Origin of the sequence: Pseudomonas syringae, from assembly GCF_021606685.1 — a bacterium.
Classification (GTDB): domain Bacteria; phylum Pseudomonadota; class Gammaproteobacteria; order Pseudomonadales; family Pseudomonadaceae; genus Aquipseudomonas; species Aquipseudomonas syringae_R.
Map to the genome: position 1 here is coordinate 1 of NZ_WKCB01000016.1, position 88565 is coordinate 88565.

General features: G+C 61.3%; 79 protein-coding genes and 1 riboswitch. Of the genes, 51 read left to right on the forward strand and 28 right to left on the reverse strand.

Going from position 1 to position 88565, the window contains the following annotated elements; translation table 11 throughout:
* Positions 1-91 precede the first annotated feature (91 nt).
* The gene (locus GIW02_RS08975) at positions 92-1408 is read right to left on the reverse strand and encodes a PQQ-dependent sugar dehydrogenase (protein ID WP_236421831.1); all 1317 of its coding nucleotides are present in this window, start codon (positions 1406-1408) and stop codon (positions 92-94) included.
* A 99-nt stretch (positions 1409-1507) separates the two neighbouring features.
* Positions 1508-1770, forward strand: a riboswitch (cobalamin riboswitch).
* Positions 1771-1848: 78 nt separating this feature from the next.
* On the opposite strand from GIW02_RS08975, the gene cobO reads away from it, so the two are divergent.
* From cobO to GIW02_RS09040, 13 genes are all read left to right on the forward strand, one after another.
* Entirely contained in the window at positions 1849-2460 is a 612-nt protein-coding gene (gene cobO / locus GIW02_RS08980; protein ID WP_158876912.1) for a cob(I)yrinic acid a,c-diamide adenosyltransferase, read from the forward strand.
* A complete protein-coding gene (locus GIW02_RS08985) occupies positions 2457-3863 on the forward strand; it encodes a cobyrinate a,c-diamide synthase (RefSeq protein ID WP_236412258.1) in 1407 nt (468 codons plus the stop codon). Before cobO ends, GIW02_RS08985 begins: the two co-directional genes overlap by 4 nt.
* Positions 3860-4510, forward strand: coding sequence for a 5,6-dimethylbenzimidazole synthase (bluB, locus tag GIW02_RS08990; protein WP_236412256.1), 651 nt, complete (start codon positions 3860-3862; stop codon positions 4508-4510). The genes GIW02_RS08985 and bluB overlap by 4 nt, the downstream gene beginning before the upstream one ends.
* Positions 4507-5415: an adenosylcobinamide-phosphate synthase CbiB gene (gene cbiB, locus GIW02_RS08995; protein WP_236412254.1), complete on the forward strand. Its 909-nt coding sequence runs from the start codon at positions 4507-4509 to the stop codon at positions 5413-5415. The genes bluB and cbiB overlap by 4 nt, the downstream gene beginning before the upstream one ends.
* Positions 5408-6397, forward strand: a complete 990-nt coding sequence (gene cobD / locus GIW02_RS09000; RefSeq protein WP_236412252.1) for a threonine-phosphate decarboxylase CobD — start codon at positions 5408-5410, stop codon at positions 6395-6397. The genes cbiB and cobD overlap by 8 nt, the downstream gene beginning before the upstream one ends.
* A complete protein-coding gene (locus tag GIW02_RS09005; protein WP_236412243.1) occupies positions 6394-7845 on the forward strand; it encodes a cobyric acid synthase in 1452 nt (483 codons plus the stop codon). Before cobD ends, GIW02_RS09005 begins: the two co-directional genes overlap by 4 nt.
* Before the next feature lie 1021 nt (positions 7846-8866).
* Positions 8867-9388, forward strand: a complete 522-nt coding sequence (gene cobU / locus GIW02_RS09010; RefSeq protein ID WP_236421832.1) for a bifunctional adenosylcobinamide kinase/adenosylcobinamide-phosphate guanylyltransferase — start codon at positions 8867-8869, stop codon at positions 9386-9388.
* The gene (gene cobT / locus GIW02_RS09015; RefSeq protein WP_236421833.1) at positions 9385-10440 is read left to right on the forward strand and encodes a nicotinate-nucleotide--dimethylbenzimidazole phosphoribosyltransferase; all 1056 of its coding nucleotides are present in this window, start codon (positions 9385-9387) and stop codon (positions 10438-10440) included. The genes cobU and cobT overlap by 4 nt, the downstream gene beginning before the upstream one ends.
* On the forward strand, positions 10437-11012 hold the full coding sequence (cobC, locus tag GIW02_RS09020) for an alpha-ribazole phosphatase family protein (RefSeq protein WP_236412132.1): 576 nt from the start codon (positions 10437-10439) through the stop codon (positions 11010-11012). The genes cobT and cobC overlap by 4 nt, the downstream gene beginning before the upstream one ends.
* A gap of 2 nt (positions 11013-11014) precedes the next feature.
* Complete coding sequence (locus tag GIW02_RS09025; RefSeq protein ID WP_236412134.1) at positions 11015-11743, forward strand: adenosylcobinamide-GDP ribazoletransferase; 729 nt, start codon at positions 11015-11017, stop codon at positions 11741-11743.
* 42 nt (positions 11744-11785) lie between these two features.
* Positions 11786-12190 carry a MarR family winged helix-turn-helix transcriptional regulator gene (locus tag GIW02_RS09030; RefSeq protein WP_236412137.1) on the forward strand — a complete coding sequence of 135 codons (405 nt, stop codon included), beginning with the start codon at positions 11786-11788 and terminating at the stop codon, positions 12188-12190.
* 63 nt (positions 12191-12253) lie between these two features.
* The gene (locus GIW02_RS09035) at positions 12254-13453 is read left to right on the forward strand and encodes an MFS transporter (RefSeq protein WP_236412177.1); all 1200 of its coding nucleotides are present in this window, start codon (positions 12254-12256) and stop codon (positions 13451-13453) included.
* A gap of 151 nt (positions 13454-13604) precedes the next feature.
* The gene (locus GIW02_RS09040; RefSeq protein WP_236412139.1) at positions 13605-14159 is read left to right on the forward strand and encodes a redoxin domain-containing protein; all 555 of its coding nucleotides are present in this window, start codon (positions 13605-13607) and stop codon (positions 14157-14159) included.
* A 65-nt stretch (positions 14160-14224) separates the two neighbouring features.
* Here the strand turns inward: GIW02_RS09040 and GIW02_RS09045 are convergent, their stop codons facing one another.
* From GIW02_RS09045 to GIW02_RS09060, 4 genes are all read right to left on the reverse strand, one after another.
* The gene (locus tag GIW02_RS09045) at positions 14225-15529 is read right to left on the reverse strand and encodes an outer membrane protein transport protein (protein ID WP_236412141.1); all 1305 of its coding nucleotides are present in this window, start codon (positions 15527-15529) and stop codon (positions 14225-14227) included.
* A 146-nt stretch (positions 15530-15675) separates the two neighbouring features.
* Positions 15676-16158 carry a hypothetical protein gene (locus tag GIW02_RS09050; protein WP_236412142.1) on the reverse strand — a complete coding sequence of 161 codons (483 nt, stop codon included), beginning with the start codon at positions 16156-16158 and terminating at the stop codon, positions 15676-15678.
* 279 nt (positions 16159-16437) lie between these two features.
* A complete protein-coding gene (locus GIW02_RS09055) occupies positions 16438-16659 on the reverse strand; it encodes a hypothetical protein (RefSeq protein WP_024076751.1) in 222 nt (73 codons plus the stop codon).
* A gap of 443 nt (positions 16660-17102) precedes the next feature.
* Positions 17103-17408, reverse strand: coding sequence for a hypothetical protein (locus tag GIW02_RS09060; protein WP_236412143.1), 306 nt, complete (start codon positions 17406-17408; stop codon positions 17103-17105).
* Positions 17409-17864: 456 nt separating this feature from the next.
* Here GIW02_RS09060 and GIW02_RS09065 point away from each other — a divergent pair, with 456 nt between their 5' ends.
* Complete coding sequence (locus GIW02_RS09065) at positions 17865-18188, forward strand: SEL1-like repeat protein (RefSeq protein ID WP_236412144.1); 324 nt, start codon at positions 17865-17867, stop codon at positions 18186-18188.
* 175 nt (positions 18189-18363) lie between these two features.
* Positions 18364-19728: a DNA recombination protein RmuC gene (gene rmuC / locus GIW02_RS09070; protein WP_236412178.1), complete on the forward strand. Its 1365-nt coding sequence runs from the start codon at positions 18364-18366 to the stop codon at positions 19726-19728.
* Between the two features lie 136 nt (positions 19729-19864).
* Here rmuC and GIW02_RS09075 read toward each other — a convergent pair whose 3' ends face one another.
* From GIW02_RS09075 to GIW02_RS09085, 3 genes are all read right to left on the reverse strand, one after another.
* Positions 19865-23335 (reverse strand): PAS domain-containing hybrid sensor histidine kinase/response regulator, encoded by a 3471-nt coding sequence (locus GIW02_RS09075; RefSeq protein ID WP_236412145.1) that lies wholly within the window; start codon positions 23333-23335, stop codon positions 19865-19867.
* 119 nt (positions 23336-23454) lie between these two features.
* A complete protein-coding gene (locus GIW02_RS09080) occupies positions 23455-23838 on the reverse strand; it encodes a YbaN family protein (protein ID WP_236412150.1) in 384 nt (127 codons plus the stop codon).
* 20 nt (positions 23839-23858) lie between these two features.
* The gene (locus GIW02_RS09085) at positions 23859-24446 is read right to left on the reverse strand and encodes a YecA family protein (RefSeq protein WP_236412152.1); all 588 of its coding nucleotides are present in this window, start codon (positions 24444-24446) and stop codon (positions 23859-23861) included.
* A gap of 275 nt (positions 24447-24721) precedes the next feature.
* Here GIW02_RS09085 and recQ point away from each other — a divergent pair, with 275 nt between their 5' ends.
* Positions 24722-26851, forward strand: a complete 2130-nt coding sequence (gene recQ, locus GIW02_RS09090) for a DNA helicase RecQ (RefSeq protein WP_236412155.1) — start codon at positions 24722-24724, stop codon at positions 26849-26851.
* Positions 26852-26972: 121 nt separating this feature from the next.
* Positions 26973-27407, forward strand: a complete 435-nt coding sequence (locus GIW02_RS09095; RefSeq protein ID WP_236412156.1) for a MarR family transcriptional regulator — start codon at positions 26973-26975, stop codon at positions 27405-27407.
* Positions 27408-27521: 114 nt separating this feature from the next.
* On the opposite strand, the gene GIW02_RS09100 is transcribed toward GIW02_RS09095, so the two are convergent.
* The gene (locus GIW02_RS09100) at positions 27522-29705 is read right to left on the reverse strand and encodes a patatin-like phospholipase family protein (RefSeq protein WP_236412158.1); all 2184 of its coding nucleotides are present in this window, start codon (positions 29703-29705) and stop codon (positions 27522-27524) included.
* An 84-nt stretch (positions 29706-29789) separates the two neighbouring features.
* Here GIW02_RS09100 and GIW02_RS09105 point away from each other — a divergent pair, with 84 nt between their 5' ends.
* The gene (locus tag GIW02_RS09105; protein ID WP_236412160.1) at positions 29790-30077 is read left to right on the forward strand and encodes a SelT/SelW/SelH family protein; all 288 of its coding nucleotides are present in this window, start codon (positions 29790-29792) and stop codon (positions 30075-30077) included.
* 41 nt (positions 30078-30118) lie between these two features.
* Here GIW02_RS09105 and GIW02_RS09110 read toward each other — a convergent pair whose 3' ends face one another.
* The 3 genes from GIW02_RS09110 to GIW02_RS09120 all read right to left on the reverse strand — a co-directional run bounded on the left by GIW02_RS09110 (position 30119) and on the right by GIW02_RS09120 (position 32262).
* Entirely contained in the window at positions 30119-30400 is a 282-nt protein-coding gene (locus GIW02_RS09110) for a hypothetical protein (protein ID WP_236412162.1), read from the reverse strand.
* A 127-nt stretch (positions 30401-30527) separates the two neighbouring features.
* On the reverse strand, positions 30528-31412 hold the full coding sequence (locus tag GIW02_RS09115; protein WP_236412164.1) for a DMT family transporter: 885 nt from the start codon (positions 31410-31412) through the stop codon (positions 30528-30530).
* A 100-nt stretch (positions 31413-31512) separates the two neighbouring features.
* The gene (locus GIW02_RS09120; protein WP_236412166.1) at positions 31513-32262 is read right to left on the reverse strand and encodes an AraC family transcriptional regulator; all 750 of its coding nucleotides are present in this window, start codon (positions 32260-32262) and stop codon (positions 31513-31515) included.
* 150 nt (positions 32263-32412) lie between these two features.
* Between GIW02_RS09120 and GIW02_RS09125 the strand changes: the two genes are divergently transcribed.
* Entirely contained in the window at positions 32413-33222 is an 810-nt protein-coding gene (locus GIW02_RS09125) for a UDP-2,3-diacylglucosamine diphosphatase (protein ID WP_236412167.1), read from the forward strand.
* Between the two features lie 123 nt (positions 33223-33345).
* On the opposite strand, the gene GIW02_RS09130 is transcribed toward GIW02_RS09125, so the two are convergent.
* From GIW02_RS09130 to phhA, 3 genes are all read right to left on the reverse strand, one after another.
* Positions 33346-34539 carry an amino acid aminotransferase gene (locus GIW02_RS09130; protein ID WP_236412168.1) on the reverse strand — a complete coding sequence of 398 codons (1194 nt, stop codon included), beginning with the start codon at positions 34537-34539 and terminating at the stop codon, positions 33346-33348.
* Complete coding sequence (locus GIW02_RS09135; RefSeq protein ID WP_010208721.1) at positions 34539-34895, reverse strand: 4a-hydroxytetrahydrobiopterin dehydratase; 357 nt, start codon at positions 34893-34895, stop codon at positions 34539-34541. The genes GIW02_RS09130 and GIW02_RS09135 overlap by 1 nt, the downstream gene beginning before the upstream one ends.
* Positions 34896-34994: 99 nt before the next feature.
* A complete protein-coding gene (phhA, locus tag GIW02_RS09140) occupies positions 34995-35786 on the reverse strand; it encodes a phenylalanine 4-monooxygenase (RefSeq protein WP_236412169.1) in 792 nt (263 codons plus the stop codon).
* Positions 35787-36043: 257 nt separating this feature from the next.
* Between phhA and GIW02_RS09145 the strand changes: the two genes are divergently transcribed.
* The gene (locus tag GIW02_RS09145; RefSeq protein ID WP_236412170.1) at positions 36044-37600 is read left to right on the forward strand and encodes a sigma-54-dependent transcriptional regulator; all 1557 of its coding nucleotides are present in this window, start codon (positions 36044-36046) and stop codon (positions 37598-37600) included.
* Positions 37601-37691: 91 nt separating this feature from the next.
* Here GIW02_RS09145 and GIW02_RS09150 read toward each other — a convergent pair whose 3' ends face one another.
* Complete coding sequence (locus tag GIW02_RS09150; protein ID WP_236412172.1) at positions 37692-39743, reverse strand: dermonecrotic toxin domain-containing protein; 2052 nt, start codon at positions 39741-39743, stop codon at positions 37692-37694.
* A gap of 509 nt (positions 39744-40252) precedes the next feature.
* Between GIW02_RS09150 and GIW02_RS09155 the strand changes: the two genes are divergently transcribed.
* The 25 genes from GIW02_RS09155 to GIW02_RS09275 all read left to right on the forward strand — a co-directional run bounded on the left by GIW02_RS09155 (position 40253) and on the right by GIW02_RS09275 (position 67229).
* Positions 40253-40993, forward strand: a complete 741-nt coding sequence (locus tag GIW02_RS09155; RefSeq protein WP_236412173.1) for a flagellar basal body rod protein FlgF — start codon at positions 40253-40255, stop codon at positions 40991-40993.
* Between the two features lie 63 nt (positions 40994-41056).
* Positions 41057-41842, forward strand: coding sequence for a flagellar basal-body rod protein FlgG (flgG, locus tag GIW02_RS09160; RefSeq protein WP_094951600.1), 786 nt, complete (start codon positions 41057-41059; stop codon positions 41840-41842).
* A gap of 53 nt (positions 41843-41895) precedes the next feature.
* The gene (gene flgH / locus GIW02_RS09165) at positions 41896-42591 is read left to right on the forward strand and encodes a flagellar basal body L-ring protein FlgH (protein ID WP_236412174.1); all 696 of its coding nucleotides are present in this window, start codon (positions 41896-41898) and stop codon (positions 42589-42591) included.
* A gap of 27 nt (positions 42592-42618) precedes the next feature.
* Positions 42619-43707 carry a flagellar basal body P-ring protein FlgI gene (locus GIW02_RS09170; RefSeq protein WP_163011924.1) on the forward strand — a complete coding sequence of 363 codons (1089 nt, stop codon included), beginning with the start codon at positions 42619-42621 and terminating at the stop codon, positions 43705-43707.
* 4 nt (positions 43708-43711) lie between these two features.
* Positions 43712-44983 carry a flagellar assembly peptidoglycan hydrolase FlgJ gene (flgJ, locus tag GIW02_RS09175; RefSeq protein ID WP_236412175.1) on the forward strand — a complete coding sequence of 424 codons (1272 nt, stop codon included), beginning with the start codon at positions 43712-43714 and terminating at the stop codon, positions 44981-44983.
* Positions 44984-44993: 10 nt separating this feature from the next.
* Positions 44994-47048 carry a flagellar hook-associated protein FlgK gene (gene flgK / locus GIW02_RS09180; protein WP_236421834.1) on the forward strand — a complete coding sequence of 685 codons (2055 nt, stop codon included), beginning with the start codon at positions 44994-44996 and terminating at the stop codon, positions 47046-47048.
* A 14-nt stretch (positions 47049-47062) separates the two neighbouring features.
* Complete coding sequence (locus tag GIW02_RS09185; RefSeq protein WP_236421835.1) at positions 47063-48700, forward strand: flagellar hook-associated protein 3; 1638 nt, start codon at positions 47063-47065, stop codon at positions 48698-48700.
* Positions 48701-48977: 277 nt separating this feature from the next.
* The gene (locus GIW02_RS09190) at positions 48978-49907 is read left to right on the forward strand and encodes a ketoacyl-ACP synthase III (RefSeq protein ID WP_236419851.1); all 930 of its coding nucleotides are present in this window, start codon (positions 48978-48980) and stop codon (positions 49905-49907) included.
* Between the two features lie 265 nt (positions 49908-50172).
* Positions 50173-51675, forward strand: a complete 1503-nt coding sequence (locus GIW02_RS09195; protein ID WP_236421836.1) for a flagellin N-terminal helical domain-containing protein — start codon at positions 50173-50175, stop codon at positions 51673-51675.
* 74 nt (positions 51676-51749) lie between these two features.
* Positions 51750-52100 carry a flagellar protein FlaG gene (locus tag GIW02_RS09200; protein ID WP_236419489.1) on the forward strand — a complete coding sequence of 117 codons (351 nt, stop codon included), beginning with the start codon at positions 51750-51752 and terminating at the stop codon, positions 52098-52100.
* 80 nt (positions 52101-52180) lie between these two features.
* Positions 52181-53584 carry a flagellar filament capping protein FliD gene (fliD, locus tag GIW02_RS09205; RefSeq protein ID WP_236419487.1) on the forward strand — a complete coding sequence of 468 codons (1404 nt, stop codon included), beginning with the start codon at positions 52181-52183 and terminating at the stop codon, positions 53582-53584.
* A 140-nt stretch (positions 53585-53724) separates the two neighbouring features.
* Positions 53725-54129, forward strand: coding sequence for a flagellar export chaperone FliS (gene fliS / locus GIW02_RS09210; protein ID WP_236419485.1), 405 nt, complete (start codon positions 53725-53727; stop codon positions 54127-54129).
* Positions 54130-54170: 41 nt separating this feature from the next.
* Positions 54171-54467 (forward strand): flagellar protein FliT, encoded by a 297-nt coding sequence (gene fliT / locus GIW02_RS09215; RefSeq protein WP_236419483.1) that lies wholly within the window; start codon positions 54171-54173, stop codon positions 54465-54467.
* Between the two features lie 170 nt (positions 54468-54637).
* A complete protein-coding gene (locus GIW02_RS09220) occupies positions 54638-56113 on the forward strand; it encodes a sigma-54-dependent transcriptional regulator (RefSeq protein WP_236421837.1) in 1476 nt (491 codons plus the stop codon).
* Positions 56114-56223: 110 nt separating this feature from the next.
* Positions 56224-57435 (forward strand): sensor histidine kinase, encoded by a 1212-nt coding sequence (locus tag GIW02_RS09225; RefSeq protein ID WP_456361600.1) that lies wholly within the window; start codon positions 56224-56226, stop codon positions 57433-57435.
* A 7-nt stretch (positions 57436-57442) separates the two neighbouring features.
* Positions 57443-58819 carry a sigma-54-dependent transcriptional regulator gene (locus GIW02_RS09230; RefSeq protein WP_236418238.1) on the forward strand — a complete coding sequence of 459 codons (1377 nt, stop codon included), beginning with the start codon at positions 57443-57445 and terminating at the stop codon, positions 58817-58819.
* Positions 58820-58950: 131 nt separating this feature from the next.
* Complete coding sequence (gene fliE, locus GIW02_RS09235; RefSeq protein ID WP_015885194.1) at positions 58951-59280, forward strand: flagellar hook-basal body complex protein FliE; 330 nt, start codon at positions 58951-58953, stop codon at positions 59278-59280.
* Positions 59281-59296: 16 nt separating this feature from the next.
* On the forward strand, positions 59297-61075 hold the full coding sequence (gene fliF, locus GIW02_RS09240) for a flagellar basal-body MS-ring/collar protein FliF (protein ID WP_236418239.1): 1779 nt from the start codon (positions 59297-59299) through the stop codon (positions 61073-61075).
* On the forward strand, positions 61068-62087 hold the full coding sequence (gene fliG / locus GIW02_RS09245) for a flagellar motor switch protein FliG (protein WP_010563975.1): 1020 nt from the start codon (positions 61068-61070) through the stop codon (positions 62085-62087). Before fliF ends, fliG begins: the two co-directional genes overlap by 8 nt.
* A 10-nt stretch (positions 62088-62097) precedes the next feature.
* Positions 62098-62862, forward strand: coding sequence for a flagellar assembly protein FliH (gene fliH / locus GIW02_RS09250; RefSeq protein ID WP_236418240.1), 765 nt, complete (start codon positions 62098-62100; stop codon positions 62860-62862).
* A complete protein-coding gene (gene fliI, locus GIW02_RS09255; RefSeq protein WP_236418241.1) occupies positions 62852-64210 on the forward strand; it encodes a flagellar protein export ATPase FliI in 1359 nt (452 codons plus the stop codon). Before fliH ends, fliI begins: the two co-directional genes overlap by 11 nt.
* Before the next feature lie 3 nt (positions 64211-64213).
* The gene (gene fliJ / locus GIW02_RS09260) at positions 64214-64663 is read left to right on the forward strand and encodes a flagellar export protein FliJ (RefSeq protein WP_236418242.1); all 450 of its coding nucleotides are present in this window, start codon (positions 64214-64216) and stop codon (positions 64661-64663) included.
* Between the two features lie 167 nt (positions 64664-64830).
* On the forward strand, positions 64831-65136 hold the full coding sequence (locus GIW02_RS09265; protein WP_236418243.1) for an STAS domain-containing protein: 306 nt from the start codon (positions 64831-64833) through the stop codon (positions 65134-65136).
* On the forward strand, positions 65133-66851 hold the full coding sequence (locus GIW02_RS09270) for a fused response regulator/phosphatase (RefSeq protein ID WP_236418244.1): 1719 nt from the start codon (positions 65133-65135) through the stop codon (positions 66849-66851). Before GIW02_RS09265 ends, GIW02_RS09270 begins: the two co-directional genes overlap by 4 nt.
* 30 nt (positions 66852-66881) lie before the next feature.
* Complete coding sequence (locus tag GIW02_RS09275) at positions 66882-67229, forward strand: Hpt domain-containing protein (protein WP_236418245.1); 348 nt, start codon at positions 66882-66884, stop codon at positions 67227-67229.
* 1013 nt (positions 67230-68242) lie between these two features.
* On the opposite strand, the gene htpX is transcribed toward GIW02_RS09275, so the two are convergent.
* Together htpX and GIW02_RS09285 are read right to left on the reverse strand one after the other, a co-directional pair.
* Positions 68243-69130, reverse strand: a complete 888-nt coding sequence (gene htpX, locus GIW02_RS09280) for a protease HtpX (protein WP_034102803.1) — start codon at positions 69128-69130, stop codon at positions 68243-68245.
* A 307-nt stretch (positions 69131-69437) separates the two neighbouring features.
* On the reverse strand, positions 69438-70649 hold the full coding sequence (locus GIW02_RS09285) for a pyridoxal phosphate-dependent aminotransferase (RefSeq protein ID WP_236412471.1): 1212 nt from the start codon (positions 70647-70649) through the stop codon (positions 69438-69440).
* A 202-nt stretch (positions 70650-70851) separates the two neighbouring features.
* Here GIW02_RS09285 and msrB point away from each other — a divergent pair, with 202 nt between their 5' ends.
* From msrB to GIW02_RS09300, 3 genes are all read left to right on the forward strand, one after another.
* The gene (gene msrB, locus GIW02_RS09290) at positions 70852-71244 is read left to right on the forward strand and encodes a peptide-methionine (R)-S-oxide reductase MsrB (RefSeq protein WP_236412473.1); all 393 of its coding nucleotides are present in this window, start codon (positions 70852-70854) and stop codon (positions 71242-71244) included.
* Between the two features lie 211 nt (positions 71245-71455).
* Complete coding sequence (locus GIW02_RS09295) at positions 71456-71941, forward strand: glutathione peroxidase (protein WP_236412475.1); 486 nt, start codon at positions 71456-71458, stop codon at positions 71939-71941.
* Entirely contained in the window at positions 71938-72390 is a 453-nt protein-coding gene (locus tag GIW02_RS09300; protein ID WP_236412477.1) for a MarR family transcriptional regulator, read from the forward strand. The genes GIW02_RS09295 and GIW02_RS09300 overlap by 4 nt, the downstream gene beginning before the upstream one ends.
* Here the strand turns inward: GIW02_RS09300 and GIW02_RS09305 are convergent.
* Positions 72371-74680: a response regulator gene (locus tag GIW02_RS09305; protein WP_236412479.1), complete on the reverse strand. Its 2310-nt coding sequence runs from the start codon at positions 74678-74680 to the stop codon at positions 72371-72373. The two genes, GIW02_RS09300 and GIW02_RS09305, sit on opposite strands and share 20 nt — an antisense overlap.
* A gap of 163 nt (positions 74681-74843) precedes the next feature.
* Here GIW02_RS09305 and GIW02_RS09310 point away from each other — a divergent pair, with 163 nt between their 5' ends.
* Both GIW02_RS09310 and GIW02_RS09315 read left to right on the forward strand, forming a co-directional pair.
* Entirely contained in the window at positions 74844-75734 is an 891-nt protein-coding gene (locus GIW02_RS09310) for an ATP-binding protein (protein WP_236412481.1), read from the forward strand.
* Positions 75731-76213, forward strand: coding sequence for a GAF domain-containing protein (locus tag GIW02_RS09315; RefSeq protein ID WP_236412483.1), 483 nt, complete (start codon positions 75731-75733; stop codon positions 76211-76213). The genes GIW02_RS09310 and GIW02_RS09315 overlap by 4 nt, the downstream gene beginning before the upstream one ends.
* A gap of 24 nt (positions 76214-76237) precedes the next feature.
* On the opposite strand, the gene GIW02_RS09320 is transcribed toward GIW02_RS09315, so the two are convergent.
* The 8 genes from GIW02_RS09320 to GIW02_RS09355 all read right to left on the reverse strand — a co-directional run bounded on the left by GIW02_RS09320 (position 76238) and on the right by GIW02_RS09355 (position 85031).
* Positions 76238-79873, reverse strand: coding sequence for a transporter substrate-binding domain-containing protein (locus GIW02_RS09320; protein ID WP_236412485.1), 3636 nt, complete (start codon positions 79871-79873; stop codon positions 76238-76240).
* 8 nt (positions 79874-79881) lie between these two features.
* Entirely contained in the window at positions 79882-80508 is a 627-nt protein-coding gene (locus tag GIW02_RS09325) for a response regulator transcription factor (RefSeq protein ID WP_236412487.1), read from the reverse strand.
* Between the two features lie 256 nt (positions 80509-80764).
* Positions 80765-81160: a response regulator gene (locus GIW02_RS09330; RefSeq protein WP_236412489.1), complete on the reverse strand. Its 396-nt coding sequence runs from the start codon at positions 81158-81160 to the stop codon at positions 80765-80767.
* A 173-nt stretch (positions 81161-81333) separates the two neighbouring features.
* Positions 81334-82665 carry a deoxyguanosinetriphosphate triphosphohydrolase gene (locus GIW02_RS09335; RefSeq protein WP_236412491.1) on the reverse strand — a complete coding sequence of 444 codons (1332 nt, stop codon included), beginning with the start codon at positions 82663-82665 and terminating at the stop codon, positions 81334-81336.
* Positions 82666-82736: 71 nt separating this feature from the next.
* The gene (locus GIW02_RS09340) at positions 82737-83900 is read right to left on the reverse strand and encodes an EAL domain-containing protein (protein WP_236412493.1); all 1164 of its coding nucleotides are present in this window, start codon (positions 83898-83900) and stop codon (positions 82737-82739) included.
* A gap of 94 nt (positions 83901-83994) precedes the next feature.
* Positions 83995-84333 (reverse strand): hypothetical protein, encoded by a 339-nt coding sequence (locus tag GIW02_RS09345; protein ID WP_236412495.1) that lies wholly within the window; start codon positions 84331-84333, stop codon positions 83995-83997.
* Complete coding sequence (locus GIW02_RS09350; protein WP_065939958.1) at positions 84330-84713, reverse strand: phage holin family protein; 384 nt, start codon at positions 84711-84713, stop codon at positions 84330-84332. Before GIW02_RS09350 ends, GIW02_RS09345 begins: the two co-directional genes overlap by 4 nt.
* Before the next feature lie 3 nt (positions 84714-84716).
* The gene (locus GIW02_RS09355; protein WP_236412497.1) at positions 84717-85031 is read right to left on the reverse strand and encodes a DUF883 family protein; all 315 of its coding nucleotides are present in this window, start codon (positions 85029-85031) and stop codon (positions 84717-84719) included.
* A 355-nt stretch (positions 85032-85386) separates the two neighbouring features.
* Here GIW02_RS09355 and GIW02_RS09360 point away from each other — a divergent pair, with 355 nt between their 5' ends.
* The gene (locus GIW02_RS09360; RefSeq protein WP_236412499.1) at positions 85387-86595 is read left to right on the forward strand and encodes an ammonium transporter; all 1209 of its coding nucleotides are present in this window, start codon (positions 85387-85389) and stop codon (positions 86593-86595) included.
* On the opposite strand, the gene GIW02_RS09365 is transcribed toward GIW02_RS09360, so the two are convergent.
* Entirely contained in the window at positions 86582-88318 is a 1737-nt protein-coding gene (locus GIW02_RS09365; protein WP_236412501.1) for a monovalent cation:proton antiporter-2 (CPA2) family protein, read from the reverse strand. The two genes, GIW02_RS09360 and GIW02_RS09365, sit on opposite strands and share 14 nt — an antisense overlap.
* Between the last annotated feature and the right edge of the window lie 247 nt (positions 88319-88565).

Below are 88565 nucleotides of genomic sequence, written 5' to 3' on the forward strand. Positions count from 1 at the left end.
TGAGATGTGACACCACAGCTCCGTTTTTTCGCCACTCGCGCCCTCGGCCACCCGCCCCCACCATTTTTTTCTTTTGTTTTTATTAGGACATTTATCTTCCCCCCCCCCCCCCCCGCCACACCTTATTTCCTACGTCGTCCGCCACCAGCAAATCGCCCTGCTGATCAATCACCACGCCCACCGGCCGGCCCATGGCTTTCTCGTCCTTGTCGAGGAAGCCGGTCAGCACATCCACCGGCTGCCCCTTGGGTTGCCCACCCTCGAACGGCACGAAGATCACCTTGTAGCCACTGTGCGGCTTGCGGTTCCACGAACCGTGCTGGCCGATGAACGCGCCGTTGCTGAATTGCGCCGGAAGCTTGCTGCCCTCTGCGAATGTCAGGCCCAGCGACGCCGTATGCGGGCCTACCGCGTAATCCGGCGCAATTGCCTTGGCCACCAGGTCGAGATTCTGTGGGTTCACGCGCACGTCGACGTGCTGCCCGTAATAGCTGAACGGCCAGCCGTAGAACGCGCCATCCTTGACCGAGGTGATGTAGTCCGGCACCAGGTCGCTGCCGATTTCGTCACGCTCATTGACCGCCGTCCACAGCTTGCCGCTTTGCGGTTCCCAGGCCATGCCGTTGGGGTTGCGCAAGCCGGACGCGAAGATGCGGTGCTCGCCGCTGGCGCGATCGACTTCCCAAATCGCTGCGCGACCTTCTTCCGCCTCGAGGCCGTTTTCGCCAACGTTGCTGTTGGAGCCGACGCTCACGTAAAGCTTGCTGCCGTCTTTGCTTGCCACCACGTTCTTGGTCCAGTGGTGGTTGATGCTGCCGCCCGGCAGGTCGACCACGGTGGTGCCGGCTTGTTTAATGGTGGTTTCACCGGGTTGATAGGGGAAGCGCAGCAGCTTGTCCGAATCGGCCACATACAGGTCGTTACCGACCAGTGTCATGCCGAACGGCGAGTTGAGGTTTTCTAGGAACACTGTGCGTGTTTCGGCAACGCCGTCATGGTCGGCGTCGCGTAGCAGCGTGATGCGGTTCGGGCTTGGCACAGCGGCGCCAGCGCGGCCCATGACCTTCTCCATGACCCAGCCACGAATGCCCTTGGCGTCATCCGGCTTGGGCGGTGCGTTGGTTTCGGCCACCAGTACATCGCCATTGGGCAATACGTATAACCAGCGCGGGTGGTCCAGGTCTTGCGCGAATGCCGCCACTTGGGTGCCGGCGGCCGCGATTGGTTTTGCGCCGTCGGGCCAGCCGATGGCCGGGGCGATATTCACGGTGGGGATCAGCGTCTTGTTCGGCTCCGGCAATTGCGGCGAAGGCCCAGTGCCATCGGCGACTTGCAGGGTAGAGCTTTCACCGCAGGCAGTGAGCGTGCCGGCGAGCATGATGAGTAGGGCGAGTCTGGTTTTGTGCATGGTGTTCTCCTTGATACCTGTAGGGGTAGAGGAGGGCGGCGGTGCGATGGTTCAAGTCCGGGGCCAGCTTTAATTGACGCTCCACCGCCAACCCACTAACCTTCGCGGCTTGTTTCAGGTGCTCTGTGACCCATGGGTCGACAGGGTGAAACAGGGAAGCCGGTGAGTGAGCGCACTTGTACACAGTGCTGCCGCGATTCCGGCGCTGCCCCCGCAACGGTAAATGAGTCAAGACGCTGCCTTTTGCCACTGTATCGCCTCGCGATATGGGAAGGCGCAACGTCGGCCAGTGCTCTCTGTGTCTACCCAGAGCAGGCGCGCCACTCATGAGCCCGGAGACCGGCCTGGAGCATCCAACAGCATCACGGTGGGCGATGCTTGGCTGTCTGTTTTTTCTTTTCCTGCCCGCCGTTTTTGTCCAGCCCCAACGGAGAGCTGCCATGACCGATACCCCCGACCGCGACGAACGCCACCTGGCGCGCATGCTGCGCAAAAAAGCCGTGATCGACGAGCGCATCGCCAACTCCCCCAACGAATGCGGCTTGCTGCTGGTGCTGACCGGCAACGGCAAAGGCAAGAGCAGCTCGGCGTTCGGCATGCTCGCCCGGGCCATGGGCCACGGTATGCAGTGCGGCGTGGTGCAGTTCATCAAGGGCCGCAACAGCACCGGTGAGGAGCTGTTTTTCCGCCGGTTCCCCGAGCAGGTGCGTTTTCACGTGATGGGCGAAGGTTTTACCTGGGAAACCCAGGACCGCCAACGCGACATCGCTGCCGCCGAGGCCGCCTGGGCGGTTTCCCGCGAGCTGCTGCAAGACCCGAGCATCGGCCTGGTGGTGCTGGATGAGCTGAACATCGCCCTCAAGCATGGCTACCTCGACCTTGACCAAGTGCTTAGCGACCTGCAAGCCCGCCCGCCGATGCAACACGTGGTGGTCACCGGCCGGGGAGCCAAGCCTGAATTGATCGAAATGGGCGACACCGTCACCGAAATGGGCATGCTCAAGCACGCGTTCCAGGCCGGTATCAAGGCACAGAAGGGCGTCGAACTTTGAACCAGCCCCGTCATTGCCCGGCTGTCTTGATCGCCGCGCCGGCGTCCGGCCAGGGCAAAACCACCGTCACCGCCGCGCTGGCTCGCTTGCACCGCAACCTGGGGCGCAAGGTGCGCGTGTTCAAGTGCGGTCCGGATTTTCTCGACCCGATGATCCACGAGCGCGCCAGCGGTGCGCCCGTTTATCAGTTGGACATGTGGATGGTGGGCGAGCAGGAGAGTCGCCGCCTGCTGTGGGAAGCGGCGGGTGAAGCCGACCTGATCCTGATCGAAGGCGTGATGGGCCTGTTCGATGGCACGCCGTCCAGCGCCGACCTGGCGCGGCACTTCGGCGTGCCGGTGCTGGCGGTGATCGACGGCACCGCCATGGCGCAAACCTTTGGCGCCCTGGCACTGGGCCTCGCGCGTTATCAGCCGGACCTGCCGTTCGCCGGCGTACTGGCCAACCGCGTCGGCACCCTGCGCCACGCGCAATTGCTGGAAGGCAGCCTCACCGAGGGCCTGCGTTGGTACGGGGCGCTGTCGCGTGAAACCGGGATCGAACTGCCCAGCCGTCACCTCGGCCTGGTGCAAGCCAGCGAGCTGAATGACCTCGATGTACGCCTGGACGCCGCCGCCCAAGCCCTGGGCAGCAGCTGTGAAGTCGCGCTGCCGCCGCCGGTGACCTTCGCCGCCCCTCACGTGATCGAGGCCGAGCCGTTGCTGGCCGGTGTGCGCATTGCGGTTGCCCGCGACGAAGCCTTTGCCTTTACCTACGGCGCGAGCCTCGACCTGCTGCGGGCGATGGGGGCCGAACTGAGCTTCTTCTCGCCGATCCATGATCGCGAACTGCCTGACGCCGACAGCCTCTATCTGCCCGGTGGCTACCCGGAGTTGCACCACCTGGCGCTGGCACACAACACCTCGATGCTCAACGCTATCCGTGCCCATCACGCCGCCGGCAAGCCCTTGCTCGCCGAGTGCGGCGGCATGTTGTACCTGCTCGATTCGCTGACCGACGTCGACGGCACCCGTGCCGAGTTGGTCGGTTTGCTGCAGGGCGATGCCGTGATGCAAAAGAAGCTGGCGGCGCTGGCCCTGCAAAATGTCGAACTGCCGGAAGGCCTGTTGCGCGGGCACACCTATCACCATTCCCTGACCAGCACCAAATGGCAGCCGATCGCCCGTGGCCTGAGCCCCAATGGTGGGCGCGGCGCCGAGGCGGTGTATCGGCAGGGACGCATGACCGCTTCCTACGTGCATTTTTACTTTCCGTCGAATCCGGCAGCGGTGGCCGCGCTCTTCGCGCCGGGCCCTGAGGCCGCTATCGCAGGCACGCCAGCGCCCACATTGGAGGGTGTTTCAACGCGGTCAACGGTGGGAGGGGCGGAGCGACGATTCGACGTGCCCGCGAACAGGCCATGACCGACAACGCCTTCCCCGAGGCCGACCGCCAGGCCGTCTACCGCGCCATCGCCGAACGCCGCGATATGCGCCACTTCAGCGGCGGCACTGTCGCCCCCGAATTGCTCCACCGCCTGCTCCAGGCCGCGCACCAGGCGCCGAGTGTCGGTTTGATGCAGCCTTGGCGTTTTATCCGCATCAGCGACCGTGCGTTGCGTGGGCAGATTCAACAGTTGGTGGAAGAGGAGCGCGTGCGCACCGCCGAAGCCTTGGGCGAGCGCTCTGATGCGTTCATGAAACTCAAGGTTGAAGGCATCCATGACTGCGCTGAAGTGCTGGTGGCGGCGCTGATGGATGATCGCGAGCGGCATATTTTCGGGCGGCGCACCTTGCCGGAAATGGACATGGCCTCGCTGTCCTGTGCGATCCAGAATTTGTGGCTGGCGGCCCGCGTCGAAGGCTTGGGCATGGGCTGGGTTTCGCTGTTCGACCCCCAGGCCCTGGCCGGCCTGCTCGGCCTGCCGCCCGGTGCCAAACCCTTGGCCGTGTTGTGCCTGGGGCCCGTTGCCGAGTTCTATCCGGCACCGATGTTGCAACTCGAAGGCTGGACCGAACCACGGCCGCTGAGTGACATGCTGTATGAGAATGTGTGGGGAGTAAGTCAATGAGTGTGGCCTTGCTGTGTGTCGCTGCGGTGGCGCTGGATGCGCTGCTGGGCGAGCCCAGGCGCTGGCATCCGCTGGTAGCGTTCGGCACATTCGCCGGGCGCATCGAGCAGCGTTTCAACAGCGGTGGCCGGGGCTGGCGCAGCCATGGCGTGACCGCGTGGGTTATCGCAGTGGTGCCGTTGACCCTGCTGGCCACCGCCTTGTCTTGGGCGCCGTATATCGGCTGGGTGCTGGAGATCGTCGCGCTGTACTTGGCGCTGGGCATGCGCAGCCTCGGTGAACATGTGATCCCGGTGGCCCAGGCATTGCGCAGTGATGACCTGGATGAAGCGCGTAAGCGCGTGAGCTACCTGGTCAGCCGCCAGACCAGCGAGCTGGACAGCACTGAAGTTGCCCGGGCCGCCACCGAATCCGTGCTGGAAAACGGCAGCGACGCGGTGTTTGCCGCGCTGTTCTGGTTTGTGGTCGCCGGCGTGCCGGGCGTGGTGCTCTACCGCCTGAGCAACACGCTCGACGCCATGTGGGGCTATCGCAACGAACGCTTTGAACGCTTCGGCTGGGCTGCGGCAAAAATCGATGATGTGCTGAACTACATTCCTGCCCGCCTGGTGGCCTTGACCTACGCAGTTCTGGGCAAGACCCGGCTGGCGCTCTCGTGCTGGCGCACCCAGGGCCCGACCTGGGACAGCCCCAACGCTGGCCCGGTGATGGCTGCCGGTGCAGGCGCCCTGGGCGTAGAGTTGGGCGGAGCCGCGATCTACCACGGTGAAGTGCATCAGCGCCCGCCACTGGGCGAAGGCCCGCCAGCGGACGCCGACGCCATCGACCGGGGCTGGCAACTGGTGCAGCGCGGCGTATGGTTGTGGCTGCTGATCCTATGTGCGGGGGCGCAATTCTATGCTTGAACACGGTGGTCGACTGCGCAAGGCGGCGCTCCAGTACGGGATCGCCGAGGCCGATTGGCTCGACCTGTCCAGCGGCCTTGCGCCATGGCCATGGCCGATCCCCGAGATTCCGTTGCGGGCCTGGGCGCGTCTGCCCGAAACCGATGACGGCCTGGAGCAAGCCGCCAGCGACTACTACGGCGCCGCGCATCTGCTGCCGGTGCCCGGTTCACAGGCGGCGATCCAACTGCTGCCGCGCCTGCGCCGGGCCGGCAAGGTCGGCGTGTTGTCGCCGTGCTACGCCGAGCACGCCGAAGCCTGGCGCCGCGCGGGTTATGTGGTGCGGGAAGTGCAGGAGCAGGAAGTCGACTTCTTCCTCGACAGCCTCGATGTGCTGGTGGTGGTCAATCCCAACAACCCCACAGGCCTCAGCCTGACCCCGCAACGCCTGCTCGACTGGCACGCACGCCTGGCCCAGCGTGGGGGGTGGCTGGTGGTGGATGAGGCGTTCATGGACGTCACCCCGCACTTGAGCCTGGCGGGCCAGGCCCATCAGGTTGGGCTGATCGTGCTGCGCTCGTTTGGCAAGTTTTTCGGGTTGGCCGGCGTGCGGCTGGGCTTTGTGCTGGCCGAACGCAGGCTGCTCAAGTTGCTCGCCGAGCAAGTCGGGCCGTGGGCGGTCAGCGGGCCGACGCGGGTGTTGGGCCAGGTGTGCCTGCGCGACACCGCCGGGCATGCGAGGCAACGTACGCGTTGCCTCGAGGCCGGCCAGCGCCTGTACAGCGTGCTTGAGCGCCATGGCTTGCAGCCCCAGGGCGGCTGCGCCTTGTTCCAATGGCTGATCACCCCGCACGCCGAACGCCTGCACGCCTTCATGGCCCAGCGCGGCATCCTGCTGCGCCTGTTTGCCCACGACAGCAGCCTGCGCTTTGGCCTGCCCGACACCGAGACGGACTGGCTGCGCCTCGACGCGGCCCTGGCCGCCTACAAGGAAGCCGTATGACGACGCTGATGGTGCAAGGCACCACCTCCGATGCCGGTAAAAGTACGCTGGTGACGGCGTTGTGTCGCTGGCTGGTACGCCAGGGCGTGGCGGTGGCACCGTTCAAACCACAGAACATGGCGCTCAACAGCGCCGTGACCGCCGAGGGTGGCGAGATCGGCCGCGCCCAGGCCGTGCAGGCCCAGGCGGCCAACCTGGCACCCCATACCGATATGAACCCGGTGCTGCTCAAACCCAACAGCGACACCGGCTCCCAAGTGATCATCCATGGTCGCGCCGTGACCAGCATGAACGCGGTGGCCTATCACGACTACAAAGCCATTGCGATGCAGGCGGTGCTCGCCTCCCACGCGCGGTTGAGCGACGCCTATCCGGTGGTGATGGTGGAGGGCGCGGGGTCGCCTGCAGAGATCAATCTGCGCGCCAACGACATCGCCAACATGGGCTTCGCCGAAGCGGTGGACTGCCCGGTGCTGCTGATCGCCGATATCAATCGCGGCGGCGTGTTCGCCCATCTGGTCGGCACTCTGGAATTGCTGTCGCCGAGCGAGCAGGCCCGGGTCAAGGGTTTCATCATCAACCGCTTTCGCGGCGATATCGCACTGCTGCAACCAGGCCTGGACTGGCTGCAAGCGCGCACCGGCAAACCGGTGGTGGGCGTACTGCCCTACGTGATGGACCTGCACCTGGAAGCCGAGGACGGCATCGACCAACGCCAGATCGACAAGGCGGCGCAGGTACTCAAGGTGGTGGTGCCGGTGTTGCCGCGCATCAGCAACCATACGGATTTCGACCCTTTGCGCCTGCACCCCCAGGTGGATTTGCAGTTTGTCGGGCCAGGCCAGCCGATCCCGGCGGTCGACCTGATTATCCTGCCCGGCTCCAAAAGCGTGCGCAGTGACCTGGCGTATCTGCGTGCCAATGGCTGGGACACCGCTGTGGCGCGGCATTTGCGCTACGGCGGCAAGGTGCTGGGGATTTGTGGCGGGCTGCAGATGCTCGGCGAGCAGGTGCATGACCCGCTGGGCCTGGAAGGTCCTGCCGGTTCCAGTGCGGGCCTGGGGCTGCTGACGTTCAGCACGACCCTGGAAGAAGAGAAGCAGCTGCGCAATGTGCGTGGGCGTTTGTTGCTCGAGAATGCCGAGGTCAGCGGCTATGAGATTCATGCCGGTGTGACCTCTGGCGATGGTTTGTCTCGGGCTGCGGTGCAGTTGGATGATGGTCGCAGTGATGGGGCTTTGAGTGCCGATGGGCAGATTCTTGGGACCTACCTGCATGGGTTGTTTGAGACGCCGGCGGCGTGCAGTGCTTTGCTGCGTTGGGCTGGGCTGCAGGATGTGCAGGAGGTGGATTACCACGCCTTGCGCGAGCGCGATATCGAGCGGTTGGCGGATCTGGTCGAGAACCATCTGGATACCGGCTTGTTGCGCACGCTATGTGGGATTTGACTGTGCGCCAGCGGTCTCGTTGTGGGAGCGGGCTTGCCTGCGCCGACCACTATTTAACTGACGCACCACGCCCCAAAGGTGGGAGCGAGCTTGCTCGCGAATGCGGTGTGTCGGTGGGCATATCCGTTGCTGCGGTAACGGCTGCTGAGGGTTCCGCTCTTACAGCGGGTCACTTTTGGAAAGACCCAAAAGTAACCAAAAGGTCTTCGCCCCACCCCTCGGCACCTCGCCTAGGCTCGGTGTGCCCTCACTCCGGCTTGAATCCGTGGGCCGCCGCGATGGGCCATCCTTGGCCCAGCGCGGCTAACCCGGCGTCCTGCCGGGTTGCCCACGGATTCAAGCCTGCGTTCGGCCAGCGGGGTTTGACGGGGCGCCTGAGATCAAAATCCAAAGCCGATCTGCTTATTTGTGGGAGCGGGCTTGCCTGCGATGGCGGCCCGAGAGCCGACCACTATTCAGCTGACGCACCACGCCCCAAAGGTGGGAGCGGGCTTGCTCGCGAAGGCGGTGTGTCGGTGTGTATATCCGTTGCTGCGGTAACGGCTGCTGAGGGTTCCGCTCTTACAGCGGGTCACTTTTGGAAAGACCCAAAAGTAACCAAAAGGTCTTCGCCCCACCCCTCGGCACCTCGCTCAGGCTCGGTGTGCCCTCACTCCGGCTTGAATCCGTGGGCCGCCGCGATGGGCCATCCTTGGCCCAGCGCGGCTAACCCGGCGTCCTGCCGGGTTGCCCACGGATTCAAGCCGGCGTTCGGCCAGCGGGGTTTGACGGGGCGCCTGAGGTCAAAATCCAAAGCCGATCTGCTTATTTGTGGGAGCGGGCTTGCCTGCGCTGGCGGCCCGAGAGCCGACCATTATTCACCTGACGCACCACACCCCAAATGTGGGAGCGGGCTTGCTCGCGAAGGCGGTGTGTCGGTCGCTGATGTGTTACCTGGCCCATCGTATTCGCGAGCAAGCCCGCTCCCACATTCGAGGCCGTCGGTCTCAAACGATCAGCAGGCCGAAAAGGGTGGCTTTCCATGTATCAACTGATCCTCGGCGGTGCCCGTTCAGGCAAAAGCCGTCTGGCCGAGAAGCTTGCCAGCGAGAGTGGCTTGCCCGTCATCTATATCGCCACCAGCCAGCCGCTGGATGGCGAGATGAGCGAGCGTGTTGCGCTGCATCGCCAGCGTCGCCCTGAGCACTGGGGTTTGATCGAAGAGCCTCTTGAGCTGGCGCGTGTGCTGCGTGAAAACGCTGCTGCCGACCGCTGTCTGCTGGTGGATTGCCTGACCCTCTGGCTCACCAATTTGCTGATGGTCGAAGACGCCGATCGCCTCGCTTTGGAGCGCGATCAATTGCTTGAAACCCTGGCCGAGTTGCCGGGTGAAATTATTTTTGTCAGCAACGAGACCGGTCTGGGTGTCGTGCCGCTGGGCGAATTGACTCGCCGCTATGTGGATGAAGCCGGTTGGCTGCATCAAGCTTTGGCCGAGCGGTGTCAGCGTGTTGTCCTGACAGTTGCCGGCCTGCCCCTGACTTTGAAAGGTACTGCGTTATGACTGACTCCTGGTGGCTCAACCCTTGTAAGTCAAAGGACGCCTCGGCGTACGAAGAAGCTCTGGCGCGCCAGCAGCAATTGACCAAGCCAGCCGGGTCGCTCGGCCAGCTGGAAACGCTGGCGGTGCACTTGGCCGGCTTGCAGGGGCGGGTCAAACCGTCGGTGGAGCAGCTGTGGATCGCGATTTTTGCCGGGGACCACGGGGTGGTGGCGGAGGGTGTGTCGGCGTATCCCCAGGAAGTGACCGGGCAGATGCTGCACAACTTTGTGACCGGCGGTGCGGCCATCAGTGTTTTGGCACGGCAGTTGGATGCGCAGTTGGAAGTGATCGACCTCGGCACCGTGACCCCGTCCCTGGATTTGCCGGGCGTGCGCCACCTGAATATCGGCGCGGGCACTGCCAACTTTGCACAGGGCCCGGCCATGACGGGCGCCCAGGGGCGACTGGCGCTGCAGGCGGGTCGCGACAGCGTGCTGCGCGCCCGTGAAAGCGGCGCGCAATTGTTTATCGGCGGCGAAATGGGCATCGGCAATACCACCGCCGCCAGCGCCCTGGCGTGTGCGTTGCTCGAGTGTCAGGTCAGCGACCTCACGGGGCCGGGCACGGGCTTGAATGCGCAAGGCGTCAGCCACAAAGTTGCGGTGATCGAGCGCGCGTTGGCGCTGCATGCCGAGCAGCGGGGCGATGCCTTGCACACCCTGTTCAATCTCGGTGGTTTTGAAATCGCTGCATTGGTCGGGGCCTACCTGGCGTGTGCCCAGGAAGGCATCGTGGTGCTGGTGGATGGGTTTATCTGCAGCGTTGCCGCGCTGGTCGCTACGCGCTTGAACCCGGCCTGTCGCGAGTGGCTGGTGTTTGGGCACCGTGGTGCCGAACCTGGCCACCGCCATGTGCTGCAAAGCCTTGATGCACAGCCGCTGCTGGACCTCGGCCTGCGCCTGGGCGAGGGCAGCGGCGCGGCGTTGGCGGTGCCGTTGCTGCGCCTGGCGTGTGCGTTGCACGGGCAGATGGCGACCTTCGCCGAAGCCGCCGTGGCAGACCGCCAGGCATGACCTTGCATCTTGACCTGCTGCGCCACGGCGAAACCGAGCTGGGCGGCGGCCTGCGCGGCAGCCTGGACGACGCACTCACCGCCACGGGCTGGGAGCAGATGCGCGCCGCCGTGGTGGCGCGCGGGCCGTGGGATCGCTTGATCAGTTCGCCGCTGCAACGTTGCGCGTTGTTCGCCCGCGAGTTGGGCGCACAACTCAATGTACCGGTCAGCCTCGACAAGGATCTGCAAGAGCTGCATTTCGGCGCCTGGGAAGGGCACAGCGCGGCGGCATTGATGGAGACTGATGCCCAAGGGCTGGGCCTGTTCTGGGCTGATCCGTATAGTTTTACGCCGCCTGAGGGTGAGCCGGTCAGCGAATTTTCCGAGCGCGTTCTGGGCGCTGTCGCACGTGCGCATCAGGCCTATGCTGGTGAGCGCGTGTTGCTGGTCAGCCACGGTGGCGTGATGCGCCTGCTGCTGGCGCGCGCGCGCGGGTTGCCACGTGAGCAGCTGCTGAATGTTGAAGTCGGCCACGGTGCGCTGTTCAGCTTGCAGGTCGCGGCCAATGGCATCTTGAAGGAAGTGGGGTAAGCATGCTGCCGTTCTGGATCGCCGTGCAGTTCCTCAGCAGCTTGCCGATTCGGCTGCCGGGGATGCCACAGCCGCAAGAGCTGGGGCGCTCGCTGCTGTTTTATCCGCTGGTCGGCCTGCTGTTCGGGTTGCTGTTGTGGGCGTTGAACACGGCATTGATGGGCGCACCCTTGCTGTTGCATGCCGCGTTGCTGCTGACGGCCTGGGTGTTGCTCAGTGGCGGCCTGCATCTGGACGGCCTGGCGGACAGCGCCGATGCGTGGCTGGGCGGCTTTGGCGACCGTGAGCGCACCCTCAGCATCATGAAAGACCCGCGCAGCGGGCCGATTGCGGTGGTGACCCTGGGCCTGGTGTTGCTGCTCAAGTTCACTGCGTTGGTGGCCTTGATCGAGCAGCACAACAGTGCGGCGCTGATCCTCGCGCCGTTGATCGGGCGCGCGTCGATGCTCGCGTTGTTTCTGAGCACACGCTATGTGCGTGCGGGCGGATTGGGCCAGGCACTGTCGGATCATTTACCGAGAGTCGTCGGCCAGCAGGTGCTGATCCTCAGCGGCCTGGCCTGTATCCTCATCGGCGGTTTCAGTGGTGGGGTCGCCGTGTTGCTGGCTGCGCTGTGCTTTATGGGGCTGCGCCAATTGATGATCAACCGCCTCGGCGGCACCACCGGTGACACCGCCGGCGCCTTGCTGGAGTTGTTGGAAGTCGCGGTATTGGTCGGCCTGGCGCTGTAACACTTTCTTGCATTTCCATAATCGCGGGTATATACACGCTCCATGCTTGCCTCTCAATGTTTATGCACCAACCTGCGACGTGCCGCCCGTGGCGTCAGCAGGCATTACGACGGCGCCCTCGACGGCTTCGGGATCAACGTTGCCCAGTATTCTTTACTGTGCAACTTGCAGCGCCTCGACCAGCCGAGTATTTCCAGCCTGGCCGACGCCATGGGCCTGGATCGCAGCACCCTGGGGCGCAACCTGCGGGTGCTTGAGTGCGAAGGGCTGGTGGAACTGGTCGAGGGCAGTGACCTGCGCAATCGCTTGGTGTTGCTCACCGAGGCGGGAGCGGAACGACTGGCCGCTGCATTGCCGGCGTGGGAAGCGGCACAACAGAAATTGATCGATCAACTCGGCGCGCAAAAACGCGAAACCTTGTTGGCCTTGCTGGATGAACTCGCCTGAGCGCGGGTTTGTTCAAATACAAGCGGGTATATACCCGCAAGCGGAGAATAAGAAATGACCTCGATGTGGCGCACCAGTGGTTGGATCCTTGTGGGGAGTGCGCTGATCCTGGCGTTGTCGTTGGGTGTGCGGCATGGTTTCGGCCTGTTTCTGGCGCCGATGAGCAACGAGTTCGGCTGGGGCCGTGAAACATTTGCCTTCGCCATCGCCTTGCAGAACCTGATCTGGGGCCTGGCGCAGCCGTTTACCGGGGCCTTGGCCGACCGTTTCGGCGCCACCAAGGCGGTGTTTGTCGGGGGCGTGCTGTACGCCGTCGGCCTGGCGTTGATGGGCCTGTCGGATACCGCGTGGTCGTTGTCGCTCAGTGCAGGCTTGTTGATTGGTATCGGCCTGTCCGGCACCTCGTTCTCGGTGATCCTCGGTGTGGTCGGGCGTGCCGTGGCGCCGGAAAAACGCAGCATGGCGATGGGCATTGCCAGCGCCGCCGGTTCGTTCGGCCAATTCGCCATGGTGCCGGGCACCTTGGGCCTGATCAGTTGGCTGGGCTGGTCGGCCGCCTTGCTTGCATTGGGCCTGATGGTCGCGCTGATCTTGCCGCTGGTCGCCATGCTCAAGGACAAGCCGCTGCCGGTGCTGGCCGGCCAGCAAACCCTGGGTGAAGCCTTGAAGGAAGCCTGCTCCCACTCCGGGTTCTGGTTGCTGGCCTTTGGCTTTTTCGTCTGCGGTTTCCAAGTGGTGTTTATCGGTGTGCATCTGCCGGCCTACCTGGTGGACCAGCATCTGCCCGCTACCGTTGGCACCACGGTGTTGGCGCTGATCGGGCTGTTCAATATATTCGGGACCTACACCGCCGGCTGGCTGGGCGGGCGTATGTCCAAGCCACGCCTGCTGACCGGGCTGTACCTGGCGCGGGCGGTGGTGATCGTGCTGTTCCTGTGGGCGCCGGTGACTGAGGTCACGGCCTACCTGTTCGGTATGGCCATGGGTTTCCTGTGGCTGTCCACCGTACCGTTGACCAACGGCACGGTCGCTACGCTGTTTGGTGTGCGAAATCTGTCGATGCTTGGTGGCATCGTATTTTTGTTCCACCAACTGGGTTCGTTCCTCGGCGGCTGGTTGGGCGGGGTGGTCTATGATCGAACCGGTAACTACGATTTGATCTGGCAAGTGGCGATTCTCTTGAGCCTGCTCGCCGCCGCGCTGAATTGGCCGGTGCGTGAGCGACCGGTGGCGCGTTTGCAGGCGCAAATGGAGGCAGCATGAGCATAGCGGTACGCGGGTTATTCGCAGCTGCGGCGTTGGTTTTGGTGCTGCTGGCCTGGTGGGGCTGGCAGCACGGTGGCCTGGCGTTGATGCAACTGGGCATGTCGATCTGTTAAGTTCGCTCTCTGAACTCTTTAAAGGACGTTTCGACATGCAGATGCGCTGGCTTGCAGTTCCTGTGCTGATGGCCGCTTTTGGCGGTGTGGCAATGGCAGCCGATTGCCCACCTTTGCTCGAGGGCCAACTGCCCAAGCTGCGCGCCAAGGAGTCCATCGACCTGTGTCAGCGCTTTGCCGGCAAACCACTGGTCATCGTCAATACCGCGAGCTTTTGCGGGTTCGCGCCGCAGTTCAAAGGTCTCGAAGCCTTGTACCAGCGCTACAAGGGCGAAGGGCTGGAGGTGATCGGCGTACCATCCGATGACTTCAAGCAGGAAGCCAAGACTGGTGAGGAAACCGCCAAGGTCTGCTACGTGAATTACGGCGTGACCTTCACCATGACCGACCCGCAGAAGGTCAAGGGGCCGGATGCGGTGCACCTGTTCAAGGTGCTGGCGGAGCAGACCGATACGCCGCCCAAGTGGAATTTCTACAAGTACGTGGTGGATCGGCAGGGCAAGGTGATTGCCAACTTCTCCAGCCTGACCAAGCCGGACAGCCCGGAGCTGATTGAAGCGGTGGAGCAGGCGATCGCGTCCAAGCCCTGATCGCCAGCCACTAAAAAGCCCCGCCTCCTGTGCAGGAGAGCGGGGCTTTTTTATGCGGCGTTAGATCAGAACTTGTACGTCAGGCCCAGGCCGAAACCGTTGGCGCTGTTTTTGTACTTGGAGCTGTAGGATGAGCCCAGTTCGTTGCTCTTGTTGATCTTGACCGGCTCTTCCTTGAGGTAGGAGTAAGCCACGTCGATGGTCATGTTATCCATTACGGCGTAACCCAGGCCCAAGCTGAAAATGGTCCTGTCGCCGGTAGGAATACGTGGCGAACGATCCTTGTTGTTGGTTGGGGATTGGTCGAAGGTCAGGCCGGTACGCAGTACGACTTGTTTGGTCAACTGGTACGAGGTGCCCACAGCGTAGGCCCAAGTGTCGTGCCAGTTCTGCGGTTCTGAAATCTGGCTGACGATTCGAGGTGCGAGTGCACCGCCATTAGCCACTGTTACGCCTTCGTTGTTGACCGTAATGTCTTTCAAACGGCTCCAGCGGGTCCAGGTCGCGCCGCCATACAACTTCCAGTCATCACTCAAATCTTGAGTGACCGAGGCATCCCAGGATTCAGGGGTATCGACTTTCAGCGAGGCGTCGTAGCGGGCACCTGCCAGGTAGCCTGCCGGTACGCCTTCACCTGGAGTCACTTCTGTGTGGCCTTTGAGCTTGTACTTCACCTTCGAATGGTAAGTCAGGCCCACGCGTGTAGTGTCGGTGGCTTGTACGAGAATACCGGCGTTGAAACCAAGGGCCGTGTCATCGCCCTTTACTTTGATCTTGCTGTCACCGGTGCCGGCGAGGCCCGGAAGTGGAACGGATGCCAGGCTTGGCTGCGATTCCAGAGTGCCGGCGATACGGTTGATGGTCGGACCAAAACCGATCGAAACTTTGTCATTGAAGGCGTAGCTGACGGTCGGTTGGAAGGTGATAACCGACACTTCGCTCTTGCTGCCAAAGGCACGGCCCTGGAAGCCACTTTCATAGTCGGTCTTCAGGCCAAACGGAGCATACACACCGAAGCCGATCGCCCACTGTTCGTTGAGTTTGTTGGTATAGAAACCGAATGGAACGCCGGTGAACGGAACCATGTCACCCTTGTTACTGCCGGAAGAGCGGCCGCCTGCATCTTTGATGTCTGTGGAGGCGTCGATGACTGCAACACCACCCGTAATCTGCTGGCCTTCAAGGCGAGCCATACCGGCAGGGTTACCATAAACAGTGCTTGCGTTATCGGCAGAAGAAGAGCGTCCTGCGAAACCGGTACCCATTCCGGCGACATCTTGTTCGTTAAGGGCAAAGCCGCTTGCGAAGATGCTGGAAGAGGCCATGGCAACGGCGAGGCTAAGTGTGGTCTTGAGCATTACTTTTTTCATTATTAGAACTCCGTGGTGATCACCGCTGCGGAAAGTATCAACAAATTTAAGATCGCGCTATAGGCTGTAACGCAGGAGATAGAGCGGTTTTGTAGGACAATCCGACCAAAATTCGAGTTTTTTGGCGAATCTTGCAAATTGCCCGGTCAGCAAACCACGTGATTCATGGGTGAAACACAGGTTTGCCAGGCTTGAGTGAAATCGCGCAGCCGTCCTTGAGGGTGAAAAATTTCTTTCCAGATACGCGCCATGGCCAAAACATCACCTGGCGGGGGGAGGGCAGGGCTGTGTTGTTCCACCAGCAGCCAGGCGATGGCGGTGGCGTAACGCAGATTTACGGTCAGTTCAAGCTGGGGGGCGCTGAGAAACGCATGCTGGCTGGCCAGCCCGCGCACCAGGCTCGCGCGCTCGGGGTCGCGCGCCAGGTAGTTATCCCATAAAGCGCGGTGACGCGGTTCGGTGATGCTGTACAGGCCATGCCCGCGTCGGTCGTGCAAGGCCGAGCCCAATTCTGACTGGCTGGCGGCAATCCCCAGCAGCAGGGACTCGGCTGTCGGGTTGTGTCGGCCCAGGTACATCAATGTCGGCCGGATCACATAACGACACAATTCGCTGGCGGCGATACCCATACATGCCTCAATCCGTGAAAGTGGACGGCGAGCACTGAGAAGGGGGGCTTGGCAGCAGTGGATCGGATCTCAGGCTCGCCGGAAGCGGATCATGCCGCTTGAGTTGAAGTGTAGTGTCATATTTGTGATGTAAAGGACTGTTTTTAAAACATCTTCGCCATTGAGTTATAACGGTTATATCCATTTGAACTTAGTGCAAACGCTCAAATGATAAATTCCGGGCAATAAAAAACCCTGTGTTTTAAACAGGGTTTGTTGTGTTTCAGCGACGCGGGTCGATCAGGCAACCAGTGCCTGACGGGTACGCTCGATCACGGCCTGCAGCGGTTCTGCGCTGGAGTATTGATCGGGGTACAGGCGTTCGCTGTGACGAGCGATGCCGTGTTCGTTGACCAGGGTGAAGCTGAAGCAGCCTTTGCGAGCGGCCATGATCAGGCAGTTCATTGGAGCAAAAGCGTTGGTGAGGGTGCGAATGGCATCCTGAGTATGGATAGTCGACATATTATTGGTGTTCCTACAAATGACACGGTTAAGAACCGTGCAACGTTAAAACGTTCCAGTGACGTTGATCACCATTGATCGAACGAAGAACCCGACTGGAACAAAGCAGCCAGTTTGAAGCGCTAATAAGTTAGGCGCGCTTGGGCTGGCAGGTAGGTACTTAGGAGGGCAGGCAACACAACAGGGGCAAAGGTTCTGGGCCCGGGGTGAAGATCCTGATCAATTTGCAGGCTGGTTCGGTCAGAGTATTGAGACTTCGCGACACCCTTTGCTTGTTCAAAGGCCGTGTCGTCGCAAGTGATACCTGGAAACCATCGAGGTGGTCGATCCCGTGTTGTTCAGGGGAGTTGTTCGACCAGAATTGACTTTCAGCTTGGTACTAACGCCGCGGATAGTAACGGATTGAAACGGTGAAAGGAAGTGTGCTAGTCAAAAAACTTCAATCACCCGCCCAGCAGGCCGCGATAGACCAGCACCGTGGTGGCCGCTGCCAGCGAACAACCCAGCGCATATGCCGCGAGGGTCAGGCGCAGGGACTGCCCGGTTTCGACCGCTTTCATCACGTCGGCCATGTCATTGATACGACCTTCGCCCAGTTCGATGCACAAACTCACGGCGGTGAACGCTGCCGACAGCAGGATGGCGATGGCAAACAAGGCCCCGTCCGGCGACGGCAGTACCGCGCTGATCCCCAGGGAAATGGCGCAGACAGCCAGTAACAACACGGCGAATAACAGAATTCCTTTCATCGACCCCACTCACCGTCGCGATGTAGGTCGGGAGTGTGGCGAGCCTGCAAAGATTTGAAAAGTCCCTGGCCAGCCCTGGCGGTAACATTTTTGCGGCGTGACGCATCAGAAAAAGCCATGAATAAATCCGCCGAAGGTTACTTGTGCACATTAGTTGCGATAGATGTAACCCGATTGTCAGCGGCATGGCCGCGCCGCCATTTGCCTGCAATGGAAATTTAAGTCAATGAAAAATCTGGCTTTTTTTTATTGGTGAAAAAATCGTCAGTTTGACTGCGGCCCCCATTCCATGGGCCTTTGCGAGCGTTAAAGGGGGGTTGTCCACTGAGTTATCCACAGCTTCTGTGGATTGTCCCGAGCGCTTGCTCTAGAACGGGCGTGCAAGGTTTTTTCAGCTTTACGTGTAGGAAAAAAAGAGTAGAGTGGCGCGCCTTCCGTTCTGTCCCGCAGTGCTTTATGAAGTTTCGCTCAGTATCACCTTCTGTTACCGACATCCCTCAGACTGTTACCGTACCCAAGCGCTTCTCTTTGAAAGTCGCTCTGTGGTTGCTCGACAGCCCGCGCCTTGGCCACAACACCAACGTCAAACACTTCGCCGGGCGGTTGCTCAAGCAGCCTGCACGTGAAGGCGTAGTCGCCGCACAAAGCCGTCTGGGCCAGCTGATGTGCCGTGAGTGCGGCAATGCCCGTGACCGCCGTATCGGCCACGACCTGCTGCGCCTGGCGGCCCGTGCCGGTGACCGTCGCGCCCAACGCGAACTGGGCCAGGTCGAAGACTGAGCTGTCTTCCCGCCCTGTGCTTGGTTAACCTTGCTCTTTTTCGGTAATGGCAGAAATGGCTATGGTTTTTGACTGGACCAGTATTGCCTTGGGGCTTGCGGGCGCTGCAGTGCCTTTATTGGCGCTGTGCTGGCAACTCCAGCGGCGGCTGACGGCGCGCACGACCGGCTGGGAACTGCTCGAAGAGCGCCTGGCCACCGCGCAATTAGCCCAAGAGGGCCTCGCCGCCCAACTGGATGCCAGTCGCGATGAAATCAGCGACCTGAGCCAGGCCAATGCCGCCAAGCAAGCCGACCTGGCCGCGGTGCGCCGCGAAGTCGAGTTGCTGCAGATCGACCGCGACAACGCCCGCGACGCCGCCCACGCGTGGAACCTCGACCGCAGCGCCAAGGAAACCGAACTGCGCCGTCTGGACGCGCTGTCGGCCGCTTTGCGCGCCGAGCTGCGTGAGCAACAGGACAGCCATCAACAGCGCCTCACCGACCTGCAAGGCTCACGGGATGAGCTGCGTGCACAGTTTGCCGAGTTGGCCGGCAAGATCTTTGACGAGCGCGAGCAGCGGTTCGCCGAAACCAGCCAGGAGCGTCTGGGCCAGTTGCTCGACCCGTTGAAGGAGCGTATCCAATCCTTCGAAAAGCGCGTGGAAGAAAGCTATCAGAATGAGGCGCGCGAGCGTTTTTCGCTGGCCAAGGAGCTTGAGCGCCTGCAGCAACTGAACCTGCGTCTGTCAGACGAAGCCACCAACCTGACCCGTGCCCTCAAGGGGCAGAAAACCCAGGGCAACTGGGGTGAGTTGATCCTTGAGCGTGTGCTTGAACACGCAGGCCTGGAGAAGGGTCGCGAGTATCAGACCCAGGTCAGCCTCAAAGGCCCGGACGGCGAGCGCTTCCAGCCGGATGTGTTGATCATGTTGCCCGGCGACAAACAAGTGGTGGTGGACTCCAAAGTCAGCCTGACCGCGTATCAACAATACGTCGCAGCAGATGACGAAGTGATCGGCCAGGCGGCCCTGAAGCAGCATGTGCTGTCGCTGCGCAACCACGTCAAAGGCTTGGCGGGTAAGGATTACAAACGTCTCGAGGGCCTGCACAGCCTGGATTTCGTGTTGCTCTTCGTGCCGATCGAGGCCGCGTTTTCCGCCGCATTGCAGGCCGAGCCCAACCTGTTCCAGGAAGCCTTTGACCGCCATATCGTCATCGTCAGCCCCACCACGTTGTTGGCCACCTTGCGCGTGATCGACAGCCTGTGGAAGCAAGAGCGCCAAAGCCAGAACGCCCGTGAAATCGCCGAGCGCGCCGGTTGGCTGTACGACAAATTCGTGTTGTTCATCCAGGACCTGGATGAAGTGGGCAACCGTTTGCAGCAGTTGGATAAGGCTTACAGCGCGGCGCGAAATAAACTGACAGATGGACGCGGAAATCTGGTCAGCCGTACCGAGCAATTAAAGTTGCTCGGCGCCCGGGCGAGTAAAAGCCTGCCGGCGGATCTGCTGGAGCGGGCAATGACGGATTCAGATGGTGTAGCGCACGTCCCTGAGTAAACGCAAAACCAATGTGGGAGGGGCGGTGCGACGATTCGACTTGCCCCGATAGCAGTGGTTCAGTCCCCTAATCTGTAACTGACCCACCGCCATCGGGAGCAAGCCCCCTCCCACATTTATACGGTGTACATCCTTGTCATAGCGGCAGATGCCGACTCAACAACGCCCGCAACGCCGCCGGCTTCACCGGCTTGGCCAGGTAATCGAGCCCCGCCGCATGCACCTCGGCCACCATCTCCGGGCGGCCGTCGGCGCTGATGACCACGCCGGGAATCGGCTCGGCCAATTGCGCGCGTAACCAGCCCATCAATTCAGTACCGGTTTCGCCGTGGTCCAGGTGGTAGTCCACCAGCACCAGTTGCGGGCGCACACCCTCGGCCAGCAGCGCCGCGCATTGCGCCTGGTCGGTGGCAGTCCACACCTCGCAGCCCCAGCGCGTCAGCAAGCTGCGCATGCCAATCAGGATGCTCTCTTCGTTATCCACGCACAGCACCTGGGCGCCACTCAAAGCCAGGCCGCTTTCCTGGGCCACTTTGAGCTGCGGGCTCGCCTGGTTGCGTGCCAACGGCACACGCACGCTGAACACGCTGCCTTTGCCCGGCCAGGAGCGCACGCTCAAGCGGTGGCCCAGCACGCGGCACAGGCCATCGGCAATCGCCAGGCCGAGCCCGAGGCCTTTTTCGGCACGGGTTTGGTGGCTGTCCAGGCGCTTGAACTCTTCGAAGATCACCTTCTGTTTATCCTGCGGGATGCCGGGGCCTCGGTCCCACACCTCCAGGCACAGCTCGCCCTTGCGCCTGCGCACACCAAGCAGCACCGGGCCGTCGGCATAACGGAAGGCATTAGTCAGAAAATTCTGCAAAATCCGCCGCAGCAACTTGATGTCACTGTCTACCCGCAAGCGACTGCCACGCAGGCGAAAGCGCAACCCTTGTTCCTGCGCCAGCGCCTTGAACTCGGCACCCAGGGTGTCGAACAGCTCGTTGAGCACAAACGGTTGGCGCTGCGGGTTGATCTTGCCGTTTTCCAGGCGCGAGATATCCAGCAAGTCGCTGATCAGGTCTTCGGCCGAACGCAGCGAGCTGTCCAAGTGCTGCACCAGTTGGCGCGCCTCGCTGGACAGGCCGTCATGTTGGTGCGAGAGGGCGGCGGAGAAGAGGCGTGCGGCGTTCAAGGGCTGCATCAAGTCGTGGCTGACCGCGGCCAGGAAACGGGTTTTCGACTGGCTGGCGGACTCGGCCACGCCCTTGGCGTCGGTGAGCGCCACGTTGAGTTGCGACAGTTCATGGGTACGCTCGGTCACCCGTTGTTCCAGGCCTTCGTTGGCCTCGGTGAGGGCCTGCTCGGCCTCGCGGAACGCGGTAATGTCGGTGAAACTCATGACGAAGCCGCCGCCGGGCATCGGGTTGCCGATCAGCTCGATCACCCGCCCGTTCGGAAACAAACGTTCGGACGTGTGCGCGCGGCCCTGGCGCATCCAATGCAGGCGGCGCGCCACATGCACCTCGGCTTCGCCCGGGCCGCACAGGCCGCGTTCGGCGTTGTAGCGAATAATGTCGGCAATCGGCCGGCCCACGCTGATCAGCCCATCGGGGTAGTTGAACAGCTCCAGGTAGCGTCGGTTCCAGGCCACCAGCTTGAGGGATTGGTCGACCACGCTGATGCCCTGGGTGATGTTCTCGATGGCGCCTTGCAGCAATGCGCGGTTGAACTGCAGCACCTCCGACGCTTCGTCGGCAATCCGTACGACGTCCTCCAGCTGCATTTCCCGCCCTTCGATGGCGGCTTTCACCACGGCCCGGGTGGAAGACGCGCCGAGCACACCGGCCAGCAGTCGTTCGGTATGAGCGATCCAGTCGTTATCGGCGTTCTGGTTGGGGTTGAAGCCCTTGCCCTGGCGATAGGCGAAGCGGATAAAACTTTGCTGGGCACGTTCATCGCCCACAAACCGCGCGGCCAGGCTCAGCAAGTCGCTGATCTGCACCGACAGCATCGAGCGGGCGCTGGCGCGCTGGCTGATTTCCTGGCCAATAAAACGCCCGGCTTGCCAGTGTTCCGACACGCGCGTGCGCGAGAGCATCGACACCCACACAAACAGCGTGAAGTTACCCGCCAGGGAGACCACGGTGCCCAGGGTCAATGAAGTGACGGACAAACCCAGCGGGTGCGAATGCATCCACGTCAGCCCGGGGAAAAGGCTGAGGGACCACCCCAGGCTTTTCGCCGTCACCGGTAGGACCAAGGTGTAGAACCACAGGAAAGTACCGGCTGCCAAACCGGCAAACACACCGCGCCGGTTCGCCTGTTTCCAATACAGCGCGCCGAGCATGGCCGGCGCCAGTTGGGTCACGGCGGCGAAGGCGATCTGGCCGATGGTCGCCAGGCTCGCGCTGGAGCCGAGCAAGCGGTAACTGACGTACGCCAGCAACAGAATGATCACGATGCTGACCCGGCGCACCGACAGCATCCAGTGGCGGAACACTTCGAACGGCCGCTCGGCACTGGAGCGACGCAGCAGCCAGGGCAGCAACATGTCGTTGGAAACCATGGTCGACAAGGCGATGCTCGCCACGATCACCATGCCGGTGGCCGCCGACGCACCGCCGATAAACGCCAGCACGGCCAGGGCCGGGTGGGCTTCGGCCAGGGGCAGGCTGATTACGTAGGAGTCTGGCAGCACCGAGCCGGGCAAGAGCATTTTGCCGCCCAAGGCGATCGGTACTACAAACAGGGCGGCGAGTACCAGGTAGGCCGGGAACACCCATTTGGCCAGGCGCAGGTCCTGCGGGTCGATATTTTCCACCACGGTGACGTGAAATTGTCGGGGCAGGCAGATGATCGCCATCATCGCCACACCGGTCTGCACCACCATCGACGGCCAGTTCACGGTTTCTTTCCAGAATTCCTCCAGGCGGGGCGCGAGCATCGCCTGGCTGAACAGGTCGCCGAAACCGTCATACAGGCCGAAGGTCACGAATGCGCCCACCGCCAGAAAGGCGAACAGCTTGACCAACGACTCAAAGGCAATCGCCAGCACCATGCCGCGATGGTGCTCTGTGGCGTCGAGGTTGCGCGTACCGAACACAATGGTGAACAACGCCAGCACCAGCGACACGATCAGCGCAGTGTCCTGCGCGCGGGTGCCCGTGGTGTCGGCGCCGGCACCGATCAACAGGTTCACGCCCAGCACGATGCCTTTGAGTTGCAGGGCGATATAGGGCAGCACGCCGACCAGGCAGATCAGTGCGACCACGACGGCCAGGGACTGGGATTTACCGTAGCGTGCGGCGATGAAGTCAGCGATGGAGGTGATGTTTTCCTGCTTGCTGATCAGAATCATCTTTTGCAGGACCCACGGCGCCAGCACCAGCAGCAGCACGGGGCCTAGGTAGATCGGTAAAAACGCCCACAACTGTTCGGCGGCCTGGCCTACGGCGCCGAAGAATGTCCAACTGGTGCAGTACACGGCCAGCGACAGGCTATACACCCACGCGCGCACCCGCGGCGGTAATGGCGCACGACGACGATCACCGTAGAAGGCGATGGCAAACATAATGGCCATATAGGCCAGGGCAACGGCGGCGATCAGCCCGCTGGACAACGTCATGGTAACTCCGAGCATAAGAACACCCGGGCATTCCAGGCCCGGCGGGACAGTCTCGCATGATGCCTGGGGTTAGTCAGTGTCGACCAAGGTAGTGTGGGATCTAATGTCGCAGGGCGCATTCAGCGCGGGGGCAGGGTTTTTTGACGCAGGATGTAAATTGTCACCAGCACGGCGCTGGTCAGCATGAACCCGCGTGCCCATGGCAACGGCACCAGGTAGCAGGAAAAGCCGATGCTCAGCCACATCAGGCCAACTGCGTAGACCTTGCCCTTGAGTGGGATGCCATTGCCGTCCAGGTAGTCGCGGACCCAGGGGCCCAGGCGCGGGTGTTCCACCAACCAGTGGTAGAAGCGTGGCGAGCTTCGCGCGAAGCAGGCGGCGGCGAGCAATAGAAAGGGGGTGGTCGGCAACACCGGCAGGAAGATGCCGATGACCCCCAACGCTACGCTGAGCCAGCCGATGGCCAGCAGCGCGTAGCGCAGGAGCAGCGAACGATTGCCCATGGGTGTCACGGGCAAAGGACTCAGTGGTGACGTGGCTTGAGGATCGCCGGTTTTTCGTCAGGGGCGTTGCACAACAGGTACAGGGCGGTCAGGGCTTCCGGGATCTGTACGATCATGTCGTCCATCAGGTTGGCGTCGGCGGCGATGTCGGCGAATTCCGGCTGGTCGTCGAACAGGCCCGAGCCGACCATGATCGGCAGCAGCATTTCGCTGACTTCTTCCTCGGCGGTTTCGAACCAGGCGGCTTCACGCAGGAACACGCCTTCCATGAAGCCGATGCACCAGCCGCGCAGGTCGGAGTCATCCGGCTCTTCGCCGAGGTCCAGGTCGCACGGCAGCTCGAACTCTTCGTCGGAAGCCAGCTGGCGACCGATGTGAGCCTTGAGGGCCAACAGGGTGGATTCGATTTCTTCGCGTTGGGCGGCGTCGGCGTAGTGAGGCTCTTCGGCAAACAGCGCGTCGATCCATTCACGGTCGGGTACGACCTCGGCGCAGATCGACAGGGCGGTCAGGTAGCCGTGGGCGGCCACATAGTCCAGCGCCTCGTCATGCAGCTCATCGGCGTCGAGGAAGGCTTGCAGGCGGGTTAGTTGCTCAGCGAAGGACATTGAAGGACTACCTTGGGAATAAACGATGCTGAATTCTAGGCTTTCTTGAGCGCCCAGGCCAGCCACACTGCATATTTGCCAGGTTTTAGATAGCGGTCGCTGTTCGTCAGTGGCGCCCTTTGCCGGGGATCGCTCGGGTATACTGCCGCGTTTTGTGATGCCCTTGCAGGCCAAGCGACAGCCCGCGAAAACTTCGCTTACGGATTATTTCCCGTGAGATCGGCGTTTTTCGGCCAGCCTGTACAGAGGATTTCGGCACTATTTTGGAGTTTTACATGCTCGAGCAGGCTCAACGCGTCCTCAAGGACATCTTCGGCTACGACAGTTTTCGTGGCCGCCAGGGTGCGATCATTGAGCGCGTGGCCAGTGGCGGTGACGCCCTGGTATTGATGCCTACCGGTGGTGGCAAGTCATTGTGCTTCCAGGTGCCTGCCCTGCTGCGCAATGGCCTGGCCGTGGTGGTGTCGCCGCTGATTGCCTTGATGGATGACCAGGTCGCCACCCTTGAAGAACTCGGCGTGGCTGCCGCGTCCTTGAACTCCACCCTCAGCGCCGAGCAACAGCGCGACCTCGCCGCACGGATCAAGCGTGGCGAAGTGAAAATGCTCTACCTGGCCCCGGAGCGCCTGGTGCAGCCGCGCATGCTGGCCTTCCTGCAGAGCCTGGAAATTGCCCTGTTCGCCATTGACGAGGCGCACTGCGTTTCGCAATGGGGTCACGATTTCCGTCGCGAATACCTGCAATTGGGGCAACTGGCCGAACTGTTCCCTGACGTGCCGCGTATCGCCCTGACCGCCACCGCCGACAAACGCACCCGCGAAGAAATCGTCGAGCGCCTGCACTTGCAGAACGCCGAGCGCTTCCTGTCGAGCTTCGACCGGCCGAATATTTTCTACCGCATCGTGCCCAAGGAGCAGCCGCGCAAGCAGTTGTTGGCGTTCCTGTCCGAACGGCGCAGCGATGCGGGCATCGTGTATTGCCTGTCGCGTAAAAAGGTTGATGAAGTCGCCGCGTTCCTCTGTGAGCAGGGCTACCCGGCGCTGCCTTACCACGCTGGCCTGCCCAACGAAACGCGCTCTGCCCACCAGAAGCGCTTCCTCAACGAGGAAGGCCTGATCATGGTGGCGACCATTGCGTTCGGCATGGGCATCGACAAGTCCAACGTGCGTTTCGTGGCCCACATGGATTTGCCCAAGTCCCTCGAAGCGTATTACCAGGAAACCGGCCGTGCCGGTCGTGACGGCCTGCCGGCGGATGCCTGGATGGTCTACGGCCTGCAAGACGTGGTGATGCTCAAGCAGATGCTGCAAAATTCCGAGGGTGATGAGCGCCACAAGCGTCTGGAGCAGCACAAACTCGACGCGATGCTTTCGCTGTGCGAAGAAACCCGCTGCCGCCGTCAGACGCTGCTGGCGTATTTCGACGAAGACATGCCCGAACCGTGCGGCCACTGCGACAACTGTACCGATGGCGTGCAGACCTGGGACGCCACCGAGCCGGCGCGCCAGGCGTTGTCGACCATTTACCGAACCGGCCAGCGCTACGGCGTGGGGCACTTGGTGGACGTGCTGCTGGGCAAGGACAACGAAAAGGTGCGCAGCTTTGGCCACGAAAAACTCTCGGTCTACGGCGTCGGCAAGGCCCGCGCCGAGGGCGAGTGGCGTTCGCTGTTCCGGCAGATGGTCGCGCGCAACCTCGTCGACATCGACATTGAAGGCTACGGCGGCCTGCGCCTGAACGACAGTTGCCGGCCATTGCTCAAGGGCGAGGTGAGCCTGGAACTGCGCCGCGACCTCAAGCCGCAGACCACCGCCAAAAGCAGCAGTACCAGCCCGGCCAGCCAACTGGTGCGTGGCGAAGAGCGCGAGCAGTGGGAAGCCTTGCGCACCCTGCGGCGCAAACTGGCGCAGGAGCACAGCGTGCCGCCCTACGTCATCTTCCCCGACTCTACCCTGTTGGAGATGCTGCGCGAGCAGCCCACCAGCATGGCAGAGATGGCGCGGGTCAGCGGTGTGGGCGCGCGCAAGCTGGAGCGTTATGGCCAGGCGTTCCTCGAAGTGCTCGGCGGTCAGGCCGAAGCGCCCAAGGAGGTCGCCGATATTCGCCACGAACTGATCAGCCTGGCACGTGCCGGTATGACCCCGGTCCAGATCGCTGGCCAGCTGCAATGCTCGGAAAAGAACGTGTACACGCTGTTGGCCGAATCCATCGGCAAGCAGCAGCTGTCGTTGGAGCAGGCGCTTGATTTGCCGGAAGACCTGCTGGGTGAAATCCAGGACGCATTCCTCGACGGAGAAGGCGAATTGCCACCGGTTTCGGAGATTGCACCGCTGTTTACCGGGCGGGTTCCTGAGGGCGTTTTGTACTGCGTGCGGGCCGCTTTGCAGTCTGAATTCGAAATTTAGTGTGCCAATTACGACAATGTAACGAATCAGTACATAGCAACTCTTGCCTACTGGCAGGGCGCATGCTTAGCTGACTAATAATTAGCCACACTTTATTTTCAGTCTAAACCATGAGTTTTTTATGCCGTTAACCGATCAACACCGTTTTGGCATGCAGCTGGCGCAAATGTCCCGAGGTTGGCGCGCCGAGCTGGACCGCCGTTTGGCGGGGCTGGGCCTGTCCCAAGCGCGCTGGCTGGTGCTGCTGCACCTGGCGCGTTTTGAAGAGCCGCCGACCCAACGGGAGCTGGCGCAGAGCGTCGGAGTCGAAGGCCCGACGCTCGCGCGGTTGCTCGACAGCCTGGAAGGCCAGGGTTTGGTGCAACGCCAGGCCGTGGTCGAAGATCGTCGCGCCAAACGTATCCTGCTGTGTGACACCGCTCGCCCGTTGATCGAGCAGATTGAAACCATCGCCACCGCGCTTCGCCATGAGCTGTTTGTGGGCGTGGATGAAGCAGACCTGCGCGTGTGCATGCGCGTGCACGGGCACATCCTGGCGAACCTGGAAAAGTCCTGACCTCAGGTGCACCGACAATCAAAAGTGTGGGAGGGGGCTTGCCCCCGATGGCGGTATGTCAGTTGAAATTTTCTTCACTGATACACCGTCATCGGGAGCAAGGCCCCTCCCACATTAGAAGGTCTGGCCGAGGTTCAGATACACCGCCTTCTGATTATCATCGTTGAACCCATAGCTGAAGTTCAGTGGCCCCAACGGTGTATCGAAGCCCAGGAAAATACTCGCCGCGTTGATATAGCCGCTGTCGAATTCATTGTCGTTGTTCCACGCTCGACCGCGTTCCAGCGAGGCGCCCAGGTACAACGGGAAGTCCAGTGGCAGGTACGAGCGAGGCGTCAGCCGGCGGTAGTACACCGCGCGCATCAAGCTGATGTTCTGCCCCGAGATTGCATCCTGGCGAAAGCCCGACAGCTGCCGCGCGCCGCCCAGCAGGAAGCTGGAAATCACCACGTCCGAATCATCCAGGGTGCGTCCATAGCGACCGCCCAGCACCAGGGTGTCCGGACCGTGGCTCATGGCTTTGTCCAGCTTGAACTCCCATTGACGGTAGCGCTGGTCCGAGCCCAGCCCCGGTTCGAATTCGCGATAGGCCAGGCCGATGTCCTCACCGGAGTGGGGGAAGTACACGTTGTCCAGCGAGTCGAAGGAGTACTTGAGTTCATAGAAGCCTTCGCTGAAGCTCACGCTGGGCAAGCTTCGGTCGCCGATGCGCACGTCTGCCTTGCCCCAGGCTTCGCCGACGCCGAAACGGATCTCGCCGCTGTTGCCGATCTGGCGCCCCACGTTCAGGCCGAAACCGTAGCGTTCCAGGCGGTATTCGGAGATCGGGTCGTTGTCGAGAATCAGCTCCACATTCTGTGCCTGTGCACTCAGGTACGGCGCGACGAAGTAGCGCGAGCCGGTGTCCATCGGCTGGTAGAACTCGCTGTACAGCTCCTGGCGATCACCGATCTGCACGCGCGTCAGCCATTCGGCACCGAGGCGGTTGATGCCGTTCATGCGGTAGCTGGCGCCCAGGTTGAAGGCGCTGTCGCCGCGCATGTCGTCCGACAGGCTCAGCCCCAGGCGCAGGTAGTCAGTGCCGCTGCGCTTGCCGCGCGCGCTGATCACCAGGGTGTTGTCCTGGCCTTTCTTGATCACGCGGTACTGCACTTGCTCGAAGTAATCCAGGCCGTACAGGGTGCCCATGTCCGTTTGCAGGCGACCCAGGTTGAGCGGTTCGCCCAAGGGCTGGCGAATGTAGTAGCGGATCACGTCGTCGCTGACTTTGGAGTCGTTTTCCACGTCGATGCCGGTGATCACCGGGGTGCGTTCACCCGGTGTGCGCGCGGCCACCAGCTGCGGGTCGATCGGCTGGGCAGGGCGCAGGTGGGCCAGGCGGGTATCCAGGGCGCGGGTGGCGCGGTAGCCGGCGTCGATCATCTCCTCGGCGCGGCCGAAGTCGGTCACGCCATAGGCGGCCAGGGACGGCTGGATCAGCACATCCTTGGGCCGCAGGGCCTTGAGTTGTTCCTCGGAGTTGCGGCGGGTCATCAGTGTGATGGACTGGTTGAGTACGTCGACCACCGTGGCCAGTTGCTTGCGCGAACGCAACGGGGTGCCGATGTCGACCACGATCGCGATATCCACGCCCATCTCCCGCGCAACGTCCAATGGGATGTTGTCGGTCATGCCGCCGTCCACCAATAACCGACCGTCCAGCTCCACCGGGGCGAACACCGCCGGGATCGACATGCTGGCGCGGATCACCTGCGGCAGGTGGCCTTTGCGAAACACCACTTTTTCGCCGGTGGTGATATCGGTGGCCACGGCGCGAAACGGGATGGGCAGCTTGTCGAAATTACGCGTGTTGCTGCTGTGGGCGAACATGCTTTCCAGCAGCAGCGCCAGGTTCTGGCCCTGGATCACGCCCAGTGGCAGCCCGAGGCTGCCATCATCGCGGAAGCTGAGTTTCTGCTTGACCAGGAAGTCGCGGTCATCCTGCTTGCGTCGAAATGGCACGTCTTCGCGCGGCGGCGCATCGGAGAGGGCCTGTTGCCAGTCGATATTGAGCGCCAGCTTTTCCAGCTCGTCGATCTTGTATCCCGAGGCATACAGCCCGCCGATCACCGCGCCCATGCTGGTGCCGGCGATCGCGTCGATCTGGATGCCCTGTTCCTCGAGCGCCTTGAGCACGCCGATATGGGCCAAGCCACGGGCGGCACCACCGGACAGCACCAGGCCGATTTTCGGGCGTGGGCTTTCGATGGCGTGGGCGAGGAGGGGGAGTACAAGCAGGAGCAGCAGCAGGCGACGCATGATGAATCTCGAGGCTGGGCGATAAAGGCCGGTATTATAGCCGCTCGATCCTCCGAGCCCGTTACGCCAGGAACCTCTCAAATTATGTCGCTGATCAAACCCGAGATCGTCATCACCTATTGCACCCAGTGCCAATGGCTGCTGCGCGCCGCGTGGCTGGCGCAGGAGTTGCTGAGTACGTTTGCCGATGACCTGGCCAAAGTCTCGCTGGAGCCCGCTACCGGCGGCGCGTTTCGCATCACCTGCGATGGCGTACAGATCTGGGAACGCAAGGCAGATGGCGGTTTTCCCGAAGCCAAAGTACTCAAGCAGCGCGTGCGGGACCGGATCGACCCGCAACGCGACCTAGGGCACAACGACCGTACGCCGTGAAGGTCACTGCCACGCAAGGGCATTGACCGCGCAGAGCAGCGTTACCGGGTGGCCATTTTATGCTTGATGAAGCCGACGATCAGCGTGAGCAGCAACCCGCCGACCCCGCCGCCGACAATGTTGCTGCCGACCACGGCGACATCCAGGGCTTCGACGCCGGCGGTGCCCGTCAGTGCGGAGACGATTTGGCCCAGAACCAGCCCGCCCACCCCGCCGATCAGGGTGTTGAGCCCGGTGCCCAGGCTGTATTTGGTCATGCCGGCGACGTTACCGCCGACGGTGCCGCTGATGATCTGAACCAGCAAGCTGATGAGCATTTCCATGGTAAAGCCCCTGCATAGCGTTAATGGGTGACCACTCGCCTGCAGCAACTTCAAGGATTCTGGCTGTCGTCGAGGGGTATTTATCCGTTGAACGACGACAGACTGTTGCGGATGCACAAAGTATAGATCACGCCGCAGGAGCGGGCTGTTTAGCCTGGCTGGCGCCGCCCATCAACCCGGAAAGCACGATGGCGACGATGATCAGCGCGCCGCCCAGCAGCATGCGCAATGTGGGGGTTTCGGCAAACAGCAGCCACGCGACGGTGATGCCGTAGACCGGCTCCATGGCAAACACCACCGAGGCGGTGCGCGCCTTGATTACCGCGAGGCTGGCAACAAACAGGCTGTGGGCAAGGCCTGTGCAGAATACGCCGAGCAGCCCGATCCATAACCAGTCCAGGGCGCGAACCTCTGCCAGCCCCGGCGCGGCCACCGGCAGCAGGCACGCCGCAACCACCACGTTCTGACACAGTGCGGCCTGCACTGCCGGAATCCGCCCGGAACTGGCGCGGTTGTTCAGCGACAGCAACGAGAACAGCAGCCCCGAGGCGATCCCCCAGAGCAGGCCGCCGGTGGCTTCGCTGGCGAGGTTGAAGTCCGGGGTGACCAGCACCAGGCCGACGCTGACCAGCGCCACCAGCACCACTTCGTTGGCGCGGATGCGTTCGCGGAAGATCAGCCCTTCGAGGATCACGGTAAACGCCGGGAACGCAGTAAAGCCCAAGGTCGCCACGGCCACGCCGGCGACTTTGACCGCGATGAAGAAGGTCACCCAGTGCGCGGCCAGCAGCACGCCGCTGACCAGCAGGCGGCGCCAGTCGCGCAGTTCGAGTTTTTTCCAGGAGGTGTTGCTGGCAAACCGCGCGAATACCGCCAGGGCAATCACCGCAAACACGGCGCGCCCGAACACGATAATCGACGGCGAGGCCGCCGCCAGTTTGCCGAATACGCCGGTGAGGCCAAACATCAATGCGCCGATATGCAGGGCGCCCAGGGCTGAACGGGGAGTCATTGCGATCCTTAACCAACGGGAGTGACAGGTTCGCAGTCTAGTGGGTTGCAGGTCTGGGTGTCTGTCGCGCGGCTCGCGATTTATAGCGCAGGACTCTTGCTCAGGCGCGGCGGCGCAACGCCCCGGGGGCCGCGCCGAACTCGCGCAGCATCGCCGCGGCAAACGCACTTTGCGACGCATAGCCGACGCGCTCGGCGACCTCGCCGATCGGCAGCGGGGTTTCGCGCAGTAACGTCAGGGCCATCTGCAGGCGACGGCTGCGGATGTAGTCCATCGGCGTCTGCCCGCATTCGGCGACGAAACGTGCGTGCAGGCGAGCCACGGAGAGGTCGGCGATACGCGCAAGGTCGGCGACTTGCAGTGGGTGGGCCACGTGCCGTTCGATATGCGCATTGAACGCGGCATAGGGCAGGCGCCGCCCCGGCAGCGGCTGCGCCAGCGGGTGGTTGAGGCTGGCCAGTAGCAGGACTGCGCCTTGCTGGGCAATCAGCGGGTCATTCACCGGGCTGTGCGCCAGCCATTGCACCAGTTGGTTTTGCCGCGAATCGAGGGCCAGGCGTGCGGGTTGATCGAGCAGCCGGCGGCTGGCATCGGCATGTTCGCCCAACGACTGCAGCACCCAGTGCTCGGTGGGCACATCCAGCACCAGGCAGCGGCTGCCGTCGCGGCTGCCACACGCATGGTGGGCGCAGAAGGGCAGCACCATTACGCTGCTTTCGCGCACCTGGCTGCCACGGCCGTCAACTTCCAGGTCCAGGTGCCCCGACAGGCCAAACACCAACTGCGCATGGTCATGGCTGTGGGCGATGGGCGCTTCGAGGTAGTGGCGTAGTGTGAGGGAGGGGCTCATTGCGGTCTCCGGGGCAGCAGGCTCCTGAACAGTCGCGCCAGTCTACAACGCTTGGCGCTCGGCAGGTGCTGTCATCAGACTGACGCACGACTGTCATGGGCTATTAATCGCCCAGGCGCAAGCTCGCGAAAACACCGTCGAGGGACGCCCATGACCAGTGCCGAATTCACCAAGCCCAGCCGCAAGCAACGGGTGCGTACCCTGTGGATCTCCGATGTGCACCTGGGCACTCGGGATTGCCAGGCCGAACATTTGTCGCAGTTCCTCAAGGGTTATCACGCCGACAAGGTGTACCTGGTGGGCGACATTATTGACGGTTGGAAAATGCGCGGCGGCATGTACTGGCCCCAGGCGCACACCAACGTGATCCGGCGCCTGCTGACCATGGCCAAACGTGGCACCGAGGTGATCTACGTCACCGGCAACCATGACGAATTCCTGCGTCGCTACTCCAAGCTGATCCTGGGCAATATCCAACTGGTGGACGAGGCCGTGCATGTCACCGCCGATGGCCGTCATCTGCTGGTGATCCACGGCGACCAGTTTGACGTGATTACTCGCTACCACCGCTGGCTGGCGTTCCTGGGTGATTCGGCCTACGAGTTCACCCTCACGCTGAACCGCTGGCTCAACCACTGGCGTGCACGGTATGGCTACGGTTATTGGTCGCTGTCGGCGTACCTCAAGCACAAGGTCAAAACCGCTGTGAGTTTTATCAGCGATTTTGAAGAAGCCATCGCCCACGAAGTGACCAAGCGCGAGCTGCATGGGGTGGTGTGCGGGCACATCCACCATGCTGAAATCCGCAAGGTGGGCGAGGTGGATTACCTCAACTGCGGGGATTGGGTGGAGTCGTGCACGGCGCTGATCGAGCACTGGGATGGCAGCATCCAGCTGTATCGGTTGGCGGATGCGCAGGCCAAAGAGGCGCAGCTCAAGGCAGAAATGGTCGCGGGTTAGCGGTCAACTCAGTCCAAAGGTAGGAGGGGGCTTGCTCCCGATAGCAGTGAATCAGTCAGCACAGCTGTTGCTGAAAGACCGCTATCGGGAGCAAGCCCCCTCCCACATTTAGTTCCGGTTTATTCAGTGGGAGACGTCGGCGATGGCTTGGGCCAGCAGCGTCAAACGCGTGGCATCAATACCCGCCACGTTAGCCCGCCCTGAACTGACCATGTACACGCTGTGTTTCTCCCGCAGTTGCTTGACCTGCTCGGCACTCAGGCCGGTGTAGGAAAACATCCCGCGCTGCGCCCCGATATGTGCAAACCGCTCCGACAGGCCATGGGGTGCCAATGCTTCCACCAGCCCGGAACGCAGCTGCGCGATCCGCGCGCGCATGGCTTCGACCTCGTCGCTCCAGAGCTTTTTCAGCTCGGCATCGCCCAGGATGGTCGCCACCACCGCCGCACCATGATCCGGCGGCGTCGACCACAGGTTGCGGGCGGTATTCGCCAGTTGGCTGCGCACATCCGTCAGCTTCTCGGCATCCGCCGCGCACACGATCAGTGCGCCGACGCGGTCGCGGTACAGGCCAAAGTTTTTCGAGCAGGAGCTGGTGATCAGCACTTCCGGCAGCTCGGCGGCAAACAGCCGTACCGCCCAGGCGTCCTGCTCCAGACCGTCGCCAAAGCCCTGGTAGGCGAAGTCGATCAGGGGCAGCAACTGGCGCTCGCGCACGATCTGCAGCACCTGGCGCCAGTCGTCCTGGGACAGGTCGAAACCGGTCGGGTTATGGCAGCAGGCGTGCAGCAGCACGACGTCGCCCTGGGGCACCGCGGCCAGCGTTGCCAGCATTGCCGCCACGTCCAGGCGGTTATCCGCACCTACGTAGGGGTAGTGGCTGACCTTGAGCCCGGCCTTGGCAAAGATGCTTTCGTGGATCGGCCAGGTCGGGTTGCTCAGCCACACGCCGCGACCGGGCAGGCTCTGGGCGATAAAGTCGGCGCTCAGGCGCAGCGCGCCGGTGCCGCCCGGGGTTTGTGTGGCGCCGGCACGGCGCTCGCGGATGAGAGCGGAGCCAGCGCCCAGCACCAATTCACTGATCAGCGTGCCGAAGGCTGCACCGCCGTGGCCGCCGATGTAGGTTTTGGTGGCCTGGGTGTCCACCAGGCGCTGCTCGGCGAGTTTTACCGAGTGCGGAATCGGCGTCAGGCCCTGGTCGTCTTTATAGACGCCCACGCCCAGGTCGAATTTGTTCGGGTTGGCGTCCTGGGCATACAGGTCCATCAGGCCGAGGATGGGGTCGCCGGGCACGCGGCCAATGGCATCGAAATGCATTACTTGCGGCCCTCGGCGTCCTTGGCCACTTCGTCGGTGCGGGCGGCCATGATGAAGTCATTGCGGTGCAGGCCCTTGATGGAGTGGCTCCACCAGGTCACGGTGACTTTGCCCCACTCGGTGAGCAGGCCCGGGTGATGGCCTTCGGCTTCGGAGATTTCACCCATGGCGTTGGTAAACGCCAGGGCGAACTTGAAGTTCTTGAACAGGAAAACCTTTTCCAGTTGCATCACGCCGTCGCGCACTTCGATGTTCCAGTCGGGGATCTGCTTGAGCAGTACCGGCAGTTCTTCGTCGCTGACTTGCGGGGCATCGGCGCGGCAGGCTTCGCAATGGGCTTGGTTCAAGGTGGTCATGTGGGGTGTCCTGAATTCGAATGAGTGAAGATCAGTGGGCGTTACCCTAAAGCAACGCGGGGCCAGGGAACAGACTCACCTGGCCTCAAGATGTAAGGCTCAAGCCGCCTTTGGCTTGGGTGGGAATTTCGGCGCATGCAGACCCAACTGCATGCCCCGCTCAACCATGCCCATGATGTCTTCCTGCGCCACTTCAAACAGACGCTTGAGCTCAGGCAGCACGAAGTACAGGGGTTGCAGGATGTCGATGCGATAGGGCGTGCGCATCGCTTCCAGCGGGTCGAAGGCCTGGTGTTGTGGTTCGGAAGACAGGCTGTACACCGTCTCCTTGGGCGACGACAGAATGCCGCCACCGTAGATGCGCAGGCCTTGGGGCGTGTCCACCAGGCCGAACTCGATGGTCATCCAGTACAGGCGCGCCAGGTACACGCGTTGCTCCTTGGTGGCCGCCAGACCAAGCTTGCCGTAGGTGTGGGTGAATTCGGCAAACCAGGGGTTGGTCAGCAGCGGGCAGTGGCCGAAGATCTCGTGGAAGATATCCGGCTCCTGCAGGTAGTCCAGTTCTTCACGGGTGCGAATAAAGGTCGCCACCGGAAACTGCTTGTTGGCGAGCAATTCAAAAAAGGTCTGGAAGGGGATCAGTGCCGGCACCCGGGCAACTTGCCATCCGGTGGTCGCGGCCAGCACCTCGTTGATCTCGCCCAATTGCGGGATGCGGTCCAGGGGCAGGCCGAGCTTGTCGATGCCGTCCAGGTATTCCTGGCAGGCGCGACCCTCGATCACTTTCAGCTGGCGTGTGATCAGGGTGTTCCACACCGCGTGTTCTTCTGGCGGGTAGTGGATAAAACCTTGCGCATCGGGCTCGCGGGCCACGTACTGCGTCTGCTTCATACGGATCTCCTGCTAGGCATTCGTTCTTGTTATGTCCTGCGTTGCCCTTATAGATACTCCGGTGCGCTTGCGATTCCATCCGCGCGTAGTGCTGATACGTAGGAAAAATTACCGAATTTCGTAAAGTTTTCGTTACGTATCGCCAGGCGCTGGCGACGATGGGGTGTAAAAAGCCGTTGGACTGTCACATAATCTTGACGACTATCTGCGACCAGCGGCAAAAAGACGCGGCGCCTTACTACCTTTCGGGCCTCTTCATGCGTATCAAAGTGCACTGCCAGAACCGCATCGGCATCCTGCGGGACATCCTCAACCTGCTGGTGGAATACGGCGTCAACGTCGCCAAGGGTGAGGTCGGCGGGGAACATGGCAATGCGATCTACCTGTTTTGCCCGAACCTGGTGAACATGCAGTTCCAGGCGCTGCGCCCGCAGTTCGAGGCGATTGCCGGGGTGTTCGGGGTTAAAAGGGTAGGGCTGATGCCCAGCGAGCGGCGGCATATGGAGCTTAACGCGCTGCTCGGCGCCCTGGAGTTTCCGGTGCTGTCGATCGACATGGGCGGCTCGATCGTGGCGGCCAACCGTGCGGCGGCGCAGTTGCTTGGGGTGCGGGTGGATGAGGTGCCGGGGATTCCACTCTCGCGCTACGCCGAGGATTTCGACCTGCCGGAGCTGGTGCGCGCGAGTAAGTCGCGAATCAACGGCTTGCGGGTCAAGGTCAAGGGCGATGTGTTCCTGGCCGATATCGCGCCGCTGCAATCCTCCGAGCACGACGACAGCGAGGCCATGGCCGGCGCCGTCTTGACCCTGCACCGCGCCGACCGCGTGGGGGAGCGCATCTACAACGTGCGCAAACAGGAGCTGCGTGGGTTCGACAGTATTTTCCAGAGCTCCAAGGTCATGGCTGCCGTAGTCCGCGAAGCCCGGCGCATGGCGCCGCTGGATGCGCCGCTATTAATAGAAGGCGAAACCGGCACCGGCAAGGAACTGCTGGCGCGCGCCTGCCACTTGGCCAGCCCGCGTGGGCAATCGCCGCTGATGGCACTTAATTGCGCAGGCTTGCCCGAGTCGATGGCCGAGACCGAGTTGTTCGGTTATGGCCCCGGCGCGTTTGAAGGCGCGCGGGCCGAAGGCAAGCTCGGGCTGCTGGAGCTGACAGCGGGCGGTACCTTGTTTCTGGATGGCGTCGGCGAAATGAGCGCGCGCTTGCAGGTGAAGTTACTGCGCTTTTTGCAGGACGGTTGCTTTCGCAGGGTCGGCAGTGATGAAGAGGTGTATCTGGACGTGCGGGTGATCTGCGCCACTCAGGTAGATTTGTCCGAACTCTGCGCCCGTGGCGAATTCCGCCAGGACCTCTACCACCGTCTCAACGTGCTGTCGCTGCATATCCCGCCGCTGCGCGAATGCCTCGACGGCCTTGCGCCATTGGTCGATCACTTTCTCGACCAGGCCAGCCGCCAGATCGGCTGCCCGCTGCCCAAGCTGGCACCGGCGGCGATGGACCGCCTCAGCCATTATCACTGGCCGGGCAATGTACGGCAGTTGGAAAACGTGCTGTTTCAGGCGGTGTCACTGTGTGAGGGCGGCACGGTCAAGGCCGAGCATATTCGCCTGCCGGACTACGGCGTACGGCAACCGTTGGGGGACTTCTCCCTGGACGGCGGGCTGGAGGAAATTGTCGGGCGCTTCGAGAAGGCGGTGCTGGAGCAGTTGTATGGCGAACATTCGAGCAGTCGGCTGTTGGGCAAGCGGTTGGGGGTTTCCCACACGACCATCGCCAATAAACTGCGCGACTACAATATCGCCAAGGGTTAGCGCTAACCGGCGTGCTCCTTTGCTTGTTTCCAATGCGTACCCTTAATGAAGGGTACGCATCCAGTGACCCGCAGCTAAACGTGGCGGATGGTTAAGGTGCTTTTGGCCCTCGGTTCGCCGCGAAGGAAGTCAGAGGTTTTATTTCGAACAGCATGGTTTCCAGCGTGTCACGTGTGGCTTGCAGGGCGTTGAGTTCGGCCGGGACAGGCGCCTTTTCAACTGCTCTGGTTGCTTTGGCAAGGTTGTCTTGCAGTTCGACTACCTTATCGTTTGGCAGGTTAGGGCTTTTTTTATGATAAAGCGTGTTGGCGATCTGGTATCTGTTTCTGGCTTCCTGTGCGGTGGACGTTGCTCTGCCATAGCTCGCGTCTGCCTTGAGGTATGCGTCGTTGATCTTGGTGAATAACTTATCAATGGTGCCCTGGGAGTTGTTCTCCAGTATCGCGCGTTGTCGGTTGGCACCGATTGCAACGGGCGAGTTTGACAAGCCTTTACTGCTGGGGAGCAGTTCGCCGCTCTGCCAGCCTGCGCGTTGACGTTGCAGCGCGGCAATTGCGTTGTTCGCATCATGGGTGACGAAGAGCTGTTTGGGGGTTTTCTTCAAGACGTTATGCACGCTGACGATCTTTTGCTCGATGGACGCCACATGTTTATCAATGCGTAATTGACTGGCGCTTGCGGGTTTTGGGGCACCCAGCGGTTTCACCCGGGCGCCGCCCGAGGGGCCTTTAGGCAGTGGGGTTGTGCCGGTGTTCCTGATGCCCTTGGCCACTTTGAACACCCCGCGGCCCACCAATGGAAGGGCATTCAGCGCACCAAACGTAATACGTTGTGCGGCTCCGGGCTTGCCGTCCCGGGCATCCTTGATGCCTTCGCCCACTTCGATCGCGCCATGAGTGGCAAGCGCCACTGTGGCAAATACGCCGATTGGTCCTGGAATAAAGGTGGCGGCAATGGCGCCCATGGACAGTAGCCCGTTGCCCAGCGTTTTTGCCGCATCCACAAGCAGGCCTTCCGTGACTTGCTTGTTACTGACGAACTGTTCACTGATGTCGTTAAGACGATGTTCACCCCAGCGGCGGCCGGACTCATGGAAGGGATCGCCGTCGTGACGCACCCCACGCACTATCGACTGATCCTGACGGGATTCTGTCCAGTCATTGGGGCCAAAGCGGCGGTAACCATCGCCGACATTGGTCATGACCCTTTTGACTTCGTCTTGATCCGCCAGTTGGAAATGTTCAAGGAAGGCGTCCTTGGTGCCGGCTAGAGAAAACTGCTTTCTCAACCAGTCATGCATCTTGCCGGGGTTCTCGAACGGATGGATGGGCGAAGAGTTGCCTGGCAGGTACAGCAGGGTGCGCGAGGTGTTTTTGTCTACGGCGTAGAAGATGTCGGTGGATGGGCGGCCGTTCAGCGTCAAGAATTTGGTTTCCACCTGGGGGTCGAGGCGGTGGTCATAGATATCATCGAAAAGCGCGAGCTGGTCTCTGGGTTTATTGCCGGCTCCCGCCACTCGTCTGGCGAGTTCCAGGTCGTCATCGTCCAGGCTGCGTTCATCGTGTTGGGTTTCGGCGGCATTGACGAACGCTATTTTCGAAAGGTTCTTGCGAGCTAACTCACCTTTATCTATCTCTGCGCTCAGGTAGGCACGGTACGGCACGCTATAAGAGGTGTTCCATACCTCCTGTTGGAAGTCTTTTACCGAGACCGGGATGCGGTTGGAGGTGTCGTAGTTGCCGGGTGATGCCGCCGCAGGCTCAGTATAGATACCTTGGTAAAAGCGGGTTTTCTGATCGCGCGTCGTATCAAACTGTCTTTCGAGCGCAGGGCCTTTGGTGATGTCGATTTGCGCCTGGGTTTTCAAGGTGACTTCAGGGTCGTACTGCTCATCGCCTCGGAGTACATCCACAAGGTCTGTTTTGTCGGTGTGTTGCAGGTTTTTTTGCGCGACCTCGGTCAGTGACTGTTTGCTGATGACTTGGGCGGGATAAGGCGGTGTATGCCCGTGTTTGTTATAGGCGAAAGTGACCACGAACGTTTTGTCTGGATCAACATCACGTCCAAACTTTTCCTTGAATTGTTTTTTGACGATTTCGGCGGTGAGTTGATCGGCTGATTTCGGCGGCACGGCGTGGCTCAATACGTACTCATCCAGCTGCTGGTTACCCGCAAGGCCTCTAGGCTGGGCTCCTTCAGAGGCCAGGATCTGGCCTGTGCCGGTAGTTTGAGTGAGCGACGTCTGGGGTGGGGATAACTGGTTACCCGTGTTCGCCGGTAAGTGAGCGTGCTGCGTGGTGCTCCTGGGTGTGATCATCCTGATACTCCTGTCTGCTTGGGTTTTACCCTTGAGTAACGCCATCGCTGAACCGGGTTCCCACCCAACACATATCGACGTAAATCCGTCGTCCAGGCGGTTGGTTACGTGTAACCGCTGCCCTCGATGCTTCTCGCCTTCCTCCGTGTGCTTGCCGCTAGCGGCATAAGTCCGCCGTTTTTACGTCTTTGTCTAAGGCTGTAAAAACCCTTGCTTGCGGCGAACCCCTTGCCCTGCTTGGGTTTCATTGAAGTTTTAAAAGTTGGTTCGCAAATTGCTTAGGACTCATCAGTACAGCGGTGGGCGGCAAGCGTCCGTCAGAAAGAGGAAAGAGCGTGGACAAGTACCTTTATGTGGCAATGACCGGCGCCAGCCAGAATGCTCTGGCGCAGAAGGCCCATGCCAACAACCTGGCGAACATTTCCACCAATGGTTTCCAACGTGACCTGGAACAGGCGCGTTCGATGCCGGTGTTCGGTGACAGCTTTCCGGCGCGGGCGTTTGCCTTGACTGAGCGCCCGGCCACCGACTTCACGCCTGGCGCAATGATCGAAACCGGTCGCGACCTCGACGTGGCGGTAAGCGGCGACGGCTGGATGGCCGTGCAAACCCCGGACGGCGGCGAAGCCTACGTGCGCAGCGCCAGCATGAACGTCGATGCACTGGGCGTGCTGCGGGCCGGCAATGGCATGCCGATCATGGGCAACGGTGGCCCGATCGCCGTGCCGCCACAGCAGAAAATCGAAGTGGGCGCTGACGGCACTATCAGCATCCGCGCCATGGGCGAAGGCCCGCGGGTAATGGCTGAAGTGGACCGTATCAAACTGGTCCAGCCGGACCTCAAGAATATGAACAAGGGCCTGGACGGCACTATCAAGACCAAGGATGGCCAGCCGGCCCAGGCCGACGCGACCGTCACCCTGACCTCGGGCTTCCTGCAGGCCAGCAACGTCAATGCCGTGGAAGAAATGACCGCGGTGCTGGCGCTGGCCAAGCAGTTCGAGCTGCACATCAAGATGATGAACAGCGCCAAAGAAGACGACCAGGCCATGACCCGCGTCATGGCGATGAGCTGATTCAAGCCCACTCACTAATTTTGCAGCGCAGCGCCAACAAACAGGCGCACGAAGGAGAACAGCATGCTTCCGGCTCTATGGGTTGCCAAAACAGGTTTGTCCGCCCAGGACACCAACCTGACCACCATTTCCAACAACTTGGCCAACGTGTCGACCACGGGCTTCAAACGTGACCGTGCCGAGTTCCAGGACTTGCTGTATCAGATCAAGAAGCAGCCGGGCGCGCAGTCGACCCAGGACAGCGAACTGCCGTCGGGCCTGCAACTGGGTACCGGTGTGCAGATCGTCGGCACCCAGAAGAACTTCAGCGCCGGTAACCTGCAGCAAACCGGTCAGCCGCTGGACATGGCCATCAATGGCCGTGGTTTCTTCCAGATCCTGCAACCGGACGGAACCACTTCCTACACCCGTGACGGTACGTTCCACCTGGATTCCAACGGCCAGATCGTGACCGCCAACGGTTTCGCGTTGGAGCCGGCTGTGGTGGTTCCCGCAGATGCCAAGACTTTCACTGTCGGCAACGACGGCACCGTCTCCATCACCGTGGCTGGCAGCCCGGCGTCGCAAGTGATCGGCAACCTGCAAACCGCCGACTTCATCAACCCGGCCGGCCTGCAGGCCATGGGTAATAACCTGTTCCTGGAAACCGCCTCCAGCGGCGCGCCGCAAATCGGCACCCCTGGCCTGAACGGTTTCGGCACCACGCTGCAAAGCACCCTGGAAACCTCCAACGTCAGCACGGTTGAAGAGATGGTCAACATGATCACCACTCAGCGCGCCTACGAGATGAACTCCAAGGTGATCTCCACCGCCGACCAGATGCTTTCGTTCGTAACGCAGAATCTGTAATCAAGTCTTTGGGGCGCTCTTGAGGGCGCCTGCAGCACTGTGAGGTAAGGGTCATGAATCGCTATGTTTCCGTTCTGGCATTGAGTGGGATTGCCGTGCTCGCGGGCTGTGTCGCGCCCACGCCAAAACCCAATGACCCGTACTACGCGCCGGTGTTGCCACGCACGCCGCTGCCTGCGGCTGCCAACAATGGCTCGATCTACCAGGCCGGTTTCGAGCAGAACCTGTACAGCGACCGCAAGGCGTTCCGGGTCGGTGACATCATCACCATCACCCTGAACGAACGCACCCAGGCCAGCAAGAATGCCAACTCCCAGATCGACAAGACCACGGCGGCCAGCCTCGGCCTGACCTCGCTGTTTGGCGCAGTGCCGAACGTCAATAACCCACTGGGCGACGGTGACCTGACCTTGAACGCCGGCTACAACGGCACTCGCGGCACCAACGGTAAAAGTGCGGCGGCGCAGGGCAACAGCTTGAGCGGTTCGGTCACCGTGACCGTGGCCGATGTGCTGCCCAACGGCATCATCGCGGTGCGCGGTGAAAAGTGGATGACCCTCAACACCGGCGACGAGCTGGTACGCATTGCCGGCATGGTGCGTGCCGATGACATTTCCACCGACAACACCGTGTCGTCGACCCGCATTGCCGATGCGCGCATTACCTACTCGGGTACGGGTTCGTTTGCTGATGCCAGTCAGCCGGGCTGGTTCGACCGTTTCTTCCTTAGCCCGCTGTTCCCTTTCTAGGTGGCCACTTTGAAACTCAAACAGCTGATGGCAGCGGCGCTCTTGCTTTCCTTGAGCGCTGTCGCCCAGGCCGAGCGCCTCAAGGACATCGCCAGCATCTCTGGCGTGCGGTCCAACCAGTTGATCGGTTACGGCCTGGTGGTGGGGCTCAACGGTACGGGTGACCAGACCACCCAGACCCCGTTCACCCTGCAGACCTTCAACAACATGCTCTCGCAGTTCGGCATCAAGGTGCCGGCGGGGTCGGGCAACGTGCAGCTGAAAAACGTCGCGGCCGTGTCGATCAGTGCCGACTTGCCGGCGTTTTCCAAGCCGGGCCAGGTGGTGGACATCACCGTGTCGTCCATCGGTAACTCAAAAAGCCTGCGTGGCGGCACCTTGCTGATGACGCCCCTCAAGGGTATCGACGGCAATGTCTACGCCATCGCCCAGGGCAACCTGGTGGTCGGTGGTTTTGACGCCGAAGGTCGCGACGGTTCGAAGATCACCGTCAACGTGCCGTCGGCGGGTCGCATTCCCGGCGGCGCCACGGTTGAACGCACCGTGCCGAGTGGTTTCAACCAGGGCAACAGCCTGACCTTGAACCTCAACCGCTCCGACTTCACCACCGCCAAGCGCGTGGTCGACAAGATCAACGACATGCTCGGCCCTGGCGTGGCCCAGGCCATCGACGGCGGCTCGATCCGCGTGACGGCGCCATTGGACCCAAGCCAGCGCGTCGACTACCTGTCGATCCTGGAGAACCTTGAGGTCGACCCGGGCCAGGCGGTGGCCAAAGTCATCATCAACTCGCGTACCGGCACCATCGTGATCGGCCAGAACGTCAAGGTATCGCCAGCGGCGGTGACCCACGGCAGCCTGACCGTGACCATCACCGAAGACCCGATCGTCAGCCAGCCCGGGCCTCTGTCCAATGGCCAGACGGCCGTGGTGCCGCGCTCGCGGGTGAATGCCGAGCAGGAAGCCAAGCCGATGTTCAAATTCGGCCCCGGCACCACCCTGGATGAAATTGTCCGCGCGGTGAACCAGGTGGGCGCAGCCCCGGGCGACTTGATGGCGATCCTCGAAGCACTGAAACAGGCCGGCGCCTTGCAAGCCGACCTGATCGTGATCTGAGGCCATGGCCATGGATATGCGCAAGAGCGGGATCAGCAGCACGGCGGACTCGGGGTCCTACTCCGACCTGAACCGGCTTAACCAGCTCAAGGTCGGCGACGACAAGAACAGCGAAGGCAACCTGCGCAAAGTGGCACAGGAGTTTGAATCGCTGTTCTTGAACGAGATGCTCAAGTCGATGCGCTCGGCCACCGAGGCCCTGGGCAAGGACAACCCGCTGAACACCCCGGCGGCCAAGCAGTATCAGGAAATGTACGACCAGCAGCTGGCTGTTTCGATGTCCCGCGAAGGCGGCGGTATCGGCCTGGCCGATGTGCTGATGCGCCAGATGCAGAAGAACAAGCCGGTGGACGCCCAGGCGGCCACCTTGCAGGGCCCGGCGGCTGCCGAGCCGGTTAAAAAAGTCGATGTGCCTACGGAGATCGCCGCCGGCACCCAGGCCGAGGGCCCGCTGGGTCGTTCCAATGGCCAGCGTCCACTGTGGGCTTACCGCGTGGCAGAGCCCCAGGCTGGCGCCGCGGCGTCACACAGCAACGACATGGAGCTGATGAACCAGCGCCGAATCGCCTTGCCGAGCAAACTGACTGATCGCCTGCTGGCCGGCATCGTGCCGAGCACCGAGGCAACCACCGTCGCCCAGGCTGCGCCACTGCGTAACAGCGCGGCGGCCGACAATGTGGTCAACAGCAGCGCGCGCACGTTCGCCGTGCCCAGCGGGCGCATGCAGGTGTATGGCCGCGCCGTGGCCCAGCCACCGCTGGCACCGGCGAAGAAAGCCTTCAGCTCGCAGGATGAATTTGTCGCCACCATGTTGCCGATGGCCAAGGCGGCCGCCGCGCGTATTGGTGTCGATCCGAAATACCTGGTGGCCCAGGCCGCCCTGGAAACCGGTTGGGGTAAATCGGTGATGCGCGCCGAAGACGGCAGCAGCAGCCACAACCTGTTCGGCATCAAGGCCGGCCAAAGTTGGCAGGGCGGCCAGGCCCGTGCGATCACCAGCGAGTTCCGTGATGGGGCGATGGTCAAGGAAACGGCGCAGTTCCGTTCCTACGATTCCTACCAGGACAGCTTCCATGACCTCGTGACGTTGCTGCAAAGCAATGATCGCTATAAAGAAGTTGTGAAATCGGCCGACAACCCGGAACAGTTTGTACGCGAGTTGCAAAAAGCCGGTTACGCAACCGACCCGGACTACGCCAGCAAGATTTCGCAGATCGCAAAAACGATGAACAGTTACCAGAACTACGCTGCCGCTGGCGCAACCACACATTTATAAGGTCTGAACCATGAGTTTGCTCAGTATCGGGATGTCAGGGCTCAATGCCGCTCAAGGATCGTTGTCGGTCTTGAGTAATAACATCGCCAACGCCAATACCGCCGGCTATTCGCGTCAGCAGACTACCCAGAACTCGACTGCGTCGAACCCGTACGGCGGCGTGTTCATCGGCACCGGTACCACCCTGGCCGACGTGCGCCGGGTGTACAACGAGTACCTGGACACGGCCTACCAGAACAGCACCTCGCTCAATAGCGATGCGGCGGCGTACCTGGACCAGGTCAGTGCCGTCGACAAGACCCTGTCGGACAAGACCACCGGCATGTCGGCCGTGCTCAGTTCGTTCTTCGCCGCCGTGCAGACCGCCTCGGCCAACCCGAGCGATACCTCGGCTCGTCAGATCCTGCTGACTAACGCCCAGACCCTGAGCAACCGCTTCAACTCGATCGCCAATCAACTGGGCCAGCAGAAAGAAACCATCAACAGCCAGTTGACCTCCATGAGCGATCAGGTCAACCAGCTGACCTCATCGATTGCTTCCCTGAACAAGCAGATCAACCAGGTGCAGGGTTCGTCGAACACCACGCCGGCCAACTTGCTGGATGCGCGTGCCGAAGCCGTGCGCTCGCTCAATGAGCTGATCGGCGTGACCGCCAGCGAGAAAAACGGTGTGTTCAGCGTGAGCACCGGCAGCGGTCAATCGCTGGTGCTGGGCGATAAGTCCAATACCATTTCGGCAGTGCCGAGCAACAGCGACACCAGCCTCTACACCATCCAGCTCAACATGCCCGGCAACACCGCCGTGGACCTCGGCAACGTGATCAGCGGCGGTAGCATCGGCGGCCTGTTGCGTTATCGCAGCGATGTGCTGATGCCGGCGATCAGCGACCTGGGCCGTATCGCCATCGTCACCGCCGACGCAATCAACAGCCAGCTCGGCCAGGGCGTGGACCTGAACGGTGAGTTCGGGGCGTCGATGTTCAAGGACATCAACAGCGCTGCAGCGGTTGCCCTGCGCAGCATTTCGGCGCAAAACAACAAGGGCGACGCGAGCCTGGGTGTGACGATTGAGGACAGCAGCAAGCTGACCAACTTCGATTACAACGTGGCGTTCAACGACAGCACCAACCTCAACAAGGTCACCGTGCTGCGTTCCGACGGCAAAGCCATGGGCACCTACGACCTGAGCACTACGCCCCCTCCGGTCATCGACGGGTTCACCCTGGCCGTCAACAGCGGCGCAGCAGGGGTGAAGGCTGGCGACAGCTTCAAAGTCAGCCCGACTGCCAACGGCGCCAAGGAAATCGGCACCGTGCTCACCGATCCGAGCAAGATTGCCTTTGCCGCTCCGGTGCAGGGCGAGGCCGGCAAGACCAACCAGGGCACCGGCACGTTCACGCCGCCGACCCTGACGGTGCCTATCGATATCGAGGGTGGCGCTGACACCGCACAGCTGCGTATCGGCATCGCCAATTCGATGCCGGTGAAGATGGTATTCGGCGACACGGCGGCCGATGGCACCCAAAGTTATGCGCTCACCAATGCCAAGGGCGAATCCATCGGCAGCGGCACCATCGTGCCGGGGCAGGCCAACAAGATCACCATCAATGTGCCGATGCGTGGCGCGGATGGCGAACTGTTGAACCCGGCCAAGAGCTTCAGCTTCGACACCACCGTGGCGGGTTCGCCCACCAACGGTGACAGCACCTCGTTCTCGTTCAATGCCACCGGCAAGTCCGACAACCGTAATGCCCAAGCGCTGATCGACCTGCAGACCAAGGCAACGGTGGGGCAGGCGGCGGACGGCAGTGGCGGGCTCAGCCTGGTGGGGGCCAACAGTAAGTTGGTGTCCACCGTCGGCGCCAAGGCTGCGGCGGCCACCACGGATACGTCGGCCACCAACGCACTGTTGACGGCCAACAAGAACGCGCGCAACTCGGTGTCCCAGGTCAACCTGGACGAAGAGGCGGGCGACATGATCAAGTTCCAGCAGTACTACACCGCGTCGTCGCAGATCATCAAGGCTGCGCAAGAAACCTTCAGTACGCTGATCAATAGTCTTTAAGGGAGTCTGGGACGATGCGCATTTCTACTCAGCAGTATTTCGACACCAGTGCCAGCAAGTATCAGAACAACTATTCCAGCGTGGTGAAGGCGCAGCAGCAGGCGAGTTCCGGCGTGCGTGTGCAGACCGCCGCCGATGATCCCGTGGCTGCGCAACGCCTGCTGATGCTGCAACAGCAGAAAGACATGCTGGCCCAGTACAGCAGCAACATCACCAGCATTCAAAACACGCTGACCAACGAAGAAAGCGTGCTGGAAGCGATCAACACCACGATCCAGGCCGGCAGCCAATTGGCGCTGCGCGCCGGCGGCGTGACCAGTGATGCGGACCGCAAGTCGATTTCGGTCGAAGTTGGCGCGCTTGAAGAGCAACTGCTGGGCTTGCTCAACAGCAAGGATGCGGCGGGCAACTACCTGTTCTCCGGCTCCAAGACCGACACGCCGCCGTACTCGCGCAACAATGATGGCACCTACAGCTATCAGGGCGACGAGAACGAGCTGAGCCTGCAAGTCTCCGAGACGCTGAATGTGCGCACCAGCGACACCGGCAAGACCATCCTGGAAGGGGCGATCAATACCAGCCGCACCCAGTCCAATTACATCGCGCCGTTGACCGGCCCCGTGGCACCGGCGATTTCGCCGCCGCTGGTGGATGACCACAAGGTTGCGATCTCGGCAGGCCTGGTAACGGCCGGCACCGACTACACCAAACAGTTCGCCGACGGCCAGCCGTACAAGGTGACCTTTACCAGCAGCACCCAGTACACCGTGACCGACAAGGACAACAACGACATCACCTCGCAGCTCGCAGGTAATGGCACGTTCGACTCCACCAAGGAAGGCAGCGCCAGCATCAATGTGCGCGGGGTCAAGTTCGATATCACCGTAGACCTGACCGACACCGCCACCGGGCCGAATGCCGATGCGCTGGTCGCGGGGCGCGAGTTCAGCCTGGGCGTCAAGCCGGACGCGTTCAACGTGTCGCGTACCGCCAGCAATACCTCGGCGGCGCAACTGGTGAATGCCAAGGTCAGCAGCTCGGCCGACTATGCCAGCACCTTCCCGGGCAACAGCGGGATCCTGATCAAGTTCGACGACACCGACCCGACGCTCTTCAAGGTGTATGCCCAGCCCTACACCGCCAACAGCAAGCCGATTGTCGACAATGGCGTGGTTGTTCCCGGCACGCCACCGGCGCGGGACACCATCACGGCGGCGGGCGTTACCTTCGAACTGAGCGCTGCGCCGAACGCCGGCGACCAGTTCGCGGTCGGCAACACCACCCAGAAAACCCAGAACGCCCTCGACACCCTGGGCCAACTGCGCCAGGCCCTGGAGCAGCCGGCAGACGGTATCCCAGGGGCGCGGGTCAAGCTGCAGGACGCCTTGAACGCGGCGGTCAGCAACCTGACCAACTCCGCCAACCAGGTGGACAATGTGCGCGGTTCCATCGGTGCGCGACAGAACGCGCTCACCGTGCAATCCAGCGAGAACACCAGCGTCGGCCTGGCCAACACCTCCACCATGAGCGCGCTGGCCAACATCGACATGGGCGAGGCAGCCATCAACCTGACCTTGCAGCAAACCATGCTCGAAGCCTCGCAACTGGCGTTCGTGAAAGTCTCGCAGTTGAGCTTGTTCAACAAGATGTAAGCGGCGTGACCTCAAGCGGCCCACCCTGGAAACAGGGTGGGCCGTTGTCGTTTTGGCGGCTAAATTGTTGAAAGGTTTTGCACAAAGCGCACAAAATTGAGTGACCTGTGAGTCATAAAGCGCATCTTCACTGTATCGTATGAAAAGGATAAGTCGTCACAGGGTCCGTGCAGGGCGGCTTTCAGCGAGATTTTTTATGGGGTTATCCCCTTTATTGTCAGCACTCCGGGCGCAGTCCTCGGGGTGTTCTCCAGCTATTTAGTATTGGGAAGCCACAATGATTGGCATAAAAAGCATCGCCAGTTACGTGCCGGCAGACGGGATCGATAACTATACCCAGGGTGCCAAATTCGCCAAGGATGAAGAGTTCATCATTGGCAAGATCGGTTCGGCGTTCCTGCCGCGCAAGGAAGCCGCGCAGGAAACTTCCGATCTGTGTGTCGAGGCGGTCAACGCTTTGTTTGCCAATAACCCGGATTTGAAGCGCGAATCGATTGACGCGCTGATCGTCGTCACCCAGAACGGTGATGAAGAGGGTTTGCCCCACACAGCTGCCATCGTCCAGGACAAACTGGGGCTGCCGACCCACGTCGCCGCCTTTGATATCTCCCTGGGCTGCTCTGGCTACGTCTACGGCATCTACGCGATGAAGGGCTTCATGGAAGCCGCCGGCCTGAAAAACGGCCTGCTGATCACCGCCGACCCGTATTCGAAGATCGTCGACCCGGAAGACCGCAACACCACCATGCTGTTCGGCGATGCCGCTACCGCCACCTGGATGGGCGAAGACGCGCCATGGCTGCTCGGCAAGTCCAAGTTCGGCACCGACGGCTCGGGCGCACCGCACCTCAAGGTCAGCGATGGCGTGTTCTTCATGAACGGCCGCCAGGTTTTCAACTTTGCGCTGCTCAAAGTGCCCGCGCATTTGCACGAGCTGCTCAACGAGTCCGACCTGAAAGCCGATGAGATCGATGCGTTCTGCATCCACCAGGGCAGTGCGGCGATTGTCGACGCCGTGGCGCGCCGTTTTGAAGATGCGCCGGTGGACAAGTTCATCAAGGACATGGTCGAGACCGGCAATACCGTGTCGTCGAGCATTCCGTTGCTGCTGGAAAAGCACGTGATGGACGCCACCTGGAAGCGCGTGGCAATCAGCGGTTTTGGTGTGGGCCTGTCGTGGGGTTCGGCGATTCTCTATCGCCCGTGACACCTTGATAGGCTGCAAACGAAAACGCCGATGATCCTGAGATCATCGGCGTTTTTTATTTGGCGCCAAAAAATCCAATGTTTGTTGGGTTTTGTGCCTGCGTAAACCCTTGAATTACAAGGGGTGGCACCGCGCCAGCAAAAAAATCGAAAAAAATCCTCAAGCAACCGGCTACCACGACGATAACTATTACGTAGGTTCTCAGGCCACACCCGGCGGTTGCCAGGGCCGGAAGCCGCAGTATCCATCCAACGAGGATTTCGTCATGGCTTTAACAGTAAACACCAACATTGCTTCGATCACTACTCAGGGCAACCTGAACAAAGCTGGCGGCGCCCTGGCCACTTCCATGCAGCGCCTGTCTTCCGGCCTGCGTATCAACAGCGCTAAAGACGACGCTGCCGGCCTGCAGATCGCTAACCGCCTGACCAGCCAAATCAACGGCCTGGGTCAAGCAGTAAAAAACGTGAACGATGGTATCTCCATCGCTCAGACCGCTGAAGGCGCGATGCAGGCTTCGACCGACATCCTGCAAAAAATGCGTACCCTGGCTCTGTCCTCCGCTACTGGCTCCCTCAGCGCTGACGACCGTAAGTCGAACAACGACGAATACCAGGCTCTGACTGCTGAACTGACCCGTATCTCGCAAACCACTACTTTCGGTGGCCAGAAGCTGCTGGACGGTTCGTACGGTACCAAAGCTATTCAGGTTGGCGCTAACGCCAACGAAACCATCAACCTGAGCCTGGAAAACGTTGCTGCCAACAAAATTGGTTCGCAGCAAATCAAGAGCACCGGCGTTGCAATCTCGGCTACCGGCCTGGCTGCTGCTGACATGGTGGTTACCGGTAACGGTCAAACCAGCACCATCTCCTACGACCAAGGTGCTTCGGCCAAGGACATCGCTTCCAAGCTGAACGGCGCCATCGGTGGCCTGAGCGCGACTGCCAGCACTGAAGTCAAGTTCACTGTTGACGAAGTTATCACCAAGGGTATCGCTCCAACCGACCCTGCCGACCCAACCACCGGTACTGCAGGGATTCCAGCCAACTTCAAGTTGACTGTTGGTGATGGTAAGGAGGTTAGCTTCGTCGGTATCACTGATACCGCCAGCCTGGCTGACCAGTTGAAGTCCAACGCCGCCAAACTGGGCATCAGCGTAAACTACGACGAAGTCAAGAACACCCTGGAAGTCAAGTCCGATTCGGGTGAAAACCTGGTTCTGACCGGTGGTGCCGGTTCTGACTCGATCGCGGTCAACGTGAAAGATGGCAGCGGTAAATACACCTCGGCAGCCGGTGTTGAAACGCCAACTGACCTGGCTGACACCGTTGTTAGCGTGCTGACCGGTCAGGTTTCGCTGGATTCGGCCAAAGGCTACTCCCTGGCTGACGGCACTACTGGTACTGGTGTATCGGATCTGTTCGGTTCGCCGTCGAAATCTGCGGTCAAGACCAACATCTCCGACACCGACGTGACCGACGCTACTAACGCTCAAAACGCGCTGGCAGTAATCGACAAAGCCATCGGCACCATCGACGGCGTGCGTTCGGGCCTGGGTGCTACCCAGAACCGTCTGACTACCACTGCAGACAACCTGCAGAACATTCAGAAGAACTCCACCGCTGCACGTTCCACCGTTCAGGACGTCGACTTCGCTTCCGAAACCGCCGAACTGACCAAGCAACAAACCCTGCAATCGGCTTCCACCGCGATCCTGTCGCAGGCTAACCAGCTGCCATCCGCTGTACTGAAACTGCTTCAGTAATCCCAGCGCTCGGTAACTAACGGAAGGGCGCGTCTACGTGCCCTTCCGTTTTTTCGGTTTAGAGGAGATTGGACATGGACATGAGTGTAAAGCTGAGCCCGTCTTATCCGCCGGTTGCACCTCCAAGCGCACCTGCTCAGGTGGCAGCCGACAAACCCATCAACACCGTCCAGGAAACACCCGCTATCGGCAAGCAGCCAGAGCGCGCGGACCTGGAAAAAGCCGTCACCGATATGCGTGAGTTCGTTCAAGCGACTCAGCGCAGTCTCGATTTTTCGATTGATGATTCCACCCACCGTGTGGTGGTCAAGGTCATCAATACCGACAATGGCGAAGTGATTCGCCAGATTCCGTCGGAAACAGCATTGAAGCTGGCACAGAACCTTTCCAGCGCAAGCAACCTGTTGTTTGACGACAAGGTCTGAGCTGGCATGAAACTTGTTGCTGTCGTAGCTTGAGGCGTAATAAGTCAAGATAACGGCAGCCACCGAACAGGAGATAGATGATGGCGGGTTCAACGGTAAGTGGTATCGGTTCGAACATCGATACGCAAGCGATCGTGACATCCTTGGTTAACGCCGAAAAGGTGCCCAAGCAGACGCAGATCAACACCGCTTCCGCGAAAGCGACCACCACGCTGTCTTCGATCGGTAAGATTCAGGCGGCGCTGGATGCGTTTCGCGGTGCCCTGGATACCATGACCACCAGTTCCAGCTTCACCGGGTTGAGCGGTTCATCCTCGGATGAAAAAGTCGCCACCATGACGGCCAGCAATACGGCCTCCAACGGCAGCTTTCGATTAATTGTCAGTCAGCTCGCTCAGGCCTCGAAGTTGTCGTCCAAGAACTTCCCGAGTGGCACGTCGACGGTGGTCAATGCCACTGACAAACCGACGACACTGACTATTACCCAGTCCGGCAAGGCCTACGACGTCAGCATTCCCAAGGGTGCGACCCTGCAGCAGGTGCGGGACTCGATCAACACTCAGTTCGGCACCTCTGGCTTGAGTGCGAACATCCAGACCGACTCCAACGGCTCGCGGTTGATCCTGACCTCGACCACCATGGGTACCGGTTCGGATCTGAAGCTGTCGGGTAATTCCGGGCTGGATATCGGCTCCACGGTGGTTGATGAGCCCAAGGATGCGTTGTACAGCATCGATGGCGTTGCTTCGGTTTCCAAAACCAACAGCATTGAAGGCGCCTTGAGCGGCGTGAATATCAAGTTGGTATCGGTATCGGCTTTCAAGGTGGCAGCCAACAACGAGCCGGATGATGAAAGAAACGCCACACTGATTACCGTCAGCACCAACAACACGGCGCTCAAATCCGGCGTAAAGGGGTTTCTGGATACTTACAACGCCTTGATCACCGCGATGAACGCCGAAACCAAGGTCACCACGAACCTGGACGGTAGCACCACGGCGGCAGCCCTGACCGGCGACTCCACCATGCGCACGCTGCAGGCTGCGATCCGTAATGAGTTCAACGCGTTGTCCGGTACCGGTACGTTCAAGTCATTGGCGCAATTCGGTGTGGTCACCAACTCGAGCTCGGGTCTGCTGACAATCGACGACAAAAAGTGGGACGCGGCGGTGAAAACCAACGCAGCTGACATCAACAGCATGTTCAGTGGCACGAATGGCATGCTCGCGCGCATGAAAAGCGCCACCGATGACTACGCAAAGTCCACCACCGGCATCCTCGCGACACGCTCCACGTCGTTGTCGGACACCCTCAAGGATCTGACCAAGCAGCAGTCCACGCTCGACGAGCGCATGACCCTGCTCACCAGCAGCCTCTCCGCCAAATACAACGCCATGGACACCCTGGTCGCCCAACTGCGCCAGCAGAGCACCAGCGTGATGACCACGCTTAACGCTTTGAACAACCCCAAGAGCGATAGCTGATTCGAGCTGACGCAAAAAGGCCAGGCAAACTGCCTGGCCTTTTTTTATCCAAGGACGACTGGCGCTAAAGCTTTTTGCGAACCCGTCGACATATTGGTTACTAGAATCCTTTTCGCTGTCGCCTGTCACGAGGTAGAAACATGAATCCCATGAGAGCCCTTCGCCAATACCAGAAGGTCAATTCCCATGCTCAGATCTCCGAAGCCAGCCCACATCGCCTGGTGCAGATGCTGATGGAAGGCGGTTTGGACCGTATGGCCCAGGCCAAGGGCGCGCTGGCGCGTGGCGACATCGCCGGCAAGGGCCTGATGCTCGGCAAGGCCATCGATATCGTGATCGGCCTGCGTGACGGCCTGGATGCTGAAAAGAGCGATAACCCGGCTTACGTCCAGCAGTTGGAAAGTCTGTATGCCTACATGACCAACCGTCTGATGGAAGCCAATCTGCACAACGATGCCGACATGATCGACGAAGTCGCCCGTTTGCTGATTACCGTAAAAGAAGGCTGGGACGCTATCGCCGCGCCACAGGCTGTCACCGAGTAAGGCGCAGCAGAGAAGGGCCTGAGGGCCTTGAGGAAGATGTCATGAGCCAAGCACTGCAACGCATTGATGAAACCCGTGAGGCGCTGATGGGCGCGCTGGCGGACCGTAACTGGGACGCCATCGGCGAGCTTGACCTGGGCTGCCGCGAGGTGATCGAGCAGGTGCTCAGTGAAGTGCCGGTGGACGAGGATGCGTTGCGTGAGAAGCTGCAGAGCTTGTTGGCGGTGTATCAGCAATTGCTTGAGGTGACGACGGGCGAGCGCCAGGCGATTTTTGAAGAGATGTCGCAGATCAACCAAGCGAAAAATGCGTCAAAGGTTTACCATCTGTTCGGCTGAATGGGCTCAGTTAATCCGAACGGCGCGTCATATATTTGACTGTGCCAGCATTTTTGACTTAACTAGTGCTGTTTTCAGATTTCAGACGTCTAGTAAGGTATGAAGTCTTACAGGCGTCTCGATTGCCCTCACTCTGGGGCAGAGCGATTGACTAGGGAAGTTGCTATTGCATGTGGCGTGAAACCAAAATTCTGCTGATTGATGACGATAGCGTCCGCCGCCGCGATTTAGCGGTGATTTTGAATTTTCTTGGCGAAGAAAATTTGCCCTGCGGCAGCCATGACTGGCAGCAGGCGGTCAACTCATTGTCATCGAGCCGTGAAGTCATTTGTGTGCTGATCGGGACGGTAAACGCTCCTGGCGCTGTTTTGGGCTTGTTAAAGACACTGTCTACCTGGGATGAGTTCCTTCCAGTGTTGCTAATGGGCGATATTTCTTCCGTGGACCTGCCGGAAGACCAGCGCCGCCGCGTGCTTTCGACCCTGGAAATGCCCCCCAGCTACAGCAAATTGCTCGATTCCCTGCACCGTGCCCAGGTCTACCGCGAGATGTACGACCAGGCCCGCGAGCGCGGTCGCCACCGTGAACCCAACCTGTTCCGCAGCCTCGTCGGCACCAGCCGTGCGATCCAGCACGTGCGCCAGATGATGCAGCAGGTCGCCGACACCGACGCCAGCGTGCTGATCCTCGGCGAGTCCGGCACCGGCAAGGAAGTGGTTGCGCGCAACCTGCATTACCATTCCAAGCGTCGCGACGGACCCTTTGTACCAGTCAACTGCGGGGCGATCCCGGCAGAACTGCTTGAAAGTGAATTGTTCGGCCATGAGAAGGGCGCCTTTACCGGGGCGATCACCAGCCGTGCCGGGCGTTTTGAGCTGGCCAACGGCGGCACGCTGTTCCTCGACGAAATCGGCGACATGCCGCTGCCGATGCAGGTCAAACTACTGCGCGTGTTGCAGGAGCGCACCTTCGAGCGCGTGGGCAGCAACAAGACCCAGAGCGTCGATGTGCGCATCATCGCGGCCACCCACAAGAACCTCGAAAGCATGATCGAGGTCGGCAGCTTCCGCGAAGACCTGTATTACCGCCTCAACGTATTCCCGATCGAGATGGCTCCGCTGCGTGAACGCGTTGAAGACATCCCGTTGCTGATGAACGAACTGATCTCGCGCATGGAACACGAAAAGCGCGGCTCCATTCGCTTCAACTCCGCCGCCATCATGTCCCTGTGCCGCCACGGCTGGCCGGGCAACGTCCGCGAACTGGCAAACCTCGTGGAGCGCATGGCGATCATGCACCCCTACGGTGTGATCGGCGTGGTCGAGCTGCCGAAGAAATTCCGCTACGTCGACGATGAAGACGAGCAGATGGTGGACAGCCTGCGCAGCGACATGGAAGAGCGGGTCGCCATCAACGGCCATACCCCGGACTTTGGCTCAACCGCCATGCTGCCGCCCGAAGGCCTGGACCTGAAAGACTACCTCGGCAACCTCGAACAGGGCTTGATTCAACAGGCTTTGGACGACGCCAACGGCATCGTCGCACGTGCCGCCGAGCGCCTGCGTATCCGTCGAACCACCCTGGTGGAGAAGATGCGCAAGTACGGTATGAGCCGCAAAGAAGGTGATGAACAGGCAGATGATTGACGCCTGTTTTTCAAGCCGCTGATTTATCAGCGGTTTTTTTTCGGCACAAGTATTGCTACAGCCCTCGCAACGTTCCGTTTAACTGACGGTCAGCCAAGCGAGAGAGCATGATGCCCCACGCCGCCCAGCAATCTTCCAGCCCTGCTATCCCTGGGCTCCTTCCGTCCGTAGAGCAGCAAAGCCGTCAGGGTCTTGAACAGGCGTTTTCGCTGTTCAACCAGATGTCGAGCCAACTGACCGATTCCTACAGTCTGCTGGAGGCTCGGGTTTCCGAGCTTAAAGGCGAGCTGGCGGTGGTCAGTGCGCAGCGCATGGCAGAGTTGGCCGAGAAAGAGCGCTTGGCCAACCGCCTGCAAAACCTGCTGTCGCTGCTGCCCGGCGGCGTAATCGTCATCGACGAAGAAGGCCGCGTGCGCGAAGCCAACCCCGCCGCCTGCGACATGCTCGGCCTGCCGCTGGAAGGCGAGCTGTGGCGCCACGTCATCACCCGCTGCTTTGCGCCGCGTGAAGACGACGGCCACGAAATTTCCCTGAAAGACGGCCGTCGGTTGTCCATCGCCACCCGTTCGCTGGACGCGGAGCCGGGTCAATTGGTGCTGCTCAACGACCTGACTGAAACCCGTCACCTGCAAGACCAGTTGGCGCGCCATGAGCGTTTGTCGTCGTTAGGGCGGATGGTCGCTTCTTTGGCGCATCAGATCCGCACGCCGCTGTCGGCCGCATTGATCTACGCCAGTCATTTGACTGACGAGCAATTGCCCGCCGCCACCCACCAGCGTTTTGCCGGGCGGCTCAAAGAGCGGCTGCACGAGTTGGAGCATCAGGTGCGCGACATGCTGGTGTTTGCCCGTGGCGAGTTGCCGCTGACCGACCGCATCACCCCGGCGGCGCTGATGCAAGCCCTGCAAAGCGCCGCCGCGACCCATGTTCAAGACGTGCAGGTACGCTGGCAGTGCGACAGTCACTTGGGCGAGCTGCTGTGCAACCGCGACACCCTGGTGGGCGCGCTGCTCAACCTGATCGAAAACGCCACCCAGGCCAGCGGCCCCGGCGCGCGGCTCAAGGTGCACTTGTATCACCGTGAGCAAACCCTGCGCCTGTGCATCAGCGACAGCGGCAGCGGGATCGAGCCCGCCGTGCTGCAACGCCTGGGCGAGCCGTTTTTTACCACCAAGACCAACGGCACCGGCCTCGGCCTGACCGTGGTCAAGGCCGTGGCACGCGCCCATCAGGGAGAATTGCAGCTGCATTCCCGATTGGGGCGTGGCACCTGTGCATTGATGACCTTGCCGCTGTTTTCATGCGCGGCAAGCGCGGAGTAAAAAAGTAATGGCTATCAAGGTTCTGTTGGTGGAAGACGATCGCGCCCTGCGTGAAGCATTGGCTGACACGCTGCTGTTGGCGGGCCATGACTACCGGGCGGTCGGTTCTGCCGAGGACGCCTTGGAGGCGGTGGAGCAGGAGGCCTTCAGCCTGGTGGTCAGCGACGTGAACATGCCCGGCATGGACGGCCACCAGTTGCTCGGCCTGCTGCGCGCGCGCCAGCCGCAACTGCCGGTATTGCTGATGACCGCCCATGGCGCCGTGGAGCGTGCCGTCGATGCCATGCGCCAGGGCGCAGCGGATTACCTGGTCAAGCCGTTCGAGCCCAAAGCGCTGATGGAACTGGTGGCGCGCCATGCCCTGGGCGTGGTCCCGGCCAGTGAAGGCGAGGGCCCGATTGCCTTCGAGCCGGCCAGCGCGCAGTTGCTGGAGTTGGCGGCCCGTGTGGCGCGCAGTGATTCCACCGTGCTGATTTCCGGCGAGTCCGGCACCGGTAAAGAGGTGCTGGCGCGCTATATCCACCAGCAATCGACCCGCGCCGAACAGCCGTTCATCGCGATTAACTGCGCGGCGATCCCCGACAACATGCTCGAGGCCACGCTGTTCGGCCACGAAAAAGGCTCGTTCACCGGCGCCATTGCGGCCCAGGCGGGCAAGTTCGAACAGGCAGACGGCGGCACTATCCTGCTGGATGAAATCTCGGAAATGCCCCTGGGCCTGCAAGCCAAGTTGCTGCGGGTGCTGCAGGAGCGCGAAGTGGAGCGCGTCGGCGCACGCAAGCCGATCCAGCTGGATATCCGCGTGGTCGCCACCACCAACCGCGACCTTGCCGGCGAAGTGGCGGCGGGGCGCTTTCGTGAAGATTTGTTCTACCGGCTGTCGGTGTTCCCGCTGGCCTGGCGCCCATTGCGCGAGCGCCCGGCGGATATCATCCCGCTGGCCGAGCGCTTGCTGAACAACCACGTCAAAAAAATGAAGCACGCCCAGGCGCGGCTGTCTGCCGAGGCCCAGGCGTGCCTGATCGCCTACCCATGGCCGGGCAACGTGCGCGAATTGGACAACGCGATCCAGCGCGCGCTGATTTTGCAGCAAGGCGGGCTGATCCAGCCCCAGGATTTCTGCCTGGCCATGGGTAGCGGCGTCGCGCCACTCCCGACCCTGGCGCCCGCGCCCGTGGTGGCTGAAGCCGAATCTGCCGGTGCTCTGGGCGACGACCTGCGCCGCCGCGAATTCCAGATGATCATCGACACCCTGCGTGCCGAACGCGGCCGCCGCAAAGAGGCCGCCGAACGCCTGGGCATCAGCCCGCGCACCCTGCGCTACAAGCTGGCGCAAATGCGCGATGCCGGGATGGATGTGGAAGCGTATCTGTTCGCCACATAACCGGTAACAAGGTTGACAAGGTTTGTCGCCTTTTCTTACGAGTTGATACAGAGCTGGCACCCTTGTTGCTACCTCCCTAGTAATTGCGGCGTAGCGTCAAAAAACATGCGGGTTGTCGGAGAGAGAAGTTCATGAGCCAGGGTATTGAGTTCAATCGGTTGATGTTGGATATGCGCTCCATGCAAATGGATGCCATGGCTCAACCGAAATCCGTCGCGCCAGCGCCGGAATTGGGCCAAAGCAGCTTCGCCGACATGCTCGGTCAGGCAATCAACAAAGTCAGTGACACCCAGCAAGCCTCCAGCCAGTTGGCCAATGCCTTCGAGATCGGCAAAAGCGGCGTGGACCTCACCGATGTGATGGTCGCCTCGCAAAAGGCCTCCGTCTCGTTCCAGGCGCTGACCCAGGTGCGTAACAAGCTGGTTCAAGCCTATCAAGACATCATGCAGATGCCGGTTTAAGGACGAGATTTAAGTCATGGCAGAAGCAGTCGTGGACAACGTACCCGCCAAGGCAGACGGCAAGCCGCCGCTGTTTGGCCTGTCGTTCCTGGAAAACCTCTCGGAAATGACCATGCTGCGTCAGGTGGGCCTGATGGTCGGCCTGGCGGCGAGCGTGGCGATTGGTTTTGCCGTGGTGCTGTGGTCGCAGCAACCTGATTACCGCCCGCTGTACGGCAGCCTGGCCGGTATGGATTCCAAGCAGATCATGGAAACCCTGGCCGCCGCCGATATCGCCTACACCGTAGAGCCGAACTCCGGCGCCTTGCTGGTCAAGGCCGATGACGTGGCCCGTGCGCGCATGAAGCTCGCGGCGGCTGGCGTGACGCCGTCCGACAGCAACATCGGGTTTGAAATCCTCGACAAGGACCAGGGCCTGGGTACCAGCCAGTTCATGGAAGCCACCCGCTACCGTCGTGGCCTCGAAGGCGAACTGGCGCGGACCATCTCCAGCCTGAACAACGTCAAGGGTGCCCGCGTGCACCTGGCCATTCCGAAAAGCTCGGTGTTTGTGCGCGACGAGCGCAAGCCAAGTGCCTCGGTACTGGTCGAGCTGTTCTCCGGCCGCTCCCTGGAGCCTGGCCAGGTGTTGGCGATCGTCAACCTGGTGGCCACCAGCGTGCCTGAGCTGAGCAAATCGCAAATCACCGTGGTGGACCAGAAGGGCAACCTGCTGTCCGACATGGCCGAAAACTCCGCGCTGACCCAGGCTGGCAAGCAGTTCGACTACAGCCGTCGCATGGAAAGCATGCTCACCCAGCGTGTGCACAACATCCTGCAACCGGTACTGGGCAACGACCGCTACAAGGCTGAAGTGTCCGCCGATGTGGACTTCAGCGCCGTCGAGTCGACCTCCGAGCAGTTCAACCCCGACCAGCCGGCCCTGCGCAGCGAGCAGTCCACCAGCGAACAACGCACCGCCAGCAATGGCCCGCAAGGTGTACCGGGTGCCCTGAGCAACCAGCCACCGGCCCCGGCGTCGGCGCCGCAAACCACGGGTGGCGCTGCCGCGACCGCAGGTGCGATCGCCGCTGGCCAGCCATTATTGGACGCCAACGGTCAGCAGATCATGGACCCGGCCACCGGCCAGCCGATGCTCGCACCGTACCCGGCGGACAAGCGTAACCAGTCCACCAAGAACTTCGAACTCGACCGTTCCATCAGCCACACCAAGCAGCAACAGGGCCGCGTCAATCGCCTGTCGGTGTCGGTGGTGGTCGATGACCAGGTCAAGGTCAACGCGGCTGACGGCGCAGTTACCCGTGCGCCATGGAGCGCCGACGAATTGGCGCGCTTCACCCGCCTGGTGCAGGACGCCGTCGGTTTCGACGCCAGCCGTGGCGACAGCGTCAGCGTGATCAACATGCCGTTCTCCGCCGAACGTGGCGAAGTGATCGCCGAAGCGGCGTTCTACACGCAGCCGTGGTTCTGGGACATCGTCAAGCAAGTGCTGGGTGTGTTGTTCATCCTGGTGCTGGTGTTCGGCGTGCTGCGCCCGGTGCTCAACAACATTACCGGCAACGGCAAGAAACAACTCGCGGCCTTTGGTGGCAGCGACGTCGAGTTGGGTGGCATGGGCGGCCTGGATGGCGAACTGGCCAACGACCGCGTCAGCCTCGGCGGCCCGCAAAGCATCCTGTTGCCAAGCCCGAGCGAAGGTTACGACGCTCAGTTGAACGCAATCAAAAGTCTGGTGGCAGAAGACCCGGGCCGTGTGGCCCAGGTCGTGAAAGAGTGGATCAACGCAGATGAGTGATAATCGAGCCGCTGTTGCCAAGCTCACCAAGGTCGATAAAGCCGCAGTCTTGCTGCTGTCCCTCGGTGAAACCGACGCCGCCCAAGTGCTGCGCCACATGGGCCCCAAAGAGGTCCAGCGCGTGGGCGTGGCCATGGCGCAGATGCGCAATGTGCACCGTGAGCAGGTCGAGCAGGTGATGAGCGAGTTCGTCGAGATCGTCGGCGACCAGACCAGCCTGGGCGTCGGCTCCGACAGCTACATCCGCAAGATGCTCACCTCGGCCCTGGGCGAAGACAAGGCCAACGGCCTGATCGACCGCATCCTGCTGGGTGGCAACACCAGCGGCCTCGACAGCCTCAAGTGGATGGAGCCGCGCGCCGTGGCCGACGTGATCCGCTACGAGCACCCGCAGATCCAGGCGATCGTGGTGGCCTACCTCGACCCCGACCAGGCCGGTGAAGTGCTCGGCCACTTCGACCATAAAGTGCGCCTGGACATCATCCTGCGCGTGTCGTCGCTGAACACCGTGCAGCCGGCGGCGCTCAAGGAACTCAACACGATCCTGGAGAAGCAGTTCTCCGGCAACTCGAATGCCTCGCGCACCACCCTGGGTGGCATCAAGCGCGCGGCCGACATCATGAACTTCCTCGACAGCTCGGTCGAAGGCCAGTTGATGGACTCGATCCGCGAGATCGACGACACCCTGTCCGGCCAGATCGAAGACCTCATGTTCGTGTTCAACAACCTCTCCGATGTCGACGACCGCGGCATCCAGGCGTTGCTGCGCGAAGTGTCCTCCGACGTGCTGGTACTGGCACTCAAGGGCTCGGACGAAGGCGTCAAGGAAAAGATCTTCAAGAACATGTCCAAGCGTGCGTCCGAACTGTTGCGCGACGACCTGGAGGCCAAGGGCCCGGTGCGCGTCAGCGACGTGGAAACCGCACAGAAAGAGATTCTCACCATTGCCCGCCGTATGGCCGAAGCCGGAGAAATCGTTCTCGGCGGGAAGGGCGGCGAAGAAATGATTTAAGGCGCCATTCATGTCGAACAAAGATGAGGCACCCAGCGATCTGATTCGCGCACGGGATGTCGGCGGGTTCGACATCTGGTCGTTGCCCAGCTTCGATCCGCATGTGCCGGAACCTGAGCCCGAGCCGGTAGAAGAGTTGCCGGCGGAAATGGAAGAAGTGCCGCTGGACGAAGTCCAGCCACTGACCCTGGAAGAGTTGGAAAGCATCCGCCAGGAGGCTTACAACGAAGGCTTCGCCGCCGGTGAAAAAGACGGTTTTCGCAGCACCACCCTCAAGGTGCGCCAGGAAGCCGAGGAAGCGCTGAGCGTCAAGCTGACCAGCCTCGAGCGTTTAATGGCGACGCTGTTCGAGCCTATCGCCGAGCAGGATTCGCAGATCGAAAAAGCCATGGTCGGCCTGGTCGAGCACATTGCCCGCCAAGTCATCCAGCGCGAACTGGTGCTGGACTCCAGCCATATCGAAAGCGTGATGCGCGAAGCCCTCAAGCTGCTGCCCCTGGGCGTCGGCAATGTGCGGCTGTACATCAACCCGCAGGATTTCGAACAGGTCAAAGCCCTGCGCGAGCGCCATGAAGAAACCTGGCGCATCGTCGAAGACGCCGCGTTGCTGCCTGGCGGTTGCCGCGTCGAAACCGAGCACAGCCGCATCGATGCCACGGTGGAAACCCGCATCAGCCAGATCATGGCCAAGCTGCTTGATCAGGTCCACGAGCAGGTCCTGAACCCTGCCGAGCCTGACCTGAGCGTCGACCTGGACGCCGCCGATGCGCCTTGACCGCACCAGCTTCGCCAAGCGCCTGAGCAGCTACGTCGAGGCCACTGAGTTGCCCGGCCAGCCGATTCTCGAAGGGCGCCTGCTGCGCATGGTCGGCCTGACCCTCGAAGCCGAAGGCCTGCGCGCCGCCATGGGCAGCCGCTGCATGGTGATCAACGACGACAGCTACCACCCGGTGCAGGTCGAAGCCGAGGTGATGGGCTTTTCCGGCAACAAGATTTTCCTGATGCCCGTGGGCAGCCTGGCCGGCATCGCGCCTGGCGCCCGCGTGGTGCCGCTGGCCGATACCGGCCGGCTGCCCATGGGCATGAGCATGCTCGGCCGCGTGCTCGACGGCGCCGGTCGCGCGCTGGACGGCAAGGGCGGTATGAAGGCCGAAGACTGGGTGCCGATGGACGGCCCCACCATCAACCCGCTCAACCGTAACCCGATCAGCGTGCCGCTGGACGTGGGCATTCGCAGCATCAACGGATTATTGACGGTCGGCCGTGGCCAGCGTCTGGGCCTTTTCGCCGGTACCGGCGTGGGTAAGTCGGTGTTGCTGGGCATGATGACCCGCTTTACCGAAGCCGACATCATTGTGGTGGGGCTGATCGGTGAGCGGGGTCGTGAAGTTAAAGAGTTCATCGAGCACAGCCTCGGTGAAGAAGGCCTCAAGCGTTCGGTCGTCGTCGCGTCGCCGGCGGATGACGCGCCCCTGATGCGTTTGCGCGCCGCCATGTACTGCACGCGCATCGCTGAATATTTTCGCGACAAGGGCAAGAATGTCCTGTTGCTGATGGATTCGCTCACGCGGTTTGCCCAGGCCCAGCGGGAAATCGCCCTGGCCATTGGCGAGCCGCCGGCCACCAAGGGCTATCCGCCGTCGGTGTTCGCCAAGCTGCCCAAGCTGGTGGAGCGCGCCGGTAACGCCGAAGCTGGCGGGGGCTCGATCACCGCGTTCTATACCGTATTGTCCGAAGGCGATGACCAGCAGGACCCGATTGCCGACTCGGCGCGGGGCGTGCTCGACGGCCATATCGTGCTGTCCCGGCGCTTGGCCGAAGAGGGGCACTACCCGGCCATCGACATCGAAGCGTCCATCAGCCGGGTAATGCCCTCGGTGGTCACGCCGACGCACATGGCCCGTGCGCAACAGTTCAAGCAGTTGTGGTCGCGTTATCAACAGAGCCGCGATTTGATCAGTGTCGGCGCCTATGTCGCGGGCGGTGATCGCGAAACCGACCTGGCCATCGCCCTGCAACCGCAGTTGGTGACGTACCTGCGCCAAGGCCTCAACGACAAGATCAGCATGGGTGAAAGCGAAGCCCACCTGGGCTCGATCTTCGCCCCGGCGCCAGGCGGTTAAGCCATGGCCAGCACCCGCTCTTCACGTCTGGCTCCGGTGGTGGACATGGCCGAAAAGGCCGAGAAAACCGCCGTGCAGCGTCTCGGTTATTTCCAGGGCCAAGTGCGTTTGGCGGAAAGCAAGCTGGGCGACCTGGAGCGCTTTCGCGGCGAGTACCAGCAACAGTGGATCGAGCGCGGCACCCAAGGTGTTTCGGGCCAGTGGTTGATGGGCTACCAGGGCTTTCTCAACCAGCTGGAAACCGCCGTCGGCCAGCAGCGCCAAAGCCTGGCCTGGCACCAGAACAACCTCGACAAGGCCCGCGAGAGCTGGCAGCAAGCCTTCGCCCGCGTCGAAGGCCTGCGCAAACTGGTGCAGCGCTATATCGACGAAGCCCGGGCGATTGAAGACAAGCGCGAGCAAAAGCTGCTCGACGAATTGTCTCAACGTCTTCCCCGGCAATCGCAGTACTAAATGTGGGAGCGGGCTTGCTCGCGAATGCGGTGTGTCAGCTACAAGTTCGTTAACTGACACTTTGCATTCGCGAGCAAGCCCCCTCCCACATTTAATCTGCAGTGTTGCCCACAGCCGGTTCACCTGCTAAACCTTGTTGCATATTGCCCATGACAAGGAAGCGTCGCATGTCAGTCGAATCAGAAGTGTCCCTGGACGGGAAGAAGTTGACGATCGCCATCAAGGGCCGGTTCGACTTCGGCAGCCACCAGGCCTTTCGTGATGCCTATGAGCGTTTCTACAAGGTGCCCGAGCTGTATGTGGTCGACCTCAAGGAAACCACCTACATGGACAGTTCGGCCCTGGGCATGCTTTTGCTGCTGCGCGACCATGCTGGCGGTGAAGAGGCTGAAGTCCAGGTGATCAACAGCAACTGCGATGTGCGCAAGATCCTCGCCATTTCCAACTTCGACAAACTGTTCGACATCAATTGAGTGCCTTGGCCCCGGTCGTTGAGGCGCTGACCATCCTGATCGCGGAGGACAGCGCCGCCGACCTGTTGCTGCTGGCGACCATCGTGCGCCGCCAGGGGCATCTGGTGCTCACGGCCAGCAATGGCGAGGAGGCGGTTGCAGTGTTTGCCCGTGAGCGCCCGCAACTGGTGTTGATGGACGCGCTGATGCCGGTGATGGACGGTTTCGAGGCTGCGCGCCGGATCAAGCAGCTGGCAGGTGAGGCGCTGGTGCCAATCATCTTCCTCACCTCGCTGCGCGAGAGCGCAGCCCTGGCCCAGTGCCTGGACGCCGGCGGCGATGACTTTTTGCCCAAGCCCTACAACCAACTGATCCTGGCGGCCAAGATCAACGCCATGGACCGCTTGCGCCGCCTGCAAGCCACGGTTCTGCAGCAGCGTGACCTCATCGCCAAGCACCACGACTACCTCTTGCATGAGCAGCGCGTGGCCAAGGCAGTGTTCGATAAAGTCGCGCATTCCGGCTGCATCAACGCCGCGCCGAATATCCGCTACCTGCAATCGCCCTATGCACTGTTCAACGGCGACCTGCTGCTCGCGGCCTACACGCCCTCCGGGGACATGCACGTGCTGCTCGGCGACTTCACCGGCCACGGCCTGCCGGCGGCGGTGGGCGCCATGCCCCTGGCGGAGGTGTTCTACGGCATGACCGCCAAGGGCTACGGCCTGGCGCAGACCCTGCGCGAGATGAATGCCAAGCTCAAGCGCATCCTGCCGGTGGACATGTTTTGCTGCGCCACCCTGTTGTGCCTGAGTACGCAGCGCCGGGTGGTGGAGGTGTGGAATGGCGGCATGCCCGACGGCTATGTGCATGAAATCGCCAGCGGTAAGCGCACGCCGCTGGAGTCCCGGCATTTGCCGCTGGGCGTGCTGTCGGCGGACGCTTTTGATGACCGCACCGAAGTCTGGCCGATGGCACTGGGCGACCGCGTGTTCCTGCTTTCGGATGGCGTGCTGGATACCGCCGACGCGAATGACCAGCTGTTTGGTGTAGAGCGTTTGCAGCAGGTGTTCGCCGCCAATCGCGCGCCCGACCGGCTGTTCGAAGACATCGAACAGGCCCTGGCAGCCTTTCGCGGTGAGGTGCGCGATGACGTGAGCATGGTGGAAATCACCCTGCAACCGGGCCAGTCGTTGCGCGCCACCGGGCCGCTGTATGCCGACAGCGGCCAGTCGTGCCCGCTGGATTGGTCGGTGAGCTTCGAGTTTCGTGCCGAGACCCTCAAACGCTACAACCCGTTGCCCTATCTGCTGCAACTGCTGCTGGAGATTCATGGCCTGCGCGAGCAGAGCGGGGCGCTCTACAGTGTGATGGCCGAGCTGTACTCCAATGCGCTGGAGCACGGCGTGCTGGGGTTGGACTCGCGGCTCAAGCGCGATGCCCAGGGTTTTGCCGAGTACTATCGCCAGCGCAACGACCGGCTGGCGCAGTTGAACAGCGGTTATGTGCGTGTGCATGTGCAGGTGGTGCCGACGGCGGTCGGCGGTAAAATGACGTTGCGCCTGGAGGACAGCGGGCCGGGTTTCGACGTGGAGCAGATGTTGGCACGGCCGCTGGATATCGACCGTCTGTCTGGTCGCGGTTTGAGCCTGGTGCGGCAGTTGAGCAGCGATGTACGCTGGTCCGATGGCGGGCGCAGTGTGTGCGTGGAGTTTTGCTGGGGGGCTCTGGCATAATCCGCCGATTCTTGATCAAGGAGCGAGCAAGTGGTTGATATTCATCTGGACCCGGATGTGTTGTCGGGTTTACAGGAGGTCATGGAGGGCGAGTACCCCAAGTTGCTTGATACTTTCCTTGATGACTCCCAGAAGCGTGTCGAAGCGTTGCGCAAGGCGCGGGATGATGCCAAGGCGTTGGGGCGGATTGCGCATAGTTTCAAAGGCAGTAGTGGGAATTTGGGCGCGGTGAGGTTGGCGCAGTTGTGTCAGCGGTTGGAGGTTGAGTCGGTTAGGGCCTGCGCGGACCTGGGGGCGTTGGTGGATCAGATTGACCGGGAGTTTGCTTTGGTTCGGCCGATGTATGAGTTGGAGCGGGAGCGGGTTGCTGGGGTTTGATGTGTGTATATCCGTTGCTGCGGTGAGGGCTGCTTATGGTTCCGCTCTTACAGCGGGTCACTTTTTGAAGAGCGCAAAAAGTAACCAAAAACGCTTCGCCCCAACACTCGGCACCTCGCCTAGGCTCGGTGTGCCCTCACTCCGGCTTTGGAGCGTGGGCCGCCGCGATGGGCCATCCATGGCCCAGCGCGGCTAACCCGGCGTCCTGCCGGGTTGCCCACGCTCCAAAGCCTGCGTTCGGCCAGCGTGTTTTTACGGGGCGCCTAAGATCAAGATCACGATCAAAAGCGCTAGATCAAAAGATCGCTGACTTCGTCAGCGGTAAGGTTGTAAGGGCCAGATCAAAAACAAAGCCAAGCGAGGCGGCCTGACAGCCGGCCTGATCGCTGAAGCCGTACTTGGTTCAAATGTGGGAGGGGGCTTGCTCCCGATAGCGTTGGGACAGTCACAGATGCATTGGCTGACACACCGCTATCGGGAGCAAGCCCCCTCCCACATTTTGACGGCAATCAACAGACTTAACTCCGGTCGGGTCCAAGGCCGCCAAACCCGCCCACAACCCGCGCTTTTGCTCCACACCACTCAGGCCGGCTGTCAGGCCGCCTTGCTCTGCTTTTGATCTGCTTTTGATCTTGATCTGAGGCGCCCCATTAACCACGCTGGCCGCATGCGGGCTTGAATCCGTGGGTAACCCGGCAGGACGCCGGGTTAGCCGCGCTGGGCCAAGGATGGCCCATCGCGGCGGCCCACGGATTCAAGGCTGCGTGCGGGCACACCGAAGCGTGAGCGAGGTGCCGAGTGGTGGGGCAAGAGCCTTTTGGTTACTTTTGGGCTCTTTTCAAAAGTGACCCGCTGTAAGAGCGGAACCAATCCCAGCCGTTACCGCAAAAACGGATATACACCCAATCCAAACCTGCTCGGCTGCCACCCACAAGCCCAGCACCCTAACAACATCCGCTGAAAAAAAAGGGGGGACGATCATATCGCCCCCCCTTTGTGCCGCTATCTGCCTATCAACCCCGACGACGCAACGCGTCAATGCGCTCTTCCAGCGGCGGGTGACTCATGAACAGGCGCGCCATGCCCTGCTTGATGCCACCGTTGATGCCAAACGCGGTCAGGCTGTCCGGCATATGCACCGGCAGGCCCTGTTCGGAACGCAGATGTTGCAACGCGGCGATCATCGCCCCGGTGCCGGCCAGGCGTGCGCCGGCTTCGTCTGCACGGAATTCCCGTTTGCGCGAGAACCACATGGTGATCGCACTGGCCAGGAAGCCCAGCACCACTTCTGCGAAGATGGTCGCCACGAAGTAGGCAATGCCGCGGCCTTCTTCGTTCTTGAAGATCACCTTGTCGACGAAGTTGCCGATGATCCGCGCAAAGAACATCACGAAGGTGTTCACCACGCCCTGCACCAGCGCCAGGGTGACCATGTCACCATTGGCCACGTGGCCGATCTCGTGGGCCAGTACGGCTTTCACTTCATCGTAGGAGAAGCGTTCGAGCATGCCCTGGCTCACCGCAACGAGTGCGTCGTTCTTGTTCCAGCCGGTGGCAAAGGCGTTGGCTTCATACGCCGGGAAGATCCCGACTTCAGGCATCTTGATGCCAGCCTCGCGGGACAATTGCTCGACGGTTTGCAGTAACCATTGCTCATGCCGGGTACGTGGCTGGGTGATGACCTGGGTGCTGGTGCTCATCTTCGCCATCCACTTGGAGATGAACAGCGAGAACAGCGAGCCGGCAAAACCAAAGACCGCACAGAAAACCAGCAGCTGATTGAGGTTCAGGTCAACCCCGTTGGCCGCCATGAACCCGTTGAAGCCGAAAAGGCTCAGGGTGATGCTGGCAATCAGCACGACCGCCAGGTTAGTGGCCAAGAACAGCAGGATGCGCATCATGGTTGTAGAGTTCTCCTCATGCTTAATATGTCGCGTACTGCGGGGTATATAAGGTGCGGCATGGGGTGATTCAACCGAGCGACTATTTCAAACTGTGTCCTACAGCCCGAATGTAGAGCCTTGAAAGGATTTTCCGACAAGAAAACGCCTCTCAGGTTGATCCTCCCGTGCCTCGTAGCCCTTTGATTATAGGGGGCAAGCGCCAGGGTGAAGATGAAAGCGGTGTGAGGCAGAGGGCAGGGTAGAGAAGTGTTGCCAGATAATCGTTGTACGACCTGTTACCGGTCGTACAACGCTGGTCGACCCGTTACTGGCGATAGGATTTGAGGAAGTTGCCGATGCGACCAATGGCCATGTCCAGATCATCCACGCGCGGCAAGGTCACCACGCGGAAGTGATCCGGCCACGGCCAGTTGAACGCGGTCCCCTGGACCACCAGCAGCTTCTCCGACAGCAGCAGGTCGAGCACGAACTTCTCGTCGTTGAAGATCGGGCAGACTTTCGGGTCGATCCGTGGAAACGCGTACAGCGCGCCCATGGGTTTCACGCAGCTCACGCCCGGGATCGCGTTGAGCAACTCCCAGGTGCGGTTGCGTTGCTCCAGCAGGCGGCCCTGGGGCAAGACCAGGTCGTTGATGCTCTGGTAGCCGCCAAGCGCGGTCTGGATCGCGTGCTGGCTCGGCACGTTGGCACACAGGCGCATGTTGGCCAGCATGTCGATGCCTTCGATGTAGCTCTGGGCATTGTGCTTGGGACCTGAAATGGCGATCCAGCCGGAGCGGAACCCCGCCACGCGGTAGGACTTGGACAGGCCGTTGAAGGTCAGGCACAGCAGGTCCGGCGCCAGGGAGGCGGTGCACACGTGCACGGCGTCGTCGTAGAGGATCTTGTCGTAGATCTCGTCGGAGAACACCACCAGGTTGTGCTGGCGTGCCAGTTCAAGCATGCCCTGCAGCACTTCCTTGGAGTACACGGCGCCGGTGGGGTTGTTCGGGTTGATGATCACCAGGGCCTTGGTGTTCGGGGTGATCTTGGCCTTGATGTCGGCCAGGTCCGGGAACCAGTCGGCACCCTCGTCGCACAGGTAGTGCACCGGGTGGCCGCCGGCCAGGGTCACGGCGGCGGTCCACAGCGGGTAGTCAGGCGCCGGCACCAGCACTTCGTCGCCGTTGTTGAGCAGGGCCTGCATGGACATCACGATCAGCTCGGACACGCCATTGCCCAGGTAGATGTCTTCGATGCCGACACCTTCGACCTGCTTCTGCTGGTAGTACTGCATCACCGCCTTGCGGGCGCTGAACAGGCCCTTGGAGTCGCTGTAGCCCTGGGCGGTGGGCAGGTTGCGGATCACGTCCTGGAGGATTTCGTCCGGCGCTTCGAAACCAAACGGCGCCGGGTTGCCAATGTTCAACTTGAGGATGCGATGGCCTTCCTCTTCCAGGCGTTTGGCGTGCTTGAGCACTGGGCCGCGAATGTCGTAGCAGACGTTGGCGAGCTTGTTCGATTTGCTGACCTGCATGGCGATGTGATCCTGAAAATGAACGATCCAGACGGTGAAGGCACTACCGTACTGTGAATCCTGCGTGGCCCGCACCCATAAATACGTTTGAATGCCGGTTGCGCGGGTGCCAGACTGGCGTTTTGAAGAGGCGCAATCATACGTGCCGCCTGATCCATGGAAAAGACACAGATCAGGCTTTTTAAGTTGCCGAGGTGTACCGATGGAAAAGTTAGAAAAAACCCTTCAGGAATGGCAGGACATGCTGGACCCCGCCCAATACCAGGTGTGCCGTCTCAAAGGCACCGAGCGGCCGTTCTCCGGCAAGTACAACGCCACCACCACGGACGGCGTGTACCACTGCATTTGCTGCAACGAGCCGCTGTTCGATTCCAAGACCAAATTCGACGCCGGTTGCGGCTGGCCGAGTTTCTATGAGCCGATCGCCGACAGCGCGATGATCGAAATCCGTGACGTCAGCCACGGCATGATCCGTACCGAAGTCGTCTGCGCCAAATGCGACGCGCACCTGGGGCACGTATTCCCGGACGGTCCGCCGCCGACAGGCCTGCGCTATTGCATCAACTCGGTGTGCCTGGACCTGGTGCCGCGTTAGTGGGCAGGCTGTAAAACGCTGCAGAAATGTGGGAGCGGGCGTGCTCGCGAAAGCGGTGTGTCAGTTGATGTATTCGGTGACTGACACACCGCTTTCGCGAGCACGCCCGCTCTCACATTGATAGTGAGTCATTCGTTTCGAAAATTAAATTGCACACAATTGAATTGCTTACTATGGTTTCCCTTCTTCCCCCCGTATTCGAGGCACTGCCATGAGTGACAACCTGCTGAGCATCCCTTGCACCACCATCAAGGGTGAGCAAAAGACCTTGGCCGATTTCGCCGGCAAAGCCATTTTGGTGGTCAACACCGCCAGCAAATGCGGCTTCACCCCCCAGTACAAGGGCCTGGAGCAGCTCTGGCAGCAGTACAAGGACCAAGGGCTGGTGGTGCTGGGCTTTCCCTGCAACCAGTTCGGCAAACAGGAACCGGGCAACGAAGGTGCGATTTCCGAATTCTGCGAACTGAACTTCGGTGTCAGTTTCCCGCTGTTCAAGAAGATCGACGTCAACGGCAGCGAGGCTCATCCGCTGTTCGTGCAGTTGAAAAAACAGGCCCCGGGCCTGCTGGGGTCCAAGGGCATCAAGTGGAACTTCACCAAGTTTCTCATCGGTCGTGATGGCCAGGTGGTCAAGCGTTTTGCCCCGACCACCAAGCCTCAGGACCTGACCCAAGAGATCGAAGCCTTGCTCAAATGACCGTCTCCCTGGCCCTCGACAATCAGCTGTGCTTCAAGCTCTATGCCGCCTCCAGGGCTGTGACCCGTGCCTATAAACCAATGCTCGACACGTTGGGGCTCACCTATCCGCAATACCTGGTGATGCTGGTGCTTTGGGAGTGGCACGCCGTTGCGCCGAACCAGCCCACGGTCAAGGCGTTGGGCGAACGCCTGATGCTTGACTCGGGCACGCTGACGCCGTTGCTCAAACGCCTTGAGCAACTGGCGTTGGTCAGGCGCCAGCGCAGTGCCCGGGATGAACGTGAAGTGCACCTCAGCCTCAGCGAGCCCGGTGTCGCGCTACGTGACCAGGCCCATGGCCTCAAGACCCGGCTGTTGTGCGACAGCGGCATCGACCTGAACCAGGCTGACGCCCTGCGCGACGGCCTGGACCAGTTGCTCGAGCAGGTCAGAGGCTTGTCGTCTTAGGCACCCACAGCTCCAGCAGGCCGCTGAGTTCTTCGCGACGAAACGGCTTGGCCAGGTAGTCATTCATGCCCGCCGCCCGGCAACGCTCGCGCTCTTCTGACAGGGCGTTGGCGGTCAGCGCGACAATCGGCAAGTCCGGCCAGCGCCCGCTGCGGCGAATCTGTCGGCTGGCTTCGTAGCCATCCATCACCGGCATGTTGCAGTCCATCAGCACCATGTCGAAGTGTTGTTCTTCAAGGAACTTGAGCGCTTCGCCACCGTGGGCCGCCACAATCACTTCACAACCCAATTTGCCGAGCATGCCCTTGGCCACCAACTGGTTGACCGGGTTGTCTTCCACCAGCAGGATGCGCGCCCTGTGCGCGAGCGGGGCGGCATCCAGCTGGACGGGGTCGAGGATGGGCTGGTCGTCGCTGCGCAAATTGCGTTGCAGTATCTGATACAGCGCGTTGCGGCTCAGCGGGCGCGCCTGTTGCTGCAATGGCGCGAGTGCCGCCACCTCTTCGCTGGGCATAAAGTTGCCATACGCGGTCACCAGCAGGATCGGCGCGGTGATGGCGGGCCGCAGGCGGAACAGGCATTGCGGGCAGTCGGTGATCAGCAGGTCAGGCGTTTTCCCAGCCACCTCTGCGTCCTGCGCGAAGCAGCGAGGCGTCAGCCCCCAATGGGGCAACAGGCTGGTGAGCAGCTCGGTGAGGCCGCTGCCGGCGCTGGTAATGGCGATCACCTCGCCTTTGAGCGCTGGCTGTAGGACGGCAGGCAAATGGGTTGGCAATGGCAGGTCGGCGCAGAACTGACTGCCGAAGCCTACCTCCGAGCTGATGCTCAAGCGGCCCTGCATCGCCTCGCACAGGTTATGGGTCAACGCCAGGCCCAGCCCGGTGCCGCCAAACTGCCGCGTGATACCGGCGCCGGCCTGAGTGAAGGGCTGGAAGATTTTTACCTGCGCGTCCTGGGCAATACCGATACCGGTGTCACACACTTCAATCCGCACCCGGCCGTCTATGGCGCACAGGCGCACATCCACTCGGCCAAAGCGGGTGAACTTCAAGGCGTTGGACAGCAGGTTGCTGACGATTTGGCGCACGCGCGTGGGGTCGCCCAGCACTTGCGCGGGAAACAGCGGGTCGATCAGGCAGGTCAGTTCGACGCTCGGTGCAGCGTTTTGCGAGAGCAAGTTGGCGGTGTCTTCCACCAGCGAACCGAGGTCGAACGGGATGACCTCCAGCTCAAGCTGGCCGGCATCGAACTTGGACAGGTCGAGGATATCGTTGAGCAACTCCACCAACACCTTGCCCGAATCATGCGCGATCGACAGTTGCTGGCGCTGCTCGGGGTTCAGCGGGCTGTCCAGCGACAGCGCGATCATCCCCAGCAGGCCGTTGAGCGGGGTGCGGATTTCGTGGCTCATATTCGCAAGGAACGCCGCCCGTGCCTGGGCCATGCCCAGCGCCGTCATCTTCGCCGCTTCCAGTTCTTCATTGGACTGGCTCAACCGCTGGTTACTGGCCTTGAGCTCCAGGGTGCGGGCGGAGACGATGTCTTCCAGTTGCCCCAGGTATTCGGTCAGGCGGTCTTCGGCATGGCGGCGCTGCTGGATTTCTGTCTCCATGTTTTCAAACTGCTGGTTGGCGACGCTGACCAGTACGCCGATTTCGTCATGCTCGTGCCCGCGCGGGCAGTCCAGGCGTGCCTGCCTGCGGTTGCTCAGCTCGCGGATAATGCGCACCAGCGGCTGGGTCAGCATCACGTAGAACAGGCCCAGCAAGATGCCGGTGAGCAGCAGGCTACGGGCAAACCCGTTGAGCAGGGTGATCTCGGCGCGGTGCAGGAAGCGGCTGCCAAAGGCGTAGGTGTCCACGTCCAGGCGCAGTACGCCGAGGGATTCGTTGGGCATATGGTTCAGGAACAAGCGGTCTTCGAACACGCGGTTGGCGCCAAACAGGAAGTCGCTGATCGGCCGGTAGGTGCTTTCCTTGCGCGGCCGGCCCACATCGGCCAGCACCACGCCATTGTTGTCGAGCAACCGGGCGTGAATGATCGCGGGGGAATGCAGCAGGCCCAGGGTCAGTTCCTGGGCCAGTTCGGCGTCGATGTTGTAGGCAATGCGTGACGCGGGGTTATGGCTGATTTCAATCAGCGAGCGTATTTCACGGTTGATGGATGCGTCTTCACTGGCATAATCAATGCCGATTTGGATCAGGCTGAGCAAGGTTCCCAAGATAAAACCGACCAGCACAGTCAATCTCGCTTGTTTATAAGACAAGCGGTGGGCGAACTTGATATCCATCGAGTGTTGAACCACTTCACGTTTCCCTTCGCCCGGCAAGCATAGCTGAACATCCACAGGCTCTGGCTTGCCCGGCATGAATCGTTTATTACGCGGCCTCATGCGGTGCGCCGCAGCGTTGCCAATACGCCATCTTTTGCAAGAAGTTGCCAGAGGAATAATTGTGGATTCTCGATTGATTGCCTTTCTTGAGCGGGCCGATGCCGTGCTCGCCCGCCTAGAACCCTTGTTGCCCGCGCCACGTCAAGCCATCGACTGGCAGCAGTGCCTCGCCGCCCGTTGGCAACGCGAAGGCCGCAGCGGCTACCTGTTGCCGCTGGACGTGAGCCTGGACATGCGCCTGTCCGACCTGATCGGCGTGGACAAGCAGCGTGAGCAACTCGCCCGCAATACCCAGCAATTCATTGAAGGCTTGCCCGCCAACCATGCGCTGCTCTGGGGTTCGCGTGGCACCGGCAAGTCGTCCATGGTGCGCGCCTTGTTGGCCCAACATGCCAACGCCGGCTTGCGCCTGATCGAAATCGAGCGCGACCACCTGGCCGATCTGCCGCGGATAGTCGAGCAACTGCTCAAGCTGCCGCAGCGCTTCATCCTGTTCTGCGACGACCTGTCCTTCGACGCTGGCGAAGGCGATTACCGTGTGCTCAAGAGTGTGCTGGACGGCTCTTTGGAGCAGGCGCCGGAAAACGTGCTGCTGTATGCCACGTCCAACCGTCGCCACCTGGTACCGGAAAATCAGAGTGACAATGACAACTGGAAACGCGTGGACGGCGAGCTGCACCCCAGCGAAGCGGTGGAAGACAAGATCGCCTTGTCCGACCGTTTTGGCCTGTGGCTGTCGTTCTACCCGTTCAGTCAGGAACATTTCCTCGACGTGGTTGAGCACTGGATCGGCGAGCTGGCCTCAAAGGCGGGCTTGCAGTGGCAGCGCGATGAAGCACTCGACATCCTTGCCGTACGCTGGGCCACCGGGCGCGGCAACCGCAACGGCCGTTGCGCGTATCAATTCGCCCGTTACTGGGTGGGTCTCAAATTGCTGGAGCGTCAACCATGATCGATCTACAACACGCCGGCACCGGCCTTGACGGCTATGCCATGCTCGCTGCGCAATTGGAGTCGCTGTTGGCCGATGAGCGAGACTTCATTGCCAACAGCGCGCAGTTCTCCGCGTTCCTGTTCAGCCAGTTGGATGACCTGAACTGGGCCGGTTTTTACCTCAACCGCAATGAAGAGCTGGTGCTTGGTCCATTCCAGGGGCAGATCGCCTGTGTGCGCATTCCGTTTGGCCGTGGCGTGTGCGGCGCCGCTGCAGCGACGCGCCAGACCCAACGCGTTGAAGATGTACACGCCTTCCCAGGGCATATCGCCTGTGACAGCGCGTCCAACAGCGAGTTGGTGGTGCCGCTGGTCAAGAACGGCCAACTGATCGGCGTGCTTGACCTCGACAGCCCATCGCTGGCCCGCTTTACCCCGCAGGACCAGGCGGGTATCGAACAGCTGGCGGCGATTTTCCTGCGTCTGACCGACTGCTGATCCAGGAGGGGGCGAATGCCCCCTTCATTGATTGTCCAGTTCGTGCAGCTGCACTTGCAGCATTCTCTCCAGCTCCAGCATGAGCTTTTCCAGGGTTTTCACTGCCGCTTCGACCTGGGCCGGTGCATCGCCTCGGGCGCAGGCCTGTTCGATGACTTCGCATTGCGAGGCCAGTGCGTTGGCTTGCACGATGCGGGCGGCGCCCTTGATCTTGTGGGCTTGTTCGGTGATGTCGTGGGCAGAGGCCTGTGCGGCCATCAGCGTGAGCATTTCCTGACGGTCCTGGCGACTGCTGCTCAACAGTTCCTCGAGCAGGCGTCGGCTCATGTGCGGGTCAGCGCCGGTAAGGGCCTCGAAGTTGGCGAGGTCCAGGGTCAGGCCGAGGGGCTGTGGCTTGACCTTCGCCAACTGGCGCTCCAGCGCCGTGAGGCTGATGGGTTTGAACAGGCAGTCGTTCATGCCCGCCTGAGCGCAGCGCTGCTTTTCTTCTGGCTGGGCATTGGCGGTAAAGCCCAGCACGATACAGGGTGTCAGTTGCTCGCGTGCCTCGTACTCGCGGATCGAACGACTCAGTTCGTAGCCATTCATGACGGGCATATTGCAGTCGGCTATGACCAGGTCAAAGTGCTCCTGGCGCCAGGCCTGAAAGCCGGCGGAGCCGTTCTGGGCGGCGGTGAACTGGTGACCCAGGTAGCCGAGCTGCTGGCACATCAACAGACGGTTCGCCGGGTGGTCGTCCACCACCAGCACATTGAGCACGGGCGCGGTAGCGGGCGCTTGGGGCATGGGTTCGGTCACCGACAGCACAGACTGCAGGCGTGTCATCTTGAGGCTGACATGCACTTGGGTGCCCACCATCGGCACACTGCTCAGGCTCAGTTCACCGCCCATCATCGCGCACAGGCTGCGGCAGATCACCAGCCCGAGGCCAGCGCCGCTCCTGGCCAATTGCCCGGAGTTGTCGGCCTGGGCAAAGGGTTCGAACAGGCGCATCTGGTCGTCTCGGCTGATACCGATGCCGGTGTCCTCTACCACCAGTTTCATCTCGACTTGCTGCGGCAGCTGGGTGGGTAATATTTCCACCTTGATCTTCACCTGGCCATGCTCGGTGAACTTGATCGCATTGCTGACCAGGTTGGACAGCACCTGCTTGAAGCGCAGCGGGTCGATCAGTACTTCGGTGTCGTCAAGCTCGGGTTTGAACTCCAGCAACAGGCTGAGGGTTTTCTGGCGTGCCAGGCCATCGAACACGCGTACCACCGACTCGATCACCTCCCGCAGGTTGACGCGCTCCGGCGCCAGGCTCAGGCGGCCGGATTCGATACGGGCGATGTCCAGGATGTCGCCGATCAGCTCCAGCAGATCCCTGGCCGAGTTGTAGGCCACTTCGATGGCCGGACGGTCGAGGTGGCCCTGGTCCGCGCGCTTGAGGGTCAACTCGAGCATGCCGATCACCGCGTTCATCGGTGTACGGATTTCGTGGCTCATGGTGGCCAGGAACGTGCTCTTGGCGCGGTTGGCCTCGTCGGCGCGTTCCTTGGCGGCGCGAAGTTCGTCGAACAACAGGCGGCGTTCACTGATGTCGATCCAGCCGCCGATGATGCCCTGTACCTCGCCATCGGAATCGCGGTACGGCAGGATCCAATGGTAAATCGTGAGTTTTTTCCCGTGGATATGCAGGACGCGGTCCAGGATCAACGGCTTTCCTTCGGCCACTACCCGCTGATAGTCGGCATGGTACTGCGCCGCCTCTGCGGCAAAGGCGGTGCTGATCTGCATCACGCTTTTACCGATGACGTCTTCGCGCTTGACGTCGAACACCTGCAAGTAGCTGTCGTTGCAGGTTTGCAGCAGGCCCTTGCGGTCACGTACGTAAATCGGGTGCGGGGTTTCGTTGACCAGCGCGCGCATGAACTCGAACTGATCGTTGAGGGCGCGCTCGGCCATTTTGCGGTGCTTGATCTGGCGGCGCATGTAAGCGTTCCAGCTCAGGGAAATCAGCAACAGCACTCCGGTGCCGATGACGATGCGGGCGATCAGTTGGTGATAGTCGCGCCAGTAGCTGTCGGAGGCCGCCGTATAGCCGCGCCAACGACTGTTGATGACCCCTAGCTCATCCGGTGCAATGCTGAGCAGGGCCTTGTCGAGGATCGAGCTGAGTTCGGTGGCGCTGCGCGAGGTCGCCAGCGAAAAGTTGGCGGGGATCGTGCCGATACTGAAGCTGATTTGAGCCTTGTCCTGGAAACCATGGGAAGACAGCAGGTAGTTGGCCACCACCAGGGTATTGACTGCGCCGTCCACGTGGCCCTGCACCAACAGTTCGGTGGCGGCGAAGGTATCCCCGGTTTCCACCAGCTGGATCCTGGGGAAGTGCTCTTGCAGGAATTTCTTCAGCGGGTTGCCTTGAATTATGGCCAGGCGCCGGCCCTCCATTTCCTCCAGGCCGGTGGGAGCCTGCGGTTCTTTGCGCGTCAGCATGACGTAGGAGTTTTCAAGGTAGGGGCGACTGAAGCTCAGGTGGGCTTCGCGTTCAATGCTGGGGGTGATCGCGCCAATGATGTCGGCGTTGCCCGTCTCGACCTGTTTGATGATCGCGTTCACGTCGCGCCCGCGCTGGACCTCGAAGCGTAACCCGGTGCGCAGGCGAATCAGTTCCAGCAGGTCGGCGGTGATGCCGCGAAAGTTGCCGTCGTTGTCGAAGAATGTCAGCGGCGCAAAGGTTGCGTTGACGATCACCTTGACCACCGGGTTGTCTTTGATCCAGCGTTCTTCGCGTGGGCTCAGTTGCAGCTTCTGGTCGGTCAGCAGGATGTCGCTGCCGGCACTCCAGCGTTTGGCGATGGTTTCCCGTTCGCTGGTGGGCACGGCCCGTAGCACGGTGTCGACGATGCTCTGCAGGGTGTGCTGGTGCTGAGGCATGGCGAAGCTGAACCCATAGGCCTCATGTTTGCCGAAGTTCGCCATGCGGACGTTTTTCAAATACCCCTTGTTGATCATGTAATGGGTGGAAATCGTATCGCCTAGAAACACGTCGGCCTGGTCGAATGCCACCGCATTCAAGGCGTTTTGATAGGAGGGGTAGGCGCGGATGATTGCCTTGGGGTACAGCTTTTCCACCTCTCCCAGCGGCAGATAGTGGTAGACCAGTGCCAGGCGCATGCCGGCCAGCCCCTCGCTGAGGCTGCGGGTTTCGCTTTCGCGGGTGACCAGTACCGGGCGGTCCACCGCATAGGGCTCCGACAGGGTCAGGTTGGGGTTCGCTGCTTCAAAGCCGTTGGAGGAGCCCAGCAAGTCGATATCGCCCGTTTCAAGGGCGCGGATAGCGGCCTCTCGAGAGCCGTAGCGCAACACCTTGACCGGTACGGCGAGTGTCTTGGACAGCAGGCCCGCGTAGTCGGCGGTAAGGCCCTCATAGTCACGCCCGCTGGAAGTGAGGTCGAAAGGCGGGTAGTCAGGAAACGAGGTGCCGAGCACCAATTCACGTTTGTTCTGCAGCCAGAGGCGTTGTGCCCGGCTCAGGTGAGTTTCCAGTTGTACGGCGCTGGCGCGACTCAGTAGGTTGAAATGTTCCGGGCCCGTTTGCGGGGACGCAGGCACGGCGGTGCTCAAGCACAAACCGGCACTCAATATAATCAGATAGTCCTTTATACATCTGGGCATCCGTTTTCTCACACTAGCGCGTTTCGTTTTGCCATCTCGATAAGTTCTACCAAGGACTTGGCTTGAAGTTTTTGCATTAGCCTCTTTTTATAAGTGCTGACAGTTTTATTGCTGAGGAACATTCCTTTTGCGATTTCTTTGTTGGTACGGCCTTGTGCAAAAAGTTGCAATACCATCAACTCTCGATCGTTGACCGCTTTGAACAGGTCAAGCTCCCGAGTATCCACGCCTTCAGCACCGCCACTGTTCAAGGCCTGGCTGGGGAAATAGTTGTAACCGGACAACACCGCACGAATGGCGCTCAGCAGTTCGCTCAGGTCGCCTTCCTTGCACACATAGCCATCGGCGCCCGAGCGCATGCAGCGCGTGGCGAACAAGGTGGGGGACTGGGCTGTCAGCACCAGTGTTTTCATCGCGGTGTTCATGGCATTGAATCGGCACAGCACCTCAAGCCCGTCGAGCTTTGGAATGCTGATATCGAGGATGATCAGGTCGGGCAGGCATTCGCGGACCATTTGTATGGCGTCGCATCCGTTATCGGTTTCGCCGACCACTTCATAACCTTCATGCTCCAGTAACATGCGGATAGCAAGTCTTATAACCGGATGGTCATCAATAATAAAAACTGTGTTCATGATTAGATTCCATGCAAGTGCAAATAAAGCGGGCACATTAGCTCAGAAGCCGAGGGCAGAGCATGAAGTTGAGGGGCGTTAGATATAAAACAGGAACTTTCCTACATAAAAAAAGGTAGGAGCTTACGTATTGTCAAGGCTTTGTGAGGCGTGAAGTCAGGGTTTCGCGGGCGCGCTTGGCGAATCGTGATTCCAGGGATTTAACGGGGGCGCTGCGGGTATTTTTCAACGGGTTTATACGTTTTAAGTCCTACATTTATAACGGGGCGAGTGAGACGGTCAGACGCTCCAGCTCCTCCTGGTTCAATGGCTTGGACAAGTACCCGAGCAGCGGCAGCCCGCGCGCCAGCGCTTGGGTGTGCAGCGCTGCGAGTTCGGCGTGGGGAAGCCCGCTGAGGAGGATGGCGGCCCTGACGAAGCGTCGGCGACTGGCGATGTCGATCAATTCAAGCCCGGGCAGGTCAGGCAGGCACTGATCGCACAGGATGATATCGAAAGGGCTGTCGGCCGACGTCATCAAGCGGATCGCCTGTTCGGCATTTTCGGCCGGCGTGAGCTGTTGGAAGCCAAAGCTCCTCAGCAGGCACTGGGTGGCGAGCAGTTGAAAAGGGTGGTCCTCCACCAACAGGATGCGAAGATCGGTACTGGGCATAGAAGGCACACGATGAGTCAAGCGTCGAAGGAGGGGGCACGTCAGCACTAATCGCCAGGTTTACCCGGAGCGTGCGTGATTATTCTTTGGGTTCTTGTGCGAATTCGATCAGGCCGCTCTGTTCCCGTCGTAAGTTGATTCTGTTCAGTGAACAGGCGGCTGGATCGGTCAGGTTACTGCGGGCTGGAGCGCCCCGTCATCTCCCGCGCCATTTCGGTGGCATAGCTGTCAGTCATGCCGGCGATAAAGTCGATCATGCGCAGGAACGACGCGTGCAACGGCCACGCCGGGTTCGGCGCATTGTTGCCGAGCAGGTCGAGGATACGCCGATTCTTGAAGGAGGGGGTACGCCCGCCATGTTGCTCGAGTGCTGCGCCGCAAAAGGCGTTCAAGAGAATTTCCAGGGTGGTGTAGGCGCCGATCTCATGCAAGGTCTTGCGTTTGTCCTGGAAGATTTTCTTGCGCGCCATGTCCTTGGCATCCAGCACGCAGCGTTTGGCGGGGCCGTGCATGTGCTCCACCAGGTCGCCGGGCAGGGTGCCGGCCAGCAAGGCATCCTGTTGTTCCACAAAGGCGCGCGCCGCCGCGTTGGTCAAGTGCTCGATGGCCTTGCCGCGCAGGATCGCCAGCTTGCGTCGGCGCGAATCCTGGGGCCCCAGTTGTCGATAGGTCTGGGGCAGGTCGTCGCCCACCAGGTCGAGCAGCAGCGACTCGACCTCGGCGTATTCGAGCAGCTCCATTTCCAGGCCGTCTTCCAGGTCGATCAAGGCGTAGCAGATGTCGTCCGCCGCCTCCATCAGGTAAACCAACGGGTGCCGGGCCCAGCGTTGTTCTTCGAGTTGCGGCAGGCCGAGCTTGTGGGCGATCTGCTCAAGGATCGGCAGTTCGCTCTGGTAGCAGCCGAATTTGTGTTTCTTGTAGCCCAGGGAGTCCGCGTGGCGGGCGGTCCAGGGGTATTTGAGGTACGTGCCCAGGGTTGCAAACGTCAGCCGGGTGCCGCCGTCAAACTGGTGGTATTCCAGCTGGGTCAGCACGCGGAACCCTTGGGCGTTGCCTTCAAAGTTGAGGAAGTCATTGCGCTCGGCGCTGCTCATGTCATCCAGCCAGCCGCGCCCCGCAGCCTGCTGGAACCAGTGGCGGATGGCATCTTCGCCGGAATGCCCGAACGGCGGGTTGCCGATGTCGTGGGCCAGGCAGGCCGATTGCACGACCATGCCCAGGTCGCTTGGGTCGCACCAGTCGGGCAGGGCGCTGCGCAGGGTTTCACCGACGCGCATGCCAAGGGAGCGGCCCACGCAGCTGACTTCCAGCGAATGCGTCAGGCGCGTGTGGATGTGGTCGTTGCTGGACACCGGGTGCACTTGGGTCTTGCGGCCCAGGCGACGAAACGCGCCGGAGAAAATAATCCGGTCGTGGTCCTTGTGAAACGGGCTACGGCCCAGTTCTTCCGGGCTGTGCAGGGGTTTTCCAAGACGTTCGCGGGTAAGCAGGGTGGGCCAATCCAAGGCGGGTACTCTCCGTGCGGTGAATGACCCTCCCAGCTTCCCGGTTCAGCGTGGCCTCGGCAAGCGAAAATCTACAGGCCGACCGCGTCGATATCGATTAACAGCAAACGTTGACCGTTATTGAAGAATTGTCCGGCGGTGAGGCAGTACTGGTTGGTGGTCGCGTCGCGGTAGGTAGAGGACAGCGTCAGGCGGCGCTCCTCCCAACCTTCGGCCAGCAGGTGATAAAAGTACGGGCGCCACGACCAGTTGTGGCCCAGGTAGCGGCTGTCGGCTTGCCAGGCGTCCTGGCGCCATTCGAAGTTAGGGGTCAGTTGGGTGCCATGCCGGTCGCACTGATAAAAGCGCAGCAGCCAGGGGAAGGCCGGCAGCTTGGGCAAGTCACTCAGCGGCGCCTGGGTTTCGGCCCAGCTCTGCAGGATTTTCATCAGCTCGGCCAGTTGCAGGCGTAACTGCATGAGGCGCCCGCGTTCCGCGAGTTTCTGCTGCACGTAAGCCCCGCGCAGTTGGGCAAAGTGCGGCACGAAGGCGTCGGCGGCAAACCAGTCCAACTGCGCCTGGGCAAACAGATAACCTTGCACATAACGCGCCCCGCATTCCAGGGCGAAACTCAGTTGCGCCTCGGTTTCCACGCCCTCGGCAATGATCCAGCAGCCGGTTTTTTCCGCCATCTGTGCCAGCGCGCGCACCACGTCACTGCTCGGCCCACCCTTGGCGGCTTCCTGAAACAGGCGCATGTCGAGCTTGAGGATATCCGGCTGCAACGCCAGCACCCGGTCGAGTTGGGAATAACCGGCACCAAAATCATCAATGGCGATGCGCGCGCCGGCCTCGCGATAGCGCGCGACCACCTCGGCCAGGCGCCGGATGTCACCGCCCAGCTCAGTGATCTCGAACACGATGCGCTGCGGGTCGACCCCATGGCTGTGAATCTGCTTGAGGCTCGGCAGCGCCTGGCCCGGGCGTAACCGGTTGATCCAGCGCGGTGAGATGTTCAGGCTCAGGAACCAGTCTTCGGGGGCCTCGTGCAAGCGGCTCAAAGCGTTGTCGCGGATCTGCCGGTCGAGGCGGCGCAGCGTCACGCCCGGCGTACGCGGGTCGGCGAACAGCGGGCCGACGGACTGCAAGCGTCCATCGGCCTGGCGCAAGCGGCCCAAGGCTTCGACACCGGCGATGCGGCCTGTGGCGGTGTCGATGAACGGTTGGAAGCAGGCGAGCGGTTGCCCGTCAATCACGGGGCCTCCTTAGGGATGCAGGCGAAAAAAATGGCCCGGCCCTCGAAAACAAGGGCCGGGCCGATTCTGTTTGCAAGAATGCAGCCAGCAGGGCTCAGCTTTTACCTGACCTGCCTTGCATTGCCAATTTGATCAGCGGGATCAACCCGGCACCGAGCCGTACCAGGCGCGTCACGCTGCTGATACTGCCTGCCTTGGCACCCTTGCCGGTGAAAAAGCCCATCAGCGTCACGGCGGCCACGCCCCACAGCGGCGCGTGCTTGATGCCCAGGCTGTCCTGCCAGTTGCTGCCCATGTTGCGCACCCTGTTCAGGGGCATCACCAACTGTTGGGACTCATGACGGATTTCCTGGCGGTGCATTTCCATGCGCAGGCGAATCAACGCCTTGCGCATCTCCCTACGCGAGGTTTGCTGGATTTCTTTTGAGCTCATGGCAGCAGGCGCTCCCGGTCATTGGCCAGCTCTTCGAGGGTGGCGTGGAAGGGCGTGGACTCATCGAACACGGCCGCTTTCAAGCGCACTCCGCAGAAGGCTGCGGCCAGGCTGTAGAACACGCACAGGCAGATGATCCCGGTCAGGCGGTAACCGGTGTCCCACACCAGAATCATCACCAGCGTCGATAACCCCACCAGCAACAGCAGGGCAAACACCAGCGCCAGGCCGGCAAACAGCAGCAGGCTGACAGTGCGCGCCTTCTGCTCCTGCAATTCAATGCCAAACAGTTCGACATGGCTGTGCAGCAAGCCCAGAACGGCCGCGCCCAGACGTCGAGAGGTTGAGCCCGTGGACGAGCTGCTTTCGCCGATAGACATAATTTAGCGCCTTGTAGCCAGCAAACCGATCAGGAAGCCCACACCCGCCGCGATACCCACCGACTGCCACGGGTTGGCTTGTACGTAATCCTCAGTGGCGGTGACCGCCGCCTGGCCGCGCTCGCGCAGCGAGTCTTCGGTCAGTTGCAGGGTTTCACGGGCCTTGAGCAAGCTGTCATGGATCTTGGTGCGCAACTCATCGGCTTGATCCCCGGCCAGGGTGGCGGTGTCGTCGAGTAACTTTTCGGTGTCACTGACCAGGGTTTGAAAATCCGCCAGCAGTATTTCTTGAGCAGTCTTTGCAGTTCTTCTGGCCATGGTTATCTCCGTGATTGGCTGGGTGTGACTTGCATACGTGTGGTTTCGAGTCACCGCTATCGGTGAAGGTTCAGTGCAATTGTCTGGTACAGCTTTTGCTTTGCCTTGGTGCGCACGCTCAGGTGTCTGCGCTGAATCCGGGCGGCCCAAGGCCAATGCCTTGAAAAACCTTACCCTAAATCAATGAAACTCGCGGAAAAACCCTGACGGCAACAGCCTGCTGTGTTGATCGCTGCGCTAAAGCGGTTCACGCCCTCTCAAGAGGGGCGGGGCCGGTGGTGCCAATTTAGTGCGCGCAACCCTGGCTTGAACCGCTTTGGTGCTTTTTGCCTTGAACGCAGGCCTGCCAACCTCCATGGAAAATTTGCAAAGCGCGGTGGATACCCTCGTCCACAGTTCCAACACCCTGTTTATCCTGATCGGTGCGGTCATGGTTTTGGCCATGCATGCCGGCTTTGCGTTCCTGGAAGTCGGGACCGTGCGCCAGAAAAACCAGGTCAACGCCCTGTCCAAGATCCTCAGCGACTTTGCCATCTCCACCCTGGCTTATTTCTTTATAGGCTATTGGATCTCCTATGGCGTGAGCTTCATGCAACCGGCGGCGGTGATCAGTGCCGACCATGGCTACGGGCTGGTGAAGTTTTTCTTCCTGCTGACCTTCGCCGCGGCGATTCCGGCGATCATTTCCGGGGGCATTGCCGAACGTGCACGTTTTGTTCCGCAGCTGTGTGCCACGGCGCTGATCGTGGCGTTCATCTACCCGTTTTTTGAAGGCATGGTGTGGAACGGCAATTTCGGCCTGCAGGCCTGGCTGCTCGCGACCTTTGGCGCCAGCTTTCATGACTTTGCCGGGTCGGTGGTCGTGCACGCCATGGGCGGCTGGTTGGCGCTGGCGGCGGTGTTGCTGCTGGGCCCGCGCAACGGGCGCTACCGGGAAGGACGGCTGGTGGCCTTTGCGCCGTCGAGTATCCCGTTCCTGGCGTTGGGGTCGTGGATCCTGATCGTGGGTTGGTTCGGCTTTAACGTGATGAGTGCGCAAACCCTGAACGGCGTGAGCGGCCTGGTCGCCGTCAACTCGCTGATGGCCATGGTCGGTGGCACCGTCGCGGCGCTGGTGATCGGGCGTAATGACCCAGGCTTTCTGCACAACGGTCCTTTGGCGGGGCTGGTGGCGATCTGCGCCGGTTCGGACCTGATGCACCCGGTGGGCGCGCTGGTCACCGGTGTGGTCGCCGGCGGCTTGTTTGTGTGGTGCTTTATCGCCGCCCAGGACCGCTGGAAGATCGACGACGTGCTGGGCGTGTGGCCGCTGCATGGCCTGTGCGGCGTATGGGGCGGGGTCGCCTGTGGCATTTTCGGCCAGTCGGCGCTGGGTGGGCTGGGAGGTGTGAGCTTGATCAGCCAGTTGATCGGCACCGCCCTCGGTGTCGCGGTGGCGTTGCTCGGCGGCCTGCTGGTGTATGGCGTGATCAAGCGCGTGCACGGGCTGCGTCTGAGCCAGGAAGAGGAGTATTACGGCGCGGACCTGTCGATCCACAAGATCGGCGCGGTCAGTCAGGATTGATCGGCGCGTCTTCGTCGTCGTGTGCGGGTGGGTAAAAACCGTGCAACAGGCGATAGCGGTTGTGCCGCACTTCGTCCAGCCGCGCCTGTACCTGTTGGGCGGGCAGGCCCAGCAGCGCCAAGGCGTGGGCGGCGAGCATCAGGCTCGACTCCAATAGCTCGGGCACCACTTCGGTGGCGCCCGCGGCTTTCAATTCAGCCCACTGGCTGTCATCGCGAGTGCGCACCAGGATGGGCACCGCGGGGTTGATCCGCCTGGCCTCTTTCAACACGGTCAGGGCCACATCGCTGTTGTCCACCGCAATCACCACCAACCGCGCACGTTCCAGGCCGACTGCACTGAGCAGCGCGCCACGGCGACAATCGCCATAGTGCACGCTGCTGTCTTGGGTGGCGGCTTCCTGCACCCGCTCCGGGTCATCATCCAGGGCGATAAACGCGTGTTGCTCGCGGCGCAGAAAACGCCCGATGGATTGCCCGACGCGGCCATAGCCGCAAATCACCGCATGGCCCTGCAGCTCAGCGTTGAGCGCGGTGATTTGTTCCAGTTGCACCTGCTGGTTAGGCTTGCGGTGCAGGCGCAGGGCGATGGCCGGCGCGGCACGCAGCAGCAGCGGTGTCAGTAGCATCGAGCAGAAGGTGGCCGCGAGCAGCAACCCGTTGAACTCATCCGGGATCAGCCGGCTTTGCTGCATCTGCGCCATCAAGGCAAAGCAGAACTCGCCGCCTTGGGCCAGGGCCAGGCCGCTGCGCCAGGCGGTTTCACTGTCGCTGCCACGCAGCTTGACCAGTGCCGCCACCACGCAGCCCTTGACCACCATCAGCGCCAGGGTCAGGCCGAGGATCAGCAGGCTATGGCTGACGAACAGCTGCAGGTCGATCAGCATGCCGATACTGACAAAAAACAGCCCCAGCAGGATGTCGCGAAACGGCCGGATGTCCGCTTCGATCTGATGACGGTAATGGCTTTCGCCCAGCAGCATCCCGGCGAGGAACGCGCCGAGGGCAGGGGACAGGCCCAGCAGGTGCGTGAGCCAGGCGGTGAGCAACACGATCACCAAGGCCAGCAGCACAAATAGCTCGGCCGAGTGGGAGGCGGCCACTTCATGGAACAAGCGCGGCAATAACCAGCGGCTGGCCAGCAGCAAGCCGACAAACAGCAGCACCGTTTTCCCCAGGGTCAGCGGCAACGCCCAATACCAGGCTTGCTCGCTGCTGCCGGCAAACACCGGGACCAGCGTCAGCAACAGCACCGCCACTACGTCCTGGAACAGCAATACGCCAATCGCGTTCTGGCCATGGCTGCTGAAGATCTCCCCGAGGCTGGTCAGCTCTTTGCTGACGATGGCCGTGGACGACAGCGCCAGGCCCGCGCCGAGCATTAACGCAATGCCCGGCGCCACCCCCAGAGCCATCAGCAAACCGCCCAGCAACGTCGCACAGCCCAGCACTTGCAAACTGCCCAGGCCGAACACCACGCGGCGCAGGGCGAGCATCTTGGTCAGGGAGAACTCCAGGCCCAGGGAAAACAGCAGGAACACCACGCCCAGTTCAGCGAGGTCGGGCAGGTCTTCGCTGTCGTTCACCCAGTCCAGCGCGGTAGGCCCCACGGCCAGGCCCACGCACAGGTAGCCCAGTACGGGCGGCAGTTGCAGGCGGCGAAAGAGTGCGATCACCACCAGGGATGAGGCCAGAATGATCAGCAGGTTGGCAAACACACGCATCTCCATTGCAGGGGGCAGGCAAAAAGCCGCGAGAATCGCTGAATCAGTTATAGGCCATGCTGATCTGCATCAGGGTTTAATGTCGCGTGTGGCGCCATTGTGGCAGCAGGCTTTGGCTAGCAGGGCTTGTTGTGGCGAGCGGGCTTGCCCGCGTTGGGGGGCGCACTGGCCCCTGCCTCGGCGCCCCCCTCCTTTTTAAAGAAAACCGTTGCCGGGGCTTTTTGTGGCCTTCCGCCCCTGCGCCTGC

What these genes read in the sequence shown, in the direction of transcription:
- GIW02_RS09350 (WP_065939958.1), bottom strand. Translation starts at nt 84,713, where the DNA reads ATGTCTATCGGCGAAAGCAGCTCGTCCACGGGCTCAACCTCTCGACGT.
- GIW02_RS09285 (WP_236412471.1), bottom strand. Translation starts at nt 70,649, where the DNA reads ATGCAGGTCAGCAAATCGAACAAGCTCGCCAACGTCTGCTACGACATT.
- cobO (WP_158876912.1), top strand. Translation starts at nt 1,849, where the DNA reads ATGACCGATACCCCCGACCGCGACGAACGCCACCTGGCGCGCATGCTG.
- GIW02_RS09045 (WP_236412141.1), bottom strand. Translation starts at nt 15,529, where the DNA reads ATGAAAAAAGTAATGCTCAAGACCACACTTAGCCTCGCCGTTGCCATG.
- cobU (WP_236421832.1), top strand. Translation starts at nt 8,867, where the DNA reads ATGTATCAACTGATCCTCGGCGGTGCCCGTTCAGGCAAAAGCCGTCTG.
- GIW02_RS09135 (WP_010208721.1), bottom strand. Translation starts at nt 34,895, where the DNA reads ATGACCACCTTGAACCAAGCCCATTGCGAAGCCTGCCGCGCCGATGCC.
- fliH (WP_236418240.1), top strand. Translation starts at nt 62,098, where the DNA reads ATGTCGAACAAAGATGAGGCACCCAGCGATCTGATTCGCGCACGGGAT.
- fliD (WP_236419487.1), top strand. Translation starts at nt 52,181, where the DNA reads ATGGCGGGTTCAACGGTAAGTGGTATCGGTTCGAACATCGATACGCAA.
- flgJ (WP_236412175.1), top strand. Translation starts at nt 43,712, where the DNA reads ATGGCCATGGATATGCGCAAGAGCGGGATCAGCAGCACGGCGGACTCG.
- flgK (WP_236421834.1), top strand. Translation starts at nt 44,994, where the DNA reads ATGAGTTTGCTCAGTATCGGGATGTCAGGGCTCAATGCCGCTCAAGGA.
- GIW02_RS09060 (WP_236412143.1), bottom strand. Translation starts at nt 17,408, where the DNA reads ATGAAAGGAATTCTGTTATTCGCCGTGTTGTTACTGGCTGTCTGCGCC.
- GIW02_RS09360 (WP_236412499.1), top strand. Translation starts at nt 85,387, where the DNA reads ATGGAAAATTTGCAAAGCGCGGTGGATACCCTCGTCCACAGTTCCAAC.
- GIW02_RS09115 (WP_236412164.1), bottom strand. Translation starts at nt 31,412, where the DNA reads ATGACTCCCCGTTCAGCCCTGGGCGCCCTGCATATCGGCGCATTGATG.
- GIW02_RS09315 (WP_236412483.1), top strand. Translation starts at nt 75,731, where the DNA reads ATGATCGATCTACAACACGCCGGCACCGGCCTTGACGGCTATGCCATG.
- GIW02_RS09085 (WP_236412152.1), bottom strand. Translation starts at nt 24,446, where the DNA reads ATGTCCTTCGCTGAGCAACTAACCCGCCTGCAAGCCTTCCTCGACGCC.
- flgG (WP_094951600.1), top strand. Translation starts at nt 41,057, where the DNA reads ATGCTTCCGGCTCTATGGGTTGCCAAAACAGGTTTGTCCGCCCAGGAC.
- cbiB (WP_236412254.1), top strand. Translation starts at nt 4,507, where the DNA reads ATGAGTGTGGCCTTGCTGTGTGTCGCTGCGGTGGCGCTGGATGCGCTG.
- GIW02_RS09365 (WP_236412501.1), bottom strand. Translation starts at nt 88,318, where the DNA reads ATGCGTGTGTTTGCCAACCTGCTGATCATTCTGGCCTCATCCCTGGTG.
- GIW02_RS09095 (WP_236412156.1), top strand. Translation starts at nt 26,973, where the DNA reads ATGCCGTTAACCGATCAACACCGTTTTGGCATGCAGCTGGCGCAAATG.
- GIW02_RS09065 (WP_236412144.1), top strand. Translation starts at nt 17,865, where the DNA reads ATGAAGTTTCGCTCAGTATCACCTTCTGTTACCGACATCCCTCAGACT.
- GIW02_RS09185 (WP_236421835.1), top strand. Translation starts at nt 47,063, where the DNA reads ATGCGCATTTCTACTCAGCAGTATTTCGACACCAGTGCCAGCAAGTAT.
- fliF (WP_236418239.1), top strand. Translation starts at nt 59,297, where the DNA reads ATGGCAGAAGCAGTCGTGGACAACGTACCCGCCAAGGCAGACGGCAAG.
- GIW02_RS09120 (WP_236412166.1), bottom strand. Translation starts at nt 32,262, where the DNA reads ATGAGCCCCTCCCTCACACTACGCCACTACCTCGAAGCGCCCATCGCC.
- GIW02_RS09325 (WP_236412487.1), bottom strand. Translation starts at nt 80,508, where the DNA reads ATGAACACAGTTTTTATTATTGATGACCATCCGGTTATAAGACTTGCT.
- GIW02_RS09355 (WP_236412497.1), bottom strand. Translation starts at nt 85,031, where the DNA reads ATGGCCAGAAGAACTGCAAAGACTGCTCAAGAAATACTGCTGGCGGAT.
- cobD (WP_236412252.1), top strand. Translation starts at nt 5,408, where the DNA reads ATGCTTGAACACGGTGGTCGACTGCGCAAGGCGGCGCTCCAGTACGGG.
- msrB (WP_236412473.1), top strand. Translation starts at nt 70,852, where the DNA reads ATGGAAAAGTTAGAAAAAACCCTTCAGGAATGGCAGGACATGCTGGAC.
- GIW02_RS09025 (WP_236412134.1), top strand. Translation starts at nt 11,015, where the DNA reads ATGCTGCCGTTCTGGATCGCCGTGCAGTTCCTCAGCAGCTTGCCGATT.
- GIW02_RS09035 (WP_236412177.1), top strand. Translation starts at nt 12,254, where the DNA reads ATGTGGCGCACCAGTGGTTGGATCCTTGTGGGGAGTGCGCTGATCCTG.
- GIW02_RS09080 (WP_236412150.1), bottom strand. Translation starts at nt 23,838, where the DNA reads ATGGGCAATCGTTCGCTGCTCCTGCGCTACGCGCTGCTGGCCATCGGC.
- GIW02_RS09320 (WP_236412485.1), bottom strand. Translation starts at nt 79,873, where the DNA reads ATGCCCAGATGTATAAAGGACTATCTGATTATATTGAGTGCCGGTTTG.
- fliG (WP_010563975.1), top strand. Translation starts at nt 61,068, where the DNA reads ATGAGTGATAATCGAGCCGCTGTTGCCAAGCTCACCAAGGTCGATAAA.
- GIW02_RS09075 (WP_236412145.1), bottom strand. Translation starts at nt 23,335, where the DNA reads ATGACGTTGTCCAGCGGGCTGATCGCCGCCGTTGCCCTGGCCTATATG.
- bluB (WP_236412256.1), top strand. Translation starts at nt 3,860, where the DNA reads ATGACCGACAACGCCTTCCCCGAGGCCGACCGCCAGGCCGTCTACCGC.
- GIW02_RS09040 (WP_236412139.1), top strand. Translation starts at nt 13,605, where the DNA reads ATGCAGATGCGCTGGCTTGCAGTTCCTGTGCTGATGGCCGCTTTTGGC.
- GIW02_RS09105 (WP_236412160.1), top strand. Translation starts at nt 29,790, where the DNA reads ATGTCGCTGATCAAACCCGAGATCGTCATCACCTATTGCACCCAGTGC.
- GIW02_RS09050 (WP_236412142.1), bottom strand. Translation starts at nt 16,158, where the DNA reads ATGGGTATCGCCGCCAGCGAATTGTGTCGTTATGTGATCCGGCCGACA.
- GIW02_RS09125 (WP_236412167.1), top strand. Translation starts at nt 32,413, where the DNA reads ATGACCAGTGCCGAATTCACCAAGCCCAGCCGCAAGCAACGGGTGCGT.
- GIW02_RS09190 (WP_236419851.1), top strand. Translation starts at nt 48,978, where the DNA reads ATGATTGGCATAAAAAGCATCGCCAGTTACGTGCCGGCAGACGGGATC.
- flgH (WP_236412174.1), top strand. Translation starts at nt 41,896, where the DNA reads ATGAATCGCTATGTTTCCGTTCTGGCATTGAGTGGGATTGCCGTGCTC.
- fliE (WP_015885194.1), top strand. Translation starts at nt 58,951, where the DNA reads ATGAGCCAGGGTATTGAGTTCAATCGGTTGATGTTGGATATGCGCTCC.
- fliJ (WP_236418242.1), top strand. Translation starts at nt 64,214, where the DNA reads ATGGCCAGCACCCGCTCTTCACGTCTGGCTCCGGTGGTGGACATGGCC.
- GIW02_RS09100 (WP_236412158.1), bottom strand. Translation starts at nt 29,705, where the DNA reads ATGCGTCGCCTGCTGCTGCTCCTGCTTGTACTCCCCCTCCTCGCCCAC.
- fliS (WP_236419485.1), top strand. Translation starts at nt 53,725, where the DNA reads ATGAATCCCATGAGAGCCCTTCGCCAATACCAGAAGGTCAATTCCCAT.
- GIW02_RS09200 (WP_236419489.1), top strand. Translation starts at nt 51,750, where the DNA reads ATGGACATGAGTGTAAAGCTGAGCCCGTCTTATCCGCCGGTTGCACCT.
- GIW02_RS09295 (WP_236412475.1), top strand. Translation starts at nt 71,456, where the DNA reads ATGAGTGACAACCTGCTGAGCATCCCTTGCACCACCATCAAGGGTGAG.
- GIW02_RS09265 (WP_236418243.1), top strand. Translation starts at nt 64,831, where the DNA reads ATGTCAGTCGAATCAGAAGTGTCCCTGGACGGGAAGAAGTTGACGATC.
- GIW02_RS09230 (WP_236418238.1), top strand. Translation starts at nt 57,443, where the DNA reads ATGGCTATCAAGGTTCTGTTGGTGGAAGACGATCGCGCCCTGCGTGAA.
- fliT (WP_236419483.1), top strand. Translation starts at nt 54,171, where the DNA reads ATGAGCCAAGCACTGCAACGCATTGATGAAACCCGTGAGGCGCTGATG.
- cobT (WP_236421833.1), top strand. Translation starts at nt 9,385, where the DNA reads ATGACTGACTCCTGGTGGCTCAACCCTTGTAAGTCAAAGGACGCCTCG.
- GIW02_RS09145 (WP_236412170.1), top strand. Translation starts at nt 36,044, where the DNA reads ATGCGTATCAAAGTGCACTGCCAGAACCGCATCGGCATCCTGCGGGAC.
- GIW02_RS08975 (WP_236421831.1), bottom strand. Translation starts at nt 1,408, where the DNA reads ATGCACAAAACCAGACTCGCCCTACTCATCATGCTCGCCGGCACGCTC.
- fliI (WP_236418241.1), top strand. Translation starts at nt 62,852, where the DNA reads ATGCGCCTTGACCGCACCAGCTTCGCCAAGCGCCTGAGCAGCTACGTC.
- GIW02_RS09195 (WP_236421836.1), top strand. Translation starts at nt 50,173, where the DNA reads ATGGCTTTAACAGTAAACACCAACATTGCTTCGATCACTACTCAGGGC.
- GIW02_RS09030 (WP_236412137.1), top strand. Translation starts at nt 11,786, where the DNA reads ATGCTTGCCTCTCAATGTTTATGCACCAACCTGCGACGTGCCGCCCGT.
- GIW02_RS09110 (WP_236412162.1), bottom strand. Translation starts at nt 30,400, where the DNA reads ATGGAAATGCTCATCAGCTTGCTGGTTCAGATCATCAGCGGCACCGTC.
- GIW02_RS09170 (WP_163011924.1), top strand. Translation starts at nt 42,619, where the DNA reads ATGGCAGCGGCGCTCTTGCTTTCCTTGAGCGCTGTCGCCCAGGCCGAG.
- phhA (WP_236412169.1), bottom strand. Translation starts at nt 35,786, where the DNA reads ATGAAGCAGACGCAGTACGTGGCCCGCGAGCCCGATGCGCAAGGTTTT.
- GIW02_RS09345 (WP_236412495.1), bottom strand. Translation starts at nt 84,333, where the DNA reads ATGAGCTCAAAAGAAATCCAGCAAACCTCGCGTAGGGAGATGCGCAAG.
- htpX (WP_034102803.1), bottom strand. Translation starts at nt 69,130, where the DNA reads ATGATGCGCATCCTGCTGTTCTTGGCCACTAACCTGGCGGTCGTGCTG.
- GIW02_RS09225 (WP_456361600.1), top strand. Translation starts at nt 56,224, where the DNA reads ATGCCCCACGCCGCCCAGCAATCTTCCAGCCCTGCTATCCCTGGGCTC.
- GIW02_RS09055 (WP_024076751.1), bottom strand. Translation starts at nt 16,659, where the DNA reads ATGTCGACTATCCATACTCAGGATGCCATTCGCACCCTCACCAACGCT.
- GIW02_RS09305 (WP_236412479.1), bottom strand. Translation starts at nt 74,680, where the DNA reads ATGGATATCAAGTTCGCCCACCGCTTGTCTTATAAACAAGCGAGATTG.
- GIW02_RS09005 (WP_236412243.1), top strand. Translation starts at nt 6,394, where the DNA reads ATGACGACGCTGATGGTGCAAGGCACCACCTCCGATGCCGGTAAAAGT.
- GIW02_RS09220 (WP_236421837.1), top strand. Translation starts at nt 54,638, where the DNA reads ATGTGGCGTGAAACCAAAATTCTGCTGATTGATGACGATAGCGTCCGC.
- cobC (WP_236412132.1), top strand. Translation starts at nt 10,437, where the DNA reads ATGACCTTGCATCTTGACCTGCTGCGCCACGGCGAAACCGAGCTGGGC.
- GIW02_RS09330 (WP_236412489.1), bottom strand. Translation starts at nt 81,160, where the DNA reads ATGCCCAGTACCGATCTTCGCATCCTGTTGGTGGAGGACCACCCTTTT.
- GIW02_RS09130 (WP_236412168.1), bottom strand. Translation starts at nt 34,539, where the DNA reads ATGCATTTCGATGCCATTGGCCGCGTGCCCGGCGACCCCATCCTCGGC.
- GIW02_RS09300 (WP_236412477.1), top strand. Translation starts at nt 71,938, where the DNA reads ATGACCGTCTCCCTGGCCCTCGACAATCAGCTGTGCTTCAAGCTCTAT.
- recQ (WP_236412155.1), top strand. Translation starts at nt 24,722, where the DNA reads ATGCTCGAGCAGGCTCAACGCGTCCTCAAGGACATCTTCGGCTACGAC.